The following is a 112,624-nucleotide window of genomic DNA, read 5'->3' as shown; positions in this document are numbered from 1 at the left end:
AGAACTTCTCCAAGAGCGAGAGATGGCCCGTGATTCCTGAAATCACTCGTTAAACGAATCACGCTTCCCCGTATCAATGAATCCCGAGTCGGTCTGCTTGACGTGCCCGTATGCTTCGAGTTGCGCTAACTGCTTTACAACGTGACGCCGATCGAGTCCGCGCTCGTCGACAATCGCTTCGACCGACATCGGTTCGGTCTCACTCAACGCGAGTCTGACTTCCAACTCGTCCATATACTGCGCGTAGTACGCATCAACAACGCCTTCGAGCGGTGTTTGTACCTCGTATTGGTTGTTGCTCTCGGACGAGTAGTTCGCTCTCTGCGAGTCTGGATACAACGCGAGACGTATACCCGGAATCCCAATCGAGTTCGTCAGCCAGCTCCCGCTGTATCAAGCTCTCATTCGCTTGTGTACTCAGATGTGAGAGCACGGTGAAATCCGATTTTGAGAGCACTTTTCTCATAATAAGCAATTCTTTTATACATTACTTGCTCTTTTTGAGACTATCAGCCGGTCCATTAGAACCGTCAAATACGGATCCGGCTTCTGCGCTTCGTACCAAGTTAGCTGAAGTAAGGCGCTACGCCCCCTTCCAACGTGTTTGACGCGCGAATCACAGGTCAACACTCATCGAAGGCATGACCTGCTAAGGAATTTGTGAGTGCCAATTTCATCCGGAATAGCCTGCTCGATTTCGCACCTACGACTACGGCCCGAGGTATCCCCACGCCTGAAGTCGGTCCCCGTCACCGTTGACCCACCGTTCACCGATGTCGTCGCGGTAGTACATGTTCGGCATGACGATGTCATCGATGCGGTCGTATGCTTGCTCCCGTGCTGCTTGCATCGTCTCTCCCTTCCCGGTCACGACGATGGGCATCCCGTTGTCGCCGGCGACGCGCCACTGCCCGTCCACTTTTTTGGCGTCTTCAAGGTGAATCCCTTCGCGGCTCTCTGTCTCGAAGACCACGGCGGCGTTCCGGGAGTTCTCGTCGTATGTCTTCTCGTCGTCGAACGGGAACGGTGGAAGCACGACGCGCACGGCGATTTGGTACCCGTTGTGAACCTCGACGTCTGGCTTGTTGCCGTGCGCGAGGTCGTAGAAGAATTCTCCGGTGGACGACTCGATCGACTCTTCTTGCAGCGCAATGGTCGGGTAGCCGAACCGCGGCGTGAACTCCAGCGGGTAGATCCCGTTCTCGTTGACGATACAGTTGATATCGATACTGCCGACGTAGCCTTCGTTAGCGAGCCAATCTTCGATTTTCCCGAAGGTTTCTTTGAAGAGTTTGTTCTGGCCCGCCCAGAACATCGAGGTTCCCATCTCTCCGGTCGAGGGACCGATGTTCCCTGGGAATAATTTCTTATGCTCAAAATTAAAATTGACTTGGTCAATGAACTCGTTCCCGTTGAAGAACCCGCAGATAGCGATTTCGACACCCTCTACCTTGCGCTGTAGCTGGAAGCCCTTCATCCGGTGCCCCCACGCTTTCTTGTACGCTTTCAACACGTCCACGACGTCGCTCCCGTCGTCCTCGTTCCCAACGTACAGTAAGCGTTTGACGTTCTGAACCTCGCCGAGCGGTTTGATCACGTACGGGGCAGGATTCTCCTGAACATGTTGTATCCCCGCGTCGAAACTGTCGAAGATATGGTGCTCGACGGTGTTCACACCGTGTTCTTCGAGGACCTCCATCGCGTACCCTCGATCCTCTTCGAGATGATCGGTGTTCGGCGTCCCGCCGACGACAGCTTTGCCTTGCTCACGGAGCTCCTCGGCGAGTTCACCCGTGCCGATGTCGGAACCGACCCAGATATCGTCGAAAATGATGACATCTGCCCAATCCACTTCTGCGCGCCAGTCGTCCGTCTTCGGGACGAAACCGTTCCCGATCTCCTGATCGTTTTCGGCTTTGATGTAGTATTTCACGTCGTGGCCTTCGCGGTGTACTTGCCAGGCCAGGTCGGTGATCAGTGCAGCGTCGGCCGAGATGAACAGGAAGTGTTTCGATTCCATGGTGTAATATTTATGTTTGGAGATGTAGTGTTTACGCAGCGAGACTTACTGGACAATTGTGTACTAAATCACGTTTTTTGTGATCGAAGTTGAAGTTCACCCGATCGACGAACTCGTTCCCGTCGAAGAAGCCGCAGATCGCGACCTCGACGCCCTCGACCTTCCGCTGGAGCTGGAACCCCTTCATCCGGTGGCCCCACGCCTTCTCGTACGCCCGGAGGACGTCGACCACGTCGCTGCCGTCGTCCTCGTTGCCGACGTACAGCAGGCGCTTGACGTTCTGCACCTCCCCGAGCGGCTTGATCACGTACGGCGCGGGGTTCGCTTGGACGTGTTGGATCCCCGCGTCGAACTCGTGGAACACGTGGTGTTCGACCGTGTTGACGCCGTGGTCCTCTAACACCTCCATCGCGTAGCCGCGGTCCTCTTCGAGGCGGTCGGTGTTCGGCGTCCCGCCGACGACGGCCTTCCCCTCCGCGCGGAGCTCCTGCGCGAGCGCGCCGGTACCCACGTCAGAACCGACCCAGATGTCGTCGAAGACGACCACGTCGGCCCAGTCGACCTCGGCGCGCCAGTCCTCCGTCTTCGGGACGAACCCGTCGCCGATCTCCCGGTCGCTTTCGGCCTCGATGTAGTACTTCACGTCGTGGCCCTCGCGCCGGACCTGCCACGCTAAGTCGGTGATCAGCGCGGCGTCGGCCGAGACGAAGAGGAAGTTGGCGGTGTCCATGCGGAGCACTCTCCCGCGACGGACTTGAGTGTGGGTGCCGGCGCGCGCCTCCCGGTCGTCTCCGGGAAGGTTGAAACGTTAACACTCGGGTTGATGGGCCGTGGCGTGGTCGATCCGGGTATGCCAAGCGTGACACGGGACGGCGTGACGATCGACTACGCCGTCGACGGTGACCCCGACGGACCGACCGTGCTGCTGCTCGAAGGGCTCGGGTACGGCCGGTGGATGTGGCGGTGGCTGGCCGAGGCGTTGGCCGACGACTACGAGGTGCTCCGCCCGGACAACCGCGGCACCGGTGACTCCGACGTGCCGGAGGGACCGTACTCGGCGGCGGAGATGGCGGCTGACGCGGCCGCGGTCCTCGACGACCGCGGCGTCGACGCGGTCCACGTCTGCGGCGCGTCAATGGGAGGGATGATCGCCCAGGAGCTCGCGCTCGCCGACGACCGCGTCGCCTCGCTGACGCTGCTCTGTACGTCTCCGGGCGGCGACGAGGCGGCCCCGACGCCGCCGGAGGTCCAAGAGCACATCTTCTCCGCGCCCGAGGACGCGGACCCCCGCGAGCGGATCCGCTACCTGATGGAGCCGGCCGTCTCCGAGGGCTTCTACGAGCGCGAGCCGGAGCTCGTCGACCGGATCGTCGACTGGCGGCTCGCGGGCGACGCAACGCCGACGGGCCGCGAGGCGCAGGCGGCCGCGGTGGCGGCGTTCGACGCGAGCGACCGCCTCGACGACCTGTCCGTGCCGACGCTCGTGCTCCACGGGACCGCGGACCGCGTCCTCCCCGTCGAGAACGCCGACCTGCTGGCGGAGCTCCTCCCGCACGCCGAGGTCGACCTGTTCGAGGGCGGGCCGCACCTCTTCTTCGTCGAGGAGCGCGAGCGCGTCAACGACCGCGTCCGGAGCTTCCTGAGCGAGGTCCCCTGAGATGGCGACCGGAGACGACTCGCGGGGCGACGGCCGGGCGCAGGGAAGCGCCGCCGAGTCCGGCGCCGACCCGCGACCGCACCCGCACGGCGACCGCGGCTACGACTGGGTCGGATCGCTGTCCGCCCGCCGGGCGCGGCTCTCGCCGGACCGCGTCGCGGTCACCGACACGGCCGCCAACGCCGAGTACACGTACGCGGAGTTAGAGGAGCGCGCCAACCGAACGGCCCGGTTCCTCCGCGACGCTGACGTGGAGAAGGGCGACCGCGTCGCCGTCGTCTCGCGGAACCGCGTCGAGCTGGTCGACCTGTTCTTCGCGACCGGCAAGATCGGCGCCGTCCTCGCGCCGCTCTCGCACCGCCTCGCGGAGCGCGACCTCTCGGCGGTCCTGGGTACGGTCGACCCGAAGCTGCTGCTCGTGGAGACGCCGTTCGAGGGCGACGTCATCGACGCGCTGGAGCGCGCCGACGTCGAGCCCGCCGTCCGCTCGATCCCGACCGACGGCGACGACGCGTGGCGGTCGTACACGCGGGACCTGCCCGCGGACGGCTCGCCCGTCGAGACCGCCGACGTCTCGCTCGCGGACCCGCACCTCTTCTTGCACACCGGCGGCTCGACCGGGACCCCGAAGGAGACGGTGATCAGCCACGGCGCGATCCGGTGGAACGCGTTCAACACGATCACCGCGTGGGGGCTCCGCGAGGACGACGTGACGCCGATGGTGTTCCCGATGTTCCACACCGGCGGCTGGAACGTGCTCACGGTCCCCTTCTTCCAGATGGGCGGGCGAATCCTGCTGAGCCCGGAGGTGGACCCCGGCCGCGTCCTGCGCGACGTCGAGCGCGAGTCGGCGACGACGCTCGTGGCGGTCCCCGCGGTGTTGCGGATGATGGCCCGGCATGACGAGTGGAGCGAGACGGACCTCTCCTCGCTCCGGTTCGTGAAGAGCGGCGGCGGGCCCTGTCGCGAGAGCGTCATCGCGGCGTGGCGCGACCGCGGCGTCGAGATCTCGCAGGGGTACGGGCTCACGGAGTGCGGGCCGAACAACTTCGCGATGCCCGACGACTTTCCGCCGGAGAAGACCGGCAGCGTCGGCGTTCCGGCGCTCGCGGTCGACGCGCGCGTCGTCGACGAGGACGGACCGGTGCCCGACGGGACGGTCGGCGAACTGGAGCTCGCGGGACCGGCGGCGGCCGACCGCTACTGGAACGAACCGGCGGAGACGGCGGCGACGTTCGGCGACTGGGTGTCCACCGGCGACCTCGCCCGCGTCGACGAAGACGGCTACTACCACATCGAGGGGCGCAAGAAGAACATGTTCGTCTCCGGCGGCGAGAACGTCTACCCGCCCCGCGTCGAGGACGCGCTCACCGACCACCCGGGGATCGAGGAGGCGGTCGTGATCGGCGTTCCGAGCGAGCGCTGGGGCACGGTCGGGAAGGCGATCCTCGTCGGCGACGAGTCGATCACGCTCGGCGACGTGGAGTCGCACCTCGCCTCGCGCGTCGCCCGCTACGCGGTCCCGAAAGAGCTGGCGTTCGTCGACGAGATGCCGACCTCCGGCCCGTCGAAGATCGACCGCGCGGCGCTGAAAGAGCGGTTCGGCGAGTAGGCGAGGCGAGGAGATCGGCGCGGAGCGGGGATAGCGGTCGGAGAGCGCCTCACTCGGCGTGAGCGACAACAATTTTTTTTTTGAAACTCGGAGTAGACAACCGGTGTATGCCCCCCACACGTCGTGCCCTCCTTGCGACCAGCGGAATCATCGCGACCGCGGGGTGTGTGAGACCGATATTCGGGCCCGCGCACGGCAAGATCGGATCGCTGTCACTGCGCGCCCAGACCCCCTCGACCGTCGCCGAGCAGACCACCACACCGGTGACAGTTCGTGCGCTCGGCCCGTACGGGCACACCCTTGTTCAGCGTGTACTTGACGACGGATCGGCGTCCTATACCGCAGCCGACACGCTGGTTGCCGAAGGGGAGATCGTCCAGCAGAACGGAACGTTCTACGAACTCACTCACGAAACGACGGGGCATACGCCGGCGATGGCATATCCGACCGAATTCGAGGCGACAGTCCCGGCGACGACTTCGGTTGACGACGATGAGACGGTCTCTTTCGATGCCCTCCCGGCGGTTGACCGAAGTGCCCTCCGAACCGGTCTCATAAACGAACTCTGGCGGAGACTCTCCCGGACCGAGGGGCGCGTCTCCGGCGATGGGGAATTGGTCTATCCGGCGACACCAAGCGGACCAACGGAGTCGCTGCTCGTTCCGACTCCCGAGTACGATACCGTCCGCTACGGAGACGGACAGCTCCGGCTCTCGGTTACCGGCGAGGCGACCGAGACGCGCTTACACGGCTACAGACTCGAAGGCTCGACGGTCGCTACCTCAGAAGAGGCCTATGTAGCCGATGTCCTTACGCGGTCTCGGACGGACGCCGTAAAACTCGAAGCGTCGACGCTCACCGACCGCCAACACGATATTCTTCAGGCGGCAATCGACCAGGAGTACGCCCACGATCAGCCGATCGACGATGCGCCATCTGCGTACCGGACTCTCGTTGTGCGCCTGTTCGCCCCTGATAACGACCCCGAATCGGTCGATCTTGTTGACCTGTCGGGTAGTGAGGCAATGGTCGTCTACGACGGGACACTGTATCGGGCGACCTACACCGTCAGTACCCCCTGATCACGGCCCACGCGGCCGTTCAGGAATCGTAGTAGTACGCGGGGCTTCTGCTCGCGATCAAGTTGACTGTCGAGCTCGTTGACCCGTGGACGGCCGCTTCGTGTGTCCCGTCGGAGGCTGATGCCAAGCGCCTCAAGAAAGGCGTTCACACCCTCGCGCATCCTGTCCCGATTGTCCGTGTTCGCCCGACGTGGCTCGAAGACGATCAGAGTGTAGAATAGATCGCGCGTACGCAGTGACGAGGTCGACCGATACACCAGGGGCGACGGCTGTTAGGATGTGCCAAACGAGGTTTCGAGCCTTCACCACGCATTCAACAGGAACAACCGTTATATACGCGGGAGATAAGGTCGTGTCATGCTCGACGTCACGATGGATATGGAGCAGTTCGACTGCCCGTTCATCGACACCTCCGCGGACCACGACGTCTCCTTCTCCGCTATGCACTGGCAGCTGGACACCGCGGCGGAGCAGCTGGAGACGCGGCTGCTCGTCGAGTCGCCGGACCGCTACGAGCTCGGCGAGGGGCTCTCGGCGCTCCGCGACCACGAGAACATGGCCGAGTACAGCCTGTTCTCGAAGGAGGACGGCACCGCCATCATCCGGACCGTCATCGAGGAGACGAACGCGATGTCGACGATCACGGACCACGGCGGCTACATCACGGGGCCGTTCCTGATCGAGGACGGCTCCGAGCAGTGGCAGGTCGGGTTCGACGACGAGGCGACGACCGAGGCGGCGCTCCACGACTTGGAGAAGGGCAACGAGTTCGTCGTCGAGGACCGCTCGCAGCTCTCGATGGAGGCGCTGTTCGACACGATGCGGAACGCGAACGCGGCCTCGACGATGCTCGACGCGTGCCGCGACCTGACCGACGTCGAGCGCGAGACCATCGAGTCGGCGGCCGACGCCGGCTACTTCGAGTCCCCGCGCGAGGCGACGCTGTCGACGCTCGCCGACGAGTTCGACGTGTCGACCGCGGCCGTCTCGAAGAACATGCGCCGGGGCGAGAAGAAGCTTCTCCGGAGCGTCGTCGCCGCGCTGGACAGCTTAGAGTAGAGCCGGAGCGAACTCCCGGCGGGGGGAGCACGCGATTCCGACCGCGCTAGCGTGCCGTTCGAAAACATCCGTTTTAGCCCCGTTTTTCGGCGTATTCCGTCGAATCCGCTCGAGCCGTTAACATCTTAACTCGGCCATTGATGATGATGGTCGTCCTCGGATAGTGTATGCGAGACGAACACACACGGCGATCGTATCTGCGAGGAACCGGCGCCGCGGTCGGCGCGGCCGGACTCACTGGATTGGCCGGCTGTTCCGGCGGGGGAGACGGCGGGGACGGCTCCGACGGGAGCGGCGGGAGCGACGGCGGAGACGGATCCGGGGGCGACGGCTCCGACGGCGGCGACCTCTCCGGCGAGACGGTCCGGATCGGGGCGCTCCAGCCGACCTCCGGCGACCTCCAGTACTACGGGCAGATCAGCCTCCGCGGGTTCTACTCCGGGCTGGCGTACAAACACGACCTCGACCCGATCGAGGAGGCCACGCCGGGGACGTACACGGTCGAGCCGGAGGGGGGGCCGACCTACGAGATCATCGTCGAGGACACGCAGTTCAGCCCGGACACGGCCCAGAGCGTCGCGACGGACCTGGTCTTGGACGAGGAGGTCGACGTCCTGTTCGGGGGGACCTCCTCGGACAGCGCGCGCCGGCTCATCGACACCGTCGTCGACGAGACGGACGTGCCCTTCCTGATCGGCCCCGCGGCCGACGCCGGCATCACGGTGAGCGACGAGTTCTGTCACCCGCTCGCCTTCCGCGCGAGCGAGCACACCGCGATGGACGCGCGGGCGGGCGGGACCTACGTCGCCGAGAACTTCGACATCGACACGGTCGCCGTGTTCGCGTCCGACAACGCGTTCGGGCAGAGCGTCGCGAGCAACTACACCGAGGTCTTAGAGAGCAACGGGGTCGACGTCCTGGAACCGCGGTTCGTCGAGGTCGGGTACTCCGAGTTCGACGGACTCTTCGAGCAGGCGGTCTCCGACGGCGCGACGGGCGTCGTCGGCGGCTTCACCGCGTCGACGCTGCCCCAGTTCCTCACCTCGGCCATCTCCTACGACGTCCAGGTGTTCGGCGGCTTCGCGGCGCTGCTGACGACGCAGCTCATCGGCGGCACGATCGAGTCGGCGCTGGGCGAGGACTTCACCGCGCAGGACATCAAGGACGCCGGGCTCGGCCCGTTTACCAGCCGCTACCACTGGAACCAGTACGAGAACCCGATCAACGAGGAGTTCCGCCAGATGCACATCGACGCGTACGGCATCGTCCCCGACNCCAGCCGCTACCACTGGAACCAGTACGAGAACCCGATCAACGAGGAGTTCCGCCAGATGCACATCGACGCGTACGGCATCGTCCCCGACCTGTTCAGCTCCGGCACGTTCACCGCGGCGTCGGCGCTCTCGCAGGCCGTCTCGGAGGCGGGCTCGACGGCGGGTGCGGACATCGCCGAGGCGCTGCGCGGGATGACCGTCTCGGAGACGCCGAAGGGCGAGGACGGGTACACGTTCCAGGAGCACAACAACCAGGCGGCCTCGCAGATGACGGTCGCGTGGCCGGTGCCGACCAGCGACGAGTACGCCGACACCTGGGACGCGCCGATCATGCCCGGCGAGCCCCTCGAACGGCTCGACGCCGAGGACGTGATGGTCCCCGAAGAGGACGCGAGCTGCTCGCTGTAATGCTGCTGGAGACCGAGGGGCTCACGAAGCGCTTCGGCGGCATCACCGCCGTCAACGGCGTCGACTTCGCGCTGGAGGCCGGCGAGCTCTGCTCGATCATCGGCCCGAACGGCGCGGGGAAGACGACGTTCTTCAACCTGCTCACGGGCGTGCTGGAGCCGTCCGACGGACGGATCCGGTTCGACCCGACGGGCGACGGCGGCGGAGGGGCGGCTTCCGCCGCGGCCGACGGGACAGGCTCGGCGCTCGACATCACCGCGGCCTCGCCGGACGAGACGGCGTTGGCTGGTATCCACCGCTCGTATCAGATCACGAACCTCTTCCCGACGCTGTCGGTGCTGGAGAACGTCCGCGTGGCCGCGCAGGCGAGCCGCGGGAACGACTCCTGGAAGCTGTGGCGCAACGTGGCCGACTTCGAGGACCACTACGCGGAGGCGACGCGGATCCTCGAGCGGATCGGGCTGGCGGGGGAGGCGGAGACCGTCACGCAGAACCTGAGCCACGGCGAGAAGCGCAGCCTCGAGATCGGCGTCGCGCTCGCCGGCGACCCCGACCTCCTCCTGCTCGACGAGCCGACAGCCGGCGTGTCGAGCGAGGGCGTCGACGACGTCGTCGCGCTGATCGAGGACGTCGCGGCTGACCACTCGGTGATGCTCATCGAGCACAACATGGAGGTGGTGATGGACATCTCCGACCGGATCGCCGTCCTCCACCGCGGCGAACTGATCGCCGACGGGCCGCCGGAGGACGTACGCGGCGACGAGGCCGTTCAGGAGGCGTACCTCGGTGGGTACGGCCGCGAGGGATCCGCGGACGGCGGGGGTGCCGCCGACGGCGACGCCGGCGCCGACAGCGACGGCGACGCGGTGGCCGACGGCGGCCGCCGCCTGCGCGTGGGAGGTGAGCCGCGGTGACGACTCTCGAACTCGACGGCGTCCACACCTACTACGGTGAGAGCCACATCCTCCAGGGGCTCTCCCTGTCGGTCGAGGAGGGCGAGATCGTCGCCCTCGTCGGGCGCAACGGCGTCGGGAAGACGACGACGCTCCGGACCGCGCTCGGGCTGACGCCGCCCCGAGAGGGGACCGTCCGGTTCGACGGGACGGACGTGACGGGAATGGAACCCCACGAGATCGCGGCCCGTGGAATGGGGTGGGTACCCGAGGAGCGCCGCGTGTTCTCGCATCTCACGGTCGAGGAGAACCTCCGCGTCGCCGCGCACTCGGCGGCCGACCCGGACGCGCGGATCGGCGAGGCGTACGAGCTGTTCCCGGCGCTGGACCGCTTCGCGGACAAGGAGGCGGGCGACCTGAGCGGCGGCCAACAGCAGATGCTCGCCATCGCCCGCGGCATGGTCGGCGACAACGACCTGTTGCTCGTCGACGAGCCGAGCGAGGGGCTCGCGCCGCAGATCGTCGAGGACGTCGTGGAGGCGCTCCGCGCGGCCTCCGCGGACACGACGATGGTCCTCGTCGAGCAGAACTTCCGGCTGGCGATGGACCTGGCCGACCGGTTCTACCTCGTCGACCACGGCGTCGTCGTGGAGGCGGGCGAGACGGCCGGCGTCACGAGCGAGGACGAACGAATCCGGAGGTACCTGACGGCATGACCCCCGGAACGCTCCCGGCGCTCGTCGACGCCGCGGCCCTCGCTTCCGCCGTCGATCCGACCACGCTGCTCGCGACGGGCGGCGCGGTCGACGGCCTTCGGACGGCCGCCCGCGTGCTCGCCGAGGGGATCGGCAAGGGCGCGGTGTACTTTACCATCGCCGTCGGGCTGACGCTCGTCTTCGGGCTGATGGGCGTCCTCAACTTCGCGCACGGCGCGGTCGCGATGGTCGGCGCGTACCTCGGCGGCTTGGTGCTCGTCCTCGTCGTCGGCGCGAACACCGGGACGGTCGCGACGATACTCGTCTTCTTCGTCGCCCTGGCGCTCGTGTTCGCGGTCACGACCGCCGCCGGCAGCGCGATGGAAGTGGCGCTTATCCGACCGATCTACGACCGCACGCCCACCTACCAGATCCTGTTGACGTTCGGCGTCTCGCTCATCATCGAGGAGGTCGCGCGGATCGTCCTGACGCTCCGCGGGATCCAGCCGAACCCGCAGTGGCAGGCGCCGATGGCCACCGCCCCGGACGTGCTCTTGGGCCGGACCCAGCTGTTCGGGATCGGCGTCAGGCGGCTGTACCTCTTCGAGGTCGCGATCGGCGCGCTCGTCGCGGTCGCGGTGTGGGCGTTCCTGACGAAGACGCTGTACGGGCTCTACATCCGCGCCGGCAGCGAGGACACCGAGATGGTCCAGGCGCTCGGCGTCGACGTGCGGCAGGCGTTCACCGTCGTGTTCGGCGTCGGCACCGGGCTGGCCGCGGTCGGCGGCGTCCTGCTGATGTGGGACCCGATCTGGGGGCCGAGCGTCCTCCTGAGCATCGACGTGCTGCTGTACGCGTTCGTCGTCGTCATCATCGGCGGGCTCGGGAGCTTCACCGGAACGCTCGTCGCGGCCGGAATCGTCGGGATTGCCGACTCGGTGACGACGTGGCTGTTCACCACCGGGATCGTCGCCTTCCCCGGTCTCTCCGAGGTGACCATCTTCCTCCTGCTCGTGGTGATGCTGATCATCCGCCCGCAGGGGCTCTACGGCGTCGAGGAGGTGGGAGGCCATTAGCGACCCCGACCGTCCCGCCGACGCGGACGCTCCCGCAAACGCGGACGCTCCCGCCGACGAGGAGGCGCCGGTCGACACGGACGCTCCCGCCGACGGGGAGGCGCCGGTCGACGAGGGAGATCCGATCCCGCCGTCGACCGCGACCGGCGGCATCCGCGAGTACCTGCGGGACCACGTCGTTCACGCGGCCGTGATCGTCGGGTTCCTCCTGTATCCGCTCGTCTACGAGGCGCTGCTCGCGACGCCGGCAGCCCCGTTCGCGGAGGCGTTCCTCCCCGCGGTCACGTTCATGGTCGTCGTGCTGTACATGGGGCTGTTCGCAATGAGCTTCGACTTCGTCAGCGGCTACACCGGCTACCTCTCGTTCGGCCACGCGGCCTTCTTCGGCACGGGCGCGTACTTCGTCGTCCTCGCCGCGAACGGGCAGGTGCCGGGGATCCCCGGGGGGACGCCGTTCATGATCACCCTGCTGCTGGGCGCGGTGCTGGCCGGCCTGCTCGCGCTCGTCATCGGGTCGGTGTCGTTCCGGCTCACGGGCGTCTACTTCGCGATGATCACGCTCGGGTTCGCACAGGTGATCTACGAGCTGATCCGCTCGTGGGGGTACGTCTCGACGAACCCGACCGAGGGCACGACGGTGAGCGGCGACGCGCTCGCCATCGGCGTCCCCTACGTCGACGCGCTGAGTCTCGACGTGGGGCGGCTCACCGGGGAAAGCTTCGAGAACCTGATCGGGCTCGGGATCGACCTGTCGGCGACGGTGGTCTCGTACTACGCGCTCGGGATCGTCGTGGTCGGCTGCTACTTCGCGATGCAGCGGATCGTCCACTCCCCGTTCGGGCGCGTGATGATCGCGATCCGGGAGAACGAGGAGCGAGCCCGCGCCGTCGGCTACCCGACCTACCGGTTCAAGCTGGCCGCGTTCGCCATCAGCGGCTTCTTCGGGGCGATCGCGGGGGGCATCTTCGCCGCCTACTCGCGGTCGGTCGCACCCGACGGCACGTTCTACTTCCTCGTCACCGCCGACGCGCTGATCACGACGATCATCGGCGGGTTCGGCACCCTCGCGGGACCGATCTACGGCACCCTGTTCAACCAGGGGTTAGAGGACGTCCTCTCGACCGAGAGCGGCGGGATCGCGACGCTGCTTCGAGAGGGGCTCCCGGCGAGCGTCCTCGAAGCGGACCTCTTCGGGGTCAGCCTGGAGCTGTTCGTCAACACCGCGGTCGACGGGCGCGCCCCGCTGTACCTCGGGATCGTCTTCGTGCTGTTCGTACTGTTCGTCCCGAACGGCATCCTCGGGACGCTGCGCGACCGGCTCGGCGGCACCGTCGGGAAGCGGCTCCCGGACCACCTGCGGCGCTACCTCCGATAGCGTCGCGGGCCCGCCGCGCTGTCGCGGCGGGACGCTGAACGGCGAACACCCTGCGATTCGGACTCACGACACATGATAGACACCACGCGACACGACGAGTCGAACAGCGACCGACGCGGAGGCGACCGATGACGGTCTCGATCACCGGAATCGGGACGTACGTCCCGGACGAGACGATCACCGGCGAGGCCATCGCGGCCGAGAGCGGGATCCCGGAGGAGGTCGTCGTCGAGAAGATGGGCGTCCGCGAGAAGCACGTCTGTCCGGCCGACGGCGACCACGCGACCGACATGTCGGTGAAGGCGGCCGAGGAGGCGCTGGCGGACGCGGCCGTGGATCCGACGGACCTCGACGTCGTCGTCTACCACGGCTCCGAGTACAAGGACCACGTCGTCTGGTCGGCTGCGGCGGCGATCACCGATCGGCTGGGGGCGACGAACGCGTACGCGACCGAGAGCTACACGCTCTGTGCGGGCGCACCGATCGCGCTCCGACAGGTGACCGCCCAACTGAAGACCGAGCCGATCGACACCGCGCTGCTCGTCGCCGCCAGCCGCGAGGAGGACCTCGTCGACTACGGCAACGAGGACAGCTCCTTCATGTTCAACTTCGGCAGCGGGGCGAGCGCGTTCGTGGTCGAGACGGCGGACGGCGGCGACGAGTCGGGCGGCTCCGGCGACGAACCGAGCAACGACGCCGCGCCCCTCGACGGCCGCGCCCGGTCCACGGTCCACGCGAGTGCGGCGGAGACGGACGGCTCCTTCGCCGACGACGTGGTGATGCCCGCGGGCGGGTCGAAGCGCCCGCCGAGCGAGGAGACCGTCCGCGGTGGGCTCCACACGCTCGACGTCCCCGACCCCGAGGGTATGAAAGAGCGGCTCGGCCCGGTGTCGCTGCCCGCCTACCTTTCCGTCGCCGACACGGCCCTAGAGCGGTCGGGGTTCGACCGCGACGACCTCGACTTCGTCGCGCTCACCCATATGAAACGGTCGTTCCACGAGCGCGTCCTCGACGAACTGGGGCTCGACCCGGCGACCGACGGCTACTACCTCGACGAGTTCGGCCACGTTCAGAGCGTCGACCAGGCGCTCGCGCTCGAAGCGGGCGTCGAGACGGGTCGGCTGGAGCCGGGCGACCTCGTCTGCCTGCTCGCGGCCGGCACGGGGTACACGTGGTCCGCGACCGTGGTCCGGTGGCGCGGCTGACCGTTTATAAATAGCGAGGCGCGGGGCGTGTCCCGCGTCCCCGTAGGGCCGTCGGTTCGAACCTCTTTGCGCGGTTTCGCGAAACGGCCGCTCGTTTATAAATGGTTGCTAGCGATTCGGCGACAAACACTGTCAAAGCCCCAGCCGCGAGGCGGGCGCACGCTCGCTGCGCTCCTCACTCGGTCGCTACCGCTCCCTCGTTGCGGTGCTTACATCGCCTGCGCCCGCCTCGCGACTGCCCCTTTGAGTCCCACCCCACACCTCACTCCTCCCCAACCTCGCCGCTCGCTCGGGGCTCCCTACGGTCGCCCCCGTCGCTCGCGGCGTCCCTCGCGCGTGCTCCTCGCGTCTTTCGGACGCTCGGAGGCACGCGCCACCGCCTCGGCTCGTCGCTTATTTATAAACAGTGCCGACCGGGCGTCTGCTGCCACCAGTCAGTTACTCGTCGCCGTGCGGCACCGACAGCACCGTCGCCTCGCCCGAGAGGACGCGCTCGTCGCGCTCGGGGACGGTCGCGGTCGTCTCGACGGCGAGCCGGTCGCCGCCGAGGTCGTCGATGACGCTGACGCTCGCTTCGACCGTCTCGCCCGGATAGACGGGCTTCTCGAAGGAGATCTCCTGCGAGAGGTAGACGATGTCTCCGGAGAGCCGAGCGAGCGCGCCGGAGACGACCGCGGCCGATAAGATTCCGTGCGCCACGCGGCCGCCGAACATCGTCTCGGCGGCGTACTCGTCGTCGAGGTGGATCGGGTTCTCGTCGCCCGAGAGCGCTGCGAACGCCTCGATCGTCTCCTCGGTCACCGGTACCTCGTTGGTCGCCGTCTCGCCGACGGTCGCGACTGGCATACCGATCGGTCTCGCCGGCGGTGCCTCAACCCCGTGGTTCAGCCTCGAACCCGCGTCGGCGTTGCGGGGTGATCCGGGCGAGCTCGGGCGCCTCTCCGAGTTAGTCGTCCGCCGGCGCGCCGACCACGTCGGAATCCGTGGGGTTCGCCCCGCCGTACTCGGCGACCAGTTCGTCGAGCCGCTCGGGGTCGTCGGCGTGCGCGAGCGGTTCGCTCGCGGTCTCACAGGCCGCGTCAACGCCGAGGCGGTCGCAGACGCGGTCGACGGTCGTCTCGGCCATCTGCCGGTAGGTGGTCAGCTTCCCGCCCACGACGCTGTAGAGCCCCGCGGCGCCGTCGCGCTCGTGGTCGAGCAGCGTGAACCCGCGGGAGATCCCGCGTCGGTCCTGTCCGGCCTCGTCGGGCTCGTAGAGGGGTCGAACGCCCCACCAAGTCCGCACGGTCGGCGCGTCCGCGACCGCGGGGAGCATCGCGGCGCACTCCTCGACCGAGCGCTCGACTTCCCAGTCGGCCGTCTCGTAGTCGTCGGGATTGGAGACGGGGACGCTCGTCGTTCCCAGGACGACCTCGCCGTCGTGGGGGACGACGATGTCGCCGTCGTCGGGGTCGCGACACCGGTTCAACACCGGGCCGAGCCCGTCGTACTCCACGGAGACCATCACGCCGCGGCTCGGGGCCATCCCGACCTCGACGCCGGCCATCTCCGCTATCGAGTCCGCCCACGCGCCGGTGGCGTTGACGACGACCTCGGGCGACAGCGCGTCGTCGACGTCGCCGCCGACCCGGACCGAGTCGACCGCGCCGCCGGTGACCGTCACGTCCTCGACCGGCGCGTGCGGGTGGACGCTCGCCCCGCGGCGCTCGGCGTCCGCGGCGTTGGCGGCGACGAGCCGAGACGGGTAGATGACGCCGTCCGGAACCCGAAACGCCTCCGCCACGTCGTCCGCGATTCCCGGCACTACATCGCGGACGGCGTCGACGTCGAGCCGTTCGGGCTCGATCCCGATCGCCTCGCAGGCCGCGAGCTTCTCCTCGAAGTAGTCGGGGTCGTCGTCCGCGAGCCGGACGAACAACCCCCCGGTCTCGCGGACGCAGGCCCCGGCGATCTCCCGGAGCGTCCGGTTCTCCTCGATGCATTCGCGCGCCCCCTCCGCGTCGGCCTCCGCGTACCGGGCGCCGCTGTGGAGGAGCCCGTGCGAGCGCCCGGAGGTTCCGCTCCCGAGCCCGCCGCGGTCGACGAGCGTCGCGTCGACCCCGCGGGCGGCGAGGTCGCGGGCGATCCCCGTCCCCGTCGCGCCGCCGCCGATCACGAGGACGGTCGGGTCGTCGGTCACGCGTTGCTCACCTCGGTCGTGCGGGAGAACAGGTCCGCCACGGGACGCCGCCTGCTCGGGTCGCTGTCGAACATGCTATCAATACGCACTCCGAACACTTGAGGCTGCTGTCAGGCGGCGATAAAAGCAGTTTATCGAGCCCTCTCCGGACCGATTAGTGATTCTCCGCGACTGCTCTCAGCGCGACCTGCCGGCATCCGCGGGACAGGTGTCGACGCCGATCAGGGCGTACAGGCCGCAGGTCCCGGTCGCGGCGGTCGCGAGCATCGCGATCGCGACGACGCCCAGTATCGGCGCCGCGAGGGCCGGAAGCGGCGCGGCGCCCGCGAGCGTCGCTATCGAGGCGGCACCGGCGACGGCGCCGACGGCGGTCCTGACGCGCTTGTCCATCGCACCGACGTTTTGGTTCATAACGCACAATACGGCACACGGCCGTATGAACCTTTCCACAGTGTCTCGACCGCGTCCGAGACCGCGGCCGGTCGCCCGTCAGAACTCGTCGAGGTCCGTTTGGGCGGGGCCGCCGTCGACGTCCGCGTCCGATTCCCCGTGGTCTGCCGCGATGGAACTGGCTGCGTCGAGTCCGCCCGAGAGCGACGCCCGCCGGGCGATCGCGTCGTCGCCGAGCCTCTCGGCCGCGGCGGGGTACGCCGCTCCGTAGCGCTCGCGGAACTCCTCCCGGGCCGCCTCGTAGTCGACGACGGGGTACGGGTACGCCTCGCCGATCTCGATCCCGACCTCGCGCTGAACTGCGAGCGGGGCCTTCTCGGGGGCGTCGAGGTGTGCGGCCGGCAGCGGGTCGAGCTCGGGGACCCACCGCGTGACGAACTCGCCGTCCGGGTCCTGATCGCGCACCTGCTTTCGCGGATCGTACAATCGCAGACCGGGACGGCCGACCAGCCCGCACTGCGACTGCCACTGGGTGTAGTTGATCGCGGGGTCGCCGTCGATCAGGTGCTCGTAGAAGTGGTCCGCGCCGATCTTCCAGGGCTGCTGGAGGATGTGGAAGTAAAACGAGGCGCACAGCGCCCGCATCCGGAAGTTGAGCCACCCCGTCTCGCGCAGGCAGCGCATGCTCGCGTCGACCATCGGGAACCCCGTTTCGCCGCGCTTCCACGCCGCGACGAGGTCTGGGTCGTGTCGGTCGCGGTTGAACCCCTCGTAGACGGGGTTGACGGCGCGGTCGAGCCACCCCGGCCAGTCGAGCAGCTTCTGCGTGTAGTGGCGGTTCCAGAACAGTCGCGAAACGAACATCGACTTGCCGCGGCCGTCGGGCGCCCGCTCGTCGACGTGTCGGTGGACCTCGCGGACCGAGAGGCAGCCGAACCGCAGATAGGGAGAAAAGCCGCTCGTCCCCTCCAGAGCGTCGACCGGCGAGGAGATCGATCCGGGATACTCCGCAATCCGGTCCGTAAACGCCCGGAGCCGCTCTTTGGCGGGGCCGCGTCCCCCGGTCGGGACGCGCGTCTTCGCCGGCTCGGTCCCGTACGCGTCGGCGATCCGCCCGGGGGAGATCCCGGTCTCGACGCCGTCGACCGCGACCGACCGGGGGTCCCAATCGAACGGGTCGCCCGCGAGCCACGACTCGACGCGGTCGCTCCACCCCTCGCGGGGGCGGTCCGCGTCGCGCACGAGTCCGTCGCCCGCGACGAACCGGACGCCGAGTCGCTCGCGGGCGCGCTCGTCGCGTCGCCGCCCGTACCGGCCGGTCGGGGTCGCGCTCGCGACCACGTCCCAGCCGGCGTCGGCGAACCGACCGAGGACCTCGATCGGGTCGCCGTGCGCGTACGTCAGTCCCGCGCCGTCGACGTCGCGGTACTGGCGGTCGAGGTCGCGCAGGCAGTCGTGGAGGAACGCGATCCGGGCGTCGCAGGCCGCGCCGCGCTCGTCGTGGAACCCGGGGTCGAAGACGAACAGCGGGAGGATCCGGTCGGAGTCGTCGGCGGCCGCCGCGAGCGCCGGGTTGTCCGCGATCCGAAGGTCGGAGCGGTGCCAGACGACGGTTCCGGTGTCGGCGTCGCCCGTCCGGGAAAGGGAGCGGACCGCCTCGGCCGCTGGCGCCGTCGGAAGGGGAGCGTCGGCGGACGGACCCATCTCGTTTCAGGCTTCGTCGCGTCCGGGCAAGGGTCTGTCGGCGAACCGTCGGCGCCGTCGGTAACTGAACAAAATACATTTACAAAAAAGCTACAATAAACGTCCGTGAACCGGGCCCTCCGCTACGGTGTCGCCCTGACCGTCGGCCTGTCCGTTGCCGGTCTCGTCGCACGCTTCGGTAACGGTGACCACTTGCTGGCCCCGTCGGTCTTCCTCATCTACGCGGCCACGACATCGCTCGTCGTCGCCCACCGAGGGACGTGGCGAACGTTCTTTGGCACCGATCCGGACCGGAAACAGCGGGTCCTGGGAGCCGTGAGCGGCGGTGTCGCAGGGGGAGCCACGAGCGCCTTCGTACAGATCTCCGTACCGGCCGCGACCGCGGCGTTCGGACTCATGGTGTTCGGAATGGCGATCACCGTCGCCGACTTCACCCACCGGTCCGAGTCGACGCCCGACTGAAACCCGCTCGTCGCCCACCGCGCCGCGCGCACCCACCGATACCCGGGAAACGTTCAAGACGTTTCCGCCGCCTGTATGATCCGGATGTCAGACTCAGGCGAGACCGACGTACTGCGCGAACTCGCGAAGCTGCCGACGATCGCGAGCCCGCGCGTGTCCCCGGACGGAGAGACCGTCGCCCTCTACTACGACGTCACCGGCCGCAACGAGCTCCATCTCTGTGACCCGGAGGACGGGTCCTTAGAACAGCTCAGCGACGGCGACGTTCCCCGGTCGGTCCGCGCCGGGTTCGAGTGGGACCCGAGCGGCGACCGACTGTTCTACCACCGCGACGAGGGCGGCGACGAGCAGCACGACGTGTGGGCGATGTCGCTCGACGGCGAGAGCGAGCCCGTCGTCGAGATGGACGGGCAGATCCGCCTCCACGACGTGGGCGAGGACGGGGAGACCCTCTTGCTCGGCTCCAGCCGCGACGGACAGATGAACCTCTACCGCCACGACGTGCCGGGCGGCGAGACGACGAAGGTCACCGACTACGAGCGCGCCGTCGCGGCCGGCCAGCTCTCTCCCGAGGGCGACCGGATCGCGTACATGACGAACGAGACCGACACCTACGAGAACAGCGACGTGTACGTCGCCGACGGCGACGGGTCGAACGCCCGGAACCTGGAGATCGGCGACGTGGGCGCGGAGTCGGTACCGATAGACTGGGGCCCCGACGGTGACCGGCTCCTCGTCGGCGACAACACGACCGATCTCGGTCGCGCCGGGGTCGTCGACCTCTCCGGCGGCGTCGACGACGCGACGGTGACCTGGTTCGGCGACGGCCAGTTCGAGGAGTCGCCCAGCCACTTCCTCGACGGCGGCGAGCGCTTCGTCGCCGGGCGGACGCGCGGCGCGGTGACGGTCCCCGTAGTCTACGACGTCGAGTCCGGCGAGGGCCGCGAGCTCGACTTCCCGGCCGGCGTCGCGAACGTGGCGGAGGGCCGCCTCGGCGACGACCGCCTGCTCGCGTACCGCACCACGTCGAGTAAGCGGCTGGAACTGGTCGCATACGACCTCGACGCGGACGCCACGGAGACCCTGTTCGACGCCGAGTACGGCCCGTTCGATCCGGACGACTTCGTCGAGCCGGAGGCGGTCTCGTTCGCCTCCGACGGCGTCCCCGAGACGCCGGCGCGCGCGGTCGACCACGACCCGTACGAGGAGTTCGAGATCGAGGGGCTGCTGTTCGACTCGGGCCGACGCCCCTCGCCGCTGATCGTCAACCCGCACGGCGGCCCGCGACACCACGACATGCGGCGGTTCAGCTACCGCGTCCAGTTCCTGCTCTCGCGCGGCTACTCCGTGCTTCAGGTGAACTACCGCGGCTCCACGGGGCGCGGCCGCGAGTTCGTCCGCGAGCTGTACGACGACTGGGGGGGCGCAGAGCAGGGCGACGTGGCGACCGGCGTCGAACACGTCCTCGACGAGTACGACTGGCTCGACGAGGACCGCGTCGCCGTCTACGGCGGCTCCTACGGCGGCTACTCCGCGAACTGGCAGATGGTCCAGTATCCGGACCTCTACGCCGCCGGGGTCACGTGGGTCGGCGTCAGCGACCTGTTCGACATGTACGAGAACACCATGCCGCACTTCCGGACGGAGCTCATGGTGAAGAACCTCGGCGAGCCCGATGAGAACGAGGCGATCTACCGCGAGCGCAGCCCCGTGAACTACGTCGAGAACGTCGACGCGCCGCTCCTGATCGTCCACGGCGTCAACGACCCGCGGGTCCCCGTCTCGCAGGCCAGAATCTTGCGGGACGCGCTCGACAACGCCGGCTTCGAGGAGGGCGTCGACTACGAGTACGAGGAGCTCGGCGAGGAGGGCCACGGCTCCGGCGACATCGACCAGAAGATCCGGTCGCTGGAGCTGCTCGACGACTTCCTCGACCGCCGGATCGGCGCGGAGCGGACCGCGGTCGCCTCGATGGACGACTAGCGGGGCACGGGCGGATCGCTGCCGTCGGGACCGGCGGAACGGTCCCGGAACGGTCGGAGCGGTCGCCTCTGACGGACCCGCGCACGCCGGACGGCGCGGGCTGGATTTCGGCCCGGGACCGCATGCTGCCGACCGAGTCGAGCCGTGTTCGAAGCGCGCGAGGACCGCCTCGAAGCGACCCGGCCGGCGCCCGTCCGCCCAGGCTTATTTAGCCGGCGCCGTCGTCGGGGGGAGTAACATGGCTCGATCGCTCGTCGAGGGGGTCGCGTGAGCGTGGCCGGCGTCGGCTTCTGGGCCCTCGTCGCGTTGGCGACGCTGACCAGCCTCGCCACGGCGTGGGCGCTCGGGGCGAACAGCAACTCGCCGCCGTTCGCCCCGGCGATCGGCGCCAACGCCATCTCGACGATGCGGGCCGCCTTCCTCATCGGGATCCTCGCCGCACTCGGCGCGCTCACGCAGGGCGGAGCGATCTCGGAGACGGTCGGCGCGGGGCTGATCGACGGCGTCCAGATAACGTCGCTGGCGGCGACGGCGGGGCTGCTCACCGCGACCGGGTTCATGGCCTTCGGCGTCTCCACCGGCTATCCGGTCCCGGCGGCGTTCGCGACGACGGGCGCGATGGTCGGCGTCGGGCTCTCGCTCGGGGGCGACCCCGCGATCGACACCTACCGCCGCATCGCGCTGTTCTGGGCGCTCGTGCCGCCCGTCTCCGGCGGGCTCGCGTACGTCACCGCCACCCTCCTCCGGCGCGACGACATCCCGGAGACGGTCGGCGTCCCGCTGCTCGCGGCCGTCGTCGGCGGTATCGTGGCCAACGTCCGGCTGGGTGTCATCCCCTCGCCGCCGGACGCGGCCCAGAGCTCTCTCGCGGGGTTCATCGCACGAGGGGTCGACGCGCCGACGGTCGCCGGAATCGATCCCGTGACGGTACTCGTCACGCTGCTCGCGGCCGCGGCGTGGTTCGTCGCCGTTCGGCGCCGGACGCAGGCGTCCGCCGAGGGCGGTATCCGGACGTTCCTCCTCGTCCTCGGGAGCGTCGTCGCCTTCTCCAGCGGCGGCAGCCAAGTCGGGCTGGCGACCGGCCCGCTCGAGAACCTCTACGGCGCCGAGCTCGGGCTGCCCGGCATCGTGCTGCTCTCGCTCGGCGCCGCCGGCATCCTCACCGGTGCGTGGATGGGCGCGCCGAAGCTGCTCCAGGCGACCTCGCGCGAGTACGCGCAGCTCGGCGCGCGGCGGTCGATCGCCGCGCTGGTCCCCGGGTTCATCATCGCGCAGGTGGCGATCGCGCTCGGGATCCCCATCTCGTTTAACAACATCATCATCTCCGGGGTCATCGGCGGCGGGCTCGCCGGCGGCTCCGCGGGCGTCTCGCGGCGCAAGATCGGTGTCACGCTCCTCTTTTGGGGGATCACGCTCGTGGCCTCGATCGCGATCGGGTACGGGCTCTACGCGGCCTTCGCCGCGGTGCTCGGCGGGTGAAGAGGGTGACTCAGCGCACGACCGTCACGGTCACGGGCGCCTCGCCGACCACGTTCGTCGCCACGGTGCCGAGCAGCCGTCTCGCGACGCGGCCGCGCTCACCGCCGTGTCCGCCCATGACGACGCGGTCGACGTCGTGGGCGTCGACGTACTGTAGGATCGCCTCCGCCGGGTCGCCCGTCCGCACCGCCGTCTCGACGCGGCGATCGCGCTCCGCGGCTCGGTCGGTCGCCCGGTCGACGATGCGGTCGGCCCGCTCGCGCGCGCTCTCGCGGCGGCTCTCGCCGGCGCCGAGGACCCCGCCTTCGCTCATCGGCGCGTCGAGCGGCGTCACCACGTTCAGGACGGTCACTCGACAGTCGAAGAGTTCGAGCGCGTCGTCGAGCGCGTCGGCGGCCAGTGGCGATCCGTCGAGGGGAACGAGGACGTGAGACGCCGCCATGCGACGCCTTGCCTCCCCAGATACATATCGCCGGTGATCGGTCGCGCGGTGCGGGGACGGGCGACCGCGGGGGTCGCTTACTCGCCCGTCTCGATCGGCGCGCCGACGAGGTTGCCCCACTCGGTCCACGAGCCGTCGTAGTTGCGGACGTCGTCGTAGCCGAGCAGCTCGTGCAGGAGGAACCACTCGATCGACGAGCGCTCGCCGACGCGGCAGTAGGTGATCGTCGACTCGTCGCCGTCGACGCCGGCCTCGCTGTACAGCTCGCGGAGCTCCTCCGCGCTCTTGAACGTGCCGTCCTCATTCAGCGTGGTGCCGATCGGGACGTTGCTCGCGCCGGGGATGTGCCCGCCGCGCTGGGCGGTCTCGTTGAGCCCCTCGGGGGCGATGACCTCGCCGGAGAACTCCTCCGGCGAGCGGACGTCGACCATCGGGATCCCCTCCTCGATCGCCTTGTCGATGTCGTCCTTGTACGCGCGGACGCTCTCGAAGGGGCCGCGGGCTTCGTAGTCGCGCGGCGTGAAGTCGGGCTCCTCGGTCGAGAGCGGGTAGTCGTTGGCGACCCAGTACCCCTTCCCGCCGTCGATCACGCGGACGTCGTCGTGGCCGTAGTACTTGTAGATCCAGTAGCCGAACAGCGCGAACCAGTTCGGGACGCGGCCGCCGCCGTACACGACGACCGTCGTGTCGGCGTCGATGCCGCCCTCGCCGTTTCGGGCCGCGAAGTCCTCCTTCGAGACGATGTCGCGCTCGGTCTCGTCGGTGAACACCGCGTCCCACTCGAAGTCGAGCGCGCCGGGGATGTGACCCTCCTCGTAGGGCGTGTACTCCGACTCGTCGGTGACGGTCGGGTTGTTGATCTCGACGAGCCGGTAGTCGGAGTCGTCGTCTTGGAACCGGTCCAGGTGGTCTTCGACCCAGTCCGCCGTGACGAGTACGTCTTCTGTCATCGGCGGTACTACGGCCTAACGCCGTTTTGAACGTCCGATAATGGCGGTTCTTTCCGGCGCCTGTGACAGCCGGATCGCCGCGCGAAAACGGAAAATTCGACCGCTTCGCGGCCGCTCAGTCGTTTTATTCGGCTGACACCTACCGGATCACCGTCACGGGCACGTCGGCCTTGTCGACGACGCTCTTCGCGACGCTGCCGACGACCTGCTCGCGCTCCTCCGAGAGCCCGCGGTGGCCGACGTAGATGGCGTCGACGGGCTCCTCGACCGCGTACTCGGTGATCGCGTCGGCCGGACGCCCCGTGAGGAGCTGGGTCTCGACGTCGATCGACTCGTCGCCGACCGCCTCCTCGGCGATGCTCCGGGCGCTCTCTAAGACTCCCTGTCCGGCCTCGACGGCGGCCTCCTCGCCCGGGAGGACGATCGTTCCGTCGACCAGCTCCGAGTCCGGCGTCAGCACGTGGGCGATCTCGAGCGTCTCGTAGAACGCGACCGCCTGACGCGCCGCGTATCGGACGGCTTCGTCGCTCTCCGTCGACCCGTCGGTCGCAACGAGGTAGCTCATACGCGGTAATGGACCCGTGAGACACATAACTCCTGCCGGGCGTTCCCGGGCCGCGACTCCGCGGTCGGGTTATCTCCTGTCGCCCGCACCGAGGTGAACCCGGTCCCCGTCCGAGGCGTGGATCGCTTCGAGCACCTCCTGAACGCGCGTCGCCTCGGCGAAGGAGACGAGGTCGCCGCCGTCGCCGTCGACCGCGCTCGCGAACTCCGTCAGGAGCGCGCGCACCGTGTCGCCCCGCTCGTCGACGAGCGTCTCCTCGTCTTCCCGGCCCCGGTTCCGCGCGAGCCGATACCACTCCGTCAGCGACAGCGACGCGTCGTCGCCGACGACCGTGACGCTGTTCTCCTCTTCGCCCTCGTGGTCGCAGAGCAGGTCGATCGTCCCGCGGACGCCGTCGGCCCGGAATATCCCCGCCACGTCGTCCTCGTAGGCGTCGGGTCCGGAGTAGCCCACGTCGGCCGAGACGGAGTCGATCGGCCCGAACAGCTCCTGGACGCCGAACAGGAAGTGCGTCCCGACCTCGCGCAGCGGGCCGCCCTGCTCGCGCGACTCCAGCCACGCCACGTCCTGCCACTCGCGGGGCCACTCCGGGAACCGGAACCGGAGCTCGACCCGACGCGGGTCGCCGATATCGCCCGCGGCGACCGCCTCGCGCAGGCGGACGAACCCCGGCGTGTAGCGGAACGGGAGGTTCACGGCCGTGACGCGGTCGGTCTCCTCGGCGAGCGCGACGAGTTCGCGGCCCGTCTCCGCGTCGGCCGCGATGGGCTTCTCGCAGATGACGTGTTTGCCGGCCGCGAGCGCGTCGGCGACCACCTCGCGGTGCGCGAGCGGCGGCACGCCGACGTACACCGCGTCGAGGCCGTCGCGCTCGACGAGCGAGGCGTGGTCGGTCGTCGTCGCAGTGCGGTCGGTACCGTGGTCGGCCGCCAGCGACGCCGCGCGGTCCGCGTCGAGGTCGCAGGCGGCCGCCAGTTCGTAGCGGTCGTGCTCCGCGACGGCGGCCGCGAGTCGGTTCCCGATGACGCCGCAGCCGACGATCCCGATCTGTATCACGGCCGTCGAGAACGGGCGAGCGCGCTTGTAGCTTCGGGAGTCGGAACGGGAGGTCGGGCCGACCGCGGTCGCGCGGCCGTGACGTCAGGCGTCCTCCAGCGGCCGCGCGACCATCTCGCCCCACGGCTCGAAGCCGTGGCGGTCGTAGAACCCCTTCGCGCGCTCGTTCGTGGGGTCGACGTCGAGGACAATTCGGTCGAGCGGGAGGTCCTGATCGGCCGCGAGCGCGAGCGCGGCGTCGATCAGGTCGTCGGCGACGCCGGTGCCGCGGTAGTCGGGGGCGACGTAGATCTCGTTCAGGACCGCCGCGTCCCAGATCATCGCGGTGCGCTCGGGGAGGACGAAGACGTAGCCGACGACCGCCTCCGCCTCGGGTTCGTCTCCGGCGTCCGCGTCTCCGGCGTCCGCGTCTCCGGCGTCCGCGTCTCCGGCGTCCGCCTCCCCGTCATCCGCGCGCTCGTCGACCGCGACGGTCACGCACCGCGGGTCAGCGTCGACGCAGCGGTCGACCCAGTCGAGCCAGCGCTCGCGGTACGCGTCGGTGAGCTTCCCCTCGTAGGCGGCCGCCTTCTCGTCGCCGCCCGTGTTCTCGCCGAGGCCGCGCTCGAAGGCGAGCTTCAGTTCGTAGAGGCCGTCGGCGTCGCGCTCGCGGTCGTAGGGGCGGAGTTCGACGCTCACGACTCGCCCTCCAACACGAACTCCGCGAGCGTCGGCACGAACGTCCCGATGTCGGTGACCATCCCGATCGCCTGCGCGGAGCCGCGGTCGAGCAGCTGGGTGACGGTGGCCGGATTGATGTCGACGCAGACGGTCTTCGTCGTCGACGGGAGGCAGTTCCCGACCGCGACGGAGTGGAGCAAGGTGGCGAGCATGATCACGAGGTCGGCGTCGTGGGCCTGCTCGCGGATCGCGTTCTGGGCCTCGACCGCGTCGGTGACCGTGTCCGGGAGCGGGCCGTCATCGCGGATCGACCCCGCGAGGACGGTGTCGACGTCGTTCACCACGCACTCGTACATCACGCCCTCCGTGACGATTCCCTCGTCGACTGCCGCCTCGATCCCGCCGGCCCGGATGATCTCCGAGATGGTCCAGATGTGGTGTTTGTGGCCCTTCCGCGGGTGTTCGAGCGTCTCGACGTTCATCCCGAGCGAGGTGCCGTAGATGGAGCGCTCCAGGTCGTGCGTGGCGAACCCGTTGCCCGCGGAGAGCGCGTCGACGTAGCCCGCCGCGACGAGGTCAGCCAGCGCGTCGCCCGCGCCCGAGTGGATCACGGCCGGCCCCGCGACGACCATCACGTTGCCGCCGTCCTCCTTCACCGCGCGCAGCTCCTCGGCGACCTCGCGGATCGTCGACTCGGAGGGGCGCTCGGCGGAGACGCCGCCCTGCATGAAGCCGAACGCGCCGCCGCCGCTCCGCGGGCGCTCGGGGGGGTTCACGCGGATTCCCGACTGGTCCGTCGCGACGAGGTCGCCCTCCTCGACCGCGTTGAGGGTCTTGGTGTAGGCGCGGGGACTCTCGCCGGAATCACCGCCGGGGTCCACCACCAGCGCGCAGTCCATCTCGATCCGCTCGACGTCGATCCACTCGCCGTCGTACAGCACCTCTGTCGGGTGGTTCGTCGTCGAGTAGAAGTTCGGCGGCACGACCTTGTCCGCGGGCGCCGCGACGAGGTCCACCTCGGAGGGGTCCTCCAGTACGGCGCCGTTCTGGTGGAGCTCGTGGAGGATGTCCCGCAGCGTCTCGGGGTCGTCGGCGGAGACGGTCAGCCGGCAGTACGACTCCTCGGTCTCGTGTTTCCCGACGTCGAACTGCTCGACGTCGAACGAGCCGCCGAGGTCCATCACCGCGCCGAAGCAGCGCTGCATCGTCCCGCTGTCGATGATGTGGCCCTCGAGTTCGACGGTCCGCGAGTGCGTCATACGGGGGCGTCGCGCCCGCGGGGGAAACCCGTTTCCCTCGGGCTGTTACGACTCTTCGACAGAGAGGATTCCGACGTATCTCGCGCGGTACGGAAACGTCGGCGAACGGTAGCGAGGGCGTATGAACCGGTGTCGTTGATCGGTTACTTATAAACCGGATCGTGGTATTGCGTCGGCTATTTATACGTGACCGATGGCGCGGTGACGATCTCCAAAGCCACAGTCGCTCGTTTATAAATACTTGATCGCGGATCGACGGAGACAACCTCCAAAGCCCCAGCCGGGAAGCGGGCGCACGCTCGCTGCGCGCTTCGGTCGCTCACTCCGTTCGCTCCCTCCAGTGCTTGCGTCGCCTGCGCCCGCTTCCCGGCTGCCCCTTTGAGTCCCGCCCCGCACCGCACGGCACAGCGCCTCACACCTCCCCAGCCTCGCGGTTCGCGCTCTTCGAGCGCTCACCGCTCCCTCGCGCGTGCTCCTCGCGCCCGAGGGGCGCTCGGAGGCACGCGCCACCGCCTCAGATCAGGCCGAGCGCGGTGAGGATCTGGTTGCCGAAGATCATCGCGACCAGCCCGGCCAGCATGACGAGCCCGGACGAGACGGTGATCGTCCGCACCGCGGCGTGTCGGTCGCTGATCGGGACCCGGCTGATCACCGCCTCGGCGACCATCCGGAGGATGCGGCCGCCGTCGAGCGGGAACGCCGGCAGGCAGTTGAACAGCGCCAGCTGGATGTTGATCCACCCCGACCAGAAGAGGAGGTTCGCCAGCAGGAAGGTGCCGCCGCCGAGCGCCGCGAGCGGCCCCTCGACGACGAAGAAGTTGGTCAGGTCGCCGGTGAACCCCGCGAAGTTGAACGGGAGCCCGAACAGGCTGCCGAGCGGGAGGATGAGCGCGACGAAGACGAGGCCGAGCGGCGACTCGGTGACCCCGCCGAGCGGGACGCCGTCCGCGGCCTCCGCGCCGCCGTCGCCGCCGAGCAGTTCGAGGTACGCGCCCGCCGGGTACTCGGTGACGCCCACGTCGTCGAGCGCGAGCCCGCTCGTGCCGGGGAAGACGCTGACGCCGATGAACCCGCCGTCGCGGTTCGGGTGCTGGTCGAGCTCCACGTCGTACGTGGTGCGCTCGCCGTCGGCGTCGAAGACGGTGACGGGGACGGTCTCACCGGGGTCGCGCTCGCCGAGGACGGCCGAGAGCGCCCCGTTATCGACGACGCGCTCGCCGTCGACGGAGACGATCGTCAGCGGCTCGCCGAGCGCCGCGCCCTCGTCGTGGATCGGGCCGTCCTCCTGAACGCCGACGACGTACGCGCCGACCGGCACGTCGGGGACGGTGACCGCCGCGTCGCCGTCGGCCGTTTCGACGCCCGAGGCGTTCTCGGCGCCGGGCGCGTCGCGGACCTGATCGATGACGCTCGCGTTGCCCGTCACCGTCAGCGTCGCGCGCTCGTCGCCGCCGACCGCGTCGAAGAACTCCGACTCGGTCGCGACCGACTCGCCGTTCACCGCCGCGACCGTCACGGGCACCTCCTCGATCGTCACGCCGAGGGGGTTGCCGCCGGCGGAGCCGACCACCTGTAGCTCGCGGTCGATCGTCACCGCCTTTCGCGTGTCGCCGTCGTCGACGGTGAGCGCGACGGAGTCGCCGGCGTCGGCGATCGCGGACTCGAACTCCCCGCTCGTCTCGATCGGCGTCCCGGCGACCTCGACGATCCGGTCGCCCTGCGAGAGGTCGGCCGCGGCCGCCGGGGAGCCGGGGTTCACCTCGCCGACCGCGTAGCCGGCCGCCGGCGAGATGGCGCCGACGACGGGGCCGAAGAGGAGCGCGAAGACGACGATCGTCAGCACCGTGTTCGCGGTGACGCCGGCCGCGAACATCCGGGCGCGGGCGCCGCGGGAGGCCTGCTGGGTCGCCTCCTCGTCGGGCTCGACGAACGCGCCGACCGGGAGCAGCGCGAAGAAGACGAGCCCCATCGAGTCGATGTCGATGTCCTCGACCCGGCAGAGCAGGCCGTGCGCGCCCTCGTGGACCACCATCGCGCCGGCGAGGCCGGCGACGATCTCGGGCGCGACCGACAGCGGGAGGAAGTCGTTGACGCCGGGGATGATGAGGAAGTTCTGCGGCTGCTGGATCGCGGAGGGCTGCGCGTTCGTGAACGCCGAGGTCGCCGACGAGAGGATGAGCGCGAACGACGCCACCATCGCCACCAAGGCCCCCCCGAGCCCGAGGTTGGCGACCGCGCGCCAGAACCGCTTCGGCGCCGCGAGTCGGCCGAGGAAGGCGCGCCCGCGGAGCGTCCGGAGGGTCAACACCGGTCCGGAGACCCTGAACGCGTCCGGGAGGATCCCCTCGTTCCGCAGGTACATCGCGACCGCGGAGTACGCGAGGATCCCGGTGAGCACCCAGAACAACGTGTTCATTACGACGGCGTTGGGCTCGCCCGTTCGTAAGGGGTTCGGTTCCCGGAACCCCGGACGGCGAGGAATGATACCCCTCCCGCCCGTGTGGCGAGGTATGACCGACGCAGACCAAGCCTGCTCGACCGACGCAGACGAAACGGAGTCCGGGCCCTCACTCGCCCCGCTGATGGGTGCGACGTACGTCGTCGCCGGGATCGCTCACTTCCTGATCCCCGAGCGCTTCGCGGAAGCGGTCCCGCCGTCGTTCCCGCGGCCCGTCGGGCTCGTGTACCTCTCCGGAATCGCCGAGATCGTCCTCGGGGTCGGCGTCGCGTGGCGACGGACGCGGCGCCCGTCCGCGTGGGGGATCGTCGCCCTCCTCGTCGCGGTGTTCCCGGCGAACGTCCACCTCGCCCGGAGCGACACGCTGAACGACCTCGTCCCCGACCGGCTCCTCGCGCCGGCGCGGCTCGCAGCGCTGATTCGGCTGCCGTTTCAGGCGGTCCTGATCGCTTGGGCGCTGCGGTACACGGACTCGGACGAGGAAGCGGCGGCGGCAGCGGAGGCGGCGACAGCGGAGGCGTAGCCGTCGCCCCGTTCGCGACGCGACCGGGCGCGGCGAACCGTCGCCGCGAACTCAACACCCAAGTACCCCCCGGTCCAACCGTGCCCCATGATGGCGCTCATCGACTTCGTCTCGCGGCTGGTCGGCGACGTCGGCCGGTTCGTCGACATCTTCCTGAACGACCTGATCCTCGGCGCGGGCGACCCGCTGTCGGCGCTGCTCGTCGTCGTCGGACAGGTGCTGATCGTCGCCTCCGTCGGCGCGCTCGGGTACGCCGCGGTCGGCGCGCTGCTCGGCGAGATCGGCGTGAACCTCCCCTCGCTCGGCGGTCGCGGCCGCTCCGAGTAGAAGCCGAAAACCGGGCGGCCCGATCGGTCTCTTCCTCAGTCGTCGTCGGCGCCCGTCGCCGACCGCGTCCCGGAACCGTTCGCCGGACCCCCGACCGCGGTCGCGCTCCCGTCCGACCCGTCCGGAACCTCGAACTCGTTCAGCCGCGCGAGCAGCTCGTCGGACTGGTCGGAGAGCGTGTGGACCTGCCCCGTCACCTCGGAGACGGTCGCGGTCTGCTCCTCGGCCGCGGCCGCGACGGTCTCGGCCTCGGTCGCGGTCTGTCTGCTCACGGAGGCGACGCCGTCGACCATGTCGACGACCTCCTGGGTCGTGCGCGCCTGGTCGTCGGTCGCGTCGCTGATCTCCTGGACGGTCTCGTCAACCGTCGTCACGTCTTCGACGACCCCCTCGAACTCCCGTAACGTCGACTCGATCGTCTCGACGCCCTCGGCGACCTGGGTCTCCATCTCTTCGGCGTCGGCCGCGGTCTCCGCCGAGGCGGTCTGTACCTCCTCGATGCGACCGGAGATCTCCGCCGCGGACTCGCGGGTCTCCTCGGCGAGCGACTTCACCTCGTCCGCGACCACCGCGAACCCGTCCCCGGAGCCGTCTGCGCGCGCCGCCTCGATGGAAGCGTTCAGGGCGAGCAGGTTGGTCTCCTCCGCGATCTCGTCGATCACGGCCGCGATCTCGTCGATCTCGCCGACCCGCTCCGCGAGGTCGGTGACCGCGGCCGCCGTCTCGCCGATCCGGGATTCGAGTGTCTCCAGCTCCGCGATCGCCTCTGCCGCCTCCTCGCGCCCGGAGCGACCGCGCTCGGCCGCGTCGCGGGCGGTCTCGGCCGCGTCGTCCGCACTCGCCGCGATCTCTTCGACCGTCGCGGACAGCGTGTTCATCTCGCCGGCGATCGCCTCCAGCTCGTCCGTCTGTTCGGCCGCGCCGTCGGAGATCTCTTGGACCGAACGGGCGACCTCGCCGCTCGCGTCGTCGACCTCGTCCATGCTCGCGCGCACGTCGTCCGCGGTGCCGGCCACGTCCGCGGTGAACGCGCCGACGTCGCCGAGCGTCTCGCCGAGGGTCGCGACGAGCCGGTTGTAGTTGTCGACGAGCTCGGCGTACCGCTCCTCGTCGGTCGCCAGCGCGTCCGCGTCGATGGTCGCCGTCAGGTCGCCGCCCTGCGCGCGCTCGGCGGCGTCGCCGAAGGCGTCGACGAGCGCCTCCAGCTCGGCCGTGTAGGCGGTGAGGTTCTCGGCCATCTCGTCGAGCGACTCGCCGAAGGAGCCCGGGACGTCCTCGTCGAGCGCCGGGTCGTCGAACTCCTGGGCCGCGAGCGCCTCCGCCTGCGCCGAGACGGTCGTGAGGTAGCCGCGGACCTCGCCGAACGCGCCGACGAGGCTGCCGACCTCGTCCGGCTGAGTCGGATCGAGGGCGCCCGCGGACTCGCCGTCCGACGGACCGGCCGCGTCGACGCCGCTCGTCCCCTCGATCTCGCCCGCGGCGATCGCCTCCGCCTCGCGCTCTAACGCCCGGATCGGGGCGACGAAGTCGCGTCGGACGATGAGCAGGGTGTTGTAGATGGCGACGACCGCGCCGAGGAACAGGGCGCCGGAGACGACGTACGCGGCGGTCCCGGAGAGAACGAACTGCGTGAGAAAGATGCCGACGGTGACGAGGAACTGGATGCCGACCGCCGTGACGACCTTGCGCTCGATCGACTCCGTGACGCCGAGCCCGTCCATCGTCCGCCACAGGAGGGCCTCGTACCGCCCGCGTATCCCCGGGCGGCGCTGTCGTGTCGTGGACATGTCCGGACCTCGACGAGAGCGGCATATGAACCTCCCGCCGGGGTTATCACGAGCGATTCTCGATTGTCACGGTGCGGGAATCCGCCGACCGAGAGCGGAGCGGGGCGGGGCAGGCGGCCGCGCCGTCGCGGCCGCTCAGAACAGCCCGTCGACCGCCTCGGCCGCGAGGTCGACGGCGCTCTCCAAGTCCGGGCCGAGCGGCGACCCGACGACGAGCCCGTCGGCGTGGTCGGCGACGGCGGCGGCGCGCTCGCGGACGGTCTCGGGCGTGCCGGCCATACAGAACGCGTCGACCATCGCGGGCGTCACGCGCTCGAAGGCCGCGGAGAACTCGCCGGCCGAGACGCGGTCGCCGATTTCCGTCGCCGCGTCCGGGTCGATCCCGTGGCGCTTCAGGACGGGCGGCGCGGCGCCCGCGGTAATAAAGGCGACCGGCGGGCGGGCGGCCTCCCGGGCGGCGGTCTCGTCCTCGGCGATAGAGACCGCGGCGTACGCGATGAGGTCGAAGTCGCCCCGATGGTCGGGCCTGTCGGCGAGGCCGTCGTCGACCTGCTCGCGGGCCCACGAGAGGTCCTTGGGGTGCGAGCCGTTGTACAGCAGGCCGTCGGCGTGCTTCGCGGCCATCCGGCACATGTGCGGCCCCTCGCCGCCGACGTGGACCGGAATTGCGGGGCCCTGCGGGGGCTCGTAGTTGAGTCCCGCGTCCGTCGCGTCGAAGGTTCCCTCGTGGTCCACCCGGTCGCCGGCCCACAGCTTCTGTGCGGTCTTGAACGCCTCCAGCACGGGGCGGAGCCCGCGCTCGTCTTCGAGCCCGAGGTTCGCCAGCGTCGAGGGGTCGCCGGGGCCGAGGCCGAAGACGGCGCGACCCTCGGACGCCTCGTCGAGCGTGGCGACCTTCGAGGCGAGCGTCACGGGGTGGGTCTCGTAGGGGTTGGCGACGCCCGGGCCGAGCCGGACGGAGTCCGTCGCGGCCGCGAGCCGCGAGAGGAACGCCCACGGGTCGCGGTTGTTGTAGTGACACGTCGAGTAGACGGCGTCGTAGCCGGCGTCCTCGGCGCGGACGCCGAGGTCGACGAGGCGGGACATCTCGTGTTCTGGGGTGAGTTCGATGCCGAGCATGGTTACTCCTGAAACGTCCACTCCCGCAGGGCCTGCCGGACGAAGTCGCCCTCGACCTCGCGGAAGTGGTTGTCCGAGCCGTCGTGGTCGCCGAACTCCCAGTCGCGGACGACGACGACCGGGGTACCCCCGTCGCCCTCGCCCGCGACGAGGTTGGCGGCCGCCGCCAGCTCGTCGATCACGTTCTGGACGGTGACGCCCATCTCGCGGCCGTCGCGGTCGCGCTCGCCGCGCCAGTCGCGGCTGGCGGGCATCCCGGCCCACCCGATAGCGACGCCGCGCTGACCGTGGCGGAACGGGCGCCCGCAGGTGTCGCTGACGACGACGCGGTCGGCCGCGAGCTCCTCGCGGATCCGCGCCGCGCTCTCGGAGGGGTGCTCCGGGAGCAGCAGCAGGTCGCCGTCGGGGACGTTCGAGCGGTCGATACCGGCGTTGACGCCGATGTGGCCGAAGCGCGTCGCGGTGAGGAGGAACGGCGCCTCCATGACCAGCTCCGTCGACTCCTCGATGACCGCCTGCGCGAAGCGCGGGTCCTTCTCCTCGCCGGATATCTCCGCCAGCCGGTCGGCGACGGCCTCCGCGCGCTCGCTCGCCGGGAAGTCTGCGAGGTCGAAGACGCGCCCTTCGGATTTCGAGACGACCGTGCTGGCGACGACGACCACGTCGTCCGCGCGGAGGTCGACGCGCTCGTCGATCATGGCCGCCAGGTCGTCTCCCTCCCGGATCTCCGGGAGGTCCGGAACCGCGAACAGCTCCATACTATCACCTGCGCGGCGACGAGGAAAAACCCCGCCGGTACCGGGCCGGTTTGACGGTATCTGGGGTGTCGTGTCGGGAGGAGAAGCCGGTAGCGAAATCAGAATACAAGTATCGATCAGATACCTCGGATATAGTATCCACGACAGCGCTCGAATCGCTCGTAGTATTAAATATGTATTAGGTAATAACCGAGATAACGAGACATTCAGCCGAACTGTTTTGTACGGCGAGCGGCGACCGTCGTCCGCGATGGACGAACCAGCATCGGAAGACGAACCGGCGCCGATCGCGACGCAGACCCGTGTCCCGTCGGAGACCGACGACGGCGAACCGATCGTGACGCAGACTCGCGCCCCGTGACGGACGGCGCGAGGCGGCTTCACCTATTTTTGCGCTCCCCCCGTCCGTTCCGCTTATAACCGGCTCCGCCGAACGCCGAGTGTGGACCTTCACGTCCGGTACGAGGGCGACGACGACCCCGACAAGTGTACGGCCCGGAAGCTCGCGCGCTTCGACCTCGCGGAGCTCCACCGCTCGGACCGGGCCACGCCGTACGGAGTCGTCCTCAACCCCCACGCGGAGCGGGCGCTCTCGCCGGCGGACGCCGACCGCGCCGGCGAGAACGCCCTCGTCGCGCTCGACTGCTCGTGGGAGTCGGCCGGCGAGAAGATGTTCTCGTTACCCGGCGAGCACCGCGCGCTCCCGTACCTCGTCGCCGCAAACCCCGTGAACTTCGGGCGGCCGATGCGACTCACGACGGTCGAGGCGTTCGCGGCCGCACTGATCATCCTCGGCGAGCGCGACCACGCTGAGCGGATACTGGCGAAGTTCACGTGGGGCGAGACGTTCCTCGAACTCAACGCGGAGCCGCTCCGGCGGTACGCCGACTGCGAGGACTCCTCGGAGATCGTCGCGATCCAGCAGGAGTACCTCGACCGCGAGTAGCCGCCGCTCGGTCCGCGACCCCGCGCCGACGCCGGCACCGAACGCGGTCGCGACAAGCCTTTTGCGTGAATCGGCCGTACTGTGTGACGATGGTATCCACAGGCGACGCCGCACCCACGTTCACCGCGACCGTCGGGACGAGCGACCACGAGCCGTTCGACCTCGACGACCACGTCGGTGACGGACCGGTCGTGCTCGCGTTCTTCCCCGGCGCGTTCACGCCGCCGTGTACGAACGAGATGATCGCGTTCCAGGAGCGCGCCGACGCGTTCGCGGACGCCGGCGCGACCGTCTTCGGGATCAGCGCCGACTCCCCGTTCTCGCAGGGCGCGTTCCGCGAGGAGCACGGCATCGAGTTCGACCTCGTGAGCGACATGGCCGGCGACGCGATCCGGGCGTACGGGCTGGAGATCGACATCGCCGAGCTGGGCCTCCACGGCATCGCGAACCGCGCCGTGTTCGTGATCGACGACGACGGCGAGGTCGTCTACGACTGGGTGGCCGACGACCCGACGAACGAACCCGACTACGAGGCGGTCCTCGACGCCGTCGAGAGCGCTTCGTAAGCGACTGGTTGCGGAGGAGGCGGTTCCAGTGCCGTTCCGGTCGTTTTTTTTATAAGACAGCAGGGTGCCCGTAGTGGCGCATCCCTCTGGAGCCCCAGCGGATCGCTCATGAATAGCTGCTGACCGAACGACGACGAACACGCCGGCGCCGCCGAGCAGGCTTCCGAGTGGGCCGCCCACGAGGCCGACGAGGCCGCCGAACGCGGCGAGCGCGAGAGTGACGACGATCCCGCTCACCGACCCCACCAGCAGGCCGTGCCAGAAGCCGGAGAGCAGGCCGCCGCCGGCGAGGTAGCCCGCGACGAACCCGCCGACGAGGCCCGCGGCCGCGTGCCCCACGACCGGGACCGTCGTCGCCAACACGCCGGCGATCAGCATCACGACGAAGCCGTAGCCGACGGCGCGCCAGTCTGTCGTGCCTCCGAGTAGCCGACCGACAGATAAATACTCGCGGATTATTTATTAGAAAACTGCCTAATTTTAATAATTACTTATAAAATAGGCCGGGAGAATGGTAGTTGGATTAATAACGATGCGACGGCTACGGTCGGCCAATGAGCGACTCACGCGAATCGACCGGTCCCGACGACGGAACGGCCGGTCGGCCGTCCGGGGGGGTGGCGGAGCGGCCCGACGGCGCGCAGCTCCGGCTCGCGGTGCCGGACATGGACTGTTCGTCGTGCGCGGGGAAAGTCGAGGGCGCGCTCGACCGCGAGGGCGTCCTCTCGGTCGACACCCGGCCGACGACGGGCGTCGTCGTCCTCACGTACGACCCCGAACTGACCGACGTCGAGGCCCTGACGGCGGCCGTCGAGGCCGCCGGCTACGCGGTCGAAGACGCCGACTCCGACGGCGTCGCCGACGACCTGTTCACGAGCCCGCGAGCGATCGCGACCGCGGTCGGCGGCGGCTTCCTCGCGGTCGGGCTCGCCTTGGAGTGGCTGCTCCCGGGGCTCAACCCGACGTTCGCGACCATTGGCGGCGTCGGCTTCCTCGGGCCGTGGGGCGTCACCGGCGCGTCGGTCGCGTTCCTGCTCGCGATCGCGGTCGCCGCGCCGCCAATCCTGCGGAACGGGTTCTACTCGCTGCGCGGCCTGAGCCTCGATATCGACCTGCTGATGAGCGTCGGGATCGTCGCCGCGCTGCTCGTCGACCTCCCCTTCGAGGCCGCGACGCTCGCGGTGCTGTTCTCGGTCGCCGAGCTGCTCGAACGCTACTCCATCGACCGGGCGCGCACCTCCCTCCGCGAGCTGATGGAGCTGTCGCCCGACGAGGCGGTCGTCATCCGCGACGGCGACGAGGAGACGGTGCCCGCCGAGGCCGTCGCGGTCGGCGAGCGGCTCGCGGTGCGCCCCGGCGAGCGCGTCCCCCTCGACGGGGTGGTACGCGAGGGCTCCGGCGCGGTCGACGAGTCGCCGATCACCGGCGAGTCCGTCCCCGCGGAGAAGGAGCCCGGCGACGAGGTGTACGCCGGCTCGATCAACGAGGCGGGCTACCTCGAGATCGAGGCGACCGCGCCCGCGGGCGAGTCGACCATCGCGCAGGTCGTCGAGCTCGTCGAGGCCGCCAACGGCGAGGAGACGCGCGCCGAACGGTTCGTCGACCGCTTCGCGGGCGTCTACACGCCGATCGTCGTGGTCGGCGCGATCGCCACCGCGACGCTCGGCCCGCTCCTCGTCGGCGGCGGCGCGGAGACGTGGTTCGTCCGCGGGCTCACCCTGCTCGTGGTCGCGTGTCCGTGCGCGTTCGTCATCTCGACGCCCGTCAGCGTCGTCTCGGGCGTGACCGCGGCGGCGCGCAACGGTGTCCTCATCAAGGGCGGCGAACACCTGGAGGCCGCCGGCGACGTCGACGCCGTCGCGCTCGACAAGACTGGGACGCTCACGCGCGGCGAGCTGTCGGTGACCGACGTGGTCCCGCTCGGCGACCGCGAGGCCGACGACGTCCTCGCGTGCGCGACCGCCGTCGAGCGCCGGAGCGAACACCCCGTCGCGGCGGCGATCGTCGCGCGCGGCGAGGAGGTCGGTGCCGAGCCCATCGACGGCGAGGACGCACCCGACGACGGGACCGAGGTCACCGGCTTCGAGGCGCTGACCGGCGAGGGCGTCCGCGCCGACCTCGACGGCGAGACCCACTACGCCGGCAAGCCCTCGCTGTTCGAGGAGCTCGGCTTCGACCTGAGCCACGCCCACGTCCGCTCGGACGGCGGGTCCGTGCTGGAGGAGCGAGACGGCGACGAGGCGGGCGACGCGGGGGGTGACGCTGCGAACGCCGTCACGGCGGCCGAACCCTGCGACCACGGCCAGTACCTCGACTTGGCGAGCGAGACGATCCCGCGCCTTCAGGCCGAGGGGAAGACGGTCGTTCTCGTGGGGACAGAGACGGAGCTGGAGGGCGTCATCGCGGTCGCGGACACCGTCCGCCCGGAGGCGGCGTGGGTCGTCGACCGGCTCCACGAGCTCGGCATCGACCGCGTCGCGATGCTCACCGGCGACAACGAGCGGACCGCGCGGGCGATCGGCGAGCGCGTCGGCGTCGACGAGGTGCGCGCGGAGCTGCTCCCGGACGAGAAGGTCGCGGCCGTCCGCGAGCTCGCGGCCGAGACCGAGGGGGGCGTCGCGATGGTCGGCGACGGGATCAACGACGCGCCGGCGCTCGCGGCCGCGGACGTCGGCATCGCGATGGGGGCCGCCGGCGCCGACACCGCCATCGAGACCGCCGACGTGGCGCTGATGGCCGACGACCTGACGCGGCTCCCGTACGTGATCGACCTCTCCTCGCGCGCGAGCTCGACCATCCGGACGAACATCGGCGCCTCGCTCGGCGTGAAGGCGCTGCTCGCCGCGGGCGCGCCGCTCGGCTACGTGAGCGTCGCGATGGCCGTCGTCGTCGGCGACATGGGGATGAGCCTCGGCGTCACCGGGAACGCGCTCCGCCTCGGCAACGTCGAGCCCGCCGAGCCGCCGGAGGCGGAAGCGCCGCCCGGGACCGATTCGTAGCCGAGTTCCGACCTCGACGGTGGCCAGCTTTAATCCCGTGTCGCGTGTATCGAACGTCGAGATGCCCTCCAAAAGCGATTCCACGGCCGAGACCGCTGATACCGTAGAGCGGCCCGACTCGACCGGAACGACCGAGCCGCCGGCGGGCACGCGGACAGCGGCCGAATCGGAGCCGGACTCCGGCCCGATCGAGTGGGGGCCGGTCCGCCACGACCGGCTCGGGTCCATCGCCCTCGGCATGAGCCTCGTCGTTGCGGTCGGGCTTCTCGCAGTGGTCGCGGTCGTCGTTGTCGCCGCGGCCGGTGCGGCGCGGACTGCGGTGACCGGCGGCGCCGTCGCCGGCGGAGAGCTGTGGGTGCTGGGCGTGTTGCTCCTCGTCGGCGGACCGTTCTCCCTCGTGTACCTTCTGATCGCACGCGATCGATCAGACGGACGGACCCGCGAGAATCTCCGGTCGGCGCTCGGCGACTACTCGTTTTCGCGGGAGTCGATCCGGCTTCCCTGGGTCATCGCGGGCGCCGTCCCGTTCGTGGCGCTCTGGGTGTGGGGACCCCCGCTGGCCGACGTCGGAGTGTTCTATCTGTTCCCACTGATCTGGTTCCTGCCGATGGTCGCCGGGTCGAGGGGAACGTCGATTCGGCTCGACTCGGCGGAGCGCGTCGTCGAGCGCACGAATCACACACACGACCACTCCCAGACCGACGACCTCACGGCGGTGATCCGGACCCGCCGGATCGACCTCCCTTGGTTGACGGTGTTCCTGCTCGCGTACCGCGGGAACGCGTGGTATCGATCGACGCCGTGGCTGTTCGTTCCGTCCGAGAAGGCGGACGCAGTGGAGTCGGCGCTCGACGCGGTGCTGGCGGCGAGCGACGGCCCGGACCGCGCGAGCGTTCCGGAGCGGGTCACCCTCGCGGCCCTCGGGTCGTTCTCGCTCGTCGTCGGCCTCCTCATGGCCGTCGCCGGCGGCGAGGGGGCCGGCGGCGTCGCGCTCACGCTGCTCACGGCGCCGTTCTCGATCCTGTTCCTCGCGCTGGCCGCGCGGCTCTAAGCAGGGCTCGTCACCGGACGTGACACCCCCTATCACGCGACTCATATACCTACGGCACGTAGGTCGTGTATGGACAGACAGCGTCTGGAACGCGAACTCGAAGACGAGTTCGGCGGGACCGAGGCCGAGCGGCGCGCCGTCTCGCGGTCGGCCCGCGACCTCGTCGACTCCGGGCGGCCCTCCGAGGACCGCGGCCACGGGCTGACCGTGACGGGGGTGATCGGTCACTTAGCGGACGCCCCCGACGGCTCCTCGCTGGTCGAGCGGTGGAACTGGTGGATGGGCGCGCTCGACGCCGCCTACGGCGGCTACGACTACTTCACGGTGCGGTTCGTCGCGGACGACGAGGCGACGGGCCTCCGCCGGTAGAGCGACGGCGAGGCGGGCCACCGGCACCCCCGTTCGGATCGCCCGGCAACGGGTCGAAGCCGTCTACTTTCACTTTCACTCCGCGGATGGCTCGCTTATACGGGCTGTCCGGTCGAACGCCGAGGTATGAGCGCAGTCACCGCCGACCGACCGCGGTACGCGACGCCGACGCGCGTGGACGTCACCGACTGCCGAACCGACCGCCTCCCGGACCGCGTCCGGGCGAACCGCGTCGACGGCAGCGAGGTCCACCTCGAACGCCGGGGCGGGCGGACCTTCCTCGTCACGCGACCGCGGGAGTGAGCGGCGCTTCCGAGCGGTAGCGAAGCGGGCGGTAGCGAAACGAGTGCGGTCGCCGGGGGCGTCAGTCGTCGGCCGGCAGTTCCGTCCGGACCAGTTCGCCGTCTGCGAGTCGACTGTCGAGGCCCACCCCGAGCGTCTCGTTCGTCCGCGCGACCGACTCGGCGGCGTCGACGTCGCTCGCCATCGCGCGGATCGCGTCCACGTTCTCGGGGACCACGTCGGCCTCCTGGTGGACGTTCTGGAAGAGGTAGAGGTCCCGGCCGGTCACGCTTATCGACTCCTCCCAGACGCAGTTCTCCCAGAGGTCGCCGCGCGGCCGCCCGGCGTCGGCGGCGTACTCCTTCAGCGCGCCCGCGCCGTCGATGCCGGCGCCCTCGGGGACGAGGAAGATCCGACTCTCGTCGGCGAGCAGGTCGCGGACCGCCGCCGGGTCGGGGTCGGTCTCGAGGGTGACGTTGACGCTGTGGGTGTGCATCCCCGTGACCGGCGCCTTCAGCGCCGCGGTGTCGACGGTCACGTCGGGGAGGATCTCGTTCACGTCCGGGCCGTGGTGGGAGGGCACCGTCGCCGGGTCGGGGACGATGTCGTTTATCGGACCGCGGTCGGTCTCGTTCGGGTCGCCGCCGCGGCGCACGAGCGTGACGCGCGCCTTCTCGACGCCGTAGGTCTCGTCGAGCGGCGCGAGCAGCCGCGAGAGCGCGGTCGTGTTACAGGAGACGACGCGGACGGAGTCGGCGCCGCGGGCGGCCTCGAACCGGCCGCGCGCGTTGAAGGAGGCGTCGGCGACGGCGGCGTCCTCGCCGCCCTGAAACACCGCCTTCGTGTCGTGCGCCTCGTAGACCGGCGCGTTGCGTTCGCCGACGCCCGAAGGCGCGCAGTCGACGACGACGTCGACGGCGTCGAGCAGGTCCCCGATTGCCCCGGCGAGGTCGACGCCGGCGGCCGCGAACTCGTCGGTGCGGTCCTCGACGGCCGCGTACAGGTCGTAGCCCCGGCGGGCCGCGGCCTCGACGCCGTAGTCCGGCGAGGTCTTGGTCACGCCGACGAGCTCCATGTCGGCCTGGGCCGCGACGGCGTCGGCGACCCGCTTCCCGATCGTCCCGTAGCCGTTGACGCCCACGCGTATCATATCTGCCCCTCGCTCGGGAACCGGTATAATTGTTTCGAGGTTCGAAAATTGGAATTAACTACCCCACGAGTAATCGATCGGTTAATTCGACGCCGATCGCCACCGGACGTAAATAATTCGATTACAGAACCGAGTAAAACCGTCGATGGCAAGGCCTAACGCCCGGGCGGACGGAGGCACGGACATGCCAGCCGACCTCTCCGACGCCGCGGCGACCGCGGTCGAACAGTGTCTGAACGTCGCGCCCGACGAGTCGGTCGTCGTGGTCACCGACGACGAGCGCGAGCCGATCGGCGAGGCGCTGTACGCGGCCGCGAGCGCCGTCACCGACGACGCGACGGTCCTGCGGTACCCGCCGGCCGAGCAGCACGGGACGGAGCCGCCGGCGCCGGTCGCGGCCGCGATGCGGGAGGCCGACGTCTTCCTCGCGCCGACGTCGAAGAGCCTGAGCCACACCCGCGCCCGCGGCGCCGCCTGCGACGCCGGCGCGCGCGGCGCGACGCTCCCGGGGATAACCGAGGCCGTGTTCACGACCGGACTCGACGCCGACTACGCCGCCATCGACGCCGCCTGCGACGACGTGCTCGACCAGGTCGCGGGCGCCGACGAGGTCCGCGTCACCGCGCCCGCCGGCACCGACATCACGTTCGGGATCGGCGACCGCGAGTGGCTCGCCGACACCGGGATGGTTCACGAGCCGGGCGACTTCTCGAACCTGCCCGCGGGCGAGGTGTTCGTCGCCCCCGAGACCGCGACCGGGACCTTCGTCGTCGACGGGACGATGATGCCCCACGGCCTGCTCGACGACGGCCAAGAACTCGCCTTCGAGGTCGAGGAGGGGTTCGTGACCGAGATCGGCGACGACGAGATCCGCGCGGACGTGGAGGGGGCCGCCGAGGCGGTCGGCGACGCGGCGTACAACCTCGCGGAGCTGGGCATCGGGACGAACGGCGGCGTCGAGGAGCTCGTCGGCTCGGTCCTTCTCGACGAGAAGGCGGGCGGCACCGTCCACATCGCGATCGGCGACAACGCCGGGATCGGCGGCGAGACCGACGCGCCGCTCCACCTCGACGGTATCATCCGGAATCCGACCGTCTACGCCGACGGCGAGCCGGTCGACCTGCCGAGCGCGTAGGACGGCCCAAGGCGGGAATCTAACTTTTCATTTATTAACTGATCGGCGGTGCGGTGGCGCGTGCCTGCGAGCGGCCGCCCTCGACGGCCGCGAGACGCGAGGGACCGAAGGTCCCTCTGGCAGCCGGCGCGAAGCGCCGGCGACAGCACGCGCGAGGGAGTCGCGAGCGCTTTTAAGCGCGAGCGACGAGGCTGGGGAGGCGTGAGGTGCGGTCGCTGTGCGTTCCCGCGAGCGAAGCGAGCGGGAGCACGGAAGTCGCAGCCCGCACAGCGACCGAAGGGAGCGAGCAGGAACGTCTTCCGGNGCTGTGCGTTCCCGCGAGCGAAGCGAGCGGGAGCACGGAAGTCGCAGCCCGCACAGCGACCGAAGGGAGCGAGCAGGAACGTCTTCCGGTGGGGCGGGACTCAAAGGGGCGGCCGTGCGGCAGGCGCAGGCGACGTAAGCACTGGAGGGAGCGAGCAGCGCGAGCGACCGAAGCGCGCAGCGAGCGTGCGCCTGCCGCACGGCCGGGGCTTTGGAGTTAGTCGCCGTCGATCCGCAGCCGACTACTTATAAACGACCAGCCGGGCTCCGGTGGTGTTCACCGCAGATCTGCTATCCGCGATTTATAAACCAGCAGCCGAGACATCAGAGGCGGTCGCCGCCGATCCGCTATCGATGATTTATAAGCGAACGATCGAGATTTCGGGGCGCTCCACACAGTATCTCCAACTCATTCCACGACCGCGAGCGCCACGCCGTTCACGTCCCGGACGCCGACCACTTGGTGGCGCCAGCCGTCGCCGGCGTCGACGCAGAGCGTCCCGGCGTCGGTGACCGCCACCGACACACCGGGCCCGTAGCCGAGCGCGACGACCGCCTCGTCCACCGGGAGCTCGGCGGCCTCCCACGCCTCGTCGCCCCACTCGCCGCCCGCGTCGGCGTGAACCAGCAGGTCGCCGCCGACGACCGCCATCGCGTGGCCGTCGCCGTCGGCTGCGACCGCGTCCGCGACTCCCTCCCGGACCGTCATCCAGCCGTTGCCGAGCCAGTAGAGCCCCGCACCGGTCGCGGCGAGCGGCATCCCGGACCCGGCCACGTCGCGCGCCTCGTCGAGGCCGACGTCGGTGAGTCCGCCATCTCCCGCCTGAAACACTCCCTCCGCACCCGCGACGAGCGCGCCGTCGACCGCGCGCGGGTCCGTGACCGATCCGAGTTGCGTCGTCGACGCGACCGCCGTCCCGCTTTCTTCGAACTCGACGTGCTCGACCGCGCCGTTCTCTCGCGCGACGATCACACCGTCGCGACCGCCCGCGACGCCGACCGCGACCGTCGGCTCGTCGTCGACCAGCGCGAAGTCGGGGTCGTCGCCGACCGCGGCGACCGAGAGCCCGTCGGGTGTCGCGGCGGCGACGAGGTCCGACCCCTCGCCGCGCGCGAGGACGGCCGCGTCGCGGGCCGCGTCGCGGGCGACCATGTCGAACGCGCCGATCTTGTCGGCCGACAGCGAGACGCGGACGATCCCGGACCCCGTCGCAACGTAGGCGTCGGTGCGGCCGGCGCTGCCCGCGTACACGCGCTTTTCGTCGATCGAGATGTCGTCCTCGGCGGGAGCCATCGGATGGCCGTTCTCCGCGGCGGGACATAAGCCCCGCGCGCCGGCGCTCTCGGCCCGGGTTCGGGCACCGTCGCGCGTTCCGACTCCCGGGCACCGTCGCGCGTTCCGACGCCTCGGGAACGCCCGCGCGTTCCGACGGCCATTTGGCCGCCGCTCGCGTACGGGGATTCGTGCAATCGGTCGCCGCCGACCTCGCGACGCTGCTCGCGGACGTGGTCCCCAGACTCGCCCGGATCACGGCGTTCATCGCGGGTGGCGTCTTCGCCGCCAACGTCGCCGTCGCCTTCGGGCTGGTCCGCTACGTCGCCGGGCTCGCGGGGTGGCTCACGCGCCCGGCGAACCTCCCGGACGAGGTCGGCACGGCGATCCTCACGACCGCGGCGTCGACGACGGCGGGCTACGCGACGCTGGCGGAGTACCGCGAGACGGGCCTGCTCGACGACCGGGCGACGCTCGTCGCCGTGGTGATGAACACGTTCTTCGGGTTCGTCCAGCACGTGTTCACCTACTACGTCCCGGTGTTGATCCCGATCCTCGGGGTGACGACGGGCGCCGTCTACGTCGGCGCGCGCGCCGGCATCGCGCTTTTCATCACCGTCACGGGCGTCGTCGCTGGCGGACTCCTCCTCTCAGAGGAAAACGTCGACCGCTCTGCGCTCGCCGACGTCGACGCGACCGGCCCAGAGGCCGACGACCGTACCGGCCGCGAACGCGTCCGCGACGCCGCCGAGAAGTCGTGGAGCACGCTCCGGCGGATCGTCCCGCGGCTCGCGGTCGTGTACACGCTCGTCATCTGGCTCGTCACGACGTACGACGTGGCCGCGCTGACGAGCGTCGCGGAGCCGATCACTGGCGTGCTGGGGCTGCCGGGCGAGGCGGTGCCCGTCATCGCGGTGTTCACGCTCGACACGACCGCGGGCGCGGCGACGCTCGCCGGGACGGAGGCCGGCGTCTTCACCACGCGCACCGCGGTCGCGTCGCTGCTCATCGGGAGCATCCTCTCGTTTGCCGTCTCGACGTTCCGGCGCTCGATCCCGTTCCAATACGGGATCTGGGGCGCGTCGTTCGGCACGAAGGTGATCGTCGTCAACACCGCCCTGAAGCTCGTCTTCATCTCGGCGACGGTCGCGGTGCTGCTCGCGCCGGTGTGGTGAGTTCCCGACGCCCGAATCAGTAGGTTCAACACCGCCCCGGATCGAACGGCGCGCATGGCGCTCGAAAAAGACGTGGACTGTCCCGCGTGCGGCGAGACCCGTTCGTTCTACCGGACCGCGGCGATGACGCTCCACCTCGGCGAGAAGACGAAGTGGCGCTGCCCCGACTGCGGCTACGGCTACGTCGAGGTCGACGGCATCGATACCCTCCCGGCCTGAGGCGACACTCATTCTCCGTCGGCCGCGGCGACGCCGCAACACTCAGTACCCCGGCGGTTGAGCCGGATCGCATGAACCGGACACGGCGACGGTCCGCGGAGGCGAGAGCGCGTGGTCGGTGAGGCGCGCGAGCCCGAGGGCGACGCGGGGCCGCTGGACGGCCTCACGGTGCTGGACCTCTCGCGCGTGCTCGTCGGGCCGTTCTGTACGATGCAGCTCGGCGACCTCGGCGCGGAGGTGATCAAGGTCGAGCGGCCCGGCCCGGGCGACCAGACGCGGACGTGGGTCCCGCCGGCGTTCAGCAAGGGTGACGGCGGCGAGGGGCGAAAAGGCGACGGCGAGGGCGGTGAGAGCGACGACGGCGCCGAGAGCGCCTACTACGTCAGCGTCAACCGAAACAAGCGCTCGATCCAGCTGGACCTGACGACCGAGGCGGGCCGCGCGGTCGTCCGCGACCTCGCGCGCGAGGCCGACGTCCTCGTCGAGAACTTCCGGGTCGGCAAGACGGAGGAGTGGGGGCTCGGCTACGGCGACCTCGCGGAGGAGAACCCCGAGCTCGTTTACTGCGCCATCTCCGGCTACGGCGAGTGGGGGCCCGACCGCGACAAGCCCGCGTACGACATCATGATGCAGGCGCGCGGCGGCTTCATGTCGTTCACGGGCGTCGAGGGCGGCCCGCCGGTCCGGATCGGCGTCGCGCTCGCCGACGTCGGGGCCGGGATGTACGCGACGCAGGCGATCCTCGCGGCGCTCCTCGAACGCGAGCTCGGCGACGGGCGCGGCCAGAAGATCGACGTGAGCCTGCTGGACGGGCAGGCCGCCTGGACCAGCTACATGGCGACGAACTACTTCGCCAGCGGCGAGCCCCCGGGGCGGATGGGGAGCAAGCACCCGAACATCGTCCCCTATCAGGCGTTCGAGACGACCGACGGCTACGTCGTCGTCGCCTGCTCGTCGGACCGGTTCTGGCCGCCGCTGTGCGAGGCGATCGACCGGCCCGACCTGCTCGCCGACGAGCGGTACGAGACCAACGAGGGGCGCGTCCGGAACCGCGAGGAGCTGGACAGCGAGCTGGGGGAGACGTTCGCGTCCATGACGACCGCGGAGGCGACCGCGGCCCTGGAGGACCACGACGTGCCCGCGAGCCGCGTCCGCGACGTGAGCGAGGTGTTCGCCGACCCCCAGATCGAGGCGCGCGGGATGCTGGCCGAGGCGGAGCACCCGACCGCGGGCACGGTGCGGTTCCCCGGCTCGCCGATGCACTTCTCGCGGACGCCGACGACCGTCCGCCGTCACCCGCCGGCGCTCGGCGAACACACGGAGTCGGTGTTGCGGGAGTACGGTTACGGCGACGGCGACATCGACGAGCTGCGGGACCGGGGCGCGATCTCGGAGTAGAACCGGGAACGAAATAAGGAGAACTGCCCACAGCGCGCGGCGCCGCGACGGGACCTTACAGGATCCCGGCCTGCTCGGCGCGCGCGACGATGCCGCGGGCCATCTTGTCGGTCGCCTCGTCGACCATCTCGCCGTCGACCGAGACGGCGCCTTTGCCCTGCTCTTTCGCCTCCGCGTAGGCGTCGACGATCCGACGCGCCTTCTCGGCCTCCTCGGGCGAGGGCGCGAACGTCTCGTTGGCGGGCTCGATCTGGCTCGGGTGGATCGCCCACTTGCCGTCACAGCCCAGCTGGCTCGCCCAGCGGCAGGAGTCGCGGAACCCCTCCGCGTCCTCGATCTCGGCGTACGGGCCGTCGATCACCTGGAGCCCCTGCGCCTTCGCCGCGTGGGCGATGCGCGCGAGCTGGTAGTGCCAGTAGTGGCCGGGGTAGCCGCCGCCGGAGCCGATTGTGAGGCCGGCGGCGCCGACGTTGGCGGTGTAGTCGCCGGGACCGAACACGAGCGACTCCAGGCGGTCGCTGGCGCGGGCGATGTCGGCGACCTTCGTCATCGCCTCCGGCGACTCGATCTGCGCCTGGAGCCCGATGTCGCCGACCGGCAGGTCGTTGTTCTCCTCGACCTGCGTCAGGAGGTTGTCGACGGTGGCGACCGTCTCCGGGTTGTTCGCCATCGGCACCATGATCGTGTCGAGGTACTCGCCGGCCCGCCCGACGACCTCGATCACGTCGTCGTAGAACCACCTGGTGTCGACGCCGTTCATCCGGTAGCAGGGCCGGGTGTCGGACCAGTCGTACTCGATGAGCCCCTCGATGACGGTCTCGCGGGCGTCGACCTTCGCCGACGGCGCGACGGAGTCCTCCAGGTCGAGGAACGCCTCGTCGGCGCCGGAGTCGGGCGCCCGCTCGATCATCTCCGGGTCGGACCCGGGCGTCGCCAGCTGGCTCCGCCGGAGCGTGACGTCTTCCGGCCCGCCCATCAGTCGTCGCCCTCCGAGGCCGTGATCGGGTCGTTCTCGTCCTCGGTGAAGCCGGCCGACTCCTCCTGGCGCTGTCGCGCCTCGGGGTCGAACTCGGCCTCGATGTCCTGGTACCGCGGGACGAAGGAGAGCTCGTGGTGGCTCTCGGTCTCGTGGCCGATGTAGCGCTCTTCGAGGTCGAACTGCGCCTCCTCGTCGTTCTCGGCGATGTTCTCGAAGTCCTCGTAGGCGGCGTGGGCGCCCGAGTGGAGCCCGTACAGCGTGATGAAGATGTACTGGTACCCCAGGTCGCCCAGCTCCTCGAAGGTGAGCGGGTCCTCCTCCGCGCCCCACTCGAACGAGGAGGAGTAGTTGAACGCGAGATCGAGGTCGGGGTGGGTCTCGTGGATCGTCTCGGCGTACTCGACCGCGTCCTCGCGCGAGGGGTCGGGCATCTCGGGCCAGACGAGGTCGACGCCGGCGTCGGCGTAGATCCGGCCGCGTTCGAGGTGCTCCTCCCAGTCGCCGTTCGCGGAGCCGTACGCGTCGGTGCGGGCGATGATGACGGTGTCCTCGCTCTGCTTGGCGTCGACCGCCGCCTCGAAGCGCGAGCGGGCCTGCTCGCGGGAGACGATCTGCTTGCCCGCGATGTGCCCGCAGCGCTTCGGCGAGGTCTGGTCCTCGATGTGGACCGCGGCGACGCCGGCCTTCTCGTACTCGCGGACCGCGCGCCGGACGTTGTGGACGCCGCCGTAGCCGGTGTCGCAGTCGGCGACGACCGGGAGGTTCGTCGCCTCGACCATGCGCTTCGCGTTCTCGACCATCTCGGACATGGTGACCATCTCCAGGTCGGGGAAGCCGAACTGGCCGAGAACGGTCGAGTAGCCGCTCATGTACGCCGCGTCGAGCCCGGCCATCTCGGCGAGGCGGGCGTCGAGGGCGTGGTAGATCCCGGGCGCGAACGTGTACTCCTGCTCCTCGAACAGCTCGCGGAGCTTCCGGCCGGCCGGGTTGTCGATATCTCTGTCGAAGACGTCGTCGTCGAGTTCGTTGGGATTCATCGGGTTACTGCGTGGAGTCGTCGGCTGCGGTGCGGTTCGATGCGGCGCGGCGGCCGCCGTCGGTGCGCGCGGCGGACGCGAACGTCGTGGAGTCCGGTCGCGGACCGTCGCCGGTGCCCGCCATGGGGACGGGGCGGCGGGTCGCGTCCGCCGTCATCGCGATCCCCCGTCCGTCCGCGTCCGCGAGGCGGGACGCAGGTCGGGGACGAGCGGCGCGTCGCGCTCGCCGTCCGTCGGCGGGCGCGTCGGCCGGCGGGTGTCGGTCGCGGTCGGCTGCCGGGTGTCGGTCGCGGTCGGCTGCCGGGTGTCGGTCGGCGGCGAGCCGGGGGTCCGCGTCCCCGTCGATCGCCGGGTCGCGATCGTCGGGACCAGCGGCGCGCCGGCCTCCTCGGTGAGGGGGATGCGGCCGGGGATCTTCCGCGGAGAAGTAGTCGTCGAGCTCGACCCGGTCCGGCGGTCGGAGCGGGCCGTCGAGTCCGTGTCGGTCGTGCCGTCTGTGCGTCGGGTCGTGTCGTCGGGCGTGTCGTTAGGTGTCGTCATCGGGTCGTGTGGGCGGTTGCGGCGGTCGTCTGGTGATCGAGTCCGTGCCTCGGGTCGCTGCGTGTCCGTGTACGGGTACTGCCATTGCGAACGGAGAAATTCGGAGGAGGATAATAAACATAATGATTGATAATGATAATATTCGTTAATGTGTACTACCTGTTTAAATGGTTCATGACAACAAGGAGCACGGACGGGGCGGTCGTCCCGGTTTCGTGGGCCCGCGCCGACGGCGACGTCGCCCGTCGCCCGGACCGATCGCTTATTGGCTCCACGCGCGGAGCGTCGGGTAGTGAACGAGCGCGACGCCCTCCGAGCCATCGCCGCCGACCTCCCGCACGCGGGCGACGACGCCGCCGTCGTCGACGGGACGGTCATCACGACGGACATGCTCCACGAGCGGACCGACTTCCCGCCCGGGACGACCCGGTACACTGCCGGCTGGCGCGCCGTGGGCGCGTCGCTCTCGGACGTGGCCGCGATGGGCGCGGCCGCCCGGGCCGCGGTCGCCGTCTACGCCGACGAGGTGTTCGACCCGGACGAGCTCGACGCGTTCGTCGCGGGCGCGGTCGACGTCTGCGAGGCCGTCGACGCCGAGTACGTCGGCGGCGACCTCGACGAGCACGTCGAGTTCACGACGGCGACCACCGCGGTCGGTGCCGTCACGGACGCCGGCGCCGTCACCCGCGACGGGGCGCGTCCCGGCGACGCGCTCTGCGTCACCGGCGAGTGGGGGCGTTCGGCGGCGGCGCTCCGGCTATTTAAAAGTGGATCCGACGAGGCGGTCGAGCGCGCCAACGAGCTGTTCCGGTTCACGCCGCGGGTGGCCGACGGGCTGGCGCTCGCGGGGTCGGCGACCGCGATGATGGACTCCTCGGACGGGCTGGCGCGCTCGTGTCACCAGCTCGCCGAGGCGAGCGGGGTCGGGATCGAGGTGGAGCGGGACGCGGTCCCGGTTCATCCCGCGGTCGAGGAGGTCGCGGAGGGGTCGGCGGAGCGGTTCGAACTCGCGGCGCACTTCGGCGAGGACTTCGAGCTGTTGTGTGCGGTGCCGGAAGACGAGGTTGATGAGGTCGAAGAGGCGTGTCCGGCCGGGCTCACGCGGATCGGGACGGTGGTTGAGGAGCGTGACGAGGGAGACCCGCGCGTCCTCGCCGACGACGAACCCCTCCCCGACCGCGGCTTCACGCACGGGACAGATAAATAACCGAAGTCTCAGTGGGTCATTTATAAATAATCGTCCGCAGATCGACGGCGAACACCGCCGATTCCCCGGTCGATCGGCCGTACGATTCCGTTTTCAAATCTCTGACCGACACGAACGGCACCGAAGCCCCGGCCGTGAGGCGGTCGCACGCTCGCTGCGGTCCTCAGTCACTCGCTCCGCTCGTTTCTTGCGGTCCTTACGTCGCCTGCGACCGCCTCACGGCCGCCCCTTCGAGTCCCGCCCCCGCACCGCACAGCGCCTCACACCTCCCCAGCCTCGTCGGTGGTTCTTCGCTTCGCTCCGAACCACCGACTCCCTCGCGCGTGCCTTCGAGCGCCCGGAGGGCGCTCGAAGGCACGCGCCACCGCAGAACGTCGCTTTTTAAGCTGTCTACCGCAGGAACTCGATCGCGGCGCCCTGCCCGAAGCCGACGCAGAGCGTCGCGAGGCCGCGCTCGGCGTCCTGTTTCTGCATCTCGTGGAGCAGCGTGACGGGGAGCCGCGCGCCCGAGGCGCCGAGCGGGTGCCCGAGCGCGATGGCGCCGCCGTTGACGTTGTAGCTGTCCTCGTCGATGCCGAGCTCGCGCCGCGAGTACTCGCACTGGGAGGCGAACGCCTCGTTCAGTTCGACGAGGTCGTAGTCGTCGATGTCGGTGCCGGCGCGTTCGAGGAGGCCGCGGGTGGCGGGCACCGGGCCGATCCCCATCACGGTCGGGTCGACGCCGGCGACGTTGTTCGTGCCGACCTCGGCGAGCACGTCCAGACCGTGCTCCTCGGCGAACGCCTTACTGGTGACGACTGTCAGCGACGCGCCGTCGGAGATCTGCGAGGAGTTCCCGGCTGTGACGGTACCGTCGCCGGTGAAGGCGGGCGGCAGGTCGGCGAGCTTCTCGGCGGTCGTGTCGGGGCGGATCCCCTCGTCCGCCTCGACGAGGCCGTCGTCGGTCTCGACCGGGACGATCTCGTCGTCGAAGCGGCCCGACTCGGTCGCCTCCGCCGCGCGCTGGTGGCTGCGGGCCGCGTACTCGTCTTGCGCCTCGCGGCTCACGTCGTACTCCTCGGCGACCTTCTCCGCGGTCATCCCCATCTGCAGCTGGAAGATGTTGTACTGCTCGGAGAGCTCGGGGTGGAGGTGCTCGTAGGAGTCGCCGTCCATCGGGACGCGGCTCATGTTCTCGACGCCGCCCGCGATGATACAGTCGCGGTTCCCCGCGGCGATCGCGTCCGACGCGGAGATGACCGCCTGCATCGAGGAGGCGCACCACCGGTTGATCGAGGTCGCGGGTACCGACTCGCCCAGGTCCGAGAGCAGCGCGATGACGCGCGCGACGTTGTTGTCCTGCTCGGTCCGCTGCTGGGCGACGCCCCACATCAGGTCGTCGACGTGGTCGCTGGTCAGCCCCGTCTCGTCGAGCGCGTGGTCGATGAGCGTCGTCGAGAGGTCCTCGCTGCGGACGTCCTCGTAGACGCCGCCCTCTTTCCCCTGCGGCGTTCGGTAGGCGGCCGCGATCACCGGCGTGGTCTCGTCTGTCATGAAAGATAACAGGTGAGTCGGCGTATTAAAACGCCGTGGAACGAGCGAGAATCGATCCGAAGTTTATCGTTTATTTAACTGCCGGGCGCGGACGGCGCCAAGTCACTCCGTGAGCAGGCTCTCGCCGGTCATCTCCGCCGGCCGGTCACGGTCCATCAGGTCGAGCAGGGTCGGGGCGATGTCGCACAGCGACCCGCCCTCGCGTACCGCGCGCCCGCCGTCGTCGCCGTCGGGCGTCAGGTAGACGAACGGGACCGGATTGTACGTGTGGGCGGTGTGGGGATTCTCGGCGGTGCCCATGTCGTCGGCGTTGCCGTGGTCGGCGGTGACGACTGCGTGCGCGCCCGCGTCGGCGACGGCGTCGAGCAGGCGGTCGAGCTGGGCGTCGACGGCCTCGACCGCCTCCACGGCGGCGTCGAAATCGCCGGTGTGGCCGACCATGTCCGGGTTCGCGTAGTTCAACACGAGCAGGTCGGGGTCGTCGGAGGCGATCGTCTCGACGGCCTCGTTGGTCACCTCGGACGCGGACATCTCCGGCTGCTGATCGTACGTCGGCACGTCCGGGCTCTCCACGATGGTCCGGATCTCGCCGGGGAACTCCACCTCGCGGCCGCCGTTGAGGAAGTAGGTGACGTGGGGGTACTTCTCCGACTCCGCGATCCGGAGCTGGGTGCCGCCGGCGTCCGCGACGACCTCGCCGATCGTGTTCGCCGGGATCTCCGGCGGGAACGCGACCGGGAAGTCGAACGTCTCGTCGTACTCGGTCATCGTCGTCATCCGGATCTCGGGCTGGTCGAGGTCGAACCCCCACTCGGGCCGGACCCCGGTCAGCATCCGGACCAGCTGCCGGGCGCGGTCCGCGCGGAAGTTGAAGAAGATCACGGCGTCGCCGTCATCGAGCGCGGGCTCGCCCGCGACGAGCGTCGGCTCGACGAACTCGTCCGTCTCGCCGCGGGCGTGGGCCTCGCGGGCGGCCGCGACGGCGCCCTCGGCCTCGTGGGGCGCCTCGCGGGAGACGATCGCGTCGTACGCCTTCCGCGTCCGCTCCCAGTTCTCGTCCCGGTCCATCGCGTGGTAGCGGCCGGTCACGGTGGCGACGTGGCCGGTCCCGCGCTCGTCCGCCTTCGCGGTCACGTCGGCGAGGAACTCGTCGGCGATCTCCGGGGCCGTGTCGCGCCCGTCGGTGAACGCGTGGCTCGTCGCCGGCACGCCCGCGTCGGCCGCGGCGTCGATCAGCGCGAGCAGGTGCTCGACGTCCGAGTGGACGCCGCCGTCGGAGACGAGCCCCATGAAGTGGACCCGGCCGCCGGTCGATCTCGCGTGGTCGAGCGCGGCCGCGATCGCGTCGTTGTCCGAGAGCGATCCCTCGGCGAGCGCGTCCGTGATCCGGGTGTACGCCTGTTTGACTACCCGCCCCGCGCCGATGTTGAGGTGGCCGACCTCGGAGTTGCCCATCTGTCCCTCGGGGAGCCCCACGCGCCGCCCGTGGACGACGAGGCGGCCGTCGGCCCCGCGCTCCGTCGCCGCGTCGAACGTCGGCGTGTCGGCCGCCTTCACGGCGTCGCGGCGGTCGTGGTCGCCGAGCCCCCAGCCGTCGAGGATGACGAGTGCCGTCTCCATACCCCAGCGTGCCGCCCGGGGGGTAACTACCCTTCGATGGGGTCACTCGACCCAGACGGTCTTGCGGTTGACGAACTCCTTGATCCCGGCCTCGGAGAGCTCCCGGCCGTAGCCCGAGTCCTTGACGCCGCCGAAGGGGACCCGCGGGTCGGACTTGACGAGCTGGTTCACGTACACGCAGCCCGCGTCGATGCGGCTCGCCACGCGCTCGCCGCGGTCTCGGTCCTCGGTCCAGACGCTCGCGCCGAGCCCGAACTCGGTGTCGTTGGCCGTCTCGATCGCCGCTTCCTCGTCGTCGACCTCGTACACCGTGGCCACCGGCCCGAACGTCTCCTCGGTGTCGACGGGGCAGCCATCGGGGACGTCGGTCAGGACGGTCGGCGGGTAGAACGCCCCCGCCCGGTCGAGCGGCTCGCCGCCGGTCACGAGCGTCGCGCCCGCGTCGACGCTCGCCGTCACCTGCTCGTGGAGCGACTCCATGAGGTCCTCCCGCGCCTGCGGCCCGACGTCGGTCGCCTCGTCGGTCGGGTCACCGAGGACGAGGGCGTCGATCTCGTCGACCAGCGCGTCGAGGAACGCGTCGTACACGTCCGTGTGGACGACGAAGCGCTTCGCGGCGATACACGACTGCCCCCCGTTCAGGTTCCGCGCCCAGGCGCCCGTCTCGGCCGCGGCCGAGACGTCGGCGTCGTCGAGGACGAGGAACGGGTCGCTCCCGCCGAGTTCGAGGACGGTCTTTTTGAGCTGTTCGCCGGCGCTCGCGGCGACCGCGCGCCCGGCCGGCCCGCTCCCGGTCAGCGTCGCGGCCCGGACCCGGTCGTCCGTCAGGAGACCGTCGACGAGGTCCGAGGGGATCAAAAGCGACTGGAAGACGTCGTCGGGGTATCCGGCCTCGCGGAACACCTCCTCGATCGCGAGCGCGCATCCGGGCACGTTCGACGCGTGCTTGAGGATTCCCACGTTCCCGGCGGTAAGGTACGGCGCGGCGAAGCGGAACACCTGCCAGAACGGGAAGTTCCACGGCATCACCGCGAGGACCGGGCCGAGCGGCTCGTACTCGGTCTTGACCGCGGAGCCCGGGGGACTCGGGTGGTGGTCCGCTTCGAGGTACGCGCTCGCGTGCTCCGCGTAGTGGTCGCAGACCCACGCGCACTTCTCGACCTCGCCGATCGCCTGCGAGATCGGTTTCCCCATCTCCCGCGTCATCGTCTCGGCGTACTCCCGCTTGTTCTCTCTGAGCACGTCGGCCGCGTTCGCGAGGAGCCGCTCGCGGTCCCGGAGCGGGCGAGTCCGCCAGTCCTCGAACGCTCGCACCGACCGACCTAACGCCGCTTCGACGTCGTCCGCGTCGTGTTCGTTGTACGTTTCGATCTGTGCTCCGGTCGCCGGGTTTACCACGTTCATGAGGGGTGTGTGAACGTTGTACAGTCGTTGTAATAGTAGTCACGCCGGAAGACGGGCCGCCGACCCCCGCGTTCGGCCCGGCCGATTCGGGTTCAGGCCGGGGATCTCGGGAGAGACATAAATTTCCCAATACGTCCGTGTGTCATAGACCCGCATATTTATGTGGAGAGCGATACTCACGGACGATTGTTAACAATGGTAACCGAAGACAGCGATACCGAAAACAAGTATAAACGGGCCGACGCCGCTGAGACGAGTTCGGAACGCAGAGCGCCGGTCGGGCGGCGACGCTTCCTCCAAGCCGCCGGCGCGGGGACGGCGGTCGCGCTCGCCGGCTGTTCGGGCGGGGGCGGCGACGGCGGCCCGGTGACGCTCGGCGCCGCCTACATCCTCTCCGGGTTCGCGTCGCTGTACGGCGAGGAGGCCGAGCGCGGGATCGAATTCGCGGTGTCGGAGATCAACGACAACGGCGGCATCGACGGCCGAGACGTCGAGGTGCTCGTCCGTGACACCGAGGCGAGCGGCGACACGGCGATCCAGCAGATCCGCAGCCTCGTTCAGGAGGACAACGTCGACGGGCTGTTCGGGCTCGACTCCAGCGGCGTCGCGCAGGCCGTCGCGCCGCAGATCTCGCAGCTCCAGATGCCGTTCATGATCACGCACGCGGCGACCCCGTTCGTCACCTCGCCGCAGGGCGAACACGAGGACTCCGTCGGGAACGAGTACGTGTTCCGCGACTCCAACAGCCTCGCACAGGACGTCTACGGGGCCGCGCGCACCGCCCAAGAGCTCGACGCCACCGAGTGGGCCACCATCGGCCCGGACTACGCGTTCGGGTACGAGACCTGGGACTACTTCCAGGCGTACTGCGACGGGCTCGGCGTCGAGGCCGAGTTCACGGCCGAGCAGTTCCCCGCGCTGGCGACGAGCGACTACACGCCGTTCATCAGCTCCATCCTCGACGCCGACCCGGACGCGGTGCTCACTCCCCTGTGGGGGGCCGACCTCACGACGTTCATCGGGCAGGCCGAGAGCGCGGGCTGGTTCGACCAGATCGACCACACGCTGTTCAGCGTCGGGATGGGGACGGACCTGCCGAGCGACGGCAGTCCGCTCCCGGAGGGAGAGTACGCCTCCACCCGGTACGATCCGTTCGTCCCGGACACCGAGGCGAACAACTCGTTCCGCGAGGCGTACTACGAGGAGTACGGCTCCCTTCCGACGTACAACGCCGAGGGGGCGTATCGCGCGCTCCACCTGTACAAGGAGGCGATCGAGTCGGCCGGGAGCACGGAGCCCGACGCGCTCGTCGACGAGTTCACCGGCATGGAGCATTCGGGCCCCGTCGGCGAGTACCAGTTCACCGAGACGAACCAGGCGACGGTTTCGTCCATCTGGGGCACCGTCACGTACGACGAGGAGTGGGAGAGCAACGTGCTCGACCCCGTGAATCGGTACGAGGCGGGTCCCGACGTGCTGTCGGACGCGCTCGGCGACTCCGACCTCCCGACGGGTATCTAAGCCCGTCGCCGTTCTCATGAGTCTCACATCACTCGTTCCACTGATCGGTATCGCCGACGTCGTCATCGGGCTGAGCCTCGGGAGTCGGCTCTTCCTGATCGCCGTCGGTCTGAGCCTCATCTTCGGCGTGCTCGGCGTGCTCAACTTCGCGCACGGCGGGTTCTACATGCTCGGTGCGTACGTCACCCTCGCCGTCGTCTCGAACGTCGTCGACAACTTCTGGGTCGCCGCCGTGGTCGGCGCGCTCGCCGTCGGCGTCGTCGGCGCCGCGATCGAGTTCTCGGCGATCCGCCGGCTGTACGACCGGGTCGACTCGGACCTCGACCAGCTCATCGTCACGTTCGGGTTCGTGCTCGTGATCCACGAGACGGTCCGGTTCGTCTGGGGGTCGGGGTCGTACTCGATCGACCCGCCGGACGTGTTCAACTTCTCCGTGACGCTCGGCGGGAGCACGTTCAACGCGTACCGACTGGTCGTCATCGGCCTGGCCGTGGGGGTGCTCGTCGCGCTGTGGCTGTTCATCACGCGGACGTACTTCGGCTCGCTGGTCCGGGGGACCTCCTCTGACCGCGAGATGGCGGCCATGCTCGGCGTCGACGTGCCACGGCTCTACACCGGGGTCTTCTTCCTCGGGAGCGTGTTGGCCGGGCTCGGCGGCGCGCTCTCGGCGCCGCTCCAGTCGACCAGTCCGGCGCTCGGCGACCAGGTGATAATCGACGCGTTCATCGTCGTGGTCATCGGCGGACTCGGGTCCATGAGCGGCGCCTTCGTCGGCGCGATGCTCATCGGCATGATGCAGAGCCTCGGTCCGCAGTTCATCAGCGCCGGCAGCATCGCGATCCCCTTCCTCGCGATGGTGATCGTGTTGCTGATCCGTCCCGAGGGCCTGTTCGGGGGGATCGGCGAATGAGCGCGACCGACACGGGCGGCCGGGTCAGCCGGTTCGGCTCGGCGGTCGCCGAGGGGTGGACCCGCGAGCGGTTGGGCCTCCTCGGCGCCGTCGCGCTGGTGCTCGTCGCCTTCGCGCCGCCGTTCCAGGTGTACCTGTTCACCGACTTCCTCGTCGTCGCGCTGTTCGCGCTCGGCTTCAACCTGCTGTACGGCTACACGGGCCTGCTGTCGTTCGGTCACGGCCTGTTCTACGCGGGCGGCGCGTACGGGATCGCGATCGTGTTGCGGGACCTCGGCCCGGTGATCGCCGACGTCGTCGGCGCCGGGATCTCGCCGCTCGTCACGTTCGTCCTCGGCGGCGTCGTCGGCCTCGCGCTCGTCGTCGCCCTCGCCGTGCCCGTCGGGTGGCTCAGCGTCCGGCTGGAGGAGATATACTTCGCGCTGATCACGCTCGCGTTCGGGATGTTGGGCTACTCGCTCATCATCCAGGACCCGGCGGGGCTGACGAACGGGACCGACGGGGTGATCGTCCTGCTCGGGACCGTCGACCTCGGCGGCTTCAGCCTCCGGATCGGCGGCCGTCGGATCTACTACGCCATTTCGGCCGTCACCGTGGTCGCGGCGGTGTACGGGGTGTGGCGCGTCGTCAACTCGCCGTTCGGGACCGTCTGTAAGGCGATCCGCGAGAGCCCCGACCGCGCGGCCGCGCTCGGGATCGACGTCAGCCACCACCGGTGGATGACGTTCATCGTCTCGGCGGCGGTCGTCGGAATCGCCGGCGTGTTGCGCGCGGGGCTCGCGAGCGTCGCGTCGCCCGGGCTCACGCACTGGTCGACGAGCGCGATCGCCGTCATCGCGACCGTGATCGGCGGCGCGACCTACTTCTACGGCCCGATCGTCGGCGCGTTCATCTTCCTGTACATCCGGTGGGCGATCAGCCGCTTCCCGGCGCTCGAAGCGTACTGGGAGCTGTTCTTCGGCGCGCTGCTCATCGCCGTCGTGCTGTTCTTCAAGCAGGGCGCCGTCGGCGGTCTCCTGCTGCTCCGCGACCGTCTGTTCGGGGACGGAGACGCCGACGACGCGGGGAGTGGCGGTGGCGGCGCCCGCGACGACGGCGGGCAGGCGACGGCTGCGACGGACGACGGAGCCGAATCGGGCGACGACAACGCGCGCGCTGACAGAGGTGATAACTCGTGACGACCGTTCTCAAGACCGAAGACCTCCGCAAACAGTTCGGCCAACTGACCGCCGTCGACGACGTCTCCATCGAGATCGACGACGACAAGATCACCAGCATCATCGGCCCGAACGGGGCCGGAAAGACGACGTTCTACAACCTGCTGACGGGCGTGCTCGAACCCACGTCGGGGTCGATCTGGCTCCGGAGCGGAGAGGGGGACGAGCTCGCCGACGTCACCGACGCGGAGCCGCACGAGGTGGCGCAGGCGGGGCTCTCGCGCTCGTACCAGATAACGAATATCTTCGAGGGGCTCACCGTCCGCGAGAACGTGCGGGTCGCCCGGATCAGCCACGAGGGGACCCGGCTCGACTTCCGCTCGCGGGCGACCGGCGACGAGTCGGTCGAGGCCGACGTCGAGGAGCTGTTGGAGCTCACCGGACTCACCGGCATCGCGGACACGCCCTGCGACACGCTGAGCCACGGCGAGAAGCGGACCGTCGAGATCGCCTTGGCGCTCGCCATCGAGCCGAACGTGTTCCTGATGGACGAGCCGACCGCGGGGATGAACCCGACGGAGGTCACGGAGATCGTCTCGCTGATCCGCGAGCTCGACGCGGACCTCGACGCCACGTTCGTCGTGACGGAACACAACATGGACGTCGTCACCGATATCTCCGACCGGATCGTCGTGCTCGCCGAGGGGTCGATCCTCGCGGACGGGGCGCCGGAGGACGTGCTCACGGACGAACGGGTGACCGAGGCGTACCTGGGGAGTGATAGCGTATGACGATACTCACGGTCGACGACATCGACACGTACTACGGAAACAGCCACGTGCTCCACGGGGTCTCACTGGAAATCGACGAGGGCGAGGTGGTGACGCTGCTCGGGCGCAACGGCGCGGGGAAGACGACGACGATGCGGTCGATCGTCGGCGCGTCGCCGCCGCGCTCGGGGTCGATCACGTACCGCGGCGAGGAGATAGCGGGGCTGTCGTCCGACGAGATCAACGGGCGCGGAATCTCGCTCGTGCCGGAGGACCGCCGGGTGTTCCCCACGCTGACCGTTCAGGAGAACCTCCGGCTGGCCCACAACCTGGCGAGCGACCCGCGGCCGGTCGAGGAGATGTACGAGCTGTTCCCGGCGCTCGACGATCTCCGCGGCAGCAACGGGCGGAACCTCAGCGGCGGCGAACAGCAGATGGTGTCGGTCGCCCGCGCGCTCGTTCAGGCCCCCGACGTGCTGCTGCTTGACGAGCCGACCGAGGGGCTCGCGCCGGTGATCGTCGACGACTTGCGAGAGATCGTCCAGACGGTCGTCGACCAGAACGTCACCGTCCTGCTGACCGAACAGAACGTCGAGTTCGCGTTCGACCTCGCCGAGCGGGGGTACATCATGGACACCGGCGAGATCGTCTTCGACGGCACCGTCGCGGAGATCCGGGACCGCGAGGACCTCCTCGAAACGTACCTCTCCGTGGGGAGCGCCGATGCCTGAGGAGCTCACTCTCCGCCCGTTCTTCTGGCGGGCGACGCGGCTGTTCCCGGAGACGGAGGTCGTCTCGCGCACCCACGACGGGGTCGACCGCTACACCTACGCCGACTTCGGCGACCGCGTCCGGCGGCTCGCGACCGCGCTCGCCGACCTCGGCGTCGATCCCGGCGACCGCGTCGGGACGCTCGGGTGGAACACGCACCGACACCTCGAGGCGTACTACGCGGTCCCCCTCTCCGGCGCACAGCTTCACACGGTGAACCTCCTCTTACAGGAGGACAACGTCGAGTACATCATCAACGACGCCGCGGACGACGTGTTGATCGTCGACCGCGACGCGGTGGCGATCCTTGACCGCCTGTGGGACCGGATCGACGGCGTCCGCGAGGTCGTCGTCATGGACGATACGGTGCCGGAGACGGAGGCAGACCTGCCGCTGTCGGCGTTCGAGGAGCTGATCGCGGACGCCGACCCGATGGAATCGTGGCCCTCGCTCTCCGAGGACGACCCCGCCGGGATGTGTTACACCTCCGGGACGACGGGGCAGCCGAAGGGCGTCGAGTACACCCACAAGATGATCTACGCCCACGCGATGATGGTGATGACGCCCGCCGCGCTCGACATCGCCGAGGACGACGTGGTGATGCCGGTCGTCCCGATGTTCCACGTGAACTCCTGGGAGTTCCCGTACGCCGTGACGATGGCGGGCGCGAAGCAGGTGTACCCGGGGCCGTCCCCGGACCCCGCCGACCTCGTCGAGCTGATCGAGGAGGAGGGCGTGACGCTCACCGCCGGGGTCCCGACGGTGTGGATCGACGTGCTCGACCACTTGGACGAGCACGGCGGCGACCTCTCCTCGCTCGAACGCATCGTCGTCGGGGGGAGCGCCGCGCCGCGGGAAGTGATGCGCCGGTACGAGGACGAACACGACGTGACGATCGAACACGCGTGGGGGATGACCGAGACGATGAGCATCGGCTCGGTCTCGCGGCCGGCCTCCGGAACCGCGGACGGCGACCGCGAGGCGGAACTCGACAAGCGGGCGAAACAGGGGCTGCTCTCGCCCGGGCTGGAGATGCGGGTCGTCGGAGACGACGGCGAGCCGATCGCCTGGGACGGCGAGGCGTTCGGCGAGCTGCTCGTCCGCGGGCCGACGGTCGTCGGGGAGTACTACGACCGCCCGGAGGCCAACGAGACGGACTTCGTCGCGGCCGAGGACGGCGGCGCGCGCTGGCTCCGCACCGGCGACATCGCCACCGTCGACGAGGACGGGTACATTGAGGTCGTCGACCGCGCCAAGGACGTGATCAAGTCGGGCGGCGAGTGGATCTCCAGCATCGAGCTGGAGAACGCGCTGATGGCGCACGACGACGTCGCCGAGGCCGTCGTGATCGCGGCGCCGCACGAGCGCTGGCAGGAGCGGCCGCTGGCGTTCGTCGTGCCGAAGGCGGGCCGCGAGCTCGACGTGGACGCCGTCCGGGCGTTCCTCGAAGCGGAGTTCCCGCGCTGGTGGCTCCCGGACGACGTCCGGTTCCGCGAGGAGATCCCGAAGACTGCGACCGGGAAGTTCGACAAGAAGACGCTTCGAGAGACCGTCGAGGAGCCGGAGCTCCCGTACGCCCCGGGCGAGGGGGGCGGCGAATGAGCGGCGACGACGCGCCGTCGGCCGACGGAGACGGGGCGGACGCCGCCGCCCCGACGCCGGGCGACGCGCTCCCGGACCTCTCCGGGAAGGTCGCCGTCGTCACCGGCGGCGGGCGTGGGATCGGGCGCGCCGTCACCCTCGGGCTGGCCGCGGCGGGGGCGACGGTCGTCCCCTCGGCGCGGACGGCCGCGGAGGTCGAGGCCGTCGCCGACGAGGCCCGCGACATGGGCGTCGAGGCGCGCGGGATCACCGCCGACGTGACCGACGACGACGACGTGGCCGCGCTCGTCGAGGAGACTGTCGAGGCGTTCGGCTCGCTCGACGTCCTCGTCAACAACGCCGGGTTCAACCCGGGGGACGCGCTCGGCGACCCGAGCGAGGTCGAGTCGGACGCGGTCGACGGCGTGCTCGACGTGAACCTGCGGGGCGCGTTCCGGACCCTCCGGGCCGCCGGCCCGCACCTCCGGGAGGCCGAGGGGAGCGTCGTCAACGTCGCCAGCGTGGCGGGGGAGGTCGGCCTCCCGAAACAGCATCCGTACGTCGCGTCGAAGCACGGGCTGGTCGGGCTGACGAAGAGCGCGGCGATGGACTGGGCGCCGGACGTGCGGGTGAACGCCGTCGCCCCCGGCTACGTCGCGACCGACCTGACGGAGACGCTCCAAGAGAACGAGCGGCTCCGAGAATCGATCCTGAACCGGACGCCGCTCGACCGCTTCGCCGAGCCGATGGAGATAGCCGGCCCGGTCGTCTTCCTCGCGAGCGACGCGGCGAGCTTCGTCACCGGCGAGACGCTCGCCGCGGACGGCGGCTGGACGGCGCGGTAAGTCGCCGCCCGCGGCCCGACTGCGGGCCTACAATCGCTCGGTCTCGCCTTCGACGTACGCGAGCGTCCGCGCCGCGAGCTCGGGGACCTGCGTCTCCATCTTCGGATACAGCGGGTCGTCGCTGTCGTCGTTCAGGTGCCGCGCGAGGAACATCTCGCCGAGCGCGGCCATCTTGTACGCCGCGAGCGCGCGGTAGAACCGCTCGTGGGCGAACTCGCGGCCCGTCACCGCCTCGTACCGGTCGATCAGTTCCGCACGGGTCGGGTACCCTTCGCGGGCGGTGAACGTCGACATCAGGTCGGGCATCGCCGGGTCCGGGTCGCCCTCGTCGTACCAGAACAGCAGCAGCCAGCCGAGGTCGGCGAGGGGGTCGCCGAGCGTCGACAGCTCCCAGTCGAAGACGGCGACGACCGCGGGCGGCGTCCCGGGCCCGTACATCACGTTGTCGAGCTTGAAGTCGCCGTGGACGAGCGTCTCCGGGTGCTCGTCGGGCACGTTGTCGGCGAGCCAGTCGCCGACGGCGACCAGGTCGGGTACCTCCCTGACCGACTCCGTCGTCCCGAAGGCCCAGTCGAGCTGGTCCGTCCAGCGCTCGACCTGCCGGCCCGTGTACCCCGCCGGGCGACCGAACTCACCGAGGCCGACCGCCTCGTAGTCGACCGCGTGGGTCGCCGCCAGCGTGTCGACGAGTTCGACCCCGACCCGCTCGCGGGCGGCCGGGTCGGCGAACCGCTTCGGCTCGGCGTCGCGCAGCACGTCGCCGTCGGCGCGCTCCATGACGTAGAAGTCGCTCCCGAGCACCGCGGGGTCGTCGCAGGCGCGCAGCGTCTGGGGCACCGGGACGCCGGTGTCTCCGAGCGCGTCGACGACGCGGTGTTCGCGGAGCACGTCGTGGGCCGTGTCGGCCGTCTCGCCGGGCGGCGGCCGCCGGATGACCAGCTCGCGGTCGCCCCACGTGACGAACAGCGTCTCGTTCGAGTGCCCCTCGGCGTGTCGCTCGACGTCGAACCTGTCCACCGGCCCGAACTCGGCCGCGAGATACGTCCCGAGCGCGTCGTCGTCGACCAGCCTGTCGAGGTAGTCGGGGTCGGTCACGACCGGTCGTCCTCCGTTCGACGCGGTCCGGAGGCAACGGCGGGTGACCGATCTATGCCCGAACGGCTTTCATCGGTTGTCGCATATTCGGCTAACATTGTAAATCTATTTTTCGGTACATTGGGGATCAGTTTCCCCTCATATAGAATTTTGGGAGAATAGCCGGAACCACTATTTACATTGCTAAATAAGGAACGGTATGGAGTACGACGACATCGGACGCGGACCGGAGGTCGCCGAAGCTGTCAGGGAGTTCGTCGAGGAGACGGTTCTCCCGGTCGAGCGGGAGTGGCTCGGACGGGGGCCGATCCCGCCGGCGGAGATCGAGGCGCTGCGCGACGCCGCGCGCGACGAGGGGATCTACGCTCCGCAGGTCGACGAGGAGTACGGCGGGCTCGGGCTCGGCTTCCGCGAGATGCTCCCCGTGTTCGAGGAGGCGGGACGGAGCCTGCTCGGCCCGACCGCGCTCCGGTGTGCGGCGCCGGACGAGGGGAACATGCACACCCTCGAGATCGCGGCCACCGAGGACCAGAAGGAGCGCTGGCTCCGCCCGCTCGCGGCCGGCGAGATCGACTCCGGCTTCGCGATGACCGAGCCGATGGGGGGCGGAGGGTCGGACCCGAAGATGCTGGGGACGACCGCCGAGAAGGACGGCGACGAGTGGGTCATCGACGGCCACAAGTGGTGGACGACGGGGGGACTCGACGCCGACGTGTTCCTGACGTTCGCGCGCACCGACCAGGAGGCGCACCCGTACGCGGGCTGTTCGGTCATCCTTGTGCCCGCCGACGCCGACGGCGTCGAGATCGTCCGGAACATCCCGCACCTCGGCGAGGGGTTGGTGGGGACGACGCACGCCGAGATCCGGTTCGACGGCGTCCGGGTCCCGGTCGAGAACACGCTCGGCGAGGAAAACGAGGGGTTCACGCTGGTCCAACGGCGGCTCGGGCCGGCCCGGCTCACCCACTGTATGCGGTACGCCGGGATGGCCGACCGCGCGCTCGACATCGCGACCGCCTACCTCTCCGAACGAGAGGGGTTCGGTGAGCCGCTCTCGGAGAAGCAGGGCCCGCGGTTCCGGATCGCCGACCGCCGGACCGAGCTCCACGCCGCCCGCACGATGGTACGGCACGCGGCCGGCCGGATCGCCGACGGCCACGAGGCGCGGATCGAGGTGGCGATGGCGAAGACGTTCGCGGCGAACGTGGTCCAGGAGGCGATCGACGACGCGCTCCAGTTCTGCGGCGGGAACGGGATCGCCTACGACCTGCCGATCGCGCGCTTCCACGAGAACGTCCGGCAGTTCCGCATCGTCGACGGCGCCGACGAGGTCCACCGGCGGACGATCGCGCGGGACGCGTTCGAGGACCCGCCGACGGAGGAGCTGGAGGCCGTCACTCGGTTCGGGGAGTTCGACTGATTCGGTGACCGATGACGACGGTCACTCGTCGTCGCCGTCCTCCTGAAACACCTCGAACAGCTCGGGGTCGGTCCCGAACTTGAGGACGTTCGTCACGACGGAGTTGCGGAGGTTGGTGATGAGCTCGCCGTACTCCTTGTAGAACTCGTGGATCCACTTCGACTCCTGTTCGCGGTCTTTGAACATCATGATGGTCTTCCACTGGTAGTCGCCGTCGGAGAGGAAGTACATGAACGTGTGGCGGCTCGACCGGATGTGTTCGAGCGCGTCCCGCCAGTTCTCTTCGAACCCTTCGGGGTTGAACTGGAACTCGAAAAGCGAGAAGAAGAGGTGTTCCTCGTTGGGGACGAGCGCCTCCCGGAACACCCCGTCCTCGCGCATCCGCCGGATCGACTCGTTGACGGTGACGTGAGAGACGTCGATGTCGTACTCCTCGTCGAGGAGGTCCCGGAGCCTGCGGGAGGTGAGCTGCGGGTCGCGCGCGAGTTCCTGTAAGATGATCGTGTCCCGCTCGGAGAGGTTCCATTCGGGACGCGGCTGTTTCTCGGGCATTCCCTCCGTAAGGGTGCGCCGTCACGGTAATCAGTATTTGGGCCGCCGCGGCGGGATCGAGATACGTCGCAGCGTGAGGCGGTCGAGCGAGCGAGCCGCACGCGCTCGGGGGCGACCGCCTCAGCGGCGGGCGAAAGCGAGCACGAACGAACCGCACCACCCGCCGTCCCGTCCTTCGATCTCCGCTCGACGCGTCCGTCGCCGGAAGCCAACCTTTTATCCGCTGAACGCTAACTACACGTTAATGGACTCCGCGGTACTGCTCGATCTCCTCGGCAACGAGAACCGGCGGCGCATCCTCCGGCTTCTCGCCACCAAGCCCTGTTACGTCACGGAGATCTCGGAGTACTTGGACGTGAGTCCGAAGGCGGTGATCGACCACCTGCGGAAGCTGGAGGAGGCCGGGGTCGTCGAGTCGACGACGGACGACCAGCGGCGGAAGTACTTTCGGATCGCGCGCAGCCTCCGGCTGGAGGTGAGCGTCTCGCCGTACGGCTACGGCGCGAAGAGCGCCTACCCGGCGAAGAACAGCCTCGACATGTCCGGCCGCTGTCCGCACCTCTCGATCGAGGCCCCCGACGGCTCGGGCTCGACGGGCGACCTCGCGGAGCTCGCCGAGGAGTTCGCGCGACTCCAGGACCTCGACCGCGAGCTCTCGCTCGCCCAGCGGTGGGTCCAGGGCCGCGTCGAGGACGCCCTCGCCGAGATCGACGAGCGGCTCGGCGGGCAGGCCGACAGCCGCTTCTTCGCGGCCGTCATCGCCGCGGTGGTCGAGACGGACGGCACGCCCGCGGCGGTCGCCGACGAGGTCGGCGCGCGGGAGTCGACGGTCGAGGGCGCGCTCCGCCGGCTCTCCGACGTGGGCGTCGTCGCCCGCGACGCCGACGGGTACCGAGTCCGGTAGGGGCCTCCGCCCGCCGTTCCCTCCCGGGCGAATCCAGCGAACGCGGCCGTTTCCGGAACCTTTTGGCGCGCCGCGGGGAGAGGGCGGACGTGAGCCGTCTCAGAAACCTCTCGCTGTTCTTGGTCCTCGCCGCCGTCTGGGGCTCGGCGTTCGTCGCGATCAAGGCGGGGCTGGCGTACTTCCCGCCGGTGCTGTTCGCGGCGCTCCGGTACGACGTGGCGGGCGTCGTCATGCTCGCCTACGCGGCGTACACGGTCGACGACCCGATCCCCCGCGGCCGCGACGCGTGGTTGGAAGTCCTCTCCGGCGCCGTGTTCATCATCGCCGCGTACCACTCGTTCCTGTTCGTCGGCGAGACCGACCCGGCGGTGACGAGCGCCGTCGCGGCCGTCATCGTCAGCCTCTCACCGCTCCTGACCACGGTGTTCGCGCGCGCCCTCCTCCCCGCGGAGCGGCTGACCGCGATCGGCGCGCTCGGGCTGGCGATCGGCCTCGTCGGCGCGGTCGTCCTCGCGAACCCCGACCCCGCGAACCTGACCGGCGGCGGCACGGGCGCGAAGCTGCTCGTGCTGCTCGCGGCCGCCTCGTTCGCGCTCGGCTCCGTCCTCTCGCGGGCCTCCGAGGCCGACATCTCCATCGAGACGATGGAGGCGTGGTCGATGCTGCTCGGCGCCGGGCTCACCCACGTGGTCTCGCTCGCGCTCGGCGAGTCGATCGCCGGGGCGGTGTGGACGACGGAGTCGCTGCTCGCCCTGGGCTACCTCTCGGTCGTCGCGAGCGGTATCGGCTTCCTCATCTACTTCGACCTGCTCGACCGGCTCGGCCCGATCGAGATCAACCTCGTCTCCTACGTCGCGCCCGTGTTCGCCGCCGTCGTCGGTTGGCTCGTCCTCGACGAGGGGATCACCGCAACGACGGTCGCCGGCTTCCTGATCATCTGCGTCGGCTTCGCGCTGGTGAAACGCGACGCGATCCGCGAGGAGCTGCGGGCGGCCGGGCTGGTGCGGTGACCGGTCCGAACGCGCGCACGCCGAGGTCGACGACCTCCGGCGACCCCGCCGCAACCGTCTTGTCGAGGGCCCGACGAGTCTCGGGACGTGAGCGCCGACCAGATCGACCCCCAGGCGAAGCGTGCCGCGGCCCGCCAGTCGCGTATTCCCCTCCCGCACGGTCGCTACAAGCTGAAACTGCTCCGGCTCCTGACCGGCCCCCTGACGCGGCTTCAGAACCGCAACCCGCCGAGCGTCGGGGCGACCGAGTCGGTGACGGTCCCGGTGCCCGCGGGCGACAGCGAGGCGCGTCTGTACCTCCCGGACGGCGACCCCCCGTTCCCGACCGTCGTCTTCTTCCACGGCGGCGGGTTCGTCCTCGGGAGCGTCGAGACCCACGACTGGCTCTGTCGACATCTCACCCGAGAGAGCGGCTGTGCCGTCCTCTCCGTCGAGTACCGCCTCGCGCCCGAACACCCGTTCCCGGCCGCCGTCGAGGACGCCTACGCCGCGGTCGAGTGGGCGGCGGACTCGACGGAGCGGCTCCGCGGCACCGGCGACGTCGCGGTCGCGGGCGACTCCGCGGGCGGCAACCTCGCGGCCGTCACCGCCCTCATGGCCGCCGAGCGGGACGGCCCCGACATCGAGCGCCAGGCGCTTTTGTACCCCGGAATCGGAATCGACCCCGAACAGGAGTCGGTGCGCGAACACGCCGGGATCGTCCTCTCGCGGGACGACATCGAGTGGTTCTCGGAGGCCTACTACCGCAACGAGATCCACCGCCGGAACCCGTACGCCGACCCGATACACGCGGGCGACCTCTCCGGCGTCGCGCCCGCGACGGTCGTCACCGCCGGCTTCGACCCGCTTCGGGACGGCGGAACGGCGTACGCGGAGAAGCTCGTCGCGGACGGCGTCGCGACGCGCTACGAGAACTACCCGTCGATGGTCCACGGGTTCATGACGATGCAAGAGGTCGACCGGGCCCGCGACGCGATCGCGAGCGTCGGCGCCGACCTCGCGGACGCGCTCGACGACTGAGTCCCCGACGTTCGACGGGAGCCTCCGAGCTCGTCGTGGGAACAGTTCGCAGAGCGCCGGTGGGTTTTATCCGCAGGTCGTCGTCATCGCCGGTATGTTCCCGGAGACGATCGAGACGGACCGACTCCGACTCGAGGTCGGCGGCCCCGAAAACGTCGACCTCGACGAGTGCTACCGGATCTGTTCGTCGGATCTCGGCATCGACGAGGTGACCGAGTACGTCACCTGGGACCCCCACGAGACGAAGAAAGAGACGCTGGAGTTCCTCGAACGCAACCGCGAGCTGTTCGAGGCGGACGAGGCCGCGGGATACGTGATCCGGCCCCGCGAGGGCGAGGACGGCGCGGGGGAGATCGCCGGCTTCGGCGGCTTCGAGGTCGACTGGGAGAAGCGAACCGCCGTCCTCGGCACGTGGCTGCGGAAGCGGTTCTGGGGGCGCGGCTACTCCGGCGAGCGGGCGGCCGCGCTCGTCGCGGTCGCGTTCGACGACCTCGACTTGGACGTCGTCGCCGTGAGCCACCACCCGGACAACGAGCAGTCGCGGCGCGCCATCGAGAAGTACGTCGACCGGCTCGGCGGGCGACGAGAGGGACGCCTCCGCAACGCGCTCGTCTACGCCGACGGGAGCGTCCACGACGAGGTCCGGTACACGATCTCGCAGGCGGAGTGGCGGGAGTCGACCGCCTGAACACGGGGTAGCTCCGACGGTGCGAGGCGTTTCAACCGAGTACGCCGTTGAATTACGCTGACGATCCCGACCCAACAAACACTTACGGCGCCCGAAACGACACCGAGCGCATGTCCTCGTCACCATCCGGTGGAACGACCGCGACGACCGGTTCGGATCCGAGCATCGCCAGAGAGGCGGTCGGCGGCGCGGTCGCCGGCGCCGCCGCGTACCTCGTCGGCTACCTGTCCGTCTACGTCACGCAGAGCGGCCGGATCGAGGAGGGGCTGTCGGGCCTGAACTTCCTCGCCGAGCTGTTCGGGGGCGACCCCATCTCGGCGTGGCAGGTGTCCGGCTGGATGTTCTACAACGCCCACTTCGTCGAGACCGTGTCGCCAGCGGTGTTCGGCGGCACGTCGTCGCGGAACCTCCTCATGGAGGCCGAGGGCGCGGGGTTCCTGCTACTCGTCCCGCCGGTCCTGCTGCTGGTCGCGGGCCTCGTCGCGGGTCGGGTCGCCGACGCGGACAGTCCCCTCGACGGCGCCCGCTCGGGAGCGCTCGTCGCGGCCGGCTACCTCCCGCTCGCGGTCGTCGGGGCGTTCCTGTTCCGGTACGCCGTCGGCGACGGGAGCGTGGCGCCGGACATCGTCACCGCCGTCCTGCTCGCCGGCGCCGTCTACCCGGCCGTCTTCGGCGCTATCGGCGGCGCGGGCTCGTCGGCGTTGAGTAACTGAAGCGAAGGACCCGCTCGCGCCGTCTGGCGCCTCAGTACGCCTCGTCCTCGGGGTCGAACCGGTCGCCGTACTCGCGGACGGGGTCGACGGGCTGTCCCTCGTCGGTCTCGGGCGCGACGTAGTCGATGAACGACTCGACGTCCGGCTCGCGGACGCGCACGTCGACGTCGATCTCGCCGAGCTCGTCCGGCTCGCCGACCGCGAAGTTGACGACGCCCTCGAACGCCGCCTGCTTCTTCAGCGAGAAGGCGAACCCCTCGTCGGTGCTGTTCTGTCGGAAGACGCGCCGCGCGGTGTCGAGTATCTCCTGCTCGTGGAGCACGTCGGAGAAGGCGTCGAGACTGTGCGTCTCGGAGACGAGCCGCCCGTCCTCGTGGACCGGCTCCGCGTCGGGGAAGACGTTCTCGACGGCGTCCGCGACCCGGTCGGTCACCTCCGTGTCGTTGACCGGCGTCTCGATCCGGACGTCGACGCTGTAGATCACGCGCCGTCACCTCCGGCCCCGGGCGCCTCGGCGTCGGCGGGGTCGCCGTCGGAGGGGCCAGACTCCGCGTCCGCGACGCCCAGCACCTCGCGGACGCGCTCGCGGAACGCCGCGAGGCTGTCGGTGTTGTCGATCTCCACGTCGGCCCGTTCGAGGGTGTCGCCGAGGCCGAGCTCCACCTCGCGCTCGTCGCGCTCGCGGAGCGCCGCCATGTCGGAGTCGGAGTCGTCGCGGCCGCGCTCGCCCAGCCGCTCGGCGCGCAGCTCGAACGGCGCGCGGATCGCGACGAGGGTGAAGTCGTCGCCGAACGCCTCGCGGAAGCGTTCGAGCTCGACGGTCGAGCGGAGGCCGTCGACGAGGACGGTGTCGTCGCGGTCGCTCTCGGCCGCGGCCTCCCGAATCCGGGGGAGCGTCCGGGCGGCGATGGCGTCGTCGCCCTCCTCCTCCCGGAGCGTGCCGGCCATCCGACCGTGGTGTTGCGCCGGATCGAGGCCGCGGCGGCGACACTCGGCGCGGACCACGTCGCCCATGACGACGACGGGGATGCCGGCCGCCTCGGCCACGTTCGCCGCCTCCCCCTTCCCGCTGCCGGGGAGGCCGACGGTTCCGATGACGTTCATTATCGGCGGATACTCCGCTCGCGGACTTAGGTCTGCTGTTGAGAGGCGCCGCCCGCCGGCGGAGGTAAGTCTGCTCTCCGCACGGGACGGACCGCGGGGGCACTCGGCCCTCGACTGCGGAGCGTTTCGGAGCGCTCCGGAACGCTCCGTAGTGGGGGAGATCATTCCGGACGAGTAGTATAAAATTATTTAAATTAGCCGTCTGACGGGGCGTTCGTGGCTGACGTGTGACAGTACGACTCGTACTTCCCCTCGCGCTCGCCCTCCGCTTTCTGGAATCTCGCGCCTCGCGGTTCCGTTCGGACGGTGGAGAGTCGCGACGGCGCGCGCCGGCCGCGGACGATTCATGCGACGACGAACACTCATTACGGGAGCGGCGGCCGGCGGTATCGGCGGGATAACACTCATCGGGACGGGCGCGTTCGACACGGCGAGCGCCGAGCGGACCGCGACGGTGAACTTCGCGGACGACGAGGACGCGTACCTCGGCCTGGTCTCGAAGAGCGCGTACGCGACGACGGACGGCGACGGCGAGCTCGCGCTCGCGTTCGGGGACGTCTCGGGCGTGGGCGACGGGATCGGGCGCAACTCGCAGTTCTTCTTCGACGAGGTGTTCGCGATCGCCAATCAGGGGACCGAGACGGTCTCGATCACCGCGACGAGCGACACCGACTCGTTCGACGGCGAGTTCCGGCTCTACCCCACCGGCGACCGCGACGGGGTCCTCGACGACCCCGACAACGCGGTCGTCTTAGAGACCGGTGACGAGCAGTCGGTCGGGACCTACGTGGAGACGGGCGACGTCGACGTCACCGAGGACCTCGACATCGATATCACCATCGAGGCGGCCTTCGAGGAGGGCGACGACGAGCCGGACGACCCCGCGCCGGAGCCGCCCGAGACGATCGACTCGATACAGTTCTACTCGGCCGCGAGCCAGATCGCGGCGGACGGCGAGAGCCAGCTCACGGACGATTCGCTGATCGCCGTGAGCGCACCGCCGGGTGCGGAGAATACGGATCAGTCGGACGTGGACGATAGCGTGGAGTACGAGCCCGAAGACGATGTGCCGCTCGTCTCCCTTGACGGCGCGGTCGCGGGGTTCGGAACCCCGGAGATGATAACGGATGGTGAGGCTGATTTCTCAGCCGGAAACGAGGAGTTCGTTTTGAACGTGTTTGACGAGCTGATCGGTAGCGGGACCGTCCTTTGGGACGAAGGTCACGGTGGTTTCTGGACCATCTCCGACGACGAGGAGAACGCGTTCGGAGACTTCGTCGGATATGCGGAAAACAACGGCTACACCGTCGAAGCGACGACAAATGTGGAAATCGACCTCGGCGACGCAGACGCCATTATCGTCGCTTCTCCATCACAGGCGTATTCGGAAAGCGAGCTGACAGCGCTCGATTCGTTCGTTTCGGATGGGGGCGCCGTGCTTCTGTTCGACGAGTCCGACTACATTAACGAGGAATCGGACAACCTGAACCAGATAGCCGCGGAACTGGAGATTGGCTTCCGGTTCAACGCAGGTCAGGTAGAGTCCGACGGGAGTTTCGACTTTACCACCAGCGAGTTCAACACGGACGATTTCGGTGGACTGTTCGCGGACAGGGAGGGAATCCAATGAAGCGCCGCAGCGTCATTATCGGCCTCGGCGCGACCGCGGCCGGCGGCGGAGCGATCGCCACGGGCGCGTTCGACACGGCGAGCGCCGAGCGGGACGCGACGGTCGCGCTCGCGGACGACGCGAGCTCGCTGCTGTCGCTCACCCCGCTCGACGACGAGTTCGCGTTCGTCGACGACTCCGGCGAGCTCGCCCTGGTCTTCGACGAGGTGGAGGGCGGCGGCACCGGGTTCGGCTCGGGCACCGTCTACGAGGTCGGCGAGGTGTTCCAGGTGAGCAACCAGGGCACCGAGGACCTCGGGCTGTTCGCGACGGTCGACGACGGCGCGATCGGCGACGCCGAGTTCGCGCTCACCGTCGACGGCGAGGAGCTCGGCCCCGACCCGACAGTCGAACTCGACGTCGGCGAGGCGGTCGCCGTCGGCGTCGAGGTCGACGCGGGCGACGATCCGACCGACGGCGAGGTGTCGATCACCGTCGGCGTCGGCGACGGACCGATCGAGGACCCGGGCGACGGCCCCGGCGACGCGCCGACCGAGTTCGTCGACCAGTTGGTGTTCGACTCGACCGCGAGCCTGCTGGCCGAAGACGACGGCTACCTGCCGAGCGAGGCGATCGCGGTCGCGGCCGAGTCGACCGCGCAGTCCGTCGACGCGGACGGCAACGGCGACGCCACGACCTACCCGGACGACGAGCCGCTGCCGCTGATGGCGGTCGACCAGAACCTTCCCGTGGTCGCGTTCGGCTTCCCGTTCGCGCAAGACGACGGCGTCACGTTCGGCGAGTACGGGAACGAGGAGGTGCTGTTGAACGTCCTCGACGAGTACGCCGACTCGGAGACGGTGCTGTGGGACGAGGGCCACGGGCAGTTCTACGACCTCGCCAGCCACTCCGGGTTCGAGGGGTACGCCGAGGAGAACGGCTACGACGTGGCGGCGACGACCGACCTCGAGAGCGACCTGCTCGGGCCGGCCAGCGCGATCGTCATCACGTCGCCGTCCGAGTCCTTCAGCGGGAGCGAGATCACCGCGCTCGACGACTTCGCCGACGCGGGCGGGCTGATTGTGTTGATGGATCAGTCCGACTTCGACAACTTCGACGCGACGGACAACCTCAACGCGCTGGCGAGCGGGATCGACACGCAGATCCGGTTCAACGACAATCAGGTGATCGATTCCGAGAACAACGCGGGCTCCGACTTCGTTCCGACGACGACCGACCTCGACACCGAGAACTACCCCGGGCTGTTCGCCGACCGCGAGGGGCTCGGACTCGAACTCGACCCGAACGAGGAGTACGACGTCGAGGTGGTGAGCGTCACCGACGGCGACACGGCCGACGTGGAGTTCTCCGAGGGGCAGGTGGAATCGATCCGGATCCTCGGCATCGACACGCCCGAGACGGGCGACACCGAGGAGCGCCTCCAAGAGTACGAGGGTATCGACGACGCGCAGGCGCTCAAGGATAAAGGCGACGAGGCGACGACCTACGCGGAAAACCAGCTCGAAGTCGGGAGCACCGTCACCCTGTCGTTCGACGAGAACGAGGGGCTCCGCGGGAACTTCGGACGCCTGCTCGGCTTCCTCGAACTCCCCGACGGCAGCGTGTACAACGCGAAGGCCGTGGAGGACGGCTGGGCCCGCGTGTACGACTCCGGGCTCGGGAACCACGACGCGTACTGGGACCTCGAACGCGCCGCCCGCGACGCGGGCGACGGGATCTGGGAGATCTCCGACGTCGAGGCCACGCCGGTCGTCGGCGACGAGTCGGTCGACGAGCTGTTCGTCCCGTTCGCTTCCTCGGTCGCGACCGCGGACGGCGCCATCGCGGGCGACCGCGTGCCCGTCGAGTCCGAGGGCGGCGACCCCCTCGTCGGCGTCGACGGGGCGAACAACGTCGCGCTGCTCGGCGGGCCGCTCCCCGCCGAGAGCTTCGAGAGCGACGAGAACGACGAGGGCCTCAGCACGGAGCCGTACGGGAACTACGTCTTCCTCACAAACCTGATCGACGCCGTCTCGGCCGACGGCCGCGAGGGGAGCGTCGTGATCGACGGCGGGCACGGCCAGTTCGCGGCCGACTACGCGCTCTCCGCGGAGGACGCCGCCTACTTCCAGCGCTACCTCGAAGGGTTCGCGATCGAGTTCGACGGGAAGAACGACTTCGACGACGACCTCGGGCGCGACCTCGCCGAGGCCCGCGCGGTGATTGTCACCGCGCCGGACGACGAACTCGGAAGCGACGAGGTCGCCGCCATCGAGGACTTCCGCGACGACGGCGGCGCCGTGATCCTCGCGAGCGCCGGCGCCGGCACGGACGACGCGGCCGACGCCCGCGACAACCTCGACGCGCTCGCCGCCGACCTCGGCTCCGACCTGCGTACCGGCGACGCGGTGACCGACGAGGAGAACAACCTCGGCGGGCCGGAGAATCCGACGACGACGAACTTCGACACCGACTTCGACCTGTTCGGCGCCTACGGCGACGGCGACGACGGCGGGGACGGCGGGTCGAGCGTCGACCTCGCGGTCGACGAACTCGTCGCCGACCCCGAGGGCGACCAGACCGAAGACGAGTACGTCAGCTTCGTGAATCAGGGCGACGAGACGGTTGACCTCGACGGGTACGTCGTCGACGACGAGGTCGACAACAGCTACACGTTCTCCGGGATCAGCGTCGATCCGGGCGCGACGATCACGCTGTACACCGGTACCGGTGACGACACCGAAGACACGGTGTACTGGGGGCGCGGGTCGCCGGTCTGGAACAACGGCGGCGACACCGTGTTCGTCACGGGTCCGGACGGGAACACCGTCGTCGAGTACGGGTACTGAACGCGGTCGATTCGGGGCGATCCCCGACGCGAACCGCGGGCGTTTTTTAGACTGGGGGGATCAGGAGTTGATGAGGGCACATAGCTCAGCCCGGATAGAGCGTCGGACTTCTAATCCGACGGTCGTGGGTTCGAATCCCACTGTGCCCGTTCACTATGAGTATAGATCCATTTTGAATAGATATCGACAATTCGGATGTTATACTCAGGTCTAGGTATACGATCAAAAAATAGATACTTCTATTCTACTAGGTTTGATTCTATAGGGATCTTAAAAGCACAGAAACACCCGATTCTAGATGCGTAATCGATATATCTTGGGGTAATTACACGTACCTAATGCTTATTTATTAATGGTTTATATACCATATCATGCCGACCAACGAAATGGAATTACAGGCCAAGGAACTGAGACTTATAGATCTCCTTGGAGAGAATACGTGGATATTTGAGATCCCGATATTCCAGAGAGAATATAAATGGGGAAAGGAACAACGCGCTGCTCTTTGGAACGATATTACATCAATAGGTAGTGAACATAAGTCCTCTCACTTCATCGGACAAGTCATTTTAGTTAAAACAGAAGGAAATGATGAAGTTAATACTTACAAGATTGTTGACGGCCAACAACGCTTAACTACACTGTCTATTCTAGTTTGCGCAATTCGCGATGTTGCGGGACTATCTCATGATCAAAAAAATGTTGAGAGCATTTTAACGACATATGACCGAACCGGAGACCCGATCAGGACGCTACATCTTCTTGATTTTGATGATACCGCGTATGAACATATATATGAAGGAAATCCGGAAAAAGTTGAGGAAGATCATCCGTTACGTGAATGTTATGACTACTTTTCAGAGAAAGTCTCGGATTTAAATCAAGAGCAAAGAACAGATCTGCTCGCAGATACAGTTCATAGTATCAACTTGGTGCGAACCACTTGTGGAAGTATGACTACAGCATACCAAGTGTTTCAGACCCAGAATGAAAGGGGCCTATCCCTATCACCAATTAACCTTGCTAAAACGAAACTGTTGGAAGAATCTGCTAAGGCTGGGCTTGATGAACGAAACATCCGAGATCGATGGGAAAATATCTCAAGCAGGCTGGAAGAGAATGATCTAGTCAGTAGTGCCGCACCGAGACGGGCAATTACTCACTACCTTGTAGTGGATGACCAGTATCAGGCTAGCGGCCGAATAACAACTAAAGATTTCTATGGCGCATTTACAGCTGCGCTTGAAAATCATGAGGGGCCAACTGGGATCAGAGAATTTGTAACAAAATTGGAAGACTATACCGATCGATATATCGATATTCATGAAGGAACTGTTCGAAAATATCGTCGAAATAGACGAGCGCTTTTAAATAAGCAAATGAGATTCTTCCAGACGAAGAACGCGCATGCTCCCGTAGTTCTACTCTACCTCGTTGAAAACGTAGATGGTTCAGACCGAATGGAGAAACTACTCCGTTTGGTAAACAAACTTAATGTGAGGCTCAATCTGGAGGACGCAAATCCTGCCCATCATCGGGATAGTATGTATCAGTTAGTGGATCGACTGACAAACTCTAGTGAAAGTGATTGGGAGTCTGAGATAGAAAATCTCATCGGAGAACGAACAATTGGTGACGATCAATTGTTTGAGGTCCTGAAGGCTAGAGAATTGCCTAACAGTAAATTCACTCGTAATCTACTATTAGCGCTTGAGGAAGATTACTATCAGGCAAACACACCGGAAACTCAGCTAGATCCGGAACGGATACAATTAGAGCATATTGCTCCATTGAGATCTATGACCTCTCAGAGTTACAGTGCCTGGAAGGCTGTGTTCAATAATAATAGAGAGAGGTTTGACTTGTATAAATCCAGATTAGGGAATCTCACGCTATTAGCAGATGAGCAGAATGCTCGTGCTAGCAATAACTCATTTGACGAGAAATGTAATCTTTATCACGATTCTGAAATCTCCATGACAAATAGAATTCCGAAAGACTACGATGATTGGGGTTTCAAGGAAATCGAAGATCGAACAGAGAAATTGGCATCAGATATAATCAATTTCTGGGGAGTCGACAACTAAGATCTTATTAAGAGGCCCTGGGAGGAGGGATGCGAATTGGTTTGATTGGATTTCTCAATCCGCCACGCTCGGCGCCCCGAGGTACTTCTCGTTCAGCTCGTACTCGCCGTCGTCGCCCTCGACGAGATACTCGCCGTAGTAGGGCACGCGGTTCGCCACCACTTCCTCGAACGTCTCCGCGATCTCCTCGCGGGTCATCTCGCCCATCGAGCGGAGGTCGTCGTTGCGGTTGAGACAGCCCTTCAGGTACCCCTCGTGGGTGACGCGGACGCGGCCGCAGTTGGCGCAGAACTCCTCGTTCTCGACGGGGTCGACGATCTCGACCATCCCGCCCGTCTCGTCGTCGCTCTCCTCGCCGACGAAGTACCGTTTCCGGTCGTGCATCTCGCGGTGCTCGACGCGGTCGGCCTTCTCGGCGAGCCAGTCGTGGACGCGCCCGATGTCGACGTTCCACTCGGGCTTGCCCGTCAGCTCCGGCATGTACTGGATGAGCTGGAGCTGGAGCCCCTCGTTGTCGGCGACGTGCTCGACCATCTCCTCGACGTAGCCCGCGGTGTGCGTGAACACGACCATGTTGAGCTTCACGGGGTCGAGCCCGGCGTCGACGGCGGCTTTGACCCCCTCCAAGACCTTCTCGTAGGCGCCCGATTTCGTCACCTCCGCGAAGTCGTCCGGGTCGAGCGCGTCCTGCGAGACGTTGACGCGGTCGAGCCCGGCGGCCTTCAGGTCCTCGGCGCGCCCGGGGAGGAACGTGCCGTTCGTCGTCATCGAGACCTCCATCGAGTCGGGCGTGCGCTCGATGATCTCCTCGAGGTCCTGCCGGAGCATCGGCTCGCCGCCCGTGAACTTCACGGCGTCGACGCCGTACCCCTCGACGACCTCCAGGAAGCGCACCACGTCGTCGGCGGTCATCTCCTCGTCGCTCGGCTCCATCGGCCCGCGCGTGTCCCCGAGCCCCTCGTTGTGACAGTAGACGCAGTCGAAGTTACACCGGTCGGTGAGCGAGATCCGCACCCCCGTCACCTCCCGTCCGAAGTCGTCCGCGAGTGGGCCGGCCATACGAGTCCGGAGCGACTACGCGCGCTTAAATATCCGGGTCGAACGTGTGGGTGCGTAACACTCAGCGGTTACGTCGCGGCCGTGACTGCGGCGACCGTCGGTTACGAGTCCGGGTTCAGAGCGACAGGCGGAGCCCGTCGGTCGCGGTCCGCACTTCGCCGTCGAACCCCGCGTCGCGGACCCCCTGTTCCATCTCGCGCTCGCGGCCGCCGGTGTGCGGGTAGAGGTGCGAGAGGAGGAGCGTCCCGATCTCCGCGCCCGCGAGCGACTCGCCGAGGCTCGTCGGCCGCGGGTGGTTCGACACGTCGACGTCGTCCGGGAACGAGCAGTCGTGAACCAACAGCTCCGCGCCGTCCGCGAACGACGCCATCCCCGCGAACGCCTCGGTGTCGCCGGAGAGCGCGAGCGGCCCGTCGCTGGCCTCGGCGTCCGAACTCGGCGGCGAGAACCGGTAGGCGAACCCGTCCATCGAGTGGCGCGTCTCGCGCGCGGTCACGTCGAACCCGCCGGCGCTGAACGAGCGCGACGCCGACACCTCGCGGACCGCCAGGTCGATCCGCCCGTCGAGGTAGTCGTGGACGTCGAGCAGGCCGTCGACGAGCGACTTCGTCCCCGCGGGGCCGACGACTTCGAGGTGCTCCTCGCCGGCGAGCCAGCGCGCCTTGAGGAGCGGGAGCAGCGCCGCGACGTGGTCGAGGTGGTGATGGGTCAACAGGACCGTCGAGACGCCCTCGTAGCCCGCGTCCGTCCCGGCGAGCCGCTGGAGGACGCCGCTGCCGCAGTCGACGAGCAGCGACCGGTCGCCGTCGTCGAGGAGGTAGCCGGCCTGCGCGCGGTCGGGGACCGGCATCGCGCTGCCGGACCCGAGCACCGTGAGTTCCATGTCGACCGGTCGCGTCCGGATCCACCTAACTGGCTCGGACGAGCCGGGACCGCGGCCGACGATCGGGGCGTTTCGCTATTTGATGAGGAACACCGGCACCGACGCGTCGTCGGCGACGCGGTCGGAGACGCTCCCGAGCGACCGGATCCGCTCGCGCGGCGACTTCCCCTCCGGGCTCATCACGATCACGTCGATGCCGAACTCGTCGGCGTACTCGACGATCTCCGTGTCCGGCGTCCCGTGCGCGATGTGGGTCTCGACGTCGAGGCCGGCCTCGCTCGCCGCGTCGGCGACCGCGTCGACCGCGGCCTCGCCCTGCGATTCGAGATCCGCGACGACCTCCTCGTGGAGGTCGCCCGAGTTGGCGGTCGTCACCCGCTGGTCGACGACGTACAGCGCGTGGAGCGTCGCGTCGTGGTCCGTCGCGAGCCGTATCGCGTGGTCGAGCGCGCGGTCGACGGCCTCGCTTCCGTCGGTCGGCACAAGGATCTCGTCGTACATGTCTCGGTGTTCGCCCGGCCCGGGCTTAACGGTGGGGCCTCGGTATCGGCGTCCGGGAGCGCCGCGCGCGAGGCGGAGCGGGGAGCGCTACTCGCCCCGCCAGCGGCCGCCGATCTCCTCGCGCCGCATGCTGTTCGCTTCGCCGTCGCGGAAGACGCTGACGCGCCCAGTCTCCTCGCTCAGGGTCACCGTCGCGACGACCTCGGGCCGGACGGAGGTCTCGATCGCGCTCATATGTCGCGACCCCATCCACGGCTCGTAGCTCACGTCGTCGACGAGGTCGGCCTCCTCGTCGCGGGTGCCGAGGTCGCGGAACCGGACCATCTGGCTCTCGATCTCGCCGTCGACGGCGACGACGACGCCGCCGTCCTGCGCGACGCTCACCGACTCGGCGGCGGCCGCGAGCGCGTCGCCGTCGAAGACGGAAGGGGCGGTGTCTCGCGGCCAGCAGTTGTCGCCCATCGGGTCCGCGTACGCGCCGTAGTCGCTGTCGCCGATGACGGCGAAGTAGAGCCCCGGCCCCTTCACGTGCGGCTCCTCCCACCCGTCGAAGGAGACGCTGACGTGCTCGGCGCAGTATGTCAGCCGGTCGACGACCTCGCGCACCCGATCGTGGTCGCCGTAGTCGATGGCGAGGTCGCTCATCGCTGTCTGTCCTCCAGGGGTCGTCCGCCGCGATTGCCGCCGTCGGTCACGAGCGAGCAAACGCGATCCCGGTATATAAGCCGGCCGAGTCGGGCGGGAGCCTACGACCGCCGCCACTCGGTGAACAGCCGCGTGTCGAACCGGTCGGCGCGGACGAGGCCGACGCCGAACGCGGCCGCGACCGCGGCGGGCAGGAGGTTCCCGAACCAGAGGTTGATTCCGCCCCAGAGGATCACGAAGCTCACCATGTCGTCGAGCATGAACTCGCAGTCGCGGAGGCGCTCGCGGATCCCCGCCGCGGCGAAGGCGCGGTCGAGCGTGACGACGGCGACGACCGCGGACAGCACCCACCCGGCGTAGTTCGAGAGGGGGACGCCGTAGAACGCGCCGCCGCCGAAGTCCCAGAAGCCGAGCGACACCGCGCCGGGGTCCAAGACGACGTCCATCGCGACGACGACCGGGATCACCGTCGCCAGCCGGACCCACACGCTGTCGGCCCGCGACCCGAGCAGCAGCAGGCAGAGCAGGTAGGCGTTCATCACGAGCGGGATGAAGAAGACGGGGAGCGCGACCGGCACGCCCCCGAGCATCGGCCCGAGGTCGACCGTGTACGCGAACTCCCCGTACGGCCACCCGGTCGCGACGCCGACCCCTTCGATGAGGTACGTGTACGCGGTCAGCACGCCGATCCAGCCGAGCGCGCGGCGGTCGATCGTCGGCAACACGCCCACGACCAGCGGCGAGCGCATCACGATCACGCCGAACAGCACGAACCACGGGTGGAACGCGAACGGCTCCGGCACCCACCCCTCGGCGCTGCCGACGAGCGCGATCGCCCCCACGAGCGGGAAGACGACCGCGATGGTGAAGCGGTTCTCGCGGACGAGTCGGTCGAGCAGGGCCTCCGCCTCGCGGCGCGTGTCGGGCGCGCGCTCGCGGAGGTCGTCGAGCCCGGAGGCGGTCGTCGCGGCGGCGGCGCCTCCGGTCGCCCCGTCCCCTGCCGAGCCGCCCTCGGCCGATCCCCCGCCGTCGCCGTCGGTCACGGCAGCGCCTCCCAGAGCGGGTACACCCGCCAGAGGCCGCCCATCGACAGCAGCGTGCCGACGACGGTGTTGAGCGCCGGGAACCACCAGTAGGCGCGGTCGACCGAGACCGACGAGCGCGCGACCCACGCGACGAAGACCGGGTACACCCCGAGCAGGGCGCCGAGCCGCGGGTCGACGAGCCAGAACGCGGCGGCCGCGGCGGCCCACGCCGCGAAGCAGTAGCCGTAAGTGCGCCCCTCGCCGAGGAACGTCGCGGTCGTGTCGATCCCCGCCGCTCGGTCCGGTTCGATGTCGGGGATCGCGGAGAACGTGTGCATCCCCATCGTCCAGAGCCACGCGCCGGCGAGCGCCGCGAGCGGCGGGTGCGCTCCCGCGACGGTCGCGTACGCCGCCGCGCCCGGCAGGGCGTACAGCCCGTTCGACAGCGAGTCGAGGAACGGCGTCGTCTTGAAGCGGGCGGGCGGCGCGCTGTAGCCGACCGCGAGGACGAGGAACCCGAGCAGGTACGGCCACGCGACGCGGGGCGTGATCGCGAGCGTCGCGAGTCCGAGGAGGCCCGACGCGACGACCGCGGCGATCACGAACCGGCTCCCTCGCCAGCGCGCCTCGCGGCCCTCCTTCTTCGGATTCAGCACGTCGATGTCGGCGTCGAACACGTCGTTGACGCCGTAGAGGAACACGTTCGCGGGGACGAGGAAGTAGGCGGCGAGCGCGATCGTGACGGGCGTGAATAGTCCGCTCACGGCGTCGATGCCGTAGGTGACGCCGACCGCGACGGGGCCGGCGAGGTAGAGCCAGAAGCGCGGCCGCGACAGCACAAACAGGTAGCGGAGCCCCTCGCTCCCGGTCCCGGCGGGCCGCTCCCGATCCTCCCCGGGGGAGTGAGGCTGCTCGTCCTCGGCGGATCGGTTCTGGTCGCTCACGGCGGAGATCACACGTCGTCGTCGGCCATCGCTTCCGCGGTCAGCCCCCCGCTGATGAGGCACATCGGGACGCCGATGCCGGGCGTCGTCGTCGACCCCGTGAAGTAGAGCCCGTCGACCGCGTCGGAGGTGTGCGGCGGGCGGAGCAGCGAGGTCTGGGTGAGCGTGTGCGCTAAGCCGAGCGCGCTGCCCGCGTAGCTGTTGTACCGGTCCGCGAAGTCGTCGACGGAGAACGTCTCCTCGACGACGATCCGGCCGCGGAGGTCGGTGTCGGTGTTCTCGGCGATGTCGTCGATGACGAGGTCGCGGTAGCGGTTGCGGATCTCCGGGGTGTCCGCAAGGCCGGGCGCGATCGGAACGAGCGCGAAGAGGTTGCTGTGGCCCTCCGGCGCGACCGTGTCGTCGGTCTTCGAGGGGACGCAGAGGTAGTAGGCGGGGTCGTCTGGCCACTCGGGGTCGTCGAAGATCTGCGCGAAGTGCCCGTCCCAGTCGGTGGGGAGGACGAGCGTGTGGTGTTCGAGGTTCGGCACGTCGCCCTCGACGCCGAGGTACAGCAGGAACGCGGAGGGGGCGTACGTCCGCGACTCCCAGTACTCCTCGGTGTACTGCCGCTTGCGCTCGGGCAGCAGCTCCTGTTCCGTGTGCGCGTAGTCGGCGTCGGAGACGACGCGGTCGGCGAGGTAGCGCTCGCCGTTCTCGGTGTCGACCGCGAAGGCGCCGTACCGGCCCTCGATGCCGGTCACCTCGGCGTCGGTGACGAACTCGACGCCGAGCTCCTCGGCGAGCTCGACGATGCCGTCGACGACGGCGCCGATCCCGCCCTCGGGGTAGTAGACGCCCATGTTGTAGTCGACGTGGCTCATCAGGTTGTACAGCGCCGGCGTGTTCGTCGGCGAGCCGCCGAGGAACACGAGCGTGTACTGCATCAGCTGCTGGAGCTTCGGGTGGTCGAAGTAGTCCTCGACGTGCCCCTGCATCTTGCCCAAAAGCGAGAGCCCCCACGAGTAGCGGAGGACGTCTTTGTCCACGTAGTCGCGCAGCCGCGGGCGGTCCTCGTACACGAAGTGCTCCATCCCGATCTCGTAGGTGCGCTGAGACTCCTCGAGGTACGCGTCGAACGCCTCGCCCGCGCCGGGCTCGTACGACTCGAATATCTCCCTGTTCTCCTCGCGGTCCGGCAGCACGTCGACCTTGTCCCCGTCCTTCCAGAACACCCGGTAGTGCGGGTCGAGCCGCTCCAGCTCGTAGAACTCGTCGGGCGACCGGCCGAAGTGGCCGAAGAACCGCTCGAACACGTCCGGCATCAGGTACCACGACGGCCCCATGTCGAACCGGAAGCCGTCGACTTCGAGCCGGCTGGCGCGCCCGCCGAGCTGCTCGTTCTTCTCCAGCAGCGTGACGTCCGCGCCGGCGTCCGCGAGGTAACAGGCCGTCGAGAGGCCGCCGAATCCGCCGCCGATCACGACGACGGACTCGCCGGCGACGCCGTCGATGTCCGGGACCACGTCCATACGCGATCGTAGGAGCGGCGACGGTATAAATCCGGTCAGACGCGCCGCGGAAACGTCCCGAACGTGTCCGGGACGCCGGGCGAGGCGGGAGACCCGCTCCGCCGGTCCCGGCCCGAGTGGATACCACTAAGTCGCCGACGCGCGTACCGGGTTCCACATGGACCTGACGGTCGCGATCACCGGCGCAACGAGCGGGATCGGGAGAGCCGTCGCCGAGGCGTTCGTCGACGAGGGGGCGTTCGTCGCCGTCTCCGGACGCGACGGCGCGGCCGTCGATCGCACCGTCGCGGCGCTGAACGGCGAGGGCGACGACGCGGGCGACACGGAGGCTTCCGAAGACGGCGACGGCTCGGACGGAGACGAGGCCGACGAGACCGCGGCCGAGCGCGGCACCGCCTGGGGCGACCGCGTCGACGTGCGCGACGAGTTCGACCTCGAGCGCTTCTTCGAGCGTATCGCCCGCGAGGCCGGCCCGGTCGACGTCGTGTTCGCGAACGCCGGCGTGTTCCACGGCGCGCCGGGCGAGAGCCCGACGACCGAGCTCTCGTACGCCGACTACGACGACACGATGCGCACGAACGCGCGCGGCGTGTTCGCGACGATCACCGAGGCCGTCCCCCACCTCGCCGACGACGCGCGCGTCGTCGTCCCGTCGGGCGCGGTCGCGGCCGAGTCGAAGCCCGGGATGGGCGCGTACGCGGTGTCGAAGGCGGCCGCCGAGGCGGTCGCGCGCGGCTTCGCCGCGGACCTCAACGCGACGGTCGGCGTCGTCGACCCCGGCCTCGTCGCGACGGACCTCACTGGGAAGGAACGCGCACGCGACCCCGAGAGCGTCGCGCCGCTTTTCGTCTGGGCCGCCACCGAGGCGCCCGCCGAGGACCTGAACGGCGAGCGGCTGGGACTTCGGGAGTGGAAGTCCGCGACGCGATAAGAGTGGATTGAGTTCGGGTCGGCGACGACGGTCGCGAAGGCCTCAGTCGTTTGTTTATAAATATCTGTTCGCAGATCGGCGGCAGACACCGCCAAAGCCCCAGCCGCACGCTTATAAATGGCTGCTGGCGGGTCGGCGTCAAACACCTCCAAAGCCCCAGCCGCGAGGCGGGCGCACGCTCGCTGCGCTCCTCGTCACTCGCTGCGCTCGTTCCTGTGGTGCTTGCGTCGCCTGCGCCCGCCTCGCGACTGCCCCTTTGAGTCCCGCCCCGCACAGCGACCGCACCTCACACCTCCCCAGCCTCGTCGGTCGCCGTCGCTTCGCTCAGCGACCGACTCCCTCGCGCGTGCTGGCTCGCGGCCTTCGGCCGCTCGCAGGCACGCGCCACCGCGGTTGTTATTTATAAATAAATGTCGCCGCCGCTCGTCGGTATTTAAATACCACATCGTCGATTCCGCGCTCGACCACCGAGAATTATCCCGCGGTCGGTCGAAGGTGGGGTATGCCACTCGCGGACCCCGACCTCTCGGGCTCGACGGCGTTCATCACCGGAACGACTCGCGGCATCGGCAAGCAGCTAGCGCTCGCGCTCGCCGACCACGGGTGTAACATCGTCTCGACGGGCAAGACGACGGACGACGACGACTCCGAGCTGGCGGGATCGATCGAGCAGACGGCTCGCGAAGTGCGCGAGCGCGGGCCCGAGGCGCTCGCGCTCGAACTCGACCTCCGCGACGAGGACCGGGTCGACGAAGTCGTCGAGGAGGCGATCGATCGCTTCGGCGAGGTCGACATCGTCATCAACAACGCGAGCGCGATCCAGCTGGCGAACGTCGCCGACCTGCCGGCCGACCGCTTCGACCTCCTGACCGACGTGAACGTCCGCGGGACGCACCTCGTCGCGCACGCCTTCGCCGACCACCTCGCGGACCTCGACGAGGCGTGGCTGCTGACGAACGCCCCGCCGGTCACGACCGACCGCTCGCCGGGCAAGGCGCCGTACGCGTGGTCGAAGCTCGGGATGTCGTTCGTCACGCTCTCGCTCGCCGAGGAGCTGGCGAGCGACGACGTCGGCTGCAACACCTTCTGGCCGGTGACGACGATTGACACCCGCGCGACGCGCTACTTCGGGCTCGGCACCGAGGACGACTGGCGCACCCCCGAGATCGTCTCCGACGCCGTCCTCGAAATCCTCGCGCGCGACCCGGCGGAGTGTACGGGCGAGAGCTTCTACGACGAGGACCTACTCCGCGAGGCTGGCGTCACCGACTTCTCGGAGTACAACCTCACCGAGGGCGACCCGGCGCCGATGTCGGCGCGGCTGTTCGCACCCGAGTTCGAACGCGAGTGGTGAACGAGCCGGACGGGTCGGTCCGGCCGCGTTCGCCTCAGTCCGTCACCGCCTCCCGGATCGCCGCGGTCGCCGCCGCCGGGTCCTCGGCGGCCGTGATCGCCGACAGGACCGCGACGCCGGTCGCGCCCGCCGCAACCACCGGCACCGCGTTCCCCGCGTCGATGCCGCCGATCCCGATCACCGGAATCTCGACCGCGTCGGCGACCGCGGCGATCCGCTCGACGCCGATCCCGTCGCGGTCGCCGGAGACGTCCTTCGAGTCGGTGCCGTAGACGGCGCCGACGCCGAGGTAGTCCGCGCCCGCCGCCTGGGCCGCCTCCGCCTGCTCGACCGTCGAGGCGGAGACGCCGACGACGGCCTCCTCGCCCAGCTGTTCGCGGGCGACCGCGACCGGGAGGTCCGACTGGCCGAGGTGGACGCCGTCGGCGTCGACCGCGGCGGCGAGGTCGATCCGGTCGTTCACCACGAGCGGGACGCCCGCCTCGGCGGTCAGCTCGCGGAGCCGAAGCCCCGTCTCGTAGCGCTCCCGCGCACTCGCCGCTTTGTCGCGGAGCTGGACGACGTCAACGCCACCGTCCAGCGCGGCCGCGACCACCTCCGGCGTCGTGCGCCCCGCGGAGCGGCTCGTCGCCGTGACGAGATACGTCTGCCACCCGCCGATATTCATGCGTGGTACAAGCGGATAGTCAGGTGAAAACGGTTGCGCTCCGCGGACGGGCGAGCCCGGGGACGCGGGTCGGACGGACAGACACAAGCCCGCCCGGTCCGTACCGCGGTCCAATGTTATCCCGGCTCCGGAACGGCGCCGCCCGCGTCGGCGAGGCGGTCGCGGGCGCGCTCGACCGGGCCGGCGTCATCGACCGATCGCGGCTCGACGAGACGATGGGACTCGCGTGGCCCCGGATCGTGACGGGGTTCGCGATCATGTCGAAGAACACCGTCGACCTCGCCGTGATCGGGTACGCGCTCGGCGTCTCGGCGGTCGCCGGGCTCGGGTACGCCTTCGCGTTCTGGCAGCTCGCGAAGTTCGTCTCCATCGGACTCGCGGGCGGCACCGTCTCGCTCGTCTCGCAGAACTACGGCGGCGACGAGAGCGAGCGGGCGGGATTGGTCGTCAAGCAGTCGCTGCTCGTGGCCGCGCTGCTCGTCGCGCCGATCGTCGCGGGCTACGTCCTCGGCGCGGAGCGGCTGATCGGCCTCGTCGGCGGCGACGGGGCGGCGCTGTCCGCGGGGACGACCTACCTCGTCGTGACGGCGCCAGCGCTCGCCTTCGAGTTCTTCAACATGATCGCCAGCCGGACGTACGCCGGCGTCGGCGACACCCGCACCCCGATGGTCGCGCGCGCCGGCGGCGCGATACTGAACGTCGTCCTCACGACGTGGCTCGTCCTCGGCGCGGGACTGGGCGTGTTCGGCGCGGGGCTCGGCACCGCGGTCTCCATCGCCGCCGTCGGGCTCGTCCTCGCGTGGGGGATGTCCGGCCGGTCCTACTTCGGTCGCGGCGCCTCGCCCGTCCCGGTCGGGGTCTCCGGGCCGTGGCTCGACGCGGGGCTCACCCGACAGCTGCTCCGCGTGTCCGCACCGCTCATCGCGCGGCGGGTTGCCGAGGGTGTCGTCGTCTTCCCCCTCCTCTGGATCGCGTCGTCGTTCGGCTCCGCGACGGTCGCCGCCCTGGAGGTCGGCCGCCGCGTCAGGGCCCTGCTCGGCTCGTTCAGCTGGGGGTTCTCGATCGCCGCGAGCACGCTCGTCGGCCAGCGGCTCGGCGCGGGCGAGGAGTCGCTCGCGACCGCGTACGGCCGCGACGTGATCGCCCTGTCCGCGGTCGTCTACGTCCTCGCGTCTGCCGCGGTGATCCTCGCCGCCGCGCCGATCGCCGGCGTGTTCGTCGACGACCCGGCCGCGGTGAGCGCGACGGCGGCGTTTGTCGTCGCCGCCGCGGTCTCGGCGGTCCCGCTCGGCGTCGACGGCTCGATCACGGGGTCGCTGCGCGGCGCGGGCGACACGCGGTGGCCCTTCGTCGCGTCGATGATCGGGCTGTACGCGTTCGCGCTCCCGGTCGCGCTGGTCGGGCTCGTCACGCCGCTCGGCGTCGGCGGCCTCTACGCGGCGCTGGTGGCGGAGAAGCTCGTGCCGGCCGGACTGAACGGCTACCGGTTCCGCTCGAACCGCTGGCAGGCGGTCAGCCGGCAGTACCGGCCCGACGCGGGCGACGCGGAGGAAGAGGTCGGGTGAGGCCTACTCGTCGGCGGCGACGTCCTCGATCACTTCGACGCTCCCGGTGAGCTGCCGGTGGACGTACGGCATGTCGATGCCGGCGTCGTCGAACGCCTCCTTCACCGCGGTGACGTACTCGGAGCGCACGCGGACGAAGTCGCCGCGGTCGGGGTCGGCGATCCACCAGCGCGACTGGAGCCCGACGGCCGAGTCGCCGAGCTCGACGAGCCGGACCGAGACGCCGGGGTCGTCGAGGATCTCCTCGTGGGCCTCGGCCTTCTCGACGATGATGTCGGTCGCCGTCTCGATGTCGTCGTCGTACCCGATCCCGAAGACGAACTTCTGTCGGAGCGTGTCGTAGGCGACGGGGTTCGTCACCGCGCTGTTCGCGAGGTCGCCGTTCGGCACCGTCACCAGCTCGTTGTCGAACGTCCGGACCCGCGAGACGCGAAGGTCGATCTCCTCGACGCGACCGGAGTTGCCGCCCCACTCGATCCAGTCGCCGACCGCGAACGGCTTGTCCTTGAGGATGAACACGCCGGCGACGAAGTTCCCGAGGAGGTCCTGCGCGGCGAAGCCGACCGCGAGCGCGATGGCGCCGCCGAACACCGCGAACGCCGAGAGGAAGCTCCCGTAGCCGGCCACGGCGAAGCCGATCGCGATCGCGGCCACCCAGATGACGGCGTTGAGGACGTTCGTCCCGAGGCTCAACACGGCCTCGTCGAACCCGCGCGACCTGACGACCCGCCGGAGCCCGGGAATCAGGACGAGTCTTCCGAGCAACAACACGGCGAGGAAGCCGGCGACGAACCGGAGCGCCGTGGTCGCGAGCGCCGCCACGTCGACCGCGTTCGTGATCGCGTCGAACTGTAAGGGAGCCATCAGAGACCCTTTCACGAGACTATATAAAGAAGCTACTGGCAGCGCGGTTGTTTACGTCCGGCGCGAGGCGTCGATCGCCCCGAAGCGGCGGCGCGTCAGTCGCTCCGAACCGCGAGCGGCCCGTCGCCGCGCGCGACCGCTCGCAGCCGGCGCCCGTGGACGTCGTCCGCGACGATCCGTTCTCGGACCGTCGGCGGGATCCACGCCTCGCGACCGTCGGGCTCCGGGGCGGGGTCGACGCCCGCGGGCCGGATCTCGTCAGGGAGGAACCGCGCGTACGTCGGGAGGCGCTCGCGGAGGGGGACGCCGCCGGCGTCCGCCACCGCTTCGAGCTCCCCGTGGTCTGGCCACTCGTACGCCGGGTTGATGTAGTCGTCCGTCACCGGCGAGACGCCGCCGAGGTCGTCGATCCCGCAGTCGACGAGGTCCGCCGCCGGCGAGAGGTTCGGCGGCACCTGAACCGACACCTCGGGCGGGAGCGCCGCGCGGGCCATCGCCACGACTCGGCGCATCGTCGCGAGGTCGGGCTTCGGGAAGTCGGAGCGCTCGTTGGGGACGACGTTCTGCACGATGACCTCCTGGACGTGACCGTGTCGCTCGTGGAGCTCGCGGATCGCGAGCAGGCTCTCGGCGCGGTCGCGCCAGTCCTCCCCGATCCCGACCAAGATTCCGGTGGTGAACGGGACGCCCTGCCGACCCGCCGCGCGGATCGTATTGAGCCGCTGGCCGGGCGTCTTCCGGCGGCCACCGCTGTGCGCGTCGACGTCGGCGGTCGTCTCCAGCATGACGCCCATCGACGCGTTCACCTCGCGGAGGTCGGCGAACTGGCCCTCGGTCAGGTCGCCGGGGTTCGAGTGGGGGAGCAGCCCCTCCTCCAAGGCGATCTCGCAGGCCCGGTAGAGGTAGTCGTGGACCGAGTCGAACCCCCACTCCGCGAGCGTCTCGTGGACCTCGGTGTACCGCTCGTCGGGGGCGTCGCCGAAGGTGAAAAGCGCCTCCGTACAGCCCGCGTCGGCGCCGACGCGGCACTGCTCGCGCACCTCCTCGGGCGACAGGAGCGACGCCTCCCCGGGAACGTCGTAGTAAGTGCAGTACGTACAGGTGTACCGGCACGCCGTCGTGAGCGGGATGAAGACGTTGCGCGCGAAGGTGAGCCGGTCGGCGGCGTCGACGTCGGTCGGGCGGACCGAGAGCAGCCGCTCGACCGCCCGCTCGTCGACCGTCACGTCGACGTCGTACTCGTCGGCTCCGGCGAACACGGCCGTCACTCGCGGTCGGCGTTTAAAAAGAATCGCGGTTGCGGATCCCTCGACGACACCGGATCCGGTTACGCCGCGGCCGGCCGACACGGGTCGGACAACAGAGCCGGCCTCCGCGCGAGAGGGGACGCGCGGTTCGGGTCGGAAGCGAGCCGAAAAGCCGATAACCCGCGTCTCTCGACGATGAAGCCATGCCCTCCCGACGATCCGCGCTTCGGGCAGCCGGTGCCGCCGCGGCCGGCGCCTTCGCCGGCTGTTCGCGGCTCCGCTCGCGCGGCGCTCGAATCGACGTGACCGTGTTCAACCAGACGGACGCACCCTACACCGTCGAAGTAGCGTTCTACGGCGACGACGGTGCGACGGAGGCCGCGGCGAGAGCGTTCAGTTCGTCGTTCGACGTCGGGCCCGACGGGGAGGCGACGGCCGAGGGAGTCGTCGACGCGGGACGGTATCTCGTCCGCTATCGCGCGTACGAAGAGAACTCGACGCTGACCGACGAGGGTCACGTTCACTTCGTCCCGTCGGGGGACGAGACGGAGGCCCTTCCCTTCGACATCCAAGAAACGGGCGAGTTGACTCGGCGGTGACCTCACTGTCGCGTCACTGACCGCGGACGGGGCGGGAGGCGCGCGGCGCGGTTCGGCGGCGCCTCACTCTCGAACCGCCGCCACGCGCCCCTCTTCCGCGTCGAGCGCGAAGCCGGCCTCGCGGAGCCACGCCGCGGCCCGTCCCTCGCCGTGGATCAGCACCTCCGCGAGGTCGGCCGGCTCGTCGACGTCGGTGCCGAGCCGATGGGAGTCGACCGTCCTGAACGCCGCGTCGATTTCGCTCGCGATCTCGCGGTGGTCGAGGTACGACGCGCCGTGGTAGTCGACCCAAAAGTCCGGGTGCGAGGCCACGAACGCGTTCGTGCCGCCGCCGCGGCCCGGCGCCACGGCCACGTCCGCGTCGCGGCCGGCCTCGAACAGGCGGTCGAGCGCGGCCGGCGTCGCGAGCGCGAGGTCGGCCATCACGACGGCGACCGGCTCAACTGCTCCTCCGCGTTCGCTGTCCGCTCCCAGCCGCGCGTCCAGCGCCGCGTTCACCGCGTCCGTCAGTGGGCGGTCGTCGACGGTGACCGGCGAGTCGACGTCGACCGGGTCGGTGGCGAGGACGCGCGGCTCGCCGCCGGCGGCCGCGACCGCGTCGAGTACGTCGTCGAGCATCGCCCGCGCGAACGCCGCCCGCTCGTCTGCCGAGAGGACGTCCGAGAGTCGGGACTTCGGGCGGTCGGTCGAAAAGGGGACGATGACCTCCATCGCAGCGGACGGCGGGCCCTAGAACAGGGATTCCAGCTCGTCGCTGTCGTCGCTGACGAGCTCGTCGAGGTTCTCGTCGCTCTCCTCGCGGATCTCGTCGAGGTTGTCCTGCGCCTCGATGGCGACCTGCTGGAGCTCCTTGATCCGCGGGACGTTCGTGACGCCCGCGAGCAGGATGACGGTCGCGACGAAGCCGGCGCCGCGGTACGGGTAGTCCCCGCCCCGGACCTCCATCGAGCCGGTCTGCTCTTCGAGCCACTTCCGCCCGCGCTCGATACCCTTCCGGTTGAGGTACTCCGGCGGGCCAGCGAGCACGAGGAGCGCGCGCTCGGCGCCCTCGATCTCGCAGGGGAGCGTGAGCCGGCCGAGCGCCGCCTTGCGCACGAGGCTGGTGATCCGGTTCGTGGTGTGGGCGCTGTCGAGCTCCTCGTCGTCGCCGTCGTCGCGCAGCCGCGAGAGCAGGCCGCCCGAGGAGCGCTCCTCGACCTCCTCCTCCGCGTAGCCGACCGTGGAGACGCCGCCGCCGGAGAGCGTGTTGATGATCTCCGAGGAGTCGACGACGCTCTCGGCGACCTCCTGGCCCTGCTGGATCTCGCCGGCGCCGAAGAGGATGCCGAACCGACGGACGATCTCCTCGTTGATCTCCTCGTAGCCGCCCTGGACGGACTCGCCCGTCTTCCGCCAGGCGTCGTTGTCGAACACCATCAGGTTGTCCACCTCGCGGACGAACGTCTGGAACGAACGGGCCGCGTTGAGGGTGTAGATGCCCCCTTCGTCGCTGCCCGGCAGGATGCCGAGCCCGTAGACCGGCTCGGTGTAGATCCGCTTGAGGTGTTTCGCGAGCACCGGCGCGCCGCCGGAGCCCGTCCCGCCGCCGAGCCCGGCGACGACGAGGAAGGCGTCGACCTCGTGGACCGGGATCGAGTCGATCGCCCCCTGGACCTCGTCGATGTCCTCCTCGGCGATCTCCGCGCCCAGTTCGTTGTCAGCGCCGACGCCGTGGCCCTTCACGCGCGACTGGCCGATGAGGACGCGCTGGTCCTCGGCGATGTGTTCGAGCCCCATGAGGTCCGCCTTCGCCGTGTTGACGGCCGCTGCGGCCCGAACGATCTCGGAGCCCGTCCGCTTATCGTACTCCAAGAACTTGTCGACGACTTTGCCCCCCGCCTGTCCGAATCCGATCATTGCGAGTTTCATCGTGTGCTCCCTCCGCGTTTGAACTGAACAGAACGCGATCTCGTATATAAGCCTTCGGTTGCGGTTACCAGCGTTGAGATTAGGACAGTTGACACGTTCGTTCTCCGGCTCATCGGATCCCGAGGTGTTCGCCGAGCGTGGTCAGTTCGGCCGTGTCGACGCCGAACGCGCCGACGTCGTTGTCGGCGGTCGTGTTGTCGAACTTCAGCGAGCGGTACTGGTCCGCGCCCATCGGGAACCCGGGGACCGCGCCGAGGACCGAGAGGCCTATCTTCGCGAGCGGCATCGGGAGCGGGACGATGGTGACGCCCTTCTTTTCCGCCTCGTAGACGAGGTCCGTCACCTGCCGGAGCGTGAGCACCTCCGGCCCGCCGACCTCGTACGTCTCGCCGGCGTGCTCGCCGTCGGTCACCGCGGCGGCGATCATCGGCACGAGGTCCTCGACGTGGATCGGCTGGAACCGTGTCTTCCCGCCGCCCGGAAGCGGGTACAGCGGGACGCCCGGCGCGAACATCCCCTTCAGCCGCTTGGTGAACGAGACGAACTCCCCGCCCTCGCCGAAGACGACCGAGGGGCGGAATATCGTCCAGTCGAGGCCGCTCTCGCGGACGATCTCCTCGGCCTCGCCCTTCGCGCGGATGTAGGCGGTGTCGCCGTTCGGGTCCGCGCCGAGCGCGCTCAGCTGGACGAAGCCGTCGACCCCGCCGTCCTCGGCCGCGCGGACGAGGTTCTCGGTCCCGCCGCGGTGGATCCGGTCGTGCATCCGGTTGCCGCCGTCCGGTTCGAACAGCGGCGAGAGCGCGACGAGGTTCACGACCGCGTCGTGGCCGTCGACGGCCGACGCGATGGAGTCGTAGTCGGTCACGTCGCCGGTGACGCCCGTCACGCCCTCCGGCGCCTCCTCGGGCGATCGCGAGAGCGCGGTCACCGCGTGGCCGTCGTCCGCGAGCGCGCGACAGAGGTACGACCCGATGAACCCGGTCCCGCCGGCTACCAACACTTTCATGCGAGTCTTATCGCGTGGAAGCCCCGTAAACCTACCGCGGCGTCAGACGCTCCGGAAATTCGACGCATCGGCGGCTGACGTTGACGGGAACGGCCGGACTACTCCTCCTCCTCCTCGGGAACCGGGACCGTCAGCACCGGGACGGGAGCAGTCCGGAGGGTGCGCTCGGCGACGCTCCCCAGCAGGTACCGCCCCACGCCGGTCCGGCCGTGCGTCCCCATCGCCACGAGGTCGACGCCGGGGTCGTCGACGTACGCCCGGATCCCGCGCGCGGCCGAGGAGGCGACCTCGACGGCGCCGACCGCCTCCAGCCCGGCAGCCTCGACGCGTTCGACGCCCTCGGCGACCGCGTCGTCGGCGTACTCCGAGAGGACGTCCACCTCGACGTGGTCCCCGATACCGATCCCGCCGGTGTCGACGACCGAGAGGACGTGGACCGTCGCGCCCGCCCGCTCCGCGATCGGGAGCGCGCGGTCGAGCGCGGCGGTCGCGGCAGGGCTCCCGTCGGTCGGCACCAGGACGTCCTCGTACGGATACGGGACGGTCTCGTCGCCCGGGCGGAGCGCCAGCACCGGTACGGGCGACTGCCGGACGACGCGCTCGGTCGTGCTGCCGACGAGGTGTTCGACCCCCTGCCGCCCGCGCGTCGACATCGCGACGAGGTCGGCGTCGAGCTCCTCGGCGTACGAGGCGACCGTCTCGGGCACGCCCCCCTGCCGGACGGCCGTCTCCGCGTCGACGCCGCGGTCGGCGGCGCGGGCCGCCGCCTCCTCGACGATCGACTCGCCCTCCCGTTCCAGCACGTCGACCACGTCGCCGCCGATCCGGGTCACGCTGTCGCGGGTCGTGTCCGCGACGTGGAGGAGCTGAACCGTCGCGCCGTGGTCGGCGGCGATCGCCAGCACGTGCTCGAGGGCCGCCGCGGCCGCGTCGCTGCCGTCGGTGGGGACGCAGATCCGGTCGTACATACGCCCCCGGTCGCGCCCGCGGGTGAAAAACGCTCGCGTCGTCGCGCCGGCGGGGTCGCCCGCTCCCGTTCACGGCCGAACTCGCTCGGCGCCGTTACGCCGCGTCCCCATTGGGCGAACCCTCACCGTCGCCGTCGTCCGCCGACTCCGAGGGATCGTCGCGCCGCGTGACGCGTACCGTCGAGATGCGCGCGCCGTCGACCGCGGTGACCTCGAAGGCGTACGCCTCGGTCTCCGCGACGTCGCCGACCTCCGGGGACCGCCCGATGCGGTCGAGGACGAACCCGCCGAGCGTCTCGTAGCCGTCGCCGCTGAGGTCGGTGCCGAGCGCGTCGTTGACGTCGAGGAGCGCGACCGAGCCGTCGGCCTCGTGCGTCCGGTCGCCGGTCCGCCGGATCGTGTGCCGGCCGTCGGCCACGTCGAACTCGTCCCGGAGGTCGCCGACGAGCGCCTCGGCGACGTCCTCGACCGTGGCGATCCCCTCGAAGGCGCCCCACTCGTCGATCACCGCCGCCATCTGCCGGCGCTCGTCGCGGAACTGGACGAGGAGGTCGCTCGCGCTCGTCGTCTCCGGGACGACGAGGATCTCTCGGGCGAGGTCGCTCGCGGTCGCGCTGTCGTCGCCCGTCTCGGTCACGCGCAGCACGTCCTTCACGTCCACGAAGCCGACGACGCGGTCGGCGTCGTCGTTCTCGACGACCGGGTACCGGGTGTGGCCCGCCTCGAGGACCGTCTCGCGGATCGCCGAGAGCGACGCGTCCGCGGGCAGCGAGACGACGTCCGGGCGGGGGACCATCAGCTCGCGGGCCGCGGTGTCGTCGAGCTCGAAGACGCCCTCGATCATGGCGACCTCGGACTCGTCGACGTGGCCGGCCTCCCCCGCGCGGGCCAGCACGCGCCGTATCTCCCGCTCTTCGAGCGTCTCGTCGCTCTCCGAGGCGGGCGGTACGCCGATCAGGCTCGTGAACGCGTTCGCGGTGCCGTTGAACACCGCGATGCCGGGCGAGAAGATCAGGTACGAGAGCTTCATCGGCGGCGCGAGCAGAAGCGAGATCCGCTCGGCCTGCGCGATGGCGATCGTCTTCGGCGCGAGTTCGCCGAAGACGACGTGGAGGAAGGTGATGAAGGAGAACCCGATCGCGAACGCGACGAGGTGGACCAGCCCCTCGGGCAGGAGCGGGCCGAGGACGGGCTCGATGAGCGCCGCGACGGCTGGCTCGCCGATCCACCCCAGTCCGAGCGACGCGAGCGTGATCCCGAGCTGCGTCGCCGCGAGGTAGTCGTCGAGGTTGGTCATCACCTCCTGGAGCGTCTCCGCGCCCGCCTTCCCGTCCTCGACCAGCTGGTCGACCGAGGTGGCCCGTATCCTGACGAACGCGAACTCCGAGGCGACGAAGAAGCCGTTCAGGACGACCAACACGAGGGCGGCCGCCACCCGCGAGAGCGAGACGGCGATCGCTACCATCCGTCTCCCCCGAGCGCGCGTGGTGCTGACGAGTCGTCGACCATGCCGGCCGTTCGGGGAGGGGTCACTAAAAAGGGCCGTCGGGCGGACCCGCGCTCGGACCGAGGGGGGCTCGGACGCACGGACCGGACCCGCGCCGTTTATTCCTCGCCACGGCGGAACGCCACCATGCTGATCACGCTGGAGGGGCTCGACGGCAGCGGTAAGACGACGGTCTGGGAGGCGCTCCAGGACGTGTACCCCGACGCGACGTTCACCCGCGAACCCACCGACAGCTGGTACGGCGAGGCGGTGGGGCGCTCGATGGGCGACCCGGACGCCGACCCGCTCGCGGAGCTGTTCTTGTACACCGCCGACCACGCGAACCACCTCTCGGAGACGGTGCGGCCGGCGCTCGCCGACGGCGACCTGGTGATCTCCGACCGCTACTCGGACTCGCGGTTCGCCTATCAGGGGGCGACGCTCGCGCGCGCCGACGCCGGAATCGAGCGACCGGTGGAGTACGTCCGCGGGATCCACGCCGCGTTTTCCCGCCCGCCGGACGCGACGATCTACCTCGATCTGGACCCGAAGACCGCGGCCGAGCGCGCCGGCCGGACCGACAAGTTCGAGCGCGACGGCTACCTCGCGGCCGTGCGCGACAACTACGAGCGCCTGATCGACGCCGACCCCGGACGGTTCCACCGCGTCGACGCCACGCGCGCGCCGGAGGACGTGGTGGCGCGGGTCGAGGAGGTCGTGGCCGGATTGGTCGACCGCTGAAGCCGTCTCGTTCGAGCGTTCTCAGCGGTATCCGGAGTTCTCAGCGCGAGTCCGAGGGCTCTCAGCGCGTGTCCGGCAGCTCGTACTCGTCGGGCGACGGGACGTAGAGGTAGTCGATCGCGACGCCGAGCGCCAGCGGGAGCGCGACGAGCAGCGCCAGCAGGATGGTCGAGCTCCCGACGTTGATCCCGGTCCCGACGCCGAGCGCGCCCGTGAACACGAGCGTCGAGACGAGCAACAGCAGGGGAGTCAACACGAGGGTGTACACGACCGACCCCCACGACGTCGAGAGCTGAATCCGGAAGAAACGGGTCGCGACACCGGCGAGGAACGTGTGGAACGCCACCAAGGCGAGGAGGCTGCCGAACCCGAACAGCGCGAGCATGGTCGCCGTACGGACCGCCGACACTTCCCCCTATCGGCCGCAGCCCGGCCGCCGCCCCGTCGGCCCGGCCGGCCCTCCCGCTGACCGGCCCGCGGTCCCTCAGACCGGCCCGCCGCCGCCCTGCTGGCGCGCGGCCGAGAGCAGGTCCGAGACGGGCGCCGTGTACTCGTAGCCGGGGATGACGCCCTGAACGTACGTCCCCTCGACGAAGTCGATCAGCGCGCCCGCGTCGTCGACCCCGCGCCGCTCGTTGATGTCGGCGAGCTCGTAGATGACCGCGATCTCGTCGCCCTCGCGCTCGACGACGGGATCGAACTCCCGCCGTTTCCGGGTGACGCCGCCGACGTCGACCGCGCGGCGCTCGAACGTGTCGGCCCAGCCGTCCTCGACCACGTCGGCGACCTCGTCGGCGGTGACAGCCGACAGCGTCGGCACGCGGACGGCGACCGTGAACTCGACTCTCCCCTCTTCGGCCGGCTCGGCGCGGACGCGCCCGTCGAACGCGGTCGTCGTCGAGACCCAGCCGTCGCCGTCGCGCTCGAAGGAGCCGTGGTCCGCGAACGCCCGCCGGACCCGGTCGGGGAGTTCGTCGGTCGGCCCGTCGCCCTCGCCGTCGGCGTTCTCGGCGTCGTCGCCCTCGGTTTCGCGCATACCGATCCGGAGGCGACGCGCCCTGAAAAGCCGCTCGCGTCGCCCGCGCGGGTCCCGCCCTCGGCGTCGTGGCGGACCTCGTCGCCCGCGTCACCGATACGGGCACAGCGAGCCGGTACGTCGGTCCCTTTTGTGCGTCGACCGCCGAGACCGGGTATGGCAGACACCTTTCGGTCCACGGAGGGACTGATCGACGCGCTCGCGGACGCCGAGTTCGAGCGGCCGCCGGCGCTCGTCAGCAACGCGCACATCACCGGGCTCGGCGTCGCTCGCGCGCTCGACGCCCACGACGTGCCAGTGATCGCGCTCGACCGGGCCAGCGGCGACGCCGGCGACGGGGGCGCCGAGAACGGGACGGTCACCCACGACGGGCTCGCGCCGCCGTCGGACGCGGTCGACTTCGCCGGCGCGGTGACGTACCCGCTCGACGACCTCGACGGGTTCCGCGAGGACGTGGAGGCGATCGTCGACGCCGCGGGCACCGAGGCGGTCGCGTTCGGCTGTATGGACGAGTGGGCGCTGTCGTACGCCGAGGCCGACCCCGACGGCGTGCGGCTCCCCTTCGCCGGCAGCGACACGCTCGACGACGTGTTGAACAAGTCGGAGCTGTACGCGACCTGCGAGCGGCTCGGCGTCCCCTACCCGGAGACGTACCGCTTGGCCGAGACCGCAGCCGCGGGGACGCGCGAGGCGGACGCGACGGTCGACGAGGCCGCGGCGGCGCTCGGCTTCCCGCTCGTGGTGAAGCCGGAGCTCAAGCGCGACTTCGAGGAGGCGTTCGGTACCAACGTGATCGAGGTCGCGGACCGCGAGGAGTTCGCCGACGTCGTCGCGGCCGCGAGCGAGGAGGGGATCGCCGTGATGGCCCAGCGGCGCGTCGACATCGCGACCGGCCGCGACCACTCGCTGGCGTCGTACGTGCCCCCGTCCGGGCGCGACGACGCGCTCGCGGTCGTCGGCAACGCCGCGGTGCGGTACCCGCGCAACTTCGGCACGTCCTGTCTCGTGGAGACCGCGGACGAGCCCGCGATCGAGGAGCGCGCGCTCGCCGTCCTCGACGACGCCGGCTACCACGGGATCAGCGAGTCCGAGTTCGTCTACGACGAGGCCCGCGAGGAGTTCCTGCTGCTCGACGTCAACACCCGGCCGTGGAAGTGGATCTCGCTGCCGGTCGCCGCGGGCGCGAACCTCCCGATGGCGGCGTACGCCGCGGCGACGGACGCGACTTACGAGTCCGACGGGATCGAGCCGACGCGGTGGGTGTACCTCCGCGACTACCTCTCGCTGCTCGCGGGCGACGACGCGTTCTGGGACCAGCTGTCGGCCGCCGACTGGCGCCGGCTCGTCTCCGGCGCGTTCGAGCGCGAGGGGACCCTGACGACCGGCGTCTACCGCCCCTCCGACCCGGGACCGGCCGCGAAGCTGTTCGAGACGGAGTTCGTCGACCGCGAGTACTACTGCTCCTGTTAGGTCGCCGGCGTTTCGCACGGACTGGGCCGCCGATCACGCCCGGTCGTCGTTCGGAGCGTCGACCGCGTCGTCGCCGACGGGGACCTCCCAGAGCAGGATGGCCGTCGCCCCGACGACGAGGATGGCGCCGCCAACGCCCAGCGCAAACAGCGGGGAGACGGCGTCGGAGAGGAGGCCGCTGCCGAGCTGGAACGGGACGACCGCGAGACCGCTGACCATCGCCATCGCGCTCAAGACGGTGGCTCGGCCGAGCGACTCGACCCGGTCGTTGATGTACTGTCCGGCGAACGACCGGGTGACGTCCGACACCCCGCGGATCAGGAGGAACGTCGGGAGCGCGAGCACCGGGACGAAGTACATCCCGATCAGCGCGCCGCCGACGGCGAACGGCAGGAGGAGGAACCACGTCCGCAGTCCGATCCGTTCCCTGATAGCACCCGTGTAGTAGGTGAGCACCGCGCCGACGAGGCTGTACGCCGCGTAGAACCACCCCAACAGCGATTCGACCCGCGGCTGCCGGATCCCGAGGTCGAGAACGACGGTCTCGAAGATCGGCTGGAGAAAGACGAACACGAGGTACGTGACCGCGGCGTACAGGACGTAGTAGTACAGCAGGAACGACCGCAAGCGACGGCGCGAGAGGACGTCTTTCACGATGCCGACCGTCCGGCGGAGGCTCAGGTCGCCCGTATCGGTCTGCCTGTACGTCTCGGCTTCGTCGAGCGTGAGCAGTACCGGGACCCCGAGGCTCGTCACGCCCGCCGCGACGAACCACGGGTACGAGAGGTCGACGCTTCCGAGATACCCGCCGAGGATCGCCGCGACGGCGCCGACGGCCAGCGCCGCCGACTCCCCGCGGCCCCGGACGCGGGCGAACTCGTCCTCCGAGAGGTCGTCGGTGAGCGTGTCGTAGAGCCACGCGTCCTCGCTTCCGGAGCGGAAGTTGTACCCCAGCGACCAGCAGACGTAGAGGACGGCCAGTTGGAGGAACGAACTCGATAAACCGATACCGAGGAGCGTCAGCGAGATGAGCCCGGTCCCGATGAGGAGGCTGTTGCGACGCCCAACACGGTCGCCGACGTAGCCGGTCGGGATCTCGCCGAACAGCGTCGTCAGGTTGTACAGCGCCTCCAGGACGGCGATCTGTGTGAAGGAGATGTCCTGCGCCAGGAAGAAGAGGTACATGATCGGCCGGTAGAACTCGACCGCCTTCGTCGCCTTGTAGGCGTAGTACTTCAGGATCGGTCCGGAGAGCGACTCCCGAAGGCCACCGCCCGAGCTACCGGCCATGCGTGTGGTGAGAGATGAGGGGCCGAGGGGAGTATCCTGTTATTACGGGATCCCCCGATCGGCACATACGTCGGACCGTCCGGTACGTTCGACCGACGAACACCCCGGTCGCGGGCGACCGCGGAACACAACGGTTAGTGGGCCCCCCGCCGCAGGGCGCGTATGGGCTTCTTCGAGACGCTCGCGGACCGGATCGACGCGGTCGACAGCGTCGTCTCGGTCGGGCTCGACCCCGACCCGAACCGGCTCCCCGAGACCGTGACCGACGCCGACCTCCCGCGGTGGGCGTTCAACCGACGGATCATCGACGCGACCCACGAGCACGCCGCCTGCTACAAGCCGAACGCCGCCTTCTACGAGGACCCCGACGGCTGGCGCGCGCTCCGCGAGACCGCCGCGTACGCGGAGGGGAAGGGCGTCCCCGTCCTGCTCGACGCGAAGCGCGGCGACATCGGGAACACCGCGCGGCGGTACGCCGAGGTCCTCGACCACGTCGACGCGATCACCGTGAACCCGTACCTCGGACGCGACTCGCTCCAGCCGTTCCTCGACCGCGCGGACAAGGGCGTGTTCGCGCTCTGTCGCACCTCGAACCCGGGCGGCGCCGACCTCCAGGACCTCGAACTCGCCTCGGGTGAGCCTCTCTACGAGCGCGTCGCCGCGCTCGCGGACACCTGGAATGCGAACGGCAACGTCGGCCTCGTCGTGGGCGCGACGACGCCCGACGAGCTGGAGACGGTCCGCGAGATCGTCCCCGAGATCCCCTTCCTCGTGCCCGGCGTCGGCGCGCAGGGGGGCGACGCCGAGGCCGCGGTCCAACACGGGCTCGCGAAGCGCCCCGGTCTCCCGGTCGACGTGGGGCTCGTGAACTCCTCGCGGGGGATCATCTTCGCCGGCGAGGAGTCGAGCCGCCCCGGCGACGAGGCGACGTACTTCGGCGCCGCGGGCGACGCGGCGAAGCGGCTCACAAAGCGGCTGAACCGGCACCGGTAGGTCGCGGACGGCGCGACCGTTCGGCCGAGCGTCCGGGTCAAGCTACCCGCGCCCGGCGGCGCACCCGGAACAGGCGCGGGCCCGCTCGTCCCAGTGGTCGTCGCAGACGGCGCGCCCGCAGCGGTCGCAAGTGCGGGTCGCGGTGGCCGCCTCGCAGATCTGACACAGTCCGGTGAGACTCACGGCGGCGGTAGGGTCGCACGCCTTATGAGGGTCGGGGGCGAGCCCCGGATATGCGCCAGTTCGTCGTCATCGGCCGCGACGTGCCCACCGATCCCGACGCGATATCGCTGTCGGACATCCCGGGGGCCGGGCGGCTCGATCTGCTCTGTCGGTGCGTGAGCGCGGGCGTCTTCCTCTCGCACGGGATCCGCGAGGCGGTCCGGGTCCACCTCGTCGTCGCCGACGAGTTCACCGTCACCTTCGATTCTGACACGCTCCGCCACCTCCACCCGGACGAGCGCAACGTCGCCGCGCGGATCCGCGACTCGCTCGCCGCGCGGGACGACGCGATCGGCCACATGCCCGCCGACGTCTCTCCGGGCGTCGAACTCCGCCGGATGGGGCTCGACGCGACGCTCGACCGGCTCGTCGGCGGGGACGGCCGCGGTCCGGACGGGACGCTCGTCCAGCTCCACGAGGAGGGCGCCCCGCTGGGCGACGCCGAGCCGCCGACGGACCCCGTATTCGTGCTCTCGGACCACCACGACTTCGCCGAGCCGGAGGCGGACGCGATCGCGGACCGCGCGGAGCGGCGGCTGCGAGTCGGCCCCGAACCCCTCCACGCGGACCACACCGTTACCGTCGTCCACAACTGGCTCGACACCGACGGGTACGCGAGTTACTGACCCCGAGCGCGATGCCGACAGATACCGCCGACCGCGAGACGACGACCGCGCCCGACACCGACCCGCGCTTCGACGTCCCGCTGCGCGGCGTCTCCGTCGACCCCGAGACGCGCTGCGCGCACTGGGACGCCCCCGTCGACGTGGTCGCGCTCCGGTTCGGCTGCTGTGAGACGTACTACCCCTGCGACGCCTGTCACGACGCGGCCGCCGACCACGAGGCGGTCCCGTGGCCCCGCGACCGCTTCGACGAGCCGGCGGTCCTGTGCGGCGCCTGCGGGACGACGCTCACGGCCCGCGAATACCTCGCGGCCGACGACGACGCCTGCCCCGCGTGCGGCGCCGCGTTCAACCCCGGCTGTCGGAAGCACCGCGACCGATACTTCGAGATGGAGGGGACAGTCGACGGAGATGGCGACGACGATTTATAACTGATGACGCGGCAGCGGTGGCGCGTGCCTGCGAGCGCACGACGGGCGCGAGTCAGCACGCGCGAGGGAGTCGGGCGCGACGAGGGCGACCGAAGGGAGCCCGCAGGACGCGCCTGACGAGGCTGGGGAGGCGTGAGGTGCGGTTGCGGTGCGGGGCGGGACTCGAAGGGGCAGTCGCGAGGACGAAGACGCGCGACGTAAGGACCGCAGGGAGCGAGTGAAACGAGCGACTGAGGACCGCAACGAGCGCATCGAGTCCTCGCGACTGGGGCTTCGTGGTACCCGCGTCTGGCGTCGATGAACTGGATATTCTATCGACTCCTCGCCCCTCCGGTCCGTCTTGATCGCCCCCCTTTCGGAAGGATTAAAAGAACGAGCGGCCTTCTGTCGAGTGCGGGCCGGTGGGGTAGCTTGGTATCCTTCGGCCTTCGGGTGGCCGTAACCACGATTCAAATTCGTGCCGGCCCACTTCTCCCGCATTTTCCGCCGACTACAGACGCGTACCTACCTTCGGTGAAGCCGCGGTGTTCCGCCGCGGATGTCACCCGACCACCGCGTTCCGAGACGTGCGTTTCCCGGGCGCAGCGGGGAGGCCGAAACGGCGGAAATCGCGGTCGCGTCGCCGGCGATCTGAAGTGTAAGATATTCTGGACGAGCGGCCGATCAGCTCCCCCATCGACTTCTCGAAACGAGACACTACAGCCAGATATTTTTCCGTTTAGAACCCCTCTTGATCGGTAGTTGGAATGTCGATCGATAACCCGAATGAAGCCGCCACTGCGTCGATCGAAGTCTTACATGTCGACGACGATCCCGCGTTTCTCGACCTGACCAAATCCTTCATCCAGCGGGAGCTCGGCGACGTGGAAATAACCACGGTGGCCAGTCCGGACGCGGTGCTCGACACGCTCGACGAGCGGTCCGTCCACTGCGTCGTGAGCGACTACGAGATGCCCGGGACGGACGGGCTCGAACTGCTCGACGCCGTCCGCGATCACTACGCCGACCTCCCCTTCATCCTCTACACGGGGAAGGGCAGCGAGGAGATCGCGGCGCAGGCGATCAACGCCGGCGTGACCGGGTACCTCCAGAAGGGCGGCCCCGACCAACACCGCCGCCTGGCCAACCGGGTCAAGCACGCCGCGACGGAGTACCGCGCCCAGATCGAGTCGGAGCGGTACTCGACGGTCCTCCGGGCGCTCGACTATCCGATCTACGTCGTGAACGCCGAGGCGGAGTTCGAGTACGTCAACGAGGCGTTCCTCGACCTCGTCGGCTACGACAGGGAGGCGATCATCGGCAGCCCGCCGGGCAAGATCAAGTCCGACGAGGGTGTCCAGCGGGCGAACGACATGCTCGCGACGATCGTCTCCAGCGCGGGGCCGGAGACGCAGCAGTTCCGGGTGGACATCCACACGAAAGACGGCGAGACGGTGCCGTGTTACGACCACATGGCCGCGCTCCCGTTCGACGACGAGTTCCGCGGGTCCGTGGGGATCCTCCGTGACGCGACGCGCGAACAGCGGCAGCGCGAGGAGCTGATCAGACAGAACAAGCGGCTCGACGAGTTCACGTCGATCGTGTCGCACGACCTCCGGACGCCGCTCCAGAACGCGAAGACGGCGGCGGAGATGGCTCGCTCTGAGGGCGAGGCGACGCACTTCGAGGCCCTCGAACGGGAACACGAGCGGATGGAGCAGATGATCGACGAGCTGCTCACGCTCGCGAAGGAGGGCGAGTCGGTGTCCGAGCCGGAGCCGGTCGACGTCGGCGCGCTCGCAGCGGAGGCCTGGAAACCGTTCGGCTGTCCGGCCGACACGCTCGACGTGGCGGACGACGAGATAACCGTCTCCGGCGACCGCTCCCGGATCCGGCGGCTCCTCGAGAATCTCTTCCGCAACGTCGACGACCACTGCGGGTCGCCCGTGACCGTGACGATCGGGGCGTCCGCCGACGGGTTCTACGTCGCCGACGACGGACCGGGGCTCGACGAGACGGACTGCGAGAGCGTGTTCGAAGCGGGGTACACGACCGCCACGGACGGGACCGGGTTCGGGCTGACTATCGTCGAGCGCATCGCCGACGCCCACGGGTGGGACATCTCGGTCGGCGACAGCGCGAGCGGCGGCGTCCGGTTCGACGTGACCGTCGACCCGGCGGTTCCCGTGACGGACGACGTACCCGTCTCGCCGTAGCGCGCCGCGTCGCGGCTTCGACCGCGCCTCGCAGGGCCCTATGCCCCGAGCGATCGGTCCGCGGACCGGACCGATTGAATAGGCACGGGAACGAGCGATCGATCGATGACACCCGACACCGTCGCGGGCGTCGACTGGGCGGGCGGCGCGTGGCTCGCGGTCGTGTTCGAGGGCGACGAACCGGAGCCGCGCCTCGAACGCGACCTCGAAGCGCTGTGGAACGACGGCGTCGACCGGATGCTGGTCGACGTGCCGATCGGCCTCCCCCACGACGCGGAGACGCTGGCGGCCCGCGAGGCCGTCGACTCGGCCGCGCGGTCGGCCGCCGAGCGTCCGAGCAGCGTGTTTCCCGTCCCGTCGCGGAACGCGTGCGAGGCCGCGACGGACGGGGCCAACTACGAGACGGTGAACGAGCGGAACCGCGCCGACCTCGACAAGGGGCTCAGCCGGCAGTCGTACCACATCGCGCCGGCGGTCGGCGAGGTCGACGCGTTCCTCCGCGAGGACGAGGCCGCGCGAGAGCGGATTCTGGAGGCGCACCCCGAGGTGTGCTTCCGCGGACTCAACGGCAGCCCGCTCGAACACTCGAAAACCGGCGCGCCGGGCGTCGGCGAGCGACTGGGCGCGCTCGACGGCCACCTCGACGATCCGAACGCGGCGCTCGGCCGGGTCTGTCGGGTGCTCTCCGAGGCGCAGAGCGACGTCGCGGTCGGCGCTGACCCGACCGTCGACGACGCGGTCGACGCGCTCGGGCTGGCGGCCGTCGCCCGCCGTCCGCTCGACGAGCTCCGGTTCCTGCCGGAGGGCGCGGACTACCGCGACGGCGAGGGGATTCCGATGCGGATGGCGTACTGGAGCGCGGAGCGGCTGGATTGAGACGCCTCCTCGCCCCGCGTCCGTCTCGGGACGGTCGATCCCGGCGTTGGTAAGCTTCAAGACCCTCTGTCACCCGCTACGATACGAATGAAACTCTTCTCCTCGCGGGCGGACCGCCGGCGGGGGATCGCGGCCGTGGTCGGCGTCGCGGTCCTCGCGGTCGGGCTCTACGTCCTCGTGAGCCGCTACGCGGGCTTCATCACCGACGCCGAGGCCCTCCGGACGTGGCTCGACCAGTTCGGTATCTTCGCCCCCATCGTGTTCATCGGCATCCAGGCCCTCCAGGTCATCGTCGCCCCGATCCCGGGACAGGTCGTCGCCCTCGTCGCGGGCTACCTCTTCGGCTCGTTCTGGGGTACGGTGTACAGCCTCACCGGCGTCCTCATCGGCAGCGCGGTCGCCTTCTCGCTGTCGAAACGCTACGGTCGCTCCTTCGTCGAGAACGTCATCCACGAGGACGTGATCGAGCGGTTCGACGGGTTCGTCGACACCGTGGGAATTCCCGGGCTGTTCGCGTTCGTCATCATCCCCGGGCTCCCCGACGACGCCATCTGCTTTTTGAGCGGCCTCACCAAGTGGTCGCTCCCCACCTTCATCGGCGTCATCGCCGTCGGCCGCCTCCCGGCGTACGTGTTGACGGTGTACGCTGGCGGCGAGCTCGCGAGCGGCCGGTTCCTCTCCGCGATGGCGCTCGTCGCGCTCGTCGTGGCCGCGTCCGCGGTCGGCTACTACAAACAGGAGGCAGTCCGCGACCTCGTCGAGCGCGTCGAGCCGCGGCTCCCGTTCTGAGGGACTCGAAGCGAGGGCGGCGGGTTAGCCCCACGTCCACTGCGAGTCGAGCGCGAAGCGGTAGAGCCCGCTGATGAGGATCGCGGGGACGTTCGCGACGAGCGCGGTCATCCCGCCCCACTCGACGAGCGCGTAGAGCACGCCGATCTGTATCGGCCACGCGGTACCGCGAACCAGGTTCGTCTTAAGCAGTCCGCCGAGGTACTCGGACAGGCCGGTGTTCTGACTCGCCCGAAACGTCCACGCGTTGTTGAAGACGTACGAGAGGACGATCGTGATCTCGATGGCGATCGTCGCGGCGAGGAGATAGTTCAGTCCGGCGACGTCGTCGAACAGCCACAACAGGCCCATCTGTATCCCTGCGGTGAACGCGCCCACCATTACGAACCGGCGCATTTGAACCGCGAGCGGTCCGCTAACGAGGTTGCGCAGCAGGGCGCGGACCATTACTTATACCCGAGCGCTTCGAGGCGGGCTTCGAGGTCTTCGTCGACCTCCTCCTCGCCGCGCTCGGCCGCGGCCGCTTCCGCCGCGGCGCCGCGCTCGCGGAGCAGCTCCGCGTGGGCGTCGACGACCGGCTCGAACCGGTCGATGACCGCCTGTTCCTCCTCATTCGGGTCGACCGCGAGGTTCTCCTGTTGGGTCGGGTCCGAGGGGCGGTGGTACAGCTCCCGGTCGCCGGCGTCGACGTTCTCGATGTACGTCCAGTCGTCGTCGCGCGCGCTGACGAACAGGTCGCCGTCGGCCAGCGACCGCGGGATCGGCTGCTGGGTCACCTCCTCGCCGCGGACGGTCACCGAGACGACGGGGTCGTCGGGGACGTCCGGACCGTCGGCGTCGTCGTCGGCCGCCGATCCGGTCTCGTCGGCCCCGGAGAGCACCGGCACGAGCGACTCGCCGTGCCACTCGGGCGCGGGGTCGACGCCGAGCAGGTCGGCCACCGTGGGCGGAATAGCGTCGAGTCCGACGTGACCGTCGACGCGGCCGCCGTCGAGCCCGGGCACGTCGGCAACGAACGGGACGTGGATCAGCTCGTCGTACAGCTTCGGATAGTGGGCGAGGTGGCCGTGTTCCTGGAACTCCTCGCCGTGGTCGCCGGCGAGCAGCACCGCGGTGTCGTCGGCGACGCCCGCCTCGTCCAGGCTGTCGAGCAGGCGGCCGATGCTGGCGTCGACCTGTCGCACCGTCGCCTGGTACAGCGTCCGGAGCTCGCGGAGGGTCCGCTCGCCGACTTCGAGGCCGAGGCTCGTCCGAGCGTGCGCGTGGAGCATCTGGTGGGTGCCGACGATGCCGTCGGAGACCTCGCGGATGTACCGCGGCGCGGGGACGTACGGGGTGTGGGTGTCCATGTAGTGGACCCACAGGAAGAACGGCTCGTCCGTGTCGTCGACGAACCCGGTTGCGGCGTCTTCGACGTCGAACATGCGCGAGGCGTCGAGGAACGGGCGGTCGTCGCTCTCGCCGCGGACCTTCGAGCCGAGCCGGCGGATCGGCGAGGAGGCGAGCTGGATCCACGCCTCGACGGTCGGATGCGCGGCGAGGTACCGGCTGTAGCGGCTGGAGCCGACGCTCGTGACGAACGGCTCGAACTCGTCGAACCCGTCGGGGTACCCCCAGTGGTCGGTGAGGAAGCCGTTCGCGGCGTTGAACCCGCCGGTCGCGATGCCGGCGTCGGAGAGCACCTCCGCGAGCGTCACCGACTCGTCGACGCCGATGTCGCCCGACCGGGCGAACACGGGCTCCGACGCGAGGATCGACGGGAACGAGAAGGGGGTCCAGTTGCCCGTCGCGAACGCGCGGTCGAACACGGTGCCGCCGTTTGCGAGCCCGTCGATGACCGGCGAGCGGCGGTCGGTGTCGTACGGGGAGACGGCGTCCGCGCGAAGGGAGTCTACCGTGACGAGGACGACGTTCGAGACGGTCGCGTCGTCGCTCGACGCGTCCGCGTCCGCTGCTGAAGGGGTCGACGAATCGGATGTCATAGGGTACGGTGCGAATCCCCGGAGAACGCGCTCACCGCGGGCGAACGCCGGGATTCGCGGATATAGTTGGAAGGGTGGTTGCCAGCCGCTTGAGGATTTCGATCCCCCACATACCGGGCGAGCGTACCTATTTGACGGTGCCGACGCACGGGATCGGTATGGACGAGACGCCCACCGGCCGGCCGGTCGACGAGGCGGCGCTGCCGGAACCGGTCCCCGACGACGAGATTCCGGAGTCGGTGCCGGGCCGGTCCCGCGCGATAGAGACGAACGGGGTGCCGCTTCACGTCGTTGAGGCCGGCCCCGAGGACGGGAAGCTCCTGGTCCTGCTTCACGGCTTCCCGGAGTTCTGGTACGGCTGGCACGAGGCGATCGCCCCGCTCGCGAACGCGGGCTACCGCGTCGTCGTCCCCGACCAGCGGGGCTACAACTGCTCCGCGAAGCCGTCGCAGGTGCGCGACTACCGGATCGACGAACTCGCACGCGACGTGGTCGGGCTGATCGACGCCTACGACCGCGAGACGGCCGCCGTCGCCGGCCACGACTGGGGCGCCGCGGTGGCGTGGTGGCTCGCGCTCGGCCACGAGGAGCGCGTCTCGGAGCTGGTCGCGATCAACGTCCCGCACCCGACCGTCTTCGAGCGCGCGCTGCGCAGCTCGTGGGACCAGCGGCTCAAGAGCTGGTACATGCTCGCGTTCCAGCTACCGAAGCTCCCCGAGGCGGTGGCGAGCGCCGGAAACTGGCGGCTCGCGACGGACGCGTTACGCGACACGAGCGCGCCCGGTACCTTCACCGACGAGGACCTGCGGCGGTACCGACGGGCGTGGAACCGCGACGGCGCCTTCGAGGCGATGGTGAACTGGTACCGCGCGATCGTCCGCGACCGTCCTGACCCGCCGAAGACGGAGGTCTCGGTGCCGACGCTGGTGATTTGGGGCGGTCAGGACCTGTCTCTTATACACATCTCTGAGCNCGCGCCATCAGAGATGTGTATAAGAGACAGACTGGGTGGTTCACGAACACCCGCACCGTGTCTCCGAGGCGATCGCTGACCACGCCGACCCGCTACCGCCCGGCGCGCGCGAGTGAGCCGGCCGGGAGATCCTGTCCCCGCCGCGCCGCCACAAAGGTTATATCTGCCCTCGCCCAAAGGACAGATATGAGCAAGCACTTCGAAGACGCACGGTACTACCTCGGTCGAGCGGCGGAACACGCGAAGGCGGGGGTCGTCGAGGAGTTAGAGCCGGTCGAGGCTCGCGTGAAGGAGCTCGTCGGGCGCGAGGACGAGGAACCGGAACCGGAACCCTCGCGGCTGGACAAGCTCCAAGCGGACCTGAAAGAACTGGAAGAGCGCGCGGAGGGCGAGGCCCGCGAGGCGGTCGCGTCCGCCCGGAAGCGCGTCGCGGAGTACCGCGGCAAGGACGCCGCCGCGGAGTAGCCACGCCGCGGACTCCTTATCCGATCGGCGGTCCGGACGCGGCGACTGCGTCGTGACCGATCCGCTCCTCGGCGGGTAGCACGGCGTACTCGATGCCCGCTTCCTCGAACAGTGACCGCGTCCGCTCGATTCCCTTCTCGGCGTCGACGTCGGTCGCGCGGTAGTGCCGGATCGGGTGGCGGATCCACGACGGCTCCCAGTGGGCGTACACGTCGGTCGTCGAGCGGTCGGCGCCGGCGTACAGCGCGAGGTGGAGCTGGTGGTCGCTCGCGAGCGCGCCCTCGGGGTACCGCACCCAGCTCGCGACGGTCGTCTCCGGAGGCGTCTCGTAGTCGCGGTACTTGAGCGAGGAGACGAGGTTGCGGACGAACCCGAGCCGGTGGAGCTGCGCCTCGACGATCGGATACGGCTCGCGGAGCGTGAACGCGTACTGCTCGCGAGGCGTCTCGCGCTCTGCGTAGAGCCCGACAAGCGACAGGGGCGCGTGGAGGAGGCTCGCGACGCCTTGGCGGAGGCGTTCGAGGAAGCGGAGTTCGTGGGTCACGGGGGCGATCCGGGCGGGTGGGACATGAACGATTCGGCGGAAGGTAACTCTTAAGTTCGGAGGTCGGATACCTCGACACGAGCGGGTTGGTGGTCTAGCCAGGTTATGACGGCTCCTTCACACGGAGCAGGTCGGCGGTTCGAATCCGCCCCAACCCATACGCGCTTCGCGCGTCTGTGAAGTAGTAAATCACCAGAAGGCGGAGCCTTCGCCTTCCACCCCCTCAGCAATTCACCAAGTCACCGGCTACTTTTGTCCCAAACCGCCATACGTGGCGGGGTTCACCGAAAAGTAGTACCTACAACCACTAATAGCTACCTGCTATCGACAAGTAGCCGAAATAGAAAAAAGACCCAGACCTGTTAAAATCGGAGATGAGAACTTGTCAACTCTATTTTAACTCAATTGGGAGTACATTTTCTCTTTTGTAGAACTCACGAGTCATTTCGAAACCTTCCTTGATCGGTACTTCATCTAAGAGTCCCGATGCTTTGAGGTCGTCTTCAATGACCTCTGCTGGATTTTCGTCAAGCCTCGGGCTGAGAGACGGGTAGTCCTCTAAAATTTGTGCGATAGTATCAC

At 69.3% G+C, this 112,624-nt stretch carries 110 protein-coding genes, 3 tRNA genes and 2 pseudogenes (2 of these 115 running past the window's edge); 60 read left to right on the top strand and 55 right to left on the bottom strand.

Features of this window, described 5'->3' with window-relative positions; genetic code table 11:
* Positions 1–40, top strand: partial view of a hypothetical protein gene (locus C470_RS15845; protein WP_152418685.1) — the 3' portion only. It extends 308 nt beyond the left edge of the window; only the last 40 of its 348 coding nucleotides appear in the window; the start codon falls outside the window, past its left edge; it ends in the stop codon at positions 38–40.
* A gap of 2 nt (positions 41–42) precedes the next feature.
* Here the strand turns inward: C470_RS15845 and C470_RS14235 are convergent, their stop codons facing one another.
* The 4 genes and pseudogenes from C470_RS14235 to C470_RS14225 form a co-directional block, all read right to left on the bottom strand.
* A complete protein-coding gene (locus tag C470_RS14235) occupies positions 43–234 on the bottom strand; it encodes a hypothetical protein (protein ID WP_008368116.1) in 192 nt (63 codons plus the stop codon).
* Between the two features lie 19 nt (positions 235–253).
* Positions 254–466, bottom strand: a complete 213-nt coding sequence (locus C470_RS16495; protein WP_152418684.1) for a MarR family transcriptional regulator — start codon at positions 464–466, stop codon at positions 254–256.
* A 243-nt stretch (positions 467–709) separates the two neighbouring features.
* Positions 710–2,020: a phosphoribosylglycinamide synthetase C domain-containing protein gene (locus C470_RS14230; protein ID WP_008368115.1), complete on the bottom strand. Its 1,311-nt coding sequence runs from the start codon at positions 2,018–2,020 to the stop codon at positions 710–712.
* Positions 2,021–2,093: 73 nt separating this feature from the next.
* A pseudogene (locus tag C470_RS14225) lies at positions 2,094–2,750 on the bottom strand (phosphoribosylamine-glycine ligase); the annotation flags it as partial.
* A 120-nt stretch (positions 2,751–2,870) separates the two neighbouring features.
* On the opposite strand from C470_RS14225, the gene C470_RS14220 reads away from it, so the two are divergent.
* The 10 genes from C470_RS14220 to C470_RS14175 all read left to right on the top strand — a co-directional run bounded on the left by C470_RS14220 (position 2,871) and on the right by C470_RS14175 (position 14,356).
* Positions 2,871–3,677, top strand: a complete 807-nt coding sequence (locus C470_RS14220; protein ID WP_049908761.1) for an alpha/beta fold hydrolase — start codon at positions 2,871–2,873, stop codon at positions 3,675–3,677.
* Between the two features lies 1 nt (position 3,678).
* On the top strand, positions 3,679–5,289 hold the full coding sequence (locus C470_RS14215; RefSeq protein WP_008368109.1) for an AMP-binding protein: 1,611 nt from the start codon (positions 3,679–3,681) through the stop codon (positions 5,287–5,289).
* Positions 5,290–5,396: 107 nt separating this feature from the next.
* Positions 5,397–6,371: a hypothetical protein gene (locus C470_RS14210; protein WP_049908760.1), complete on the top strand. Its 975-nt coding sequence runs from the start codon at positions 5,397–5,399 to the stop codon at positions 6,369–6,371.
* 357 nt (positions 6,372–6,728) lie between these two features.
* Positions 6,729–7,430, top strand: coding sequence for a helix-turn-helix domain-containing protein (locus tag C470_RS14205; protein ID WP_007346006.1), 702 nt, complete (start codon positions 6,729–6,731; stop codon positions 7,428–7,430).
* Between the two features lie 167 nt (positions 7,431–7,597).
* A complete protein-coding gene (locus C470_RS14200) occupies positions 7,598–9,112 on the top strand; it encodes an ABC transporter substrate-binding protein (protein WP_049908758.1) in 1,515 nt (504 codons plus the stop codon).
* On the top strand, positions 9,112–10,026 hold the full coding sequence (locus C470_RS14195) for an ABC transporter ATP-binding protein (protein ID WP_008368103.1): 915 nt from the start codon (positions 9,112–9,114) through the stop codon (positions 10,024–10,026). The genes C470_RS14200 and C470_RS14195 overlap by 1 nt, the downstream gene beginning before the upstream one ends.
* Positions 10,023–10,721: an ABC transporter ATP-binding protein gene (locus C470_RS14190; protein ID WP_007997217.1), complete on the top strand. Its 699-nt coding sequence runs from the start codon at positions 10,023–10,025 to the stop codon at positions 10,719–10,721. Before C470_RS14195 ends, C470_RS14190 begins: the two co-directional genes overlap by 4 nt.
* Positions 10,718–11,776 (top strand): branched-chain amino acid ABC transporter permease, encoded by a 1,059-nt coding sequence (locus C470_RS14185; RefSeq protein WP_008368100.1) that lies wholly within the window; start codon positions 10,718–10,720, stop codon positions 11,774–11,776. The genes C470_RS14190 and C470_RS14185 overlap by 4 nt, the downstream gene beginning before the upstream one ends.
* A gap of 190 nt (positions 11,777–11,966) precedes the next feature.
* A complete protein-coding gene (locus C470_RS14180) occupies positions 11,967–13,151 on the top strand; it encodes a branched-chain amino acid ABC transporter permease (protein ID WP_008368099.1) in 1,185 nt (394 codons plus the stop codon).
* Between the two features lie 128 nt (positions 13,152–13,279).
* A complete protein-coding gene (locus tag C470_RS14175; RefSeq protein ID WP_008368097.1) occupies positions 13,280–14,356 on the top strand; it encodes a 3-oxoacyl-[acyl-carrier-protein] synthase III C-terminal domain-containing protein in 1,077 nt (358 codons plus the stop codon).
* A gap of 438 nt (positions 14,357–14,794) precedes the next feature.
* On the opposite strand, the gene C470_RS14170 is transcribed toward C470_RS14175, so the two are convergent.
* The 4 genes from C470_RS14170 to C470_RS14155 form a co-directional block, all read right to left on the bottom strand.
* Positions 14,795–15,202 (bottom strand): MaoC family dehydratase, encoded by a 408-nt coding sequence (locus C470_RS14170; protein ID WP_008368094.1) that lies wholly within the window; start codon positions 15,200–15,202, stop codon positions 14,795–14,797.
* A gap of 100 nt (positions 15,203–15,302) precedes the next feature.
* Positions 15,303–16,535 (bottom strand): FAD-dependent oxidoreductase, encoded by a 1,233-nt coding sequence (locus tag C470_RS14165; RefSeq protein WP_008368092.1) that lies wholly within the window; start codon positions 16,533–16,535, stop codon positions 15,303–15,305.
* A gap of 177 nt (positions 16,536–16,712) precedes the next feature.
* Complete coding sequence (locus C470_RS14160; protein ID WP_007345996.1) at positions 16,713–16,946, bottom strand: YgaP family membrane protein; 234 nt, start codon at positions 16,944–16,946, stop codon at positions 16,713–16,715.
* A gap of 78 nt (positions 16,947–17,024) precedes the next feature.
* Positions 17,025–18,629 carry a cryptochrome/deoxyribodipyrimidine photo-lyase family protein gene (locus tag C470_RS14155; RefSeq protein ID WP_008368089.1) on the bottom strand — a complete coding sequence of 535 codons (1,605 nt, stop codon included), beginning with the start codon at positions 18,627–18,629 and terminating at the stop codon, positions 17,025–17,027.
* 105 nt (positions 18,630–18,734) lie between these two features.
* Between C470_RS14155 and C470_RS14150 the strand changes: the two genes are divergently transcribed.
* From C470_RS14150 to C470_RS14140, 3 genes are all read left to right on the top strand, one after another.
* Positions 18,735–19,091 (top strand): hypothetical protein, encoded by a 357-nt coding sequence (locus C470_RS14150; RefSeq protein WP_008368087.1) that lies wholly within the window; start codon positions 18,735–18,737, stop codon positions 19,089–19,091.
* Between the two features lie 84 nt (positions 19,092–19,175).
* Positions 19,176–21,074 carry a S9 family peptidase gene (locus C470_RS14145; protein WP_049908791.1) on the top strand — a complete coding sequence of 633 codons (1,899 nt, stop codon included), beginning with the start codon at positions 19,176–19,178 and terminating at the stop codon, positions 21,072–21,074.
* 273 nt (positions 21,075–21,347) lie between these two features.
* Positions 21,348–22,553 carry an inorganic phosphate transporter gene (locus C470_RS14140; protein WP_008368083.1) on the top strand — a complete coding sequence of 402 codons (1,206 nt, stop codon included), beginning with the start codon at positions 21,348–21,350 and terminating at the stop codon, positions 22,551–22,553.
* A gap of 10 nt (positions 22,554–22,563) precedes the next feature.
* Here the strand turns inward: C470_RS14140 and C470_RS14135 are convergent, their stop codons facing one another.
* The 7 genes from C470_RS14135 to C470_RS14105 all read right to left on the bottom strand — a co-directional run bounded on the left by C470_RS14135 (position 22,564) and on the right by C470_RS14105 (position 29,901).
* Positions 22,564–22,995 carry a universal stress protein gene (locus C470_RS14135; protein ID WP_007997205.1) on the bottom strand — a complete coding sequence of 144 codons (432 nt, stop codon included), beginning with the start codon at positions 22,993–22,995 and terminating at the stop codon, positions 22,564–22,566.
* A gap of 77 nt (positions 22,996–23,072) precedes the next feature.
* Positions 23,073–23,945, bottom strand: coding sequence for a sulfurtransferase (locus C470_RS14130; RefSeq protein ID WP_008368081.1), 873 nt, complete (start codon positions 23,943–23,945; stop codon positions 23,073–23,075).
* A 139-nt stretch (positions 23,946–24,084) separates the two neighbouring features.
* The gene (locus tag C470_RS14125) at positions 24,085–24,510 is read right to left on the bottom strand and encodes a universal stress protein (protein ID WP_004597972.1); all 426 of its coding nucleotides are present in this window, start codon (positions 24,508–24,510) and stop codon (positions 24,085–24,087) included.
* A 69-nt stretch (positions 24,511–24,579) separates the two neighbouring features.
* The gene (locus tag C470_RS14120) at positions 24,580–25,566 is read right to left on the bottom strand and encodes a Gfo/Idh/MocA family protein (RefSeq protein ID WP_008368079.1); all 987 of its coding nucleotides are present in this window, start codon (positions 25,564–25,566) and stop codon (positions 24,580–24,582) included.
* A gap of 84 nt (positions 25,567–25,650) precedes the next feature.
* Positions 25,651–26,244, bottom strand: coding sequence for a GNAT family N-acetyltransferase (locus C470_RS14115; RefSeq protein ID WP_008368077.1), 594 nt, complete (start codon positions 26,242–26,244; stop codon positions 25,651–25,653).
* Complete coding sequence (locus C470_RS14110) at positions 26,241–27,485, bottom strand: ornithine cyclodeaminase (RefSeq protein ID WP_008368075.1); 1,245 nt, start codon at positions 27,483–27,485, stop codon at positions 26,241–26,243. The genes C470_RS14115 and C470_RS14110 overlap by 4 nt, the downstream gene beginning before the upstream one ends.
* Before the next feature lie 514 nt (positions 27,486–27,999).
* Positions 28,000–29,901, bottom strand: a complete 1,902-nt coding sequence (locus tag C470_RS14105; protein ID WP_008368074.1) for a site-2 protease family protein — start codon at positions 29,899–29,901, stop codon at positions 28,000–28,002.
* 94 nt (positions 29,902–29,995) lie between these two features.
* Here C470_RS14105 and C470_RS14100 point away from each other — a divergent pair, with 94 nt between their 5' ends.
* Entirely contained in the window at positions 29,996–30,466 is a 471-nt protein-coding gene (locus C470_RS14100; protein ID WP_008368071.1) for a DoxX family protein, read from the top strand.
* 87 nt (positions 30,467–30,553) lie between these two features.
* Positions 30,554–30,793 carry a hypothetical protein gene (locus C470_RS14095; protein WP_004597978.1) on the top strand — a complete coding sequence of 80 codons (240 nt, stop codon included), beginning with the start codon at positions 30,554–30,556 and terminating at the stop codon, positions 30,791–30,793.
* A 35-nt stretch (positions 30,794–30,828) separates the two neighbouring features.
* Here the strand turns inward: C470_RS14095 and C470_RS14090 are convergent, their stop codons facing one another.
* The 3 genes from C470_RS14090 to C470_RS14080 all read right to left on the bottom strand — a co-directional run bounded on the left by C470_RS14090 (position 30,829) and on the right by C470_RS14080 (position 34,457).
* Positions 30,829–32,514 (bottom strand): methyl-accepting chemotaxis protein, encoded by a 1,686-nt coding sequence (locus C470_RS14090; RefSeq protein WP_007345986.1) that lies wholly within the window; start codon positions 32,512–32,514, stop codon positions 30,829–30,831.
* A gap of 201 nt (positions 32,515–32,715) precedes the next feature.
* Positions 32,716–33,699 carry a 5,10-methylenetetrahydromethanopterin reductase gene (locus C470_RS14085; RefSeq protein WP_008368068.1) on the bottom strand — a complete coding sequence of 328 codons (984 nt, stop codon included), beginning with the start codon at positions 33,697–33,699 and terminating at the stop codon, positions 32,716–32,718.
* A gap of 2 nt (positions 33,700–33,701) precedes the next feature.
* The gene (locus C470_RS14080) at positions 33,702–34,457 is read right to left on the bottom strand and encodes a coenzyme F420-0:L-glutamate ligase (protein WP_008368066.1); all 756 of its coding nucleotides are present in this window, start codon (positions 34,455–34,457) and stop codon (positions 33,702–33,704) included.
* 442 nt (positions 34,458–34,899) lie between these two features.
* Here C470_RS14080 and C470_RS14075 point away from each other — a divergent pair, with 442 nt between their 5' ends.
* Complete coding sequence (locus C470_RS14075) at positions 34,900–35,403, top strand: DUF367 family protein (protein WP_007345983.1); 504 nt, start codon at positions 34,900–34,902, stop codon at positions 35,401–35,403.
* Positions 35,404–35,492: 89 nt separating this feature from the next.
* Entirely contained in the window at positions 35,493–35,969 is a 477-nt protein-coding gene (locus C470_RS14070; protein ID WP_007345982.1) for a redoxin domain-containing protein, read from the top strand.
* Positions 35,970–36,098: 129 nt separating this feature from the next.
* Here the strand turns inward: C470_RS14070 and C470_RS15430 are convergent.
* Positions 36,099–36,425, bottom strand: a pseudogene (locus C470_RS15430) (DUF5518 domain-containing protein); the annotation flags it as partial.
* Positions 36,426–36,523: 98 nt separating this feature from the next.
* Between C470_RS15430 and C470_RS14065 the strand changes: the two are divergent.
* From C470_RS14065 to C470_RS16195, 4 genes are all read left to right on the top strand, one after another.
* Positions 36,524–38,968 (top strand): heavy metal translocating P-type ATPase, encoded by a 2,445-nt coding sequence (locus C470_RS14065; protein ID WP_008368064.1) that lies wholly within the window; start codon positions 36,524–36,526, stop codon positions 38,966–38,968.
* Positions 38,969–39,029: 61 nt separating this feature from the next.
* Entirely contained in the window at positions 39,030–40,019 is a 990-nt protein-coding gene (locus tag C470_RS14060; RefSeq protein ID WP_008368062.1) for a hypothetical protein, read from the top strand.
* 69 nt (positions 40,020–40,088) lie between these two features.
* Positions 40,089–40,388, top strand: a complete 300-nt coding sequence (locus C470_RS14055) for a hypothetical protein (RefSeq protein WP_004597986.1) — start codon at positions 40,089–40,091, stop codon at positions 40,386–40,388.
* 126 nt (positions 40,389–40,514) lie between these two features.
* On the top strand, positions 40,515–40,691 hold the full coding sequence (locus C470_RS16195) for a hypothetical protein (RefSeq protein ID WP_004597987.1): 177 nt from the start codon (positions 40,515–40,517) through the stop codon (positions 40,689–40,691).
* Positions 40,692–40,752: 61 nt separating this feature from the next.
* Here C470_RS16195 and C470_RS14050 read toward each other — a convergent pair whose 3' ends face one another.
* A complete protein-coding gene (locus C470_RS14050; protein ID WP_007997174.1) occupies positions 40,753–41,820 on the bottom strand; it encodes a type II glyceraldehyde-3-phosphate dehydrogenase in 1,068 nt (355 codons plus the stop codon).
* 184 nt (positions 41,821–42,004) lie between these two features.
* Between C470_RS14050 and C470_RS14045 the strand changes: the two genes are divergently transcribed.
* A complete protein-coding gene (locus C470_RS14045) occupies positions 42,005–42,955 on the top strand; it encodes an aminopeptidase (protein WP_008368060.1) in 951 nt (316 codons plus the stop codon).
* A gap of 712 nt (positions 42,956–43,667) precedes the next feature.
* Here C470_RS14045 and C470_RS14040 read toward each other — a convergent pair.
* A complete protein-coding gene (locus C470_RS14040; RefSeq protein WP_008368059.1) occupies positions 43,668–44,552 on the bottom strand; it encodes an HVO_0234 family beta-propeller protein in 885 nt (294 codons plus the stop codon).
* Positions 44,553–44,722: 170 nt separating this feature from the next.
* On the opposite strand from C470_RS14040, the gene C470_RS14035 reads away from it, so the two are divergent.
* The 3 genes from C470_RS14035 (at position 44,723) to C470_RS14030 (ending at position 47,323) form a co-directional block, all read left to right on the top strand.
* A complete protein-coding gene (locus tag C470_RS14035; RefSeq protein WP_004599057.1) occupies positions 44,723–45,706 on the top strand; it encodes a hypothetical protein in 984 nt (327 codons plus the stop codon).
* Positions 45,707–45,760: 54 nt separating this feature from the next.
* Positions 45,761–45,925, top strand: a complete 165-nt coding sequence (locus tag C470_RS16190) for a DUF7838 family putative zinc beta-ribbon protein (protein WP_004599056.1) — start codon at positions 45,761–45,763, stop codon at positions 45,923–45,925.
* A gap of 111 nt (positions 45,926–46,036) precedes the next feature.
* Entirely contained in the window at positions 46,037–47,323 is a 1,287-nt protein-coding gene (locus tag C470_RS14030) for a CaiB/BaiF CoA transferase family protein (protein WP_008368056.1), read from the top strand.
* Positions 47,324–47,378: 55 nt separating this feature from the next.
* On the opposite strand, the gene C470_RS14025 is transcribed toward C470_RS14030, so the two are convergent.
* Genes C470_RS14025 through C470_RS14015 form a run of 4 tightly spaced genes read right to left on the bottom strand, consistent with a single transcriptional unit; the run spans position 47,379 to position 49,879 of the window.
* On the bottom strand, positions 47,379–48,299 hold the full coding sequence (locus C470_RS14025) for an HpcH/HpaI aldolase/citrate lyase family protein (RefSeq protein ID WP_004599054.1): 921 nt from the start codon (positions 48,297–48,299) through the stop codon (positions 47,379–47,381).
* Positions 48,299–49,339, bottom strand: coding sequence for an isocitrate lyase (gene aceA, locus C470_RS14020; RefSeq protein ID WP_004599053.1), 1,041 nt, complete (start codon positions 49,337–49,339; stop codon positions 48,299–48,301). The genes C470_RS14025 and aceA overlap by 1 nt, the downstream gene beginning before the upstream one ends.
* A gap of 4 nt (positions 49,340–49,343) precedes the next feature.
* Complete coding sequence (locus tag C470_RS15970; RefSeq protein ID WP_159358638.1) at positions 49,344–49,496, bottom strand: hypothetical protein; 153 nt, start codon at positions 49,494–49,496, stop codon at positions 49,344–49,346.
* Positions 49,493–49,879 carry a hypothetical protein gene (locus tag C470_RS14015; protein ID WP_008368055.1) on the bottom strand — a complete coding sequence of 129 codons (387 nt, stop codon included), beginning with the start codon at positions 49,877–49,879 and terminating at the stop codon, positions 49,493–49,495. Before C470_RS14015 ends, C470_RS15970 begins: the two co-directional genes overlap by 4 nt.
* 292 nt (positions 49,880–50,171) lie before the next feature.
* Here C470_RS14015 and thiL point away from each other — a divergent pair, with 292 nt between their 5' ends.
* The gene (thiL, locus tag C470_RS14010) at positions 50,172–51,086 is read left to right on the top strand and encodes a thiamine-phosphate kinase (protein WP_008368053.1); all 915 of its coding nucleotides are present in this window, start codon (positions 50,172–50,174) and stop codon (positions 51,084–51,086) included.
* 390 nt (positions 51,087–51,476) lie between these two features.
* On the opposite strand, the gene C470_RS14005 is transcribed toward thiL, so the two are convergent.
* The 3 genes from C470_RS14005 to C470_RS13995 all read right to left on the bottom strand — a co-directional run bounded on the left by C470_RS14005 (position 51,477) and on the right by C470_RS13995 (position 55,643).
* Positions 51,477–52,619: a thiolase family protein gene (locus tag C470_RS14005; RefSeq protein ID WP_004599049.1), complete on the bottom strand. Its 1,143-nt coding sequence runs from the start codon at positions 52,617–52,619 to the stop codon at positions 51,477–51,479.
* 102 nt (positions 52,620–52,721) lie between these two features.
* On the bottom strand, positions 52,722–54,239 hold the full coding sequence (gene gpmI / locus C470_RS14000) for a 2,3-bisphosphoglycerate-independent phosphoglycerate mutase (RefSeq protein ID WP_008368051.1): 1,518 nt from the start codon (positions 54,237–54,239) through the stop codon (positions 52,722–52,724).
* A gap of 42 nt (positions 54,240–54,281) precedes the next feature.
* On the bottom strand, positions 54,282–55,643 hold the full coding sequence (locus tag C470_RS13995) for an NAD-dependent succinate-semialdehyde dehydrogenase (RefSeq protein WP_008368050.1): 1,362 nt from the start codon (positions 55,641–55,643) through the stop codon (positions 54,282–54,284).
* 195 nt (positions 55,644–55,838) lie between these two features.
* On the opposite strand from C470_RS13995, the gene C470_RS13990 reads away from it, so the two are divergent.
* Genes C470_RS13990 through C470_RS13960 form a run of 7 tightly spaced genes read left to right on the top strand, consistent with a single transcriptional unit; the run spans position 55,839 to position 63,198 of the window.
* Complete coding sequence (locus C470_RS13990) at positions 55,839–57,164, top strand: ABC transporter substrate-binding protein (RefSeq protein WP_008368048.1); 1,326 nt, start codon at positions 55,839–55,841, stop codon at positions 57,162–57,164.
* A gap of 16 nt (positions 57,165–57,180) precedes the next feature.
* On the top strand, positions 57,181–58,074 hold the full coding sequence (locus tag C470_RS13985) for a branched-chain amino acid ABC transporter permease (protein WP_004599042.1): 894 nt from the start codon (positions 57,181–57,183) through the stop codon (positions 58,072–58,074).
* Positions 58,071–59,252 (top strand): branched-chain amino acid ABC transporter permease, encoded by a 1,182-nt coding sequence (locus tag C470_RS13980; protein ID WP_004599040.1) that lies wholly within the window; start codon positions 58,071–58,073, stop codon positions 59,250–59,252. The genes C470_RS13985 and C470_RS13980 overlap by 4 nt, the downstream gene beginning before the upstream one ends.
* Complete coding sequence (locus C470_RS13975; protein WP_008368047.1) at positions 59,249–60,022, top strand: ABC transporter ATP-binding protein; 774 nt, start codon at positions 59,249–59,251, stop codon at positions 60,020–60,022. Before C470_RS13980 ends, C470_RS13975 begins: the two co-directional genes overlap by 4 nt.
* Positions 60,019–60,732 carry an ABC transporter ATP-binding protein gene (locus C470_RS13970; protein WP_004599036.1) on the top strand — a complete coding sequence of 238 codons (714 nt, stop codon included), beginning with the start codon at positions 60,019–60,021 and terminating at the stop codon, positions 60,730–60,732. The genes C470_RS13975 and C470_RS13970 overlap by 4 nt, the downstream gene beginning before the upstream one ends.
* The gene (locus C470_RS13965; RefSeq protein ID WP_008368045.1) at positions 60,725–62,374 is read left to right on the top strand and encodes a long-chain fatty acid--CoA ligase; all 1,650 of its coding nucleotides are present in this window, start codon (positions 60,725–60,727) and stop codon (positions 62,372–62,374) included. Before C470_RS13970 ends, C470_RS13965 begins: the two co-directional genes overlap by 8 nt.
* Positions 62,371–63,198 carry an SDR family NAD(P)-dependent oxidoreductase gene (locus C470_RS13960; RefSeq protein ID WP_008368044.1) on the top strand — a complete coding sequence of 276 codons (828 nt, stop codon included), beginning with the start codon at positions 62,371–62,373 and terminating at the stop codon, positions 63,196–63,198. The genes C470_RS13965 and C470_RS13960 overlap by 4 nt, the downstream gene beginning before the upstream one ends.
* A gap of 27 nt (positions 63,199–63,225) precedes the next feature.
* Here the strand turns inward: C470_RS13960 and C470_RS13955 are convergent, their stop codons facing one another.
* Positions 63,226–64,293 carry a phosphotransferase family protein gene (locus tag C470_RS13955; protein ID WP_008368042.1) on the bottom strand — a complete coding sequence of 356 codons (1,068 nt, stop codon included), beginning with the start codon at positions 64,291–64,293 and terminating at the stop codon, positions 63,226–63,228.
* Positions 64,294–64,492: 199 nt separating this feature from the next.
* On the opposite strand from C470_RS13955, the gene C470_RS13950 reads away from it, so the two are divergent.
* Positions 64,493–65,713, top strand: a complete 1,221-nt coding sequence (locus tag C470_RS13950; RefSeq protein WP_008368040.1) for an acyl-CoA dehydrogenase family protein — start codon at positions 64,493–64,495, stop codon at positions 65,711–65,713.
* A 21-nt stretch (positions 65,714–65,734) separates the two neighbouring features.
* Here the strand turns inward: C470_RS13950 and C470_RS13945 are convergent, their stop codons facing one another.
* On the bottom strand, positions 65,735–66,265 hold the full coding sequence (locus tag C470_RS13945) for a winged helix-turn-helix domain-containing protein (protein ID WP_004599026.1): 531 nt from the start codon (positions 66,263–66,265) through the stop codon (positions 65,735–65,737).
* Positions 66,266–66,509: 244 nt separating this feature from the next.
* Here C470_RS13945 and C470_RS13940 point away from each other — a divergent pair, with 244 nt between their 5' ends.
* The 5 genes from C470_RS13940 (at position 66,510) to C470_RS13920 (ending at position 70,600) form a co-directional block, all read left to right on the top strand.
* Positions 66,510–67,169 carry an ArsR/SmtB family transcription factor gene (locus tag C470_RS13940; RefSeq protein WP_008368038.1) on the top strand — a complete coding sequence of 220 codons (660 nt, stop codon included), beginning with the start codon at positions 66,510–66,512 and terminating at the stop codon, positions 67,167–67,169.
* Positions 67,170–67,258: 89 nt separating this feature from the next.
* Positions 67,259–68,179, top strand: a complete 921-nt coding sequence (locus C470_RS13935; RefSeq protein ID WP_049908755.1) for a DMT family transporter — start codon at positions 67,259–67,261, stop codon at positions 68,177–68,179.
* An 87-nt stretch (positions 68,180–68,266) separates the two neighbouring features.
* Positions 68,267–69,199, top strand: coding sequence for an alpha/beta hydrolase (locus C470_RS13930; RefSeq protein WP_008368035.1), 933 nt, complete (start codon positions 68,267–68,269; stop codon positions 69,197–69,199).
* Between the two features lie 94 nt (positions 69,200–69,293).
* Positions 69,294–69,887: a GNAT family N-acetyltransferase gene (locus C470_RS13925; RefSeq protein ID WP_004599020.1), complete on the top strand. Its 594-nt coding sequence runs from the start codon at positions 69,294–69,296 to the stop codon at positions 69,885–69,887.
* A gap of 110 nt (positions 69,888–69,997) precedes the next feature.
* Positions 69,998–70,600: a hypothetical protein gene (locus C470_RS13920; RefSeq protein WP_004599018.1), complete on the top strand. Its 603-nt coding sequence runs from the start codon at positions 69,998–70,000 to the stop codon at positions 70,598–70,600.
* Positions 70,601–70,631: 31 nt separating this feature from the next.
* On the opposite strand, the gene C470_RS13915 is transcribed toward C470_RS13920, so the two are convergent.
* Positions 70,632–71,084 (bottom strand): RNA-binding domain-containing protein, encoded by a 453-nt coding sequence (locus C470_RS13915; protein WP_004599017.1) that lies wholly within the window; start codon positions 71,082–71,084, stop codon positions 70,632–70,634.
* Positions 71,081–71,704, bottom strand: coding sequence for an AAA family ATPase (locus C470_RS13910; RefSeq protein WP_008368033.1), 624 nt, complete (start codon positions 71,702–71,704; stop codon positions 71,081–71,083). Before C470_RS13910 ends, C470_RS13915 begins: the two co-directional genes overlap by 4 nt.
* Positions 71,705–72,050: 346 nt before the next feature.
* Between C470_RS13910 and C470_RS13905 the strand changes: the two genes are divergently transcribed.
* The 4 genes from C470_RS13905 to C470_RS15425 all read left to right on the top strand — a co-directional run bounded on the left by C470_RS13905 (position 72,051) and on the right by C470_RS15425 (position 78,249).
* Positions 72,051–73,334 (top strand): DUF4350 domain-containing protein, encoded by a 1,284-nt coding sequence (locus tag C470_RS13905; protein WP_008368031.1) that lies wholly within the window; start codon positions 72,051–72,053, stop codon positions 73,332–73,334.
* Complete coding sequence (locus tag C470_RS13900; protein ID WP_008368029.1) at positions 73,331–76,162, top strand: DUF4350 domain-containing protein; 2,832 nt, start codon at positions 73,331–73,333, stop codon at positions 76,160–76,162. The genes C470_RS13905 and C470_RS13900 overlap by 4 nt, the downstream gene beginning before the upstream one ends.
* Positions 76,163–76,236: 74 nt before the next feature.
* Positions 76,237–76,311, top strand: a tRNA-Arg gene (locus tag C470_RS13895).
* A gap of 222 nt (positions 76,312–76,533) precedes the next feature.
* Positions 76,534–78,249 carry a DUF262 domain-containing protein gene (locus C470_RS15425; RefSeq protein WP_152418682.1) on the top strand — a complete coding sequence of 572 codons (1,716 nt, stop codon included), beginning with the start codon at positions 76,534–76,536 and terminating at the stop codon, positions 78,247–78,249.
* Between the two features lie 54 nt (positions 78,250–78,303).
* On the opposite strand, the gene moaA is transcribed toward C470_RS15425, so the two are convergent.
* The 7 genes from moaA to C470_RS13860 form a co-directional block, all read right to left on the bottom strand.
* Positions 78,304–79,308, bottom strand: a complete 1,005-nt coding sequence (moaA, locus tag C470_RS13890) for a GTP 3',8-cyclase MoaA (protein ID WP_008368027.1) — start codon at positions 79,306–79,308, stop codon at positions 78,304–78,306.
* 115 nt (positions 79,309–79,423) lie between these two features.
* Positions 79,424–80,191, bottom strand: coding sequence for an MBL fold metallo-hydrolase (locus tag C470_RS13885; protein WP_007345956.1), 768 nt, complete (start codon positions 80,189–80,191; stop codon positions 79,424–79,426).
* A 75-nt stretch (positions 80,192–80,266) separates the two neighbouring features.
* A complete protein-coding gene (locus tag C470_RS13880; protein ID WP_007345955.1) occupies positions 80,267–80,692 on the bottom strand; it encodes a universal stress protein in 426 nt (141 codons plus the stop codon).
* Positions 80,693–80,779: 87 nt separating this feature from the next.
* Positions 80,780–81,337 carry a diadenylate cyclase gene (locus C470_RS13875; RefSeq protein ID WP_004599004.1) on the bottom strand — a complete coding sequence of 186 codons (558 nt, stop codon included), beginning with the start codon at positions 81,335–81,337 and terminating at the stop codon, positions 80,780–80,782.
* Positions 81,338–81,438: 101 nt separating this feature from the next.
* The gene (gene cruF / locus C470_RS13870) at positions 81,439–82,380 is read right to left on the bottom strand and encodes a bisanhydrobacterioruberin hydratase (RefSeq protein WP_008368023.1); all 942 of its coding nucleotides are present in this window, start codon (positions 82,378–82,380) and stop codon (positions 81,439–81,441) included.
* Entirely contained in the window at positions 82,377–83,318 is a 942-nt protein-coding gene (locus tag C470_RS13865; RefSeq protein ID WP_008368022.1) for a prenyltransferase, read from the bottom strand. Before C470_RS13865 ends, cruF begins: the two co-directional genes overlap by 4 nt.
* Positions 83,315–84,817 (bottom strand): phytoene desaturase family protein, encoded by a 1,503-nt coding sequence (locus C470_RS13860; RefSeq protein ID WP_004598999.1) that lies wholly within the window; start codon positions 84,815–84,817, stop codon positions 83,315–83,317. The genes C470_RS13865 and C470_RS13860 overlap by 4 nt, the downstream gene beginning before the upstream one ends.
* Before the next feature lie 157 nt (positions 84,818–84,974).
* Between C470_RS13860 and C470_RS13855 the strand changes: the two genes are divergently transcribed.
* On the top strand, positions 84,975–85,748 hold the full coding sequence (locus C470_RS13855; RefSeq protein ID WP_008368020.1) for an SDR family oxidoreductase: 774 nt from the start codon (positions 84,975–84,977) through the stop codon (positions 85,746–85,748).
* Between the two features lie 502 nt (positions 85,749–86,250).
* Positions 86,251–87,102, top strand: coding sequence for an SDR family oxidoreductase (locus tag C470_RS13850; RefSeq protein ID WP_008368018.1), 852 nt, complete (start codon positions 86,251–86,253; stop codon positions 87,100–87,102).
* A 34-nt stretch (positions 87,103–87,136) separates the two neighbouring features.
* On the opposite strand, the gene thiE is transcribed toward C470_RS13850, so the two are convergent.
* Entirely contained in the window at positions 87,137–87,769 is a 633-nt protein-coding gene (gene thiE / locus C470_RS13845; protein WP_008368016.1) for a thiamine phosphate synthase, read from the bottom strand.
* Between the two features lie 113 nt (positions 87,770–87,882).
* On the opposite strand from thiE, the gene C470_RS13840 reads away from it, so the two are divergent.
* A complete protein-coding gene (locus C470_RS13840) occupies positions 87,883–89,334 on the top strand; it encodes an MATE family efflux transporter (protein ID WP_008368014.1) in 1,452 nt (483 codons plus the stop codon).
* Positions 89,335–89,337: 3 nt separating this feature from the next.
* On the opposite strand, the gene C470_RS13835 is transcribed toward C470_RS13840, so the two are convergent.
* Together C470_RS13835 and cofG are read right to left on the bottom strand one after the other, a co-directional pair.
* The gene (locus C470_RS13835; protein WP_004598991.1) at positions 89,338–90,198 is read right to left on the bottom strand and encodes a mechanosensitive ion channel family protein; all 861 of its coding nucleotides are present in this window, start codon (positions 90,196–90,198) and stop codon (positions 89,338–89,340) included.
* A gap of 95 nt (positions 90,199–90,293) precedes the next feature.
* A complete protein-coding gene (gene cofG / locus C470_RS13830; RefSeq protein ID WP_008368011.1) occupies positions 90,294–91,457 on the bottom strand; it encodes a 7,8-didemethyl-8-hydroxy-5-deazariboflavin synthase subunit CofG in 1,164 nt (387 codons plus the stop codon).
* Between the two features lie 191 nt (positions 91,458–91,648).
* On the opposite strand from cofG, the gene C470_RS13825 reads away from it, so the two are divergent.
* Entirely contained in the window at positions 91,649–92,044 is a 396-nt protein-coding gene (locus C470_RS13825) for a hypothetical protein (protein ID WP_007997106.1), read from the top strand.
* 63 nt (positions 92,045–92,107) lie between these two features.
* On the opposite strand, the gene cofC is transcribed toward C470_RS13825, so the two are convergent.
* The 5 genes from cofC to C470_RS13800 all read right to left on the bottom strand — a co-directional run bounded on the left by cofC (position 92,108) and on the right by C470_RS13800 (position 97,391).
* The gene (cofC, locus tag C470_RS13820) at positions 92,108–92,755 is read right to left on the bottom strand and encodes a 2-phospho-L-lactate guanylyltransferase (protein ID WP_008368009.1); all 648 of its coding nucleotides are present in this window, start codon (positions 92,753–92,755) and stop codon (positions 92,108–92,110) included.
* Positions 92,756–92,773: 18 nt separating this feature from the next.
* Positions 92,774–93,952: a tubulin/FtsZ family protein gene (locus tag C470_RS13815; RefSeq protein WP_193365843.1), complete on the bottom strand. Its 1,179-nt coding sequence runs from the start codon at positions 93,950–93,952 to the stop codon at positions 92,774–92,776.
* Between the two features lie 109 nt (positions 93,953–94,061).
* Complete coding sequence (locus C470_RS13810) at positions 94,062–94,958, bottom strand: complex I NDUFA9 subunit family protein (protein WP_008368005.1); 897 nt, start codon at positions 94,956–94,958, stop codon at positions 94,062–94,064.
* Positions 94,959–95,056: 98 nt separating this feature from the next.
* Entirely contained in the window at positions 95,057–95,926 is an 870-nt protein-coding gene (locus tag C470_RS13805) for a universal stress protein (protein WP_008368003.1), read from the bottom strand.
* Between the two features lie 94 nt (positions 95,927–96,020).
* Positions 96,021–97,391, bottom strand: coding sequence for a hemolysin family protein (locus tag C470_RS13800; protein WP_008368002.1), 1,371 nt, complete (start codon positions 97,389–97,391; stop codon positions 96,021–96,023).
* Positions 97,392–97,559: 168 nt separating this feature from the next.
* On the opposite strand from C470_RS13800, the gene tmk reads away from it, so the two are divergent.
* Complete coding sequence (gene tmk / locus C470_RS13795) at positions 97,560–98,153, top strand: dTMP kinase (RefSeq protein ID WP_004598979.1); 594 nt, start codon at positions 97,560–97,562, stop codon at positions 98,151–98,153.
* 61 nt (positions 98,154–98,214) lie between these two features.
* Here tmk and C470_RS13790 read toward each other — a convergent pair whose 3' ends face one another.
* Together C470_RS13790 and C470_RS13785 are read right to left on the bottom strand one after the other, a co-directional pair.
* A complete protein-coding gene (locus tag C470_RS13790; RefSeq protein ID WP_004598978.1) occupies positions 98,215–98,538 on the bottom strand; it encodes a hypothetical protein in 324 nt (107 codons plus the stop codon).
* Positions 98,539–98,637: 99 nt separating this feature from the next.
* Positions 98,638–99,189 (bottom strand): DUF5813 family protein, encoded by a 552-nt coding sequence (locus C470_RS13785; protein ID WP_004598977.1) that lies wholly within the window; start codon positions 99,187–99,189, stop codon positions 98,638–98,640.
* Positions 99,190–99,345: 156 nt separating this feature from the next.
* Between C470_RS13785 and C470_RS13780 the strand changes: the two genes are divergently transcribed.
* Positions 99,346–100,659: a carboxylate--amine ligase gene (locus C470_RS13780; protein ID WP_008367999.1), complete on the top strand. Its 1,314-nt coding sequence runs from the start codon at positions 99,346–99,348 to the stop codon at positions 100,657–100,659.
* A gap of 33 nt (positions 100,660–100,692) precedes the next feature.
* On the opposite strand, the gene C470_RS13775 is transcribed toward C470_RS13780, so the two are convergent.
* Positions 100,693–101,949, bottom strand: coding sequence for an MFS transporter (locus C470_RS13775; RefSeq protein WP_008367997.1), 1,257 nt, complete (start codon positions 101,947–101,949; stop codon positions 100,693–100,695).
* 162 nt (positions 101,950–102,111) lie between these two features.
* On the opposite strand from C470_RS13775, the gene pyrF reads away from it, so the two are divergent.
* On the top strand, positions 102,112–102,942 hold the full coding sequence (gene pyrF / locus C470_RS13770; protein ID WP_008367994.1) for an orotidine-5'-phosphate decarboxylase: 831 nt from the start codon (positions 102,112–102,114) through the stop codon (positions 102,940–102,942).
* A gap of 42 nt (positions 102,943–102,984) precedes the next feature.
* On the opposite strand, the gene C470_RS16185 is transcribed toward pyrF, so the two are convergent.
* Positions 102,985–103,125 carry a hypothetical protein gene (locus C470_RS16185; protein WP_008367993.1) on the bottom strand — a complete coding sequence of 47 codons (141 nt, stop codon included), beginning with the start codon at positions 103,123–103,125 and terminating at the stop codon, positions 102,985–102,987.
* A gap of 50 nt (positions 103,126–103,175) precedes the next feature.
* On the opposite strand from C470_RS16185, the gene trmY reads away from it, so the two are divergent.
* The 6 genes from trmY to C470_RS13740 all read left to right on the top strand — a co-directional run bounded on the left by trmY (position 103,176) and on the right by C470_RS13740 (position 108,078).
* Positions 103,176–103,790 carry a tRNA (pseudouridine(54)-N(1))-methyltransferase TrmY gene (gene trmY, locus C470_RS13765; protein WP_008367991.1) on the top strand — a complete coding sequence of 205 codons (615 nt, stop codon included), beginning with the start codon at positions 103,176–103,178 and terminating at the stop codon, positions 103,788–103,790.
* An 11-nt stretch (positions 103,791–103,801) separates the two neighbouring features.
* A complete protein-coding gene (locus C470_RS13760) occupies positions 103,802–104,218 on the top strand; it encodes a CHY zinc finger protein (RefSeq protein WP_008367989.1) in 417 nt (138 codons plus the stop codon).
* 395 nt (positions 104,219–104,613) lie between these two features.
* Positions 104,614–104,686: transfer RNA gene (locus C470_RS13755), tRNA-Pro, on the top strand.
* Positions 104,687–104,964: 278 nt separating this feature from the next.
* On the top strand, positions 104,965–106,413 hold the full coding sequence (locus C470_RS13750; RefSeq protein ID WP_008367987.1) for a sensor histidine kinase: 1,449 nt from the start codon (positions 104,965–104,967) through the stop codon (positions 106,411–106,413).
* 105 nt (positions 106,414–106,518) lie between these two features.
* On the top strand, positions 106,519–107,289 hold the full coding sequence (locus C470_RS13745; protein ID WP_008367985.1) for a DUF429 domain-containing protein: 771 nt from the start codon (positions 106,519–106,521) through the stop codon (positions 107,287–107,289).
* A gap of 87 nt (positions 107,290–107,376) precedes the next feature.
* Positions 107,377–108,078, top strand: coding sequence for a TVP38/TMEM64 family protein (locus tag C470_RS13740; protein ID WP_004598968.1), 702 nt, complete (start codon positions 107,377–107,379; stop codon positions 108,076–108,078).
* Between the two features lie 24 nt (positions 108,079–108,102).
* Here C470_RS13740 and C470_RS13735 read toward each other — a convergent pair whose 3' ends face one another.
* Positions 108,103–108,525: a GtrA family protein gene (locus tag C470_RS13735; RefSeq protein ID WP_007345932.1), complete on the bottom strand. Its 423-nt coding sequence runs from the start codon at positions 108,523–108,525 to the stop codon at positions 108,103–108,105.
* Positions 108,525–110,060 (bottom strand): sulfatase-like hydrolase/transferase, encoded by a 1,536-nt coding sequence (locus C470_RS13730; RefSeq protein WP_008367983.1) that lies wholly within the window; start codon positions 110,058–110,060, stop codon positions 108,525–108,527. Before C470_RS13730 ends, C470_RS13735 begins: the two co-directional genes overlap by 1 nt.
* Positions 110,061–110,218: 158 nt before the next feature.
* Between C470_RS13730 and C470_RS13725 the strand changes: the two genes are divergently transcribed.
* The gene (locus tag C470_RS13725; protein WP_008367980.1) at positions 110,219–111,112 is read left to right on the top strand and encodes an alpha/beta fold hydrolase; all 894 of its coding nucleotides are present in this window, start codon (positions 110,219–110,221) and stop codon (positions 111,110–111,112) included.
* Positions 111,113–111,219: 107 nt separating this feature from the next.
* The gene (locus tag C470_RS13720) at positions 111,220–111,498 is read left to right on the top strand and encodes a DUF7553 family protein (RefSeq protein WP_004598964.1); all 279 of its coding nucleotides are present in this window, start codon (positions 111,220–111,222) and stop codon (positions 111,496–111,498) included.
* Positions 111,499–111,514: 16 nt separating this feature from the next.
* On the opposite strand, the gene C470_RS13715 is transcribed toward C470_RS13720, so the two are convergent.
* Entirely contained in the window at positions 111,515–112,042 is a 528-nt protein-coding gene (locus tag C470_RS13715) for a hypothetical protein (protein WP_008367978.1), read from the bottom strand.
* An 83-nt stretch (positions 112,043–112,125) separates the two neighbouring features.
* Between C470_RS13715 and C470_RS13710 the strand changes: the two genes are divergently transcribed.
* Positions 112,126–112,200: transfer RNA gene (locus C470_RS13710), tRNA-Val, on the top strand.
* 233 nt (positions 112,201–112,433) lie between these two features.
* Here the strand turns inward: C470_RS13710 and C470_RS15830 are convergent.
* Positions 112,434–112,624, bottom strand: the 3' portion of a protein-coding gene (locus tag C470_RS15830) for a hypothetical protein (protein ID WP_152418681.1). The gene runs 130 nt beyond the window's last position; the window shows 191 of its 321 coding nt (coding positions 131–321); the start codon falls outside the window, past its right edge — the gene reads right to left on this strand; the stop codon is at positions 112,434–112,436.

This window comes from Halorubrum distributum JCM 13561, assembly GCF_000337395.1.
Taxonomy (GTDB): domain Archaea; phylum Halobacteriota; class Halobacteria; order Halobacteriales; family Haloferacaceae; genus Halorubrum; species Halorubrum distributum.
This window is presented reverse-complemented; position numbering and strand designations above follow the sequence as displayed.

Excerpts from the sequence above, each read along its gene's own strand:
- C470_RS14160 (WP_007345996.1), bottom strand. The coding sequence starts at position 16,946 with ATGAACCAAAACGTCGGTGCGATGGACAAGCGCGTCAGGACCGCCGTC.
- C470_RS14070 (WP_007345982.1), top strand. The coding sequence starts at position 35,493 with ATGGTATCCACAGGCGACGCCGCACCCACGTTCACCGCGACCGTCGGG.
- C470_RS13880 (WP_007345955.1), bottom strand. The coding sequence starts at position 80,692 with ATGTACGACGAGATCCTTGTGCCGACCGACGGAAGCGAGGCCGTCGAC.
- C470_RS13750 (WP_008367987.1), top strand. The coding sequence starts at position 104,965 with ATGTCGATCGATAACCCGAATGAAGCCGCCACTGCGTCGATCGAAGTC.
- C470_RS14040 (WP_008368059.1), bottom strand. The coding sequence starts at position 44,552 with ATGGCTCCCGCCGAGGACGACATCTCGATCGACGAAAAGCGCGTGTAC.
- C470_RS15970 (WP_159358638.1), bottom strand. The coding sequence starts at position 49,496 with ATGACGGCGGACGCGACCCGCCGCCCCGTCCCCATGGCGGGCACCGGC.
- moaA (WP_008368027.1), bottom strand. The coding sequence starts at position 79,308 with ATGGCCGGCCCACTCGCGGACGACTTCGGACGGGAGGTGACGGGGGTG.
- C470_RS13990 (WP_008368048.1), top strand. The coding sequence starts at position 55,839 with ATGGTAACCGAAGACAGCGATACCGAAAACAAGTATAAACGGGCCGAC.
- C470_RS16190 (WP_004599056.1), top strand. The coding sequence starts at position 45,761 with ATGGCGCTCGAAAAAGACGTGGACTGTCCCGCGTGCGGCGAGACCCGT.
- C470_RS13815 (WP_193365843.1), bottom strand. The coding sequence starts at position 93,952 with ATGAAACTCGCAATGATCGGATTCGGACAGGCGGGGGGCAAAGTCGTC.
- C470_RS13760 (WP_008367989.1), top strand. The coding sequence starts at position 103,802 with ATGCCGACAGATACCGCCGACCGCGAGACGACGACCGCGCCCGACACC.
- trmY (WP_008367991.1), top strand. The coding sequence starts at position 103,176 with ATGCGCCAGTTCGTCGTCATCGGCCGCGACGTGCCCACCGATCCCGAC.
- C470_RS14060 (WP_008368062.1), top strand. The coding sequence starts at position 39,030 with ATGCCCTCCAAAAGCGATTCCACGGCCGAGACCGCTGATACCGTAGAG.
- C470_RS14170 (WP_008368094.1), bottom strand. The coding sequence starts at position 15,202 with ATGCCAGTCGCGACCGTCGGCGAGACGGCGACCAACGAGGTACCGGTG.
- C470_RS14100 (WP_008368071.1), top strand. The coding sequence starts at position 29,996 with ATGACCGACGCAGACCAAGCCTGCTCGACCGACGCAGACGAAACGGAG.
- C470_RS16495 (WP_152418684.1), bottom strand. The coding sequence starts at position 466 with ATGAGAAAAGTGCTCTCAAAATCGGATTTCACCGTGCTCTCACATCTG.
- C470_RS13810 (WP_008368005.1), bottom strand. The coding sequence starts at position 94,958 with ATGAAAGTGTTGGTAGCCGGCGGGACCGGGTTCATCGGGTCGTACCTC.
- C470_RS14195 (WP_008368103.1), top strand. The coding sequence starts at position 9,112 with ATGCTGCTGGAGACCGAGGGGCTCACGAAGCGCTTCGGCGGCATCACC.
- C470_RS14005 (WP_004599049.1), bottom strand. The coding sequence starts at position 52,619 with ATGACAGACGAGACCACGCCGGTGATCGCGGCCGCCTACCGAACGCCG.
- C470_RS13855 (WP_008368020.1), top strand. The coding sequence starts at position 84,975 with ATGGACCTGACGGTCGCGATCACCGGCGCAACGAGCGGGATCGGGAGA.
- C470_RS14230 (WP_008368115.1), bottom strand. The coding sequence starts at position 2,020 with ATGGAATCGAAACACTTCCTGTTCATCTCGGCCGACGCTGCACTGATC.
- C470_RS14095 (WP_004597978.1), top strand. The coding sequence starts at position 30,554 with ATGATGGCGCTCATCGACTTCGTCTCGCGGCTGGTCGGCGACGTCGGC.
- C470_RS13780 (WP_008367999.1), top strand. The coding sequence starts at position 99,346 with ATGGCAGACACCTTTCGGTCCACGGAGGGACTGATCGACGCGCTCGCG.
- C470_RS14210 (WP_049908760.1), top strand. The coding sequence starts at position 5,397 with ATGCCCCCCACACGTCGTGCCCTCCTTGCGACCAGCGGAATCATCGCG.
- gpmI (WP_008368051.1), bottom strand. The coding sequence starts at position 54,239 with ATGGAGACGGCACTCGTCATCCTCGACGGCTGGGGGCTCGGCGACCAC.
- C470_RS14080 (WP_008368066.1), bottom strand. The coding sequence starts at position 34,457 with ATGGAGCTGTTCGCGGTTCCGGACCTCCCGGAGATCCGGGAGGGAGAC.
- C470_RS13720 (WP_004598964.1), top strand. The coding sequence starts at position 111,220 with ATGAGCAAGCACTTCGAAGACGCACGGTACTACCTCGGTCGAGCGGCG.
- C470_RS13825 (WP_007997106.1), top strand. The coding sequence starts at position 91,649 with ATGCCCTCCCGACGATCCGCGCTTCGGGCAGCCGGTGCCGCCGCGGCC.
- C470_RS14050 (WP_007997174.1), bottom strand. The coding sequence starts at position 41,820 with ATGATACGCGTGGGCGTCAACGGCTACGGGACGATCGGGAAGCGGGTC.
- C470_RS14185 (WP_008368100.1), top strand. The coding sequence starts at position 10,718 with ATGACCCCCGGAACGCTCCCGGCGCTCGTCGACGCCGCGGCCCTCGCT.
- C470_RS13950 (WP_008368040.1), top strand. The coding sequence starts at position 64,493 with ATGGAGTACGACGACATCGGACGCGGACCGGAGGTCGCCGAAGCTGTC.
- C470_RS14135 (WP_007997205.1), bottom strand. The coding sequence starts at position 22,995 with ATGGCGGCGTCTCACGTCCTCGTTCCCCTCGACGGATCGCCACTGGCC.
- C470_RS13875 (WP_004599004.1), bottom strand. The coding sequence starts at position 81,337 with ATGAGCGACCTCGCCATCGACTACGGCGACCACGATCGGGTGCGCGAG.
- C470_RS14105 (WP_008368074.1), bottom strand. The coding sequence starts at position 29,901 with ATGAACACGTTGTTCTGGGTGCTCACCGGGATCCTCGCGTACTCCGCG.
- C470_RS13775 (WP_008367997.1), bottom strand. The coding sequence starts at position 101,949 with ATGGCCGGTAGCTCGGGCGGTGGCCTTCGGGAGTCGCTCTCCGGACCG.
- C470_RS13735 (WP_007345932.1), bottom strand. The coding sequence starts at position 108,525 with ATGGTCCGCGCCCTGCTGCGCAACCTCGTTAGCGGACCGCTCGCGGTT.
- C470_RS15425 (WP_152418682.1), top strand. The coding sequence starts at position 76,534 with ATGCCGACCAACGAAATGGAATTACAGGCCAAGGAACTGAGACTTATA.
- C470_RS14110 (WP_008368075.1), bottom strand. The coding sequence starts at position 27,485 with ATGACGCACTCGCGGACCGTCGAACTCGAGGGCCACATCATCGACAGC.
- aceA (WP_004599053.1), bottom strand. The coding sequence starts at position 49,339 with ATGAATCCCAACGAACTCGACGACGACGTCTTCGACAGAGATATCGAC.
- C470_RS16195 (WP_004597987.1), top strand. The coding sequence starts at position 40,515 with ATGAGCGCAGTCACCGCCGACCGACCGCGGTACGCGACGCCGACGCGC.
- C470_RS13910 (WP_008368033.1), bottom strand. The coding sequence starts at position 71,704 with ATGAACGTCATCGGAACCGTCGGCCTCCCCGGCAGCGGGAAGGGGGAG.
- C470_RS13995 (WP_008368050.1), bottom strand. The coding sequence starts at position 55,643 with ATGAACGTGGTAAACCCGGCGACCGGAGCACAGATCGAAACGTACAAC.
- C470_RS14025 (WP_004599054.1), bottom strand. The coding sequence starts at position 48,299 with ATGGGCGGGCCGGAAGACGTCACGCTCCGGCGGAGCCAGCTGGCGACG.
- C470_RS13790 (WP_004598978.1), bottom strand. The coding sequence starts at position 98,538 with ATGCTCGCGCTGTTCGGGTTCGGCAGCCTCCTCGCCTTGGTGGCGTTC.
- C470_RS14130 (WP_008368081.1), bottom strand. The coding sequence starts at position 23,945 with ATGACAGAAGACGTACTCGTCACGGCGGACTGGGTCGAAGACCACCTG.
- C470_RS14205 (WP_007346006.1), top strand. The coding sequence starts at position 6,729 with ATGCTCGACGTCACGATGGATATGGAGCAGTTCGACTGCCCGTTCATC.
- C470_RS13970 (WP_004599036.1), top strand. The coding sequence starts at position 60,019 with ATGACGATACTCACGGTCGACGACATCGACACGTACTACGGAAACAGC.
- C470_RS13840 (WP_008368014.1), top strand. The coding sequence starts at position 87,883 with ATGTTATCCCGGCTCCGGAACGGCGCCGCCCGCGTCGGCGAGGCGGTC.
- C470_RS13900 (WP_008368029.1), top strand. The coding sequence starts at position 73,331 with ATGAAGCGCCGCAGCGTCATTATCGGCCTCGGCGCGACCGCGGCCGGC.
- C470_RS13835 (WP_004598991.1), bottom strand. The coding sequence starts at position 90,198 with ATGGCTCCCTTACAGTTCGACGCGATCACGAACGCGGTCGACGTGGCG.
- C470_RS14015 (WP_008368055.1), bottom strand. The coding sequence starts at position 49,879 with ATGACGACACCTAACGACACGCCCGACGACACGACCCGACGCACAGAC.
- C470_RS14090 (WP_007345986.1), bottom strand. The coding sequence starts at position 32,514 with ATGGACGGGCTCGGCGTCACGGAGTCGATCGAGCGCAAGGTCGTCACG.
- thiE (WP_008368016.1), bottom strand. The coding sequence starts at position 87,769 with ATGAATATCGGCGGGTGGCAGACGTATCTCGTCACGGCGACGAGCCGC.
- C470_RS14065 (WP_008368064.1), top strand. The coding sequence starts at position 36,524 with ATGAGCGACTCACGCGAATCGACCGGTCCCGACGACGGAACGGCCGGT.
- cofC (WP_008368009.1), bottom strand. The coding sequence starts at position 92,755 with ATGGAGGTCATCGTCCCCTTTTCGACCGACCGCCCGAAGTCCCGACTC.
- C470_RS13850 (WP_008368018.1), top strand. The coding sequence starts at position 86,251 with ATGCCACTCGCGGACCCCGACCTCTCGGGCTCGACGGCGTTCATCACC.
- C470_RS14175 (WP_008368097.1), top strand. The coding sequence starts at position 13,280 with ATGACGGTCTCGATCACCGGAATCGGGACGTACGTCCCGGACGAGACG.
- C470_RS14155 (WP_008368089.1), bottom strand. The coding sequence starts at position 18,629 with ATGGGTCCGTCCGCCGACGCTCCCCTTCCGACGGCGCCAGCGGCCGAG.
- C470_RS13985 (WP_004599042.1), top strand. The coding sequence starts at position 57,181 with ATGAGTCTCACATCACTCGTTCCACTGATCGGTATCGCCGACGTCGTC.
- C470_RS13860 (WP_004598999.1), bottom strand. The coding sequence starts at position 84,817 with ATGGACGTGGTCCCGGACATCGACGGCGTCGCCGGCGAGTCCGTCGTC.
- C470_RS13945 (WP_004599026.1), bottom strand. The coding sequence starts at position 66,265 with ATGCCCGAGAAACAGCCGCGTCCCGAATGGAACCTCTCCGAGCGGGAC.
- C470_RS14215 (WP_008368109.1), top strand. The coding sequence starts at position 3,679 with ATGGCGACCGGAGACGACTCGCGGGGCGACGGCCGGGCGCAGGGAAGC.
- C470_RS13785 (WP_004598977.1), bottom strand. The coding sequence starts at position 99,189 with ATGCGCGAAACCGAGGGCGACGACGCCGAGAACGCCGACGGCGAGGGC.
- C470_RS13965 (WP_008368045.1), top strand. The coding sequence starts at position 60,725 with ATGCCTGAGGAGCTCACTCTCCGCCCGTTCTTCTGGCGGGCGACGCGG.
- C470_RS13740 (WP_004598968.1), top strand. The coding sequence starts at position 107,377 with ATGAAACTCTTCTCCTCGCGGGCGGACCGCCGGCGGGGGATCGCGGCC.
- C470_RS14235 (WP_008368116.1), bottom strand. The coding sequence starts at position 234 with ATGGACGAGTTGGAAGTCAGACTCGCGTTGAGTGAGACCGAACCGATG.
- tmk (WP_004598979.1), top strand. The coding sequence starts at position 97,560 with ATGCTGATCACGCTGGAGGGGCTCGACGGCAGCGGTAAGACGACGGTC.
- C470_RS13980 (WP_004599040.1), top strand. The coding sequence starts at position 58,071 with ATGAGCGCGACCGACACGGGCGGCCGGGTCAGCCGGTTCGGCTCGGCG.
- C470_RS13805 (WP_008368003.1), bottom strand. The coding sequence starts at position 95,926 with ATGTACGACCGGATCTGCGTCCCCACCGACGGCAGCGACGCGGCCGCG.
- C470_RS13800 (WP_008368002.1), bottom strand. The coding sequence starts at position 97,391 with ATGGTAGCGATCGCCGTCTCGCTCTCGCGGGTGGCGGCCGCCCTCGTG.
- C470_RS14220 (WP_049908761.1), top strand. The coding sequence starts at position 2,871 with ATGCCAAGCGTGACACGGGACGGCGTGACGATCGACTACGCCGTCGAC.
- C470_RS13960 (WP_008368044.1), top strand. The coding sequence starts at position 62,371 with ATGAGCGGCGACGACGCGCCGTCGGCCGACGGAGACGGGGCGGACGCC.
- C470_RS13905 (WP_008368031.1), top strand. The coding sequence starts at position 72,051 with ATGCGACGACGAACACTCATTACGGGAGCGGCGGCCGGCGGTATCGGC.
- C470_RS13745 (WP_008367985.1), top strand. The coding sequence starts at position 106,519 with ATGACACCCGACACCGTCGCGGGCGTCGACTGGGCGGGCGGCGCGTGG.
- C470_RS13940 (WP_008368038.1), top strand. The coding sequence starts at position 66,510 with ATGGACTCCGCGGTACTGCTCGATCTCCTCGGCAACGAGAACCGGCGG.
- C470_RS13920 (WP_004599018.1), top strand. The coding sequence starts at position 69,998 with ATGTCCTCGTCACCATCCGGTGGAACGACCGCGACGACCGGTTCGGAT.
- C470_RS13925 (WP_004599020.1), top strand. The coding sequence starts at position 69,294 with ATGTTCCCGGAGACGATCGAGACGGACCGACTCCGACTCGAGGTCGGC.
- C470_RS14085 (WP_008368068.1), bottom strand. The coding sequence starts at position 33,699 with ATGCTCGGCATCGAACTCACCCCAGAACACGAGATGTCCCGCCTCGTC.
- C470_RS13885 (WP_007345956.1), bottom strand. The coding sequence starts at position 80,191 with ATGGAACTCACGGTGCTCGGGTCCGGCAGCGCGATGCCGGTCCCCGAC.
- C470_RS14145 (WP_049908791.1), top strand. The coding sequence starts at position 19,176 with ATGTCAGACTCAGGCGAGACCGACGTACTGCGCGAACTCGCGAAGCTG.
- pyrF (WP_008367994.1), top strand. The coding sequence starts at position 102,112 with ATGGGCTTCTTCGAGACGCTCGCGGACCGGATCGACGCGGTCGACAGC.
- C470_RS14055 (WP_004597986.1), top strand. The coding sequence starts at position 40,089 with ATGGACAGACAGCGTCTGGAACGCGAACTCGAAGACGAGTTCGGCGGG.
- C470_RS13730 (WP_008367983.1), bottom strand. The coding sequence starts at position 110,060 with ATGACATCCGATTCGTCGACCCCTTCAGCAGCGGACGCGGACGCGTCG.
- C470_RS14045 (WP_008368060.1), top strand. The coding sequence starts at position 42,005 with ATGCCAGCCGACCTCTCCGACGCCGCGGCGACCGCGGTCGAACAGTGT.
- C470_RS14125 (WP_004597972.1), bottom strand. The coding sequence starts at position 24,510 with ATGAGCTACCTCGTTGCGACCGACGGGTCGACGGAGAGCGACGAAGCC.